The 115,343-nt window shown below is 69.3% G+C and carries 93 protein-coding genes and 5 pseudogenes (1 of these 98 running past the window's edge); 50 read left to right on the plus strand and 48 right to left on the minus strand.

Annotated elements, in window-relative coordinates; translation table 11 throughout:
• Positions 1–596: 596 nt before the first annotated feature.
• Positions 597–1,823, plus strand: coding sequence for an arginine deiminase (locus FGD71_RS03835; RefSeq protein WP_162931016.1), 1,227 nt, complete (start codon positions 597–599; stop codon positions 1,821–1,823).
• A gap of 75 nt (positions 1,824–1,898) precedes the next feature.
• The gene (gene argF / locus FGD71_RS03840; RefSeq protein ID WP_119098950.1) at positions 1,899–2,912 is read left to right on the plus strand and encodes an ornithine carbamoyltransferase; all 1,014 of its coding nucleotides are present in this window, start codon (positions 1,899–1,901) and stop codon (positions 2,910–2,912) included.
• 54 nt (positions 2,913–2,966) lie between these two features.
• On the opposite strand, the gene FGD71_RS03845 is transcribed toward argF, so the two are convergent.
• The gene (locus tag FGD71_RS03845) at positions 2,967–3,425 is read right to left on the minus strand and encodes an ATP-binding protein (RefSeq protein ID WP_119098951.1); all 459 of its coding nucleotides are present in this window, start codon (positions 3,423–3,425) and stop codon (positions 2,967–2,969) included.
• 305 nt (positions 3,426–3,730) lie between these two features.
• Here FGD71_RS03845 and FGD71_RS03850 point away from each other — a divergent pair, with 305 nt between their 5' ends.
• Positions 3,731–4,558 carry an enoyl-CoA hydratase family protein gene (locus tag FGD71_RS03850; RefSeq protein WP_119098952.1) on the plus strand — a complete coding sequence of 276 codons (828 nt, stop codon included), beginning with the start codon at positions 3,731–3,733 and terminating at the stop codon, positions 4,556–4,558.
• The gene (locus FGD71_RS03855) at positions 4,543–6,852 is read left to right on the plus strand and encodes a bifunctional salicylyl-CoA 5-hydroxylase/oxidoreductase (protein ID WP_119098953.1); all 2,310 of its coding nucleotides are present in this window, start codon (positions 4,543–4,545) and stop codon (positions 6,850–6,852) included. The genes FGD71_RS03850 and FGD71_RS03855 overlap by 16 nt, the downstream gene beginning before the upstream one ends.
• A 2-nt stretch (positions 6,853–6,854) precedes the next feature.
• On the opposite strand, the gene FGD71_RS03860 is transcribed toward FGD71_RS03855, so the two are convergent.
• Entirely contained in the window at positions 6,855–7,682 is an 828-nt protein-coding gene (locus tag FGD71_RS03860) for a PaaX family transcriptional regulator (protein WP_119098954.1), read from the minus strand.
• Between the two features lie 15 nt (positions 7,683–7,697).
• Complete coding sequence (locus FGD71_RS03865) at positions 7,698–9,347, minus strand: AMP-binding protein (protein WP_119098955.1); 1,650 nt, start codon at positions 9,345–9,347, stop codon at positions 7,698–7,700.
• 123 nt (positions 9,348–9,470) lie between these two features.
• Here FGD71_RS03865 and FGD71_RS03870 point away from each other — a divergent pair, with 123 nt between their 5' ends.
• The 3 genes from FGD71_RS03870 (at position 9,471) to FGD71_RS03880 (ending at position 11,999) form a co-directional block, all read left to right on the plus strand.
• Positions 9,471–10,646 (plus strand): acyl-CoA dehydrogenase family protein, encoded by a 1,176-nt coding sequence (locus FGD71_RS03870; protein ID WP_119098956.1) that lies wholly within the window; start codon positions 9,471–9,473, stop codon positions 10,644–10,646.
• Positions 10,643–11,041, plus strand: a complete 399-nt coding sequence (locus FGD71_RS03875) for a RidA family protein (RefSeq protein ID WP_119098957.1) — start codon at positions 10,643–10,645, stop codon at positions 11,039–11,041. Before FGD71_RS03870 ends, FGD71_RS03875 begins: the two co-directional genes overlap by 4 nt.
• 244 nt (positions 11,042–11,285) lie before the next feature.
• Positions 11,286–11,999 carry an alpha/beta fold hydrolase gene (locus tag FGD71_RS03880; protein WP_420878230.1) on the plus strand — a complete coding sequence of 238 codons (714 nt, stop codon included), beginning with the start codon at positions 11,286–11,288 and terminating at the stop codon, positions 11,997–11,999.
• 71 nt (positions 12,000–12,070) lie between these two features.
• Here FGD71_RS03880 and FGD71_RS03885 read toward each other — a convergent pair whose 3' ends face one another.
• Positions 12,071–12,283 (minus strand): DUF5999 family protein, encoded by a 213-nt coding sequence (locus FGD71_RS03885; protein ID WP_119098958.1) that lies wholly within the window; start codon positions 12,281–12,283, stop codon positions 12,071–12,073.
• A gap of 232 nt (positions 12,284–12,515) precedes the next feature.
• On the opposite strand from FGD71_RS03885, the gene FGD71_RS03890 reads away from it, so the two are divergent.
• Both FGD71_RS03890 and FGD71_RS03895 read left to right on the plus strand, forming a co-directional pair.
• Positions 12,516–12,947 carry a DUF6299 family protein gene (locus FGD71_RS03890; RefSeq protein ID WP_119098959.1) on the plus strand — a complete coding sequence of 144 codons (432 nt, stop codon included), beginning with the start codon at positions 12,516–12,518 and terminating at the stop codon, positions 12,945–12,947.
• Positions 12,948–13,095: 148 nt separating this feature from the next.
• Positions 13,096–14,688, plus strand: a complete 1,593-nt coding sequence (locus FGD71_RS03895) for an FAD-dependent monooxygenase (RefSeq protein ID WP_119098960.1) — start codon at positions 13,096–13,098, stop codon at positions 14,686–14,688.
• 13 nt (positions 14,689–14,701) lie between these two features.
• Here the strand turns inward: FGD71_RS03895 and FGD71_RS03900 are convergent, their stop codons facing one another.
• The 4 genes from FGD71_RS03900 to FGD71_RS03915 all read right to left on the minus strand — a co-directional run bounded on the left by FGD71_RS03900 (position 14,702) and on the right by FGD71_RS03915 (position 17,707).
• Positions 14,702–15,583, minus strand: coding sequence for an alpha/beta fold hydrolase (locus FGD71_RS03900; protein ID WP_119098961.1), 882 nt, complete (start codon positions 15,581–15,583; stop codon positions 14,702–14,704).
• Between the two features lie 86 nt (positions 15,584–15,669).
• Complete coding sequence (locus FGD71_RS03905) at positions 15,670–16,497, minus strand: SAM-dependent methyltransferase (RefSeq protein WP_119098962.1); 828 nt, start codon at positions 16,495–16,497, stop codon at positions 15,670–15,672.
• Positions 16,498–16,583: 86 nt separating this feature from the next.
• Positions 16,584–16,835 carry a DUF397 domain-containing protein gene (locus FGD71_RS03910; RefSeq protein ID WP_119098963.1) on the minus strand — a complete coding sequence of 84 codons (252 nt, stop codon included), beginning with the start codon at positions 16,833–16,835 and terminating at the stop codon, positions 16,584–16,586.
• Complete coding sequence (locus tag FGD71_RS03915) at positions 16,832–17,707, minus strand: helix-turn-helix domain-containing protein (RefSeq protein ID WP_119098964.1); 876 nt, start codon at positions 17,705–17,707, stop codon at positions 16,832–16,834. Before FGD71_RS03915 ends, FGD71_RS03910 begins: the two co-directional genes overlap by 4 nt.
• Before the next feature lie 319 nt (positions 17,708–18,026).
• On the opposite strand from FGD71_RS03915, the gene FGD71_RS03920 reads away from it, so the two are divergent.
• Positions 18,027–18,503 carry an ATP-binding protein gene (locus FGD71_RS03920; protein ID WP_119098966.1) on the plus strand — a complete coding sequence of 159 codons (477 nt, stop codon included), beginning with the start codon at positions 18,027–18,029 and terminating at the stop codon, positions 18,501–18,503.
• Positions 18,504–18,554: 51 nt separating this feature from the next.
• On the opposite strand, the gene FGD71_RS03925 is transcribed toward FGD71_RS03920, so the two are convergent.
• Positions 18,555–19,529 carry a serine/threonine dehydratase gene (locus FGD71_RS03925; RefSeq protein ID WP_119098967.1) on the minus strand — a complete coding sequence of 325 codons (975 nt, stop codon included), beginning with the start codon at positions 19,527–19,529 and terminating at the stop codon, positions 18,555–18,557.
• A 62-nt stretch (positions 19,530–19,591) separates the two neighbouring features.
• Here FGD71_RS03925 and FGD71_RS03930 point away from each other — a divergent pair, with 62 nt between their 5' ends.
• Both FGD71_RS03930 and FGD71_RS03935 read left to right on the plus strand, forming a co-directional pair.
• Positions 19,592–20,242 carry a TetR/AcrR family transcriptional regulator gene (locus FGD71_RS03930; RefSeq protein WP_119098968.1) on the plus strand — a complete coding sequence of 217 codons (651 nt, stop codon included), beginning with the start codon at positions 19,592–19,594 and terminating at the stop codon, positions 20,240–20,242.
• A gap of 571 nt (positions 20,243–20,813) precedes the next feature.
• Positions 20,814–22,247: a glycoside hydrolase family 43 protein gene (locus FGD71_RS03935; protein WP_119098969.1), complete on the plus strand. Its 1,434-nt coding sequence runs from the start codon at positions 20,814–20,816 to the stop codon at positions 22,245–22,247.
• Positions 22,248–22,539: 292 nt separating this feature from the next.
• Here the strand turns inward: FGD71_RS03935 and FGD71_RS03940 are convergent, their stop codons facing one another.
• Positions 22,540–23,436, minus strand: a complete 897-nt coding sequence (locus FGD71_RS03940) for a LysR substrate-binding domain-containing protein (RefSeq protein WP_119098970.1) — start codon at positions 23,434–23,436, stop codon at positions 22,540–22,542.
• A gap of 74 nt (positions 23,437–23,510) precedes the next feature.
• On the opposite strand from FGD71_RS03940, the gene FGD71_RS03945 reads away from it, so the two are divergent.
• The 5 genes from FGD71_RS03945 to FGD71_RS03965 all read left to right on the plus strand — a co-directional run bounded on the left by FGD71_RS03945 (position 23,511) and on the right by FGD71_RS03965 (position 27,345).
• Positions 23,511–24,173 carry an RraA family protein gene (locus tag FGD71_RS03945; protein ID WP_205571089.1) on the plus strand — a complete coding sequence of 221 codons (663 nt, stop codon included), beginning with the start codon at positions 23,511–23,513 and terminating at the stop codon, positions 24,171–24,173.
• The gene (locus FGD71_RS03950) at positions 24,173–24,838 is read left to right on the plus strand and encodes an RraA family protein (protein ID WP_119098972.1); all 666 of its coding nucleotides are present in this window, start codon (positions 24,173–24,175) and stop codon (positions 24,836–24,838) included. The genes FGD71_RS03945 and FGD71_RS03950 overlap by 1 nt, the downstream gene beginning before the upstream one ends.
• Positions 24,835–25,470 (plus strand): RraA family protein, encoded by a 636-nt coding sequence (locus FGD71_RS03955; RefSeq protein ID WP_119098973.1) that lies wholly within the window; start codon positions 24,835–24,837, stop codon positions 25,468–25,470. Before FGD71_RS03950 ends, FGD71_RS03955 begins: the two co-directional genes overlap by 4 nt.
• 55 nt (positions 25,471–25,525) lie before the next feature.
• Positions 25,526–26,347, plus strand: coding sequence for an alpha/beta fold hydrolase (locus FGD71_RS03960; RefSeq protein ID WP_119098974.1), 822 nt, complete (start codon positions 25,526–25,528; stop codon positions 26,345–26,347).
• Positions 26,348–26,511: 164 nt separating this feature from the next.
• Positions 26,512–27,345 (plus strand): YihY/virulence factor BrkB family protein, encoded by an 834-nt coding sequence (locus tag FGD71_RS03965; RefSeq protein ID WP_119098975.1) that lies wholly within the window; start codon positions 26,512–26,514, stop codon positions 27,343–27,345.
• A gap of 435 nt (positions 27,346–27,780) precedes the next feature.
• Here FGD71_RS03965 and FGD71_RS03970 read toward each other — a convergent pair whose 3' ends face one another.
• Positions 27,781–27,915 (minus strand): hydrophobic protein, encoded by a 135-nt coding sequence (locus tag FGD71_RS03970; protein WP_119098976.1) that lies wholly within the window; start codon positions 27,913–27,915, stop codon positions 27,781–27,783.
• 567 nt (positions 27,916–28,482) lie between these two features.
• Here FGD71_RS03970 and FGD71_RS03975 point away from each other — a divergent pair.
• From FGD71_RS03975 to FGD71_RS03995, 4 genes are all read left to right on the plus strand, one after another.
• On the plus strand, positions 28,483–28,761 hold the full coding sequence (locus FGD71_RS03975) for a hypothetical protein (RefSeq protein ID WP_119098977.1): 279 nt from the start codon (positions 28,483–28,485) through the stop codon (positions 28,759–28,761).
• 284 nt (positions 28,762–29,045) lie between these two features.
• Complete coding sequence (locus FGD71_RS03985; RefSeq protein ID WP_119098978.1) at positions 29,046–29,402, plus strand: PRC-barrel domain-containing protein; 357 nt, start codon at positions 29,046–29,048, stop codon at positions 29,400–29,402.
• A 40-nt stretch (positions 29,403–29,442) separates the two neighbouring features.
• The gene (locus FGD71_RS03990) at positions 29,443–29,802 is read left to right on the plus strand and encodes an ANTAR domain-containing protein (RefSeq protein WP_119098979.1); all 360 of its coding nucleotides are present in this window, start codon (positions 29,443–29,445) and stop codon (positions 29,800–29,802) included.
• Between the two features lie 339 nt (positions 29,803–30,141).
• A complete protein-coding gene (locus FGD71_RS03995) occupies positions 30,142–30,960 on the plus strand; it encodes a SigB/SigF/SigG family RNA polymerase sigma factor (protein ID WP_119098980.1) in 819 nt (272 codons plus the stop codon).
• Between the two features lie 227 nt (positions 30,961–31,187).
• Here the strand turns inward: FGD71_RS03995 and FGD71_RS48410 are convergent.
• From FGD71_RS48410 to FGD71_RS04050, 10 genes and pseudogenes are all read right to left on the minus strand, one after another.
• Positions 31,188–31,383, minus strand: a pseudogene (locus FGD71_RS48410) (transcriptional regulator); the annotation flags it as partial.
• 125 nt (positions 31,384–31,508) lie between these two features.
• On the minus strand, positions 31,509–33,038 hold the full coding sequence (locus tag FGD71_RS04005) for a helix-turn-helix domain-containing protein (RefSeq protein WP_119098981.1): 1,530 nt from the start codon (positions 33,036–33,038) through the stop codon (positions 31,509–31,511).
• 138 nt (positions 33,039–33,176) lie between these two features.
• Positions 33,177–33,371: pseudogene (locus FGD71_RS04010) on the minus strand (DUF4236 domain-containing protein); the annotation flags it as partial.
• A 598-nt stretch (positions 33,372–33,969) separates the two neighbouring features.
• Positions 33,970–35,145 carry an acyl-CoA dehydrogenase family protein gene (locus FGD71_RS04020; protein ID WP_119098982.1) on the minus strand — a complete coding sequence of 392 codons (1,176 nt, stop codon included), beginning with the start codon at positions 35,143–35,145 and terminating at the stop codon, positions 33,970–33,972.
• Positions 35,146–35,347: 202 nt separating this feature from the next.
• The gene (locus FGD71_RS04025) at positions 35,348–36,598 is read right to left on the minus strand and encodes an MFS transporter (RefSeq protein WP_119098983.1); all 1,251 of its coding nucleotides are present in this window, start codon (positions 36,596–36,598) and stop codon (positions 35,348–35,350) included.
• A gap of 444 nt (positions 36,599–37,042) precedes the next feature.
• Positions 37,043–38,233, minus strand: coding sequence for a cytochrome P450 (locus FGD71_RS04030; protein ID WP_240436381.1), 1,191 nt, complete (start codon positions 38,231–38,233; stop codon positions 37,043–37,045).
• A 10-nt stretch (positions 38,234–38,243) separates the two neighbouring features.
• The gene (locus FGD71_RS04035) at positions 38,244–39,374 is read right to left on the minus strand and encodes an NAD(P)/FAD-dependent oxidoreductase (RefSeq protein WP_119098984.1); all 1,131 of its coding nucleotides are present in this window, start codon (positions 39,372–39,374) and stop codon (positions 38,244–38,246) included.
• Entirely contained in the window at positions 39,371–39,565 is a 195-nt protein-coding gene (locus FGD71_RS04040) for a ferredoxin (protein WP_119098985.1), read from the minus strand. Before FGD71_RS04040 ends, FGD71_RS04035 begins: the two co-directional genes overlap by 4 nt.
• A gap of 1 nt (position 39,566) precedes the next feature.
• Complete coding sequence (locus FGD71_RS04045; RefSeq protein ID WP_240436382.1) at positions 39,567–39,812, minus strand: hypothetical protein; 246 nt, start codon at positions 39,810–39,812, stop codon at positions 39,567–39,569.
• 204 nt (positions 39,813–40,016) lie between these two features.
• Positions 40,017–40,664 (minus strand): TetR/AcrR family transcriptional regulator, encoded by a 648-nt coding sequence (locus tag FGD71_RS04050; RefSeq protein ID WP_119098986.1) that lies wholly within the window; start codon positions 40,662–40,664, stop codon positions 40,017–40,019.
• Positions 40,665–40,863: 199 nt separating this feature from the next.
• On the opposite strand from FGD71_RS04050, the gene mhpA reads away from it, so the two are divergent.
• The 6 genes and pseudogenes from mhpA to FGD71_RS04080 all read left to right on the plus strand — a co-directional run bounded on the left by mhpA (position 40,864) and on the right by FGD71_RS04080 (position 46,312).
• Positions 40,864–42,420 carry a bifunctional 3-(3-hydroxy-phenyl)propionate/3-hydroxycinnamic acid hydroxylase MhpA gene (gene mhpA / locus FGD71_RS04055; protein ID WP_119098987.1) on the plus strand — a complete coding sequence of 519 codons (1,557 nt, stop codon included), beginning with the start codon at positions 40,864–40,866 and terminating at the stop codon, positions 42,418–42,420.
• Positions 42,417–43,508, plus strand: a complete 1,092-nt coding sequence (locus FGD71_RS04060) for an alpha/beta hydrolase family protein (RefSeq protein ID WP_119098988.1) — start codon at positions 42,417–42,419, stop codon at positions 43,506–43,508. Before mhpA ends, FGD71_RS04060 begins: the two co-directional genes overlap by 4 nt.
• A gap of 8 nt (positions 43,509–43,516) precedes the next feature.
• Positions 43,517–44,379: pseudogene (locus tag FGD71_RS04065) on the plus strand (dioxygenase family protein).
• Positions 44,376–45,428: a maleylacetate reductase gene (locus FGD71_RS04070; RefSeq protein WP_119098989.1), complete on the plus strand. Its 1,053-nt coding sequence runs from the start codon at positions 44,376–44,378 to the stop codon at positions 45,426–45,428. Before FGD71_RS04065 ends, FGD71_RS04070 begins: the two are co-directional and overlap by 4 nt.
• Before the next feature lie 73 nt (positions 45,429–45,501).
• Positions 45,502–46,095: pseudogene (locus tag FGD71_RS50050) on the plus strand (EthD domain-containing protein); the annotation flags it as partial.
• The gene (locus tag FGD71_RS04080) at positions 45,977–46,312 is read left to right on the plus strand and encodes a hypothetical protein (protein WP_420878235.1); all 336 of its coding nucleotides are present in this window, start codon (positions 45,977–45,979) and stop codon (positions 46,310–46,312) included. The pseudogene FGD71_RS50050 and the gene FGD71_RS04080, both read left to right, overlap by 119 nt.
• A gap of 294 nt (positions 46,313–46,606) precedes the next feature.
• On the opposite strand, the pseudogene FGD71_RS04085 reads toward FGD71_RS04080, so the two are convergent.
• Positions 46,607–46,990 (minus strand): annotated as a pseudogene (locus FGD71_RS04085) (TnsA-like heteromeric transposase endonuclease subunit); the annotation flags it as partial.
• 289 nt (positions 46,991–47,279) lie between these two features.
• Between FGD71_RS04085 and acnA the strand changes: the two are divergent.
• Positions 47,280–49,997: an aconitate hydratase AcnA gene (acnA, locus tag FGD71_RS04090; protein WP_119098990.1), complete on the plus strand. Its 2,718-nt coding sequence runs from the start codon at positions 47,280–47,282 to the stop codon at positions 49,995–49,997.
• 78 nt (positions 49,998–50,075) lie between these two features.
• Here the strand turns inward: acnA and FGD71_RS04095 are convergent, their stop codons facing one another.
• From FGD71_RS04095 to FGD71_RS04155, 11 genes are all read right to left on the minus strand, one after another.
• On the minus strand, positions 50,076–51,077 hold the full coding sequence (locus FGD71_RS04095) for a helix-turn-helix transcriptional regulator (RefSeq protein WP_119098991.1): 1,002 nt from the start codon (positions 51,075–51,077) through the stop codon (positions 50,076–50,078).
• 56 nt (positions 51,078–51,133) lie between these two features.
• Positions 51,134–54,841, minus strand: coding sequence for a S8 family peptidase (locus FGD71_RS04100; protein ID WP_119098992.1), 3,708 nt, complete (start codon positions 54,839–54,841; stop codon positions 51,134–51,136).
• Positions 54,842–55,102: 261 nt separating this feature from the next.
• Complete coding sequence (locus FGD71_RS04105) at positions 55,103–56,065, minus strand: PDR/VanB family oxidoreductase (RefSeq protein WP_119098993.1); 963 nt, start codon at positions 56,063–56,065, stop codon at positions 55,103–55,105.
• Positions 56,066–56,121: 56 nt separating this feature from the next.
• Positions 56,122–57,471 carry an SCP2 sterol-binding domain-containing protein gene (locus FGD71_RS04110; RefSeq protein WP_119098994.1) on the minus strand — a complete coding sequence of 450 codons (1,350 nt, stop codon included), beginning with the start codon at positions 57,469–57,471 and terminating at the stop codon, positions 56,122–56,124.
• A 20-nt stretch (positions 57,472–57,491) separates the two neighbouring features.
• Complete coding sequence (gene lipB, locus FGD71_RS04115; RefSeq protein ID WP_244951194.1) at positions 57,492–58,118, minus strand: lipoyl(octanoyl) transferase LipB; 627 nt, start codon at positions 58,116–58,118, stop codon at positions 57,492–57,494.
• Between the two features lie 273 nt (positions 58,119–58,391).
• Positions 58,392–59,366 (minus strand): NmrA family NAD(P)-binding protein, encoded by a 975-nt coding sequence (locus FGD71_RS04125; RefSeq protein ID WP_181359115.1) that lies wholly within the window; start codon positions 59,364–59,366, stop codon positions 58,392–58,394.
• A gap of 633 nt (positions 59,367–59,999) precedes the next feature.
• Positions 60,000–60,701 (minus strand): SDR family oxidoreductase, encoded by a 702-nt coding sequence (locus FGD71_RS04135; protein ID WP_119098996.1) that lies wholly within the window; start codon positions 60,699–60,701, stop codon positions 60,000–60,002.
• A 707-nt stretch (positions 60,702–61,408) separates the two neighbouring features.
• Complete coding sequence (locus FGD71_RS04140; protein ID WP_119098997.1) at positions 61,409–61,978, minus strand: TetR/AcrR family transcriptional regulator; 570 nt, start codon at positions 61,976–61,978, stop codon at positions 61,409–61,411.
• A gap of 321 nt (positions 61,979–62,299) precedes the next feature.
• Entirely contained in the window at positions 62,300–63,598 is a 1,299-nt protein-coding gene (locus tag FGD71_RS04145) for an SNG1 family protein (protein WP_119098998.1), read from the minus strand.
• Between the two features lie 637 nt (positions 63,599–64,235).
• Complete coding sequence (locus tag FGD71_RS04150; RefSeq protein ID WP_138047956.1) at positions 64,236–64,430, minus strand: cupin domain-containing protein; 195 nt, start codon at positions 64,428–64,430, stop codon at positions 64,236–64,238.
• A gap of 52 nt (positions 64,431–64,482) precedes the next feature.
• Complete coding sequence (locus FGD71_RS04155; RefSeq protein WP_119098999.1) at positions 64,483–65,124, minus strand: TetR/AcrR family transcriptional regulator; 642 nt, start codon at positions 65,122–65,124, stop codon at positions 64,483–64,485.
• A gap of 152 nt (positions 65,125–65,276) precedes the next feature.
• Between FGD71_RS04155 and FGD71_RS04160 the strand changes: the two genes are divergently transcribed.
• From FGD71_RS04160 to FGD71_RS04180, 5 genes are all read left to right on the plus strand, one after another.
• The gene (locus tag FGD71_RS04160; protein WP_205571091.1) at positions 65,277–66,188 is read left to right on the plus strand and encodes an SDR family oxidoreductase; all 912 of its coding nucleotides are present in this window, start codon (positions 65,277–65,279) and stop codon (positions 66,186–66,188) included.
• 4 nt (positions 66,189–66,192) lie between these two features.
• Complete coding sequence (locus FGD71_RS04165) at positions 66,193–67,329, plus strand: MBL fold metallo-hydrolase (RefSeq protein ID WP_119099001.1); 1,137 nt, start codon at positions 66,193–66,195, stop codon at positions 67,327–67,329.
• Positions 67,326–68,249, plus strand: coding sequence for an alpha/beta fold hydrolase (locus FGD71_RS04170; RefSeq protein WP_119099002.1), 924 nt, complete (start codon positions 67,326–67,328; stop codon positions 68,247–68,249). Before FGD71_RS04165 ends, FGD71_RS04170 begins: the two co-directional genes overlap by 4 nt.
• A gap of 82 nt (positions 68,250–68,331) precedes the next feature.
• The gene (locus FGD71_RS04175) at positions 68,332–69,243 is read left to right on the plus strand and encodes a metal-dependent hydrolase (RefSeq protein WP_119099003.1); all 912 of its coding nucleotides are present in this window, start codon (positions 68,332–68,334) and stop codon (positions 69,241–69,243) included.
• 23 nt (positions 69,244–69,266) lie between these two features.
• Entirely contained in the window at positions 69,267–70,367 is a 1,101-nt protein-coding gene (locus tag FGD71_RS04180) for a PDR/VanB family oxidoreductase (RefSeq protein ID WP_119099004.1), read from the plus strand.
• A gap of 158 nt (positions 70,368–70,525) precedes the next feature.
• Here the strand turns inward: FGD71_RS04180 and FGD71_RS04185 are convergent, their stop codons facing one another.
• The 8 genes from FGD71_RS04185 to FGD71_RS04220 all read right to left on the minus strand — a co-directional run bounded on the left by FGD71_RS04185 (position 70,526) and on the right by FGD71_RS04220 (position 80,812).
• Positions 70,526–71,677, minus strand: a complete 1,152-nt coding sequence (locus tag FGD71_RS04185) for an L-dopachrome tautomerase-related protein (RefSeq protein ID WP_119099005.1) — start codon at positions 71,675–71,677, stop codon at positions 70,526–70,528.
• A 52-nt stretch (positions 71,678–71,729) separates the two neighbouring features.
• Positions 71,730–72,278, minus strand: a complete 549-nt coding sequence (locus tag FGD71_RS04190; protein WP_119099006.1) for a nuclear transport factor 2 family protein — start codon at positions 72,276–72,278, stop codon at positions 71,730–71,732.
• A 49-nt stretch (positions 72,279–72,327) separates the two neighbouring features.
• A complete protein-coding gene (locus FGD71_RS04195; RefSeq protein WP_119099007.1) occupies positions 72,328–73,140 on the minus strand; it encodes an oxidoreductase in 813 nt (270 codons plus the stop codon).
• A 421-nt stretch (positions 73,141–73,561) separates the two neighbouring features.
• Positions 73,562–74,908, minus strand: coding sequence for an ABC transporter substrate-binding protein (locus tag FGD71_RS04200; protein ID WP_119099008.1), 1,347 nt, complete (start codon positions 74,906–74,908; stop codon positions 73,562–73,564).
• Positions 74,909–75,008: 100 nt separating this feature from the next.
• Complete coding sequence (locus FGD71_RS04205) at positions 75,009–76,325, minus strand: sugar ABC transporter permease (protein WP_420878232.1); 1,317 nt, start codon at positions 76,323–76,325, stop codon at positions 75,009–75,011.
• The gene (locus tag FGD71_RS04210; RefSeq protein WP_181359116.1) at positions 76,316–77,095 is read right to left on the minus strand and encodes an ATP-binding cassette domain-containing protein; all 780 of its coding nucleotides are present in this window, start codon (positions 77,093–77,095) and stop codon (positions 76,316–76,318) included. The genes FGD71_RS04205 and FGD71_RS04210 overlap by 10 nt, the downstream gene beginning before the upstream one ends.
• 43 nt (positions 77,096–77,138) lie before the next feature.
• Complete coding sequence (locus tag FGD71_RS04215) at positions 77,139–78,179, minus strand: sugar ABC transporter substrate-binding protein (RefSeq protein WP_119099010.1); 1,041 nt, start codon at positions 78,177–78,179, stop codon at positions 77,139–77,141.
• A gap of 98 nt (positions 78,180–78,277) precedes the next feature.
• Positions 78,278–80,812, minus strand: a complete 2,535-nt coding sequence (locus tag FGD71_RS04220; RefSeq protein ID WP_119099011.1) for a SpoIIE family protein phosphatase — start codon at positions 80,810–80,812, stop codon at positions 78,278–78,280.
• A 362-nt stretch (positions 80,813–81,174) separates the two neighbouring features.
• Here FGD71_RS04220 and FGD71_RS04225 point away from each other — a divergent pair, with 362 nt between their 5' ends.
• Positions 81,175–82,248: a lytic polysaccharide monooxygenase auxiliary activity family 9 protein gene (locus FGD71_RS04225; protein WP_119099012.1), complete on the plus strand. Its 1,074-nt coding sequence runs from the start codon at positions 81,175–81,177 to the stop codon at positions 82,246–82,248.
• Between the two features lie 194 nt (positions 82,249–82,442).
• Here the strand turns inward: FGD71_RS04225 and FGD71_RS04230 are convergent, their stop codons facing one another.
• Positions 82,443–86,249, minus strand: coding sequence for a GH92 family glycosyl hydrolase (locus FGD71_RS04230; RefSeq protein WP_181359118.1), 3,807 nt, complete (start codon positions 86,247–86,249; stop codon positions 82,443–82,445).
• A 454-nt stretch (positions 86,250–86,703) separates the two neighbouring features.
• Between FGD71_RS04230 and ngcE the strand changes: the two genes are divergently transcribed.
• From ngcE to FGD71_RS04250, 4 genes are all read left to right on the plus strand, one after another.
• The gene (gene ngcE / locus FGD71_RS04235; RefSeq protein WP_119099013.1) at positions 86,704–88,152 is read left to right on the plus strand and encodes an N-acetylglucosamine/diacetylchitobiose ABC transporter substrate-binding protein; all 1,449 of its coding nucleotides are present in this window, start codon (positions 86,704–86,706) and stop codon (positions 88,150–88,152) included.
• A 97-nt stretch (positions 88,153–88,249) separates the two neighbouring features.
• Complete coding sequence (locus FGD71_RS04240; protein WP_119099066.1) at positions 88,250–89,179, plus strand: carbohydrate ABC transporter permease; 930 nt, start codon at positions 88,250–88,252, stop codon at positions 89,177–89,179.
• A 55-nt stretch (positions 89,180–89,234) separates the two neighbouring features.
• Positions 89,235–90,155 (plus strand): carbohydrate ABC transporter permease, encoded by a 921-nt coding sequence (locus FGD71_RS04245; protein WP_240436384.1) that lies wholly within the window; start codon positions 89,235–89,237, stop codon positions 90,153–90,155.
• 123 nt (positions 90,156–90,278) lie between these two features.
• Entirely contained in the window at positions 90,279–90,668 is a 390-nt protein-coding gene (locus FGD71_RS04250) for a VOC family protein (RefSeq protein ID WP_119099014.1), read from the plus strand.
• Between the two features lie 42 nt (positions 90,669–90,710).
• Here FGD71_RS04250 and FGD71_RS04255 read toward each other — a convergent pair whose 3' ends face one another.
• Positions 90,711–91,610, minus strand: a complete 900-nt coding sequence (locus FGD71_RS04255) for a helix-turn-helix transcriptional regulator (protein ID WP_119099068.1) — start codon at positions 91,608–91,610, stop codon at positions 90,711–90,713.
• A gap of 103 nt (positions 91,611–91,713) precedes the next feature.
• Here FGD71_RS04255 and FGD71_RS04260 point away from each other — a divergent pair, with 103 nt between their 5' ends.
• From FGD71_RS04260 to FGD71_RS04295, 8 genes are all read left to right on the plus strand, one after another.
• Positions 91,714–93,240, plus strand: coding sequence for an MFS transporter (locus tag FGD71_RS04260; RefSeq protein WP_119099069.1), 1,527 nt, complete (start codon positions 91,714–91,716; stop codon positions 93,238–93,240).
• Positions 93,241–93,538: 298 nt separating this feature from the next.
• Entirely contained in the window at positions 93,539–94,738 is a 1,200-nt protein-coding gene (locus tag FGD71_RS04265; RefSeq protein WP_119099015.1) for an ROK family transcriptional regulator, read from the plus strand.
• Positions 94,739–94,871: 133 nt separating this feature from the next.
• On the plus strand, positions 94,872–95,972 hold the full coding sequence (locus tag FGD71_RS04270) for an ABC transporter substrate-binding protein (protein WP_119099016.1): 1,101 nt from the start codon (positions 94,872–94,874) through the stop codon (positions 95,970–95,972).
• Positions 95,973–96,154: 182 nt separating this feature from the next.
• Complete coding sequence (locus FGD71_RS04275; RefSeq protein ID WP_162931017.1) at positions 96,155–96,946, plus strand: ATP-binding cassette domain-containing protein; 792 nt, start codon at positions 96,155–96,157, stop codon at positions 96,944–96,946.
• Positions 96,943–98,244 carry a sugar ABC transporter permease gene (locus tag FGD71_RS04280; protein ID WP_119099018.1) on the plus strand — a complete coding sequence of 434 codons (1,302 nt, stop codon included), beginning with the start codon at positions 96,943–96,945 and terminating at the stop codon, positions 98,242–98,244. Before FGD71_RS04275 ends, FGD71_RS04280 begins: the two co-directional genes overlap by 4 nt.
• Positions 98,245–98,516: 272 nt before the next feature.
• Positions 98,517–100,448: a 1-deoxy-D-xylulose-5-phosphate synthase gene (gene dxs, locus FGD71_RS04285; protein ID WP_119099019.1), complete on the plus strand. Its 1,932-nt coding sequence runs from the start codon at positions 98,517–98,519 to the stop codon at positions 100,446–100,448.
• Positions 100,449–100,589: 141 nt separating this feature from the next.
• Positions 100,590–102,116, plus strand: a complete 1,527-nt coding sequence (locus tag FGD71_RS04290) for an amino acid permease (protein WP_119099020.1) — start codon at positions 100,590–100,592, stop codon at positions 102,114–102,116.
• A 97-nt stretch (positions 102,117–102,213) separates the two neighbouring features.
• Positions 102,214–103,671, plus strand: a complete 1,458-nt coding sequence (locus FGD71_RS04295; protein WP_119099021.1) for an ArnT family glycosyltransferase — start codon at positions 102,214–102,216, stop codon at positions 103,669–103,671.
• A 51-nt stretch (positions 103,672–103,722) separates the two neighbouring features.
• Here FGD71_RS04295 and FGD71_RS04300 read toward each other — a convergent pair whose 3' ends face one another.
• Entirely contained in the window at positions 103,723–104,097 is a 375-nt protein-coding gene (locus FGD71_RS04300; protein WP_119099022.1) for a PIN domain-containing protein, read from the minus strand.
• 69 nt (positions 104,098–104,166) lie between these two features.
• On the opposite strand from FGD71_RS04300, the gene FGD71_RS04305 reads away from it, so the two are divergent.
• Positions 104,167–105,195: a PLL family lectin gene (locus FGD71_RS04305; protein ID WP_119099023.1), complete on the plus strand. Its 1,029-nt coding sequence runs from the start codon at positions 104,167–104,169 to the stop codon at positions 105,193–105,195.
• A 118-nt stretch (positions 105,196–105,313) separates the two neighbouring features.
• Here FGD71_RS04305 and FGD71_RS04310 read toward each other — a convergent pair whose 3' ends face one another.
• The 4 genes from FGD71_RS04310 to FGD71_RS04325 form a co-directional block, all read right to left on the minus strand.
• A complete protein-coding gene (locus FGD71_RS04310) occupies positions 105,314–107,443 on the minus strand; it encodes a 3-hydroxyacyl-CoA dehydrogenase NAD-binding domain-containing protein (protein WP_119099024.1) in 2,130 nt (709 codons plus the stop codon).
• Complete coding sequence (locus FGD71_RS04315) at positions 107,440–108,657, minus strand: thiolase family protein (RefSeq protein ID WP_119099025.1); 1,218 nt, start codon at positions 108,655–108,657, stop codon at positions 107,440–107,442. Before FGD71_RS04315 ends, FGD71_RS04310 begins: the two co-directional genes overlap by 4 nt.
• Before the next feature lie 123 nt (positions 108,658–108,780).
• Positions 108,781–109,818 (minus strand): LacI family DNA-binding transcriptional regulator, encoded by a 1,038-nt coding sequence (locus FGD71_RS04320; RefSeq protein WP_119099026.1) that lies wholly within the window; start codon positions 109,816–109,818, stop codon positions 108,781–108,783.
• Positions 109,815–112,229: a glycoside hydrolase family 2 protein gene (locus FGD71_RS04325; RefSeq protein ID WP_119099027.1), complete on the minus strand. Its 2,415-nt coding sequence runs from the start codon at positions 112,227–112,229 to the stop codon at positions 109,815–109,817. The genes FGD71_RS04320 and FGD71_RS04325 overlap by 4 nt, the downstream gene beginning before the upstream one ends.
• A gap of 160 nt (positions 112,230–112,389) precedes the next feature.
• On the opposite strand from FGD71_RS04325, the gene FGD71_RS04330 reads away from it, so the two are divergent.
• The 3 genes in view from FGD71_RS04330 to FGD71_RS04340 are tightly spaced (each overlapping or abutting the next) and all read left to right on the plus strand, a layout consistent with a single transcriptional unit that may run on beyond the window.
• Positions 112,390–113,739, plus strand: coding sequence for an ABC transporter substrate-binding protein (locus FGD71_RS04330; RefSeq protein ID WP_119099028.1), 1,350 nt, complete (start codon positions 112,390–112,392; stop codon positions 113,737–113,739).
• Entirely contained in the window at positions 113,739–114,686 is a 948-nt protein-coding gene (locus FGD71_RS04335; protein ID WP_119099029.1) for a carbohydrate ABC transporter permease, read from the plus strand. Before FGD71_RS04330 ends, FGD71_RS04335 begins: the two co-directional genes overlap by 1 nt.
• On the plus strand, positions 114,683–115,343 hold the 5' portion of the coding sequence (locus FGD71_RS04340; RefSeq protein WP_119099030.1) for a carbohydrate ABC transporter permease. Its footprint extends 170 nt past the window's final position; only the first 661 of its 831 coding nucleotides appear in the window; it begins with the start codon at positions 114,683–114,685; its stop codon lies beyond the right edge, outside the window. Before FGD71_RS04335 ends, FGD71_RS04340 begins: the two co-directional genes overlap by 4 nt.

A 115,343-nucleotide genomic window follows, 5' to 3' on the forward strand; every position in this document is an offset into this window, starting at 1 on the left:
TGGCGGGCCAGGACGTGTTGTGGCCTGCCGGATGCGGTACCGGGTCCGGAGCCCGGGTCCGGCCGCGTGGAGCCGTGGGACGCGGTGTGGGTGTCCGGCCGTGGCCCGGGTGCGGTCTCCTGTTCGCCGCGCGGGGACGCCCGGCTTGCGACCGGCGACCGGTGGCCGGCACTGGGCCGGGCCGCCGTGCCGCCGGCTCGGCCGCGGCGATCGTGCCCCGGAGGCGGGCGCCCGCCTCCGGCGAGGAGTGATCGCGGGGCGGGGGCGAGAACGGACGACGGCGTGCCAGGACGTGTTGTGGTCTGGCGGCCGTGGAAACGCCGTCGGAGCCCGGGCCCGGCCGCATGGAGCCGTGCGACGTGCGCGGGTGTCTGGCCCTGGCCCCGCGTGCGGCACCTTGTCCGCCGCGCGGGGACGCCCGGCTCGCGACCGGCGACCAGCACCGGGCCGCGTCGTCGGCTCGGCCGCGGTGATCGTGTGCCGGAGGTGGGCGGTCGCGTCGTGTTCGCCGAGGCGGGTCTCGTCAGTGCCGTTCTCCTCCCCGGCTTCGTGTCGATCGGCGGGTGAACACGCGTCCGGGTGGTCAGGATGGAGACATGGGATTCCATGTCGACTCCGAGGCCGGGCGGCTGCGCCGCGTCATCCTGCACCGGCCGGATCTTGAGCTCAAAAGGCTCACCCCCAGCAACAAGGACGCCCTCCTCTTCGACGACGTCCTGTGGGTGCGCCGGGCGCGCGCGGAACACGACGGATTCGCGGACGTGCTGCGCGACCGCGGGGTCACCGTCCACCTCTTCGGCGACCTGCTGGCCGAGGCCCTGGAGATCCCGGCCGCGAGGGACCTCGTACTGGACCGGGTCTTCGACGAGAAGGAGTACGGGCCGCTCGCCACGGACCACCTCCGGGACGCCTTCGAGGCCATGACGGCGGGGGAGCTGGCCGAGGTCTTGGTCGGCGGGATGACCAAGCGGGAGTTCCTGGACGAACACCCGGAGCCGATGTCCGTGCGCTTCCACGTCATGGACCTCGATGACTTCCTGCTCCGGCCGCTGCCCAATCACCTCTTCACCCGGGACACCTCCGCCTGGATCTACGACGGGGTCTCCATCAACGCCATGCGCTGGCCGGCGCGGCAGCGCGAGACCGTGCACTTCGAGGCGATCTACCGGCACCACCCGCTGTTCCGGGACGAGGACTTCCACGTCTGGTCCGAGGGGCAGGCGGACTACCCCTCCACCATCGAGGGCGGCGACGTCCTCGTCATCGGCAACGGCGCGGTACTGATCGGCATGAGCGAGCGCACCACCCCGCAGGCCGTGGAGATGCTCGCCCACAAGCTGTTCGCCGCCGGGTCGGCCACGACGATCGTGGCGCTCGACATGCCCAAGCGGCGGGCCCTGATGCACCTCGACACGGTGATGACGATGGTCGACGGCGACATCTTCACGCAGTACGCGGGACTCGGCATGCTCCGCTCGTACACCATCGAACCGGGCGTGGGCGACAAGGAACTGAAGGTCACCGACCATCCGCCGGAGCACATGCACAGAGCGATCGCCGCGGCGCTCGGGCTGAGCGAGATCCGCGTGCTGACCGCCACGCAGGACGTGCACGCGGCCGAGCGCGAGCAGTGGGACGACGGCTGCAACGTCCTCGCGGTCGAGCCGGGCGTGGTCGTCGCGTACGAGCGGAACGCGACCACGAACACGCATCTGCGTAAGCAGGGCATCGAAGTGATCGAGATCCCGGGGAGCGAACTGGGGCGGGGCCGGGGCGGACCGCGCTGTATGAGCTGTCCGGTCCAGCGGGATGCGGTCCGCTGAACTGAGGCTGTATAGAAATGTGGAGCATCGTATAGAGTTCCAAGCGTCCCCTGTTTACAACCCTGGAGCGCCCCCATGGCGACAGTCGCGTACGCCCTCGCCGGCCGTCACTTCCTGAAGGAGCTGGACTTCACGGAAGGCGAGTTCCGCAGCCTGATCGAGCTCGCCGCCGAGCTGAAGGCGGCGAAGAAGGCCGGGACGGAGACCCCCCGTCTGCGGGGGCGGAACATCGCGCTGATCTTCGAGAAGACCTCGACGCGCACGCGCTGCGCGTTCGAGGTGGCGGCCGCGGACCAGGGCGCGTCGACCACGTATCTCGACCCGAGCGGCTCACAGATAGGCCACAAGGAGTCCGTGAAGGACACCGCACGTGTGCTCGGCCGGATGTACGACGCGATCCAGTACCGGGGGGACAGCCAGGCGGGCGTCGAGGAGCTGGCCGCCCACGCGGGCGTGCCCGTCTACAACGGTCTGACCGACGACTGGCACCCCACGCAGATGCTCGCCGACGTGCTCACGATGACCGAGTGCACCGCCAAGCCGCTGGGCGAGATCACCTTCTCCTACCTGGGCGACGCCCGCTTCAACATGGGCAACTCCTACCTGGTCACCGGCGCGCTGCTCGGCATGGACGTACGCATCGTCGCGCCGAAGGCGTACTGGCCCGCCGAGGAGGTCGTGACGCGGGCGCGCGAGCTCGCCGTGCGCAGCGGGGCGCGCGTCACGCTCACCGAAGACGTCGCCGAGGGGGTCGCGGGTGCCGACTTCGTCGCCACCGATGTCTGGGTCTCCATGGGTGAGCCGAAGGAGGTGTGGGACGAGCGCATCGCCGCCCTCGGCCCGTACGCGGTGACGATGGACGTCCTGCGCGCCACCGGCAACGCGGACGTCAAGTTCCTGCACTGCCTGCCCGCCTTCCATGACCTGGGCACCAAGGTGGGCCGCGAGATCCATGAGCGGCACGGCCTGGACTCGCTGGAGGTCACCGACGAGGTCTTCGAGTCGGCGCACTCGGTCGTCTTCGACGAGGCGGAGAACCGGCTGCACACGATCAAGGCGGTCCTGGTGGCGACGCTCGCCCGCCCCTGACCCTCGCCCGGCCTCTACGCCTCTCGCCCGACCTCGATACCCCTCGCCCGGCCCCTACGTCGGTTCCACCGGTCTGCGCTGCTGCGGCACCACGGGCAGTCTGAACCAGACCGCCTTGCCCGACTCCGTGCGGTGATGGCCGCAGGACGAGCTGAGGGCGCGGATCAGCAGCAGGCCGCGCCCGTGCTCCTGCCAGGGGTCCGGGTCGTCCGGGGCGGGGCGGGTGAGATTGCCGGGTGGCGTCGGGTCCGGGTCGTGGACCTCGACCTTGCAGCCGGTCGGCAGCAGTTCCACGACGAGCTCTATGGGCGCGTCGCTCTTGGTGTGCTCCACGGCGTTGGCCACCAGTTCGGCGGTGAGCAGCTCCGCCGTGTCGCTGTCGGCGGCGTGGTCGATCTCGGCCAGTGCGGTACGGACCAGTGCACGGGCGACGGGCACGGCCGCGGCGGAGTGCGGCAGGGCGATGCGCCAGGAGGCTGGGGCAGGGGGCTCGTGCAAGGCGGGTCCGTTCATGGAGCAGGTTGTCCTGCTTTCAACAATAGGGATGGTACGGCGCTACCGGGCAGGGTCGTGCACCGGGTGTTTTTTCGGGACTTCGAACTACCGGACTGCGTATGTACCCAGGTGAACGACCCGATCCGGCCCCTGCCTCCCACTGTTACGGCTCTATCGCGGACCCGTGACTCCGTGACCGCGGGGTCCGCTCGCGGTCACGGAGCCATGCCTCTGTATCGCGCACTCCTGACGACAGTCACAGAAGAGTGATAACTTCATGGAGCAGCGCAGCCCGCCGCCCCCGCCCGAGGAGGCCGCACTTCATGAGTCCCTTCACCGGCTCCGCGACCCGCACGCCCGACTGGCAGCATCTGCGCTGCGAAGTCGCCGACGGAGTCGCCACGGTCACCCTGGCCCGCCCCGAGAAGTTGAACGCGCTCACCTTCGGCGCCTACGCCGACCTGCGCGACCTGCTCGCCGAGCTGTCCCGAGAGAAGTCCGTACGCGCCCTGGTGCTGGCCGGCGAGGGACGCGGCTTCTGCTCCGGAGGTGACGTCGACGAGATCATCGGGGCCACGCTGTCGATGGACACGTCCCAGCTGCTCGACTTCAACCGGATGACCGGACAGGTCGTACGGGCCGTACGCGAGTGCCCCTTCCCGGTGGTCGCGGCGGTGCACGGGGTGGCGGCCGGCGCGGGGGCGGTGCTCGCTCTCGCGGCCGACTTCCGGGTGGCCGACCCGAGTGCCCGCTTCTCCTTCCTCTTCACCCGCGTCGGACTCTCCGGCGGCGACATGGGCGCCGCCTATCTGCTGCCCCGCGTCGTCGGGCTCGGTCACGCGACCCGGCTACTGATGCTCGGCGAGCCGGTGCGGGCGCCCGAGGCCGAGCGGATCGGGCTGATCAGCGAGCTCACCGACGAGGGCCGCGTGGACGAGGCCGCCCAGGCGCTCGCCCGCCGCCTGGCCGAGGGACCGGCACTCGCGTACGCGCAGACAAAGGCCCTGCTCACCGCCGAGCTCGACATGCCGCTCGCCGCCTCGGTGGAGCTGGACGCCTCGACCCAGGCCCTGCTCATGAACGGTGAGGACTACGCGGAGTTCCACGCGGCGTTCACGGAGAAGCGGCCGCCGAAATGGCGGGGGCGGTGACCGTGCGAGCGATGCGGGTGGCGGTGATCGGCGGCGGCCCCGGCGGCCTGTACGCCGCCGCCCTCCTCAAGCGCCTCGACCCCGCCCGCGAGATAACGGTCTGGGAGCGCAACGCACCCGACGACACCTTCGGCTTCGGCGTCGTCCTCTCCGACGAGACACTCGGCGGCATCGAGCACGCCGACCCGGTCGTGTACACGGCGCTGCGTGAGGAGTTCGTGCGCTGGGACGACATCGACATCGTGCACCGGGGCGTCCGCCACACCTCCGGCGGCCATGGCTTCGCCGCCCTCGGCCGGCGCAGGCTCCTGGAGATCCTGCACGAGCGGTGCCGCTCGCTCGGCGTCGAGCTGCGCTTCCGTACGCGCGCGCCGGACGTGGACCGCCTTTCACGGGCGTACGACCTCGTCATCGCGGCGGACGGCGTGCACAGCACCACCCGTGAGGCGTACGCCCATGTGTTCCAGCCCCAGGTGGCCGGGCACCGATGCCGCTACATCTGGCTCGCCGCCGACTTCGCCTTCGACGCCTTCCGCTTCGAGATCGCGCGAACCGAGCACGGGGTGATGCAGCTGCACGGATACCCGTACGCGGCCGACTCCTCCACCGTCATCGTCGAGATGCGCGAGGACGTGTGGGAGGCGGTGGGCTTCGCGGAGCTCGATGAGCAGGAGTCCGTCGAGCGGTGCGCCAAGCTCTTCGCCGACGCGCTCGGCGGACGGGCGCTCAGGTCCAACCGGTCCGCGTCCAACAAGTCCGCGTGGACCACCTTCCGCACCGTCGTCAACGAACGCTGGTCGCACGGCAACGTGGTGCTGCTCGGCGACGCCGCGCACACCGCGCACTTCTCCATCGGCTCCGGGACGAAGCTCGCCGTCGAGGACGCCCTGGCGCTCGCCGCCTGCCTGGAGGAGCAGCCGGGTCTCGGCGAAGCCCTCGCCGCGTACGAGGAGGAGCGGCGCCCCGTCGTCGCGTCCACGCAGCGGGCGGCACGCGCCAGCCTGGAGTGGTTCGAGAACCTGGGGCTCTATCTCGACCAGCCCGCCCGCCAGTTCGCCTTCAACCTGCTCACCCGCAGCCGCCGGGTCACCCACGACAACCTCCGGCTGCGCGACCCGCACTTCACCGAGAGCGTGGAGCGCGAGTTCGGCTGCCCGCCCGGGACGCCTCCGATGTTCACGCCGTTCCGGCTGCGCGACCTGACCCTGCGCAACCGGGTCGTGGTGTCGCCGATGGACATGTACTCGGCCGTGGACGGCGTACCCGGCGACTTCCATCTCGTCCACCTGGGCGCGCGGGCGCTCGGCGGCGCCGGTCTGGTGATGACCGAGATGGTGTGCGTGAGCGCGGCGGGCCGGATCACACCGGGCTGCGCCGGGCTCTACACCACCGAACAGGCCGATGCCTGGCGGCGCATCACCGACTTCGTGCACACGCGTTCACCCGGAACCGCCCTGGGCGTGCAGCTCGGCCACTCCGGCCGAAAGGGCTCCACCAAGCTGATGTGGGAGGGCATCGACGAGCCGCTGGAGGAGGGCAACTGGCCGCTCGTGGCCGCGTCCCCCGTCCCGTACAGGCCGGCGAACCAGACGCCGCACGAACTCACCCGAAGCCAACTGGCCGAGATCCGGGACCAGTTCACGGCAGCCGCCCGGCGGGCCGCCCACTGCGGCTTCGATCTGCTCGAACTGCACTGCGCGCACGGTTATCTGCTCTCCGGCTTCCTCTCACCCCTGACCAACCGCCGTACGGACGCCTACGGCGGGCCCCTGGAGAACCGGCTCCGCTTCCCGCTCGAAGTCTTCGACGCCGTACGCGCCGTATGGCCCGAGAACCGGCCGATGACCGTACGGATCTCCGCCACCGACTGGGCCGAGGGCGGCACCACGGCCGACGACGCCGTCTTCGCCGCCCGGGCCTTCGCCGCGCACGGCGCCGACGCGATCGACGTGTCGACGGGGCAGGTGGTTGCGGACGAGCAGCCGGAGTACGGGCGCTCGTACCAGACGCCGTACGCCGACCGGATCCGCAACGAGACCGGCATCCCGGTGATCGCGGTCGGCGCGATCTCCTCCTGGGACGACGTCAACTCACTCATCCTGGCGGGCCGTACCGACCTGTGCGCCCTCGCCCGCCCCCATCTGTACGACCCCCACTGGACGCTGCACGCGGCGGCCGAGCAGGGGTACACCGGTCCGGGCGTCGACTGGCCCGCGCCCTATCGGGCGGGCAGCCGGCCCCCGCGGACGGGACGCACGGACGCTCCGAAGCCCCGGCTCACGCTGGGGAGTTGAGGTCAGCGCCGTACGTGATCCACACCGGAGAACACCGCTCCGGCGTCCCGCAGGCGCTCGTGCAGCGCCCGGAAGACGGCCGCCGAACGGGCCCCCGGCCAGTCCGGCGGCAGCAGTGCGGGAGGCAGCCCGGGATCGGCGTACGGCAGGTGGCGCCAGGAGTCCAGGGCGAGCAGGTAGTCGCGGTACGCCTCCTTGGGAGGAGTGTCCGTCCGTGCCTCCCAGTCGTGCAGCACGCGCGCGTGGCGGTCCAGGAACGCCTCGTGCTGTTTGGCGATCGCGGCCAGGTCCCACCAGCGAGCGACCGCCTCGGCCGTCGCCGTGAAGCCCAGGTGCTCGCCGCGGAACAGCTCCACATACGCGTCGAGACGCAGCCGTTCCAGCGTATGACGGGTCTCTTCGTAGAGACGGGCCGGGGCGAGCCACACTCCGGGGGCGGCGCTTCCGAAGCCGAGGCCCGCCAGACGGGAGCGCAGCACATGCCGCTTCTGCCGTTCGGACTCCGGCACGGAGAACACGGCGAGCACCCAGCTGTCGTCCTCCGGGGGAGCCGTCGAGTAGACCCGGCGGTCGCCGTCGTCGAGCAGCTGTCGCGCGTCCGGCGACAGTACGTACCCGGCCGCGCCCGTCGCCGTACGCGCCGGCAGGAGCAGCCCGCGGCGTTTGAGCCGGGACACCGACGAGCGCACGGAGGGCGCGTCCACGCCCACCGCGGCCAGCAGCCGGATCAGCTCGGCGACCGGCACGGGGCCGGCCGCGAAGCGGCCGTACGCGCCGTAGAAGGTGACGATGAGGGACCGGGGAGTGTGCTGCTCGGACACGTTGATCATTCTAGTTGGCCGGCATCACGCCGGATCACCTCGGCCGACGCCCGTACGCAGCTTGAAGCGCTGCAGCTTCCCCGTCGCCGTACGCGGCAGCGCGTCCAGGAAGACGACTTCGCGCGGGCACTTGTACGGCGCCAGCTCGGACTTGACGAAGGCCCGCAGCGCCTCGGGGTCCCGGCGCGCTCCGGGCCGCAGCACGGCGTACGCCACCACGACCTGGCCACGCGCCTCGTCCGGCAGGCCGACGACCGCCGTCTCGACCACGTCCGGGTGACGCAGGAGCGCGTCCTCGACCTCCGGGCCCGCGACGTTGTACCCGGCCGAAATGATCATGTCGTCCGCGCGTGCGACATAGCGGAAGTAGCCGTCGGCGTCGCGCACATACGTGTCGCCGGTGATGTTCCAGCCGCCGCGTACGTACTCCGACTGGCGCGGGTCGGCGAGGTAGCGGCAGCCGACCGGGCCGCGCACGGCGAGCAGTCCGGGTTCGCCGTCGGGTACCGGGAGGCCGTTTTCGTCCTGCACGCGCGCGTGCCACCCCGGTACGGGAACGCCCGTCGTCCCCGGGCGGATGAGCTCGTCGGCCGCGGAGATGAAGATGTGCAGCAGTTCGGTGGCGCCGATGCCGTTGATGATGCGCAGGCCGGTGCGCTCGTGCCAGGCCTGCCAGGTGACGGCGGGCAGGTTCTCGCCCGCGGACACGCAACGCCGCAGCGAGGAGGTGTCGTACGCGTCCAGCTCGTCCAGCATCGCGCGGTACGCGGTCGGCGCGGTGAACAGCACCGACACACGGTGATCGGCGATCGCGGGCAGCAGTTGCCTGGGACCGGCCTGTTCGAGCAGCAGCGCGCTGGCGCCCGCGCGCATCGGGAAGACCACCAGACCGCCGAGTCCGAAGGTGAAGCCGAGCGGGGGACTGCCCGCGAAGACGTCGTCGGCGTGGGGCCGCAGGACATGGGCCGAGAAGGTGTCCGCGATCGCCAGCACATCGCGGTGGAAGTGCAGACACCCCTTGGGGCGGCCGGTCGTGCCCGACGTGAACGCGATCAGCGCCACGTCGTCGGCCGCGGTGTCCACGGCGGTGTACGGCTCGTCGGGGACGTCGCGGCGCATCCGGTTCAGCAGGTCGTCGGGGGCGTCCCCGCCGTACGTCGTGATCCGCAGCCCGGGGATCTCCGCCTTCGCGAGATCGTCCACGGACCGGATGTCGCACAGCGCGTGCCCGGCCCGCGCGATCTCGCACACCGTGGCCAGCTCGTGGGGGCGCTGCTGGGCGAGGACGGTGACGGCGACCGCGCCCGCCTTCAGGACGGCCAGCCAGCACGCGGCGAGCCACGGCGTCGTGGGCCCGCGCAGCAGGACGCGGTTGCCGGGTACCACGCCGAGGCCGGAGGTCAGGACGTGCGCGATCCCGTCGACGCGGGCGCGGAGTTCGCCGTACGTCCAGACGTCACCGGAGGCCGTACGGAAGACCGGGCGTTCCGGGGCGGCGTGGTCGAGGAGCTCGACGGCGCAGTTCAGCCGTTCGGGGTAGCGCAGCTCGGGGAGCTCGAAGCGGAGCTCGGGCCACTGGTCGGGAGGTGGGAGGTGGTCGCGCGCGAAGGTGTCCACGTGGGCGCCGGGGGTGCGGGCGGCCTCTGTCGTGTCCCTGGGGTCCGTGTGGTCCATGGCGGGTCGCCCCCTCGTCGTGGTGGGCTCGCGCATCGAGCGTATCGTGTTGGTGACGACAGTCAATGGTCCGCGATAGCCTCGCAGTGTGGCCCGGCCCGACAGGGGAGAGGGGACCGAAAAATGCCCGCATTCTCACTCGATCCGGCACACGACGCCTGGTGCGCGGAGCTCCGGGCGCTTGCCGCCGACCGTCTGCGTCCCCTGGCCGAGAAGGGCGAGCCGGGCCACGTCAATCGCCCGCTCGTCGCCGAACTGGGCCAACTGGGGCTTCTGAAGCGCCTGTTCACGTCCGGAGCGCTCGAACTGTGCCTGATGCGAGAGTCCCTCGCCTACGCCTGCACGGAGGCGGAAACCGCCCTCGCCCTCCAGGGCCTGGGCGCCCACCCGATCCACGCCAACGGCACCGCCGCCCAACGCGACCGCTGGCTGCCGCGCGTGACCGAGGGCACGGCAGTGGCGGCCTTCGCCCTGAGCGAGCCGGGCGCGGGCTCGGACGCGGCGGCGCTTGCCCTCCGGGCGGATGCCGAAGCCCCCGTGGGCGCCGAGCCCGACGGCGCCCACCGCTGGCGGCTCACCGGCGAGAAGTGCTGGATCTCCAACGCCCCCGAAGCCGACTTCTACACCGTCTTCGCCCGCACCACACCCGACACGGGCGCCCGCGGAGTGACCGCCTTCCTGGTGCCGGCCGACCGCCCGGGGGTCACCGGAACCCCCCTCGACATGCTCTCCCCGCATCCCATCGGCGCCCTGGTCTTCGACGCGGTGCCGGTGAGCGCGGACGACGTGCTGGGTGAACCCGACCGGGGCTTCCGTGTCGCGATGAACACGCTCAACCTCTTCCGGCCGAGCGTGGGCGCCTTCGCCGTCGGGATGGCACAGGCCGCGCTGGACGCCACTCTCCGGCATACGGCCGGGCGGGAGGCGTTCGGCGGCAAGTTGAGCGACCTGCAGACCGTGGCACACCAGGTCGCCGAGATGGCTCTGCGGGCGGAGGCGGCTCGCCTGATGGTCTACGCGGCAGCGGCGGCGTACGACGAGGGCGCCCCGGACGTGCCGAAACGGGCCGCGATGGCGAAGCTGCTCGCCACCGAGACCGCCCAGTACGTCGTCGACACGGCCGTCCAGCTGCACGGCGCCCGCGCACTGCGCCGCGGTCACCTGCTCGAACACCTCTACCGCGAGGTGCGCGCCCCCCGGATCTATGAGGGCGCGAGTGAGGTCCAACGAGCCGTCATCGCCAAGGAGTTGTACCGCGAGGAGCGGCGCGCCGCAGGCGTGGAGGGGGAGCACGCATGACCGCCGAGCGCGTCAACCCGCCCGACCTCTCCCCGCCCACCGGCTTCTCGCACGCCGTCATCACCACCGGTTCCCGCGTCGTCTACCTCGCGGGCCAGACCGCACTCGACACCGAGGGAAAGATCGTCGGCACCACGCTCCCCGAGCAGTTCGAGCGGGCGCTGACCAACCTCCTCACCGCCCTGCGCGCGGCCGGAGGCAACCCCGGCGACCTCGCCCGCGTCACCGTCTACACCACCGACGTCGACGACTACCGCGCCCACGCCCCCGAACTCGGCCGTATCTGGCGGACGTCGGCGGGACGCGAGTACCCGGCGATGGCGGTGATCGGAGTCGTGCGACTGTGGGACACACAGGCCCTGGTAGAGCTTGACGGGGTCGCCGTCCTCCCCTGACGTTCCGCGTGTCTTGGGCCGACGAGGGGCCGAGGGGGTTGGGGGTGCGGCTGGGTGCGGCTTGCGCACCATAGACCTGAGGCAGCTTCGAGCATGCCGGACATCGCACTCGCCGCGGAGACCATCGAGTACGAGGACACGGGCGGCCCCGGCCCCGTCGTGGTCCTCCTGCACGGCCTGGTCCTCCCCCACTCTCGACTTCGCTCGAGCGGGAGGTGCCCCCACCGCCACCGTCTGGCGCAAGGTGATCGCGGACCTGAGCGCGGACCGCCGGGGCATCGCCCCGACGCTGCCGTACGGCGCTCACCGCCGGCCCATGGACCGTCCGATCTCGCCGGACGTCGTCAACGACATGGTCGTGGAGTTCCTGGACCATGTGGATCTGCGGGACGTCACGCTCGTGGAGAGCGACTGCGGCCGCGCCCAGACCGTGGCCGCGCGCCACCCGGAGCGCCTGGCGCGGCTCGTACTCATCTCCTGCGAGGCCTTCGACAACTATCCGCCGGGTCTGCCCGGAAAGATGATCGCGCTCGCCTGCATGGTGCCGGGCGGCATCCCGCTCATGATTCGCACCCTGGGACTGAAGCCGTTGCGCCGGCTGCCCGTCGGGATCGGCGCGCTCACCAAGCGGCCCGTGCCGGACGAGATCGTCGACGGCTGGCTGCGACCGCTGCGGACGGACAAGGCGATCCGCCGGGACTTCCGCCGCTACGGCACGACCATCCGTAAGAACGAACTCCTCGAAGCCGCCGAAGGATTGCGGAAGTTCGACAAGCCCGCGCTCGTCGTCTGGGCGACCGAGGATCTGATGATGCCGCGCGAGCACGGTCGGCGCCTGGCCGAACTCCTGCCGCGGGGGCGTCTGCTGGAGATCGAGGACTCACGGACACTGATCGCCGAGGATCAGCCGGAGCAACTCGCCTCCGCCCTGAGGGAGTTCATCGGCGAGAATCGCTGACCGCAGCCAGGTGGCAGACCGCAGTCAGGGTGGTCTGCCCCAGTCAGGTGGTCGACCGGCGACGTCAATCCTCAGGCAGCCATGCCCAGTTGCTCGACGGGCACGCGATGCGGGGCGACGACACGGCCGTCGGGCAGCAGCGCGCCCGTGTCGTCGAAGACGATCGCGCCGTCGCACAGCAGGTACCAGCCCTGCTCGGGGTGGGCGGCGACGATGTGCGCGGTGTCGCGGCCTGAGAGGTCGAGGCGGTCGGGCGACGGGCAAGAAGGCCGGCGAGAACACATGGCGCACCTCCACGTGCGACGGGTTCGGCGGCGTGGTCGCCGCCTCGCATAGGTAGACGATGCTCCGGCCGAGGACTCATCGGAACCGCTGTCCGTGAAGCGTGACAACACGCGGACAACTCCCGGACGTCGCCGAGACGGACGACGCGGACACGCCACCAATCAGGTGACGGTCACGGCCGTGACGACCCCTGCCCGGTTGAGTGGAGCCCCCGCTCAAGGAGGTACTCCGATGTCCCTGCGTCACATCGCCGGCGTGGCCGCCGGGTCCGCGCTGCTGATGCTCCCCGCCCCGTCCGCCGAGGCTCTCGCCGCCCCCGACGAATCGGTGACCGTCGACCGCGTCGGCACCCTCACGCGCCACGGCACCGTCACGCTCACCGGCACCTACCGCTGCACGGACAGCCAGGGCCCCGTCTTCGTGACCACCGCCCTGCGCCAGGGCGAGCATGGTGTACGGCGAGGAATCGGCGGCACCCGCGCGGTCTGCGACGGTGAGGAACACCGCTGGACGAACACCGCCCGCACGGGGCGTGGCCGCTTCCAGCCGGGCTCGGCCCGCGTCGATGCCGCCGTGCTGGAACTGGGCGTCGGAGGCTGGCCCCTCCCGGTGCCGTACGTCCACGCGACCCGAACGCAGATCATCGTGCTCAGCCAGGGCTGAGGGCCGGGGCTGAGGGCCGGGTCGAGGGCCGTCAGAGCCGAGGCCACGTCCGGCCCAGGCCGCCTACGGGAGCCGCCGCCCCACTCATGAGGGACGGCGGCTCCCAGGCGCTTCGGCACGCGCACGGCTCCGGCACTACCGTTGACCCATGAGGCCGTCGCCCGATGTGCTGGTGGTGGGTGCGGGGCCCACGGGCCTCGCTCTCGCCGCGCAACTGCGTGCCCACGGGACCGGGTTCCGGATCGTCGACCGCTCGCTCGACCGCGTGCACGAGTCGCGGGCGCTGGCCATCCAGCCCCGCACGCTGGAGGCGCTGGCAGGGTTCGGGGTGACGGAGGAACTGGTCGCCCGAGGGAATCCGGCGATGCGGGTGCGGATGCATCTGCCGGGGCGCGAGGTGCGGCTGCCCCTGTTCGACATCGGCTGCAAGGACACCCCGTACCCGTTCCTGCTGTTCCTCTCGCAGGCCGAGACCGAGCGCGTCCTCGCGGAGCACCTGGCCGCTCACGACGTGCCGGTCGAACGCGGTACGGAGCTGGTGCGCCTGGAACGCGAGAACGGGGGCGTCCGCTGCCGGCTCCGGGGCCGGGACGGTGCGGAGGAGACCGTGCGCGCCCGCTACGTCGTCGGCTGCGACGGGGCCCACAGCACCGTGCGAGATCAGTCGGGCATCGGCTTCGAGGGATACGCCTATCCGCAGACGTTCCTGCTCGCCGATCTGGAGGTCGACGGACTGGAGCCAGGGTCCGTGCATACGTACATGAGGGCGGCCGGGATGCTGCTCTTCTTCCCGCTCGGTGCGCCGGCAGGCTGGCGCATGCTCGCGATGCGGCCTCCCGGCACGCCGGATGCCGAGGTGACGCTGGAGCTCCTGCAGGACATCGTCGACCGGTACACAGCCGGAGACGCAGACAAGGCGGCCCGGACCGCCCGGACCGCCCGGACCGCTGGGACTGCCGGGGCTGCCGGAACTGACCGGCTGGTGCTGCGCGATCCCGTCTGGATGACCGACTTCCGGCTGCACAACCGCGGGGCCGCCCACTACCGGGCGGGGCCGTGCTTCCTGGCCGGGGACGCGGCCCACATCCACAGCCCGGCCGGCGCCCAGGGCATGAACACCGGTATCCAGGACGCGCTCAACCTGGGCTGGAAGCTCGCCCTCGTCTGCCGGGGTGTCGCGCCGGAGGAACTGCTGGAGACGTATGAGGCCGAGCGGGCCCCGGTCGGCCGCACCGTCCGGCGCTTCACCGACCGGGCCTTCACCGTCGGCACCAGCGGCAACCCCGTCATCCGCCTCGCCCGCACCCGACTCGCCCCGCGCCTGGCTCCGTTGGCGCTGCGCGTGACCGCTCTTCGCGGGCGCGTGTTCCGTACGGTCTCCGAGCTCGGCATCCACTACCGGCGCAGCCCGGCTTCCCGCGCGGGTTCGCGTTCGCCCACCAGGGGTCCGAGAGCGGGGGACCGGCTGCCCGACCTGCCGCGCGGGCTCCAGGCCAAGGTCGCCGGGCCGGGCTGGCACCTGCTGCTGGCCGGGCCTGCCGGTTTCTGGCCCGAGCAGCGGCTGGCCCCGCTCCTGCGCGGCCGCGACAGCCTGGTCACCGTGCACAGTCTCGGCACACAGAGCCCCTGGCCAGGCGTCGCCCACGGCCTCGTACGCCCCGACGGCTACCTCGGCCTGGTGGCACGCGGAGCCCAGCTGGAGGATCTGCGCGCCTATCTCGACCGCTGGCTCCCGGTCTGAGGCACCGCCGGATTCATCCGTGCTCGGCGGGCGACCGGGCGGGCGCCCGCCCCAGGAACTCCGCGGTGGTCGCCACGAAGCGGTCGGCGTCGTCGAGCCAGGGGAAGTGTCCGGCTCCGGACTGCACGACGAGCTCGGCGTTCGGGAACAGCTCGGCGAACTCGGCCACCGCGCGAGGCGGGGCTCCCGGATCGACCTCCCCGGCGAGCAGCAGCACCGGCGGTGTGAACCGGGCGAGCGCCGTGCGCGTGTCGTCCGGATCGAAAGCGCCTTCGGCGCCGAAGGCGGCCACGACCTCCCTGTTCATCTGCTCGTCCTCGGCGGCGTGATGGGCCTGCGCCGCCGCGTCCCAGCGGCCGTAGGAGAACGCCGCGACGGCCTGCCAGGCGTCGTCAGTGGCCCGGCCCGCCACGATCGCCTCCAGGGCCGCGAACGCCGCCGGGAACCACGGCTCGCCCCGGCGAAGCCGCGCGGCCTCCAGCCGGAGGTCTCCGGTGATCGCGATTCCGACGGCCCTGACGCTCGGCGCGATCAGCGCGAGCTTCCCGACGCGTCCGGGATGGCGGCCGACGTGGAGCGCGGCCAGATTCGCGCCGCCGGAATGCGCGAGCAGGTCCATCCGGTCCAGGCCCAGGTGCTCGCGCAGCGCCTCCACGTCCTCGACGAGCCGGTCGCAGCGGCAGGAGGCGAGGTCCTCCGGCAGCGCGGATCGGCCCGTGCCCCGCAGATCCAGCATGACCAACTGCCGGTGCGCGGACAGGCCGCCGAGGTCACCGAGGTAAACGGAGTCCTGCGGTCCTCCGGGCAGACAGACCACCGGAGGGACCCCCGGGGGGCCTTCTCCGAACACGTGGTAGGCGATCTTGATTCCGTCATGCGCGGAGAAGGTGGGCATGGCCGAAGAGCCTGTCAGCGGTGTCCGGAGGGAGCAACTGGTTACCCCCGCGCGAAGGTAGTGCCGGAGAAGGTGGCGCTACGGCGCTACGGCTTGATCCCCACCCCGGTCCACAGGCTGACCTGGGCGTCCGTCGGCTGCTCCGTTGCCGCGGCGGTGCCGTCCGGGGCGTCGGGACGCCACCGGTGGCCGACGGTGATGCCGGGCTCCAGCAGTCGCAGCCCGGCGAAGAAGCGGCCGACATCCTGCTGGGAGCGGAACTGCACGGGCGTTCCGGCGTTCGTGTATATCTCGGTGACCTTTTCCCAGGTGGACGGGTCGAAGTCGGGCGTGCAGTGGCTCAGGGCGAGGGCGCTTCCCGAGGGGAGGGCGCTCAGCAGCCGGTCGACGATTCCGTACGGGTCCTGGGCGTCGGTGACGAAGTGCATGAGGGCGTTCAGGGACAGCGCCACCGGCTGGCTCAGGTCCAGGACCTCGGCCAGTTCGGGGGCGTCCAGGAGCCCCTCGGGCTGGTTGACGTCCGCCTCGATGTAGGTGGTGCGCCCCTGGGGTGTGCTGCGCATCAGGCGCTCGGCGTACTTGAGGACGAGCGGATCGTTGTCGGCGTAGACCACCTTGGCCTCGGGGACCACGGCCTGGGCCACCTGGTGCAGATTCGGCTCGGTGGGGATGCCGGTGCCGATGTCCAGCCACTGCCGGATGCCGTGTTCCTGCGCGAGGACCCGGGTGGCCCGGTGCATGAACGCCCGGTTCTCCCGTGCGCACACGAAGATGCCGGGATACGCCGCCGCGACGGTCTCGGCCGCCTCCTTGTCGACCTCGAAGTGGTCCTTGCCTCCGAGGTAGTAGTCGTACATGCGCGCGGAGTGCGGCCTGCTGGTGTCGAGGTCACGAGCGGTGTGGGGGGTGCTCATGGTGTCCCTTTCCTGGTGTGCGTGGGCGTGCCGGGCAGGTCGTGGCCGGGGCCGGCCCGCTCCCACCCGTTGGTGGCGGGCCTGGTTCAGCCGGCCGTCAGATGATCGGCGAGGCCCTTCTTGATCCCGGCGACGAACGCGGTGATCTCCTCCGGCGTGTAGATCAGCGCGGGGCCGGCGGGATCCTTCGACTGCCGCAGGGCCACGCGGCCGTCGGCGAGCTGCTTCGTCTCCACGCACTGGCCTCCGTTGGGACCGCTCCACGGGCACTCCCAGCCCTGCTCGCCGAGGTCCGACGCGGGCATCCCGTTGTAGACACGGCGGTCGGTGATCGTCATGAGTACTCCTTGCGCATGCGGTTCAACAGGGCCTTGCTGTCCGCGGACGAGGTCTGCAAGGACAACCGGCTGTGCGCCTCGAGATGGGCTGCGACGTCGGAGCGCTGGTCGAGGTACATGGAGGCGGAGAGGATCTCGCTGTAGACGATGTCGGGCAGCTCCGGTTCCTCGAACCGGAAGTAGGTGAAGGGGGCGCACGCACCGACGTGGGCACCCGCGGAGAACGGCACGATGTCGACGCTGACGTGGTCCAGCTCCGAGACCTCCAGGAGCCGGTCGATCTGCCCCCGCATCACCTCCGCGCCGCCCACCTCCCGGTGCAGGACGGCCTCCTCCATCACCACCCACAGCGTCGGCGCGTCGGATCTCTCCAGCAGGCTCTGGCGCCGCAGTCGCAGATCGACTCGCCGCTCCAGGTCCGCCGTACTGTCGCGGGGGAAGCCCGCACGCAGGAGGGCGTGCGCGTATCCGTGCGTCTGCAGCAGCCCCGTGACGTAGTGGGGTTCATAGGTGCGCAGGGTCTTGGCGCCGGTCTCCAGGCTCACGTAGGCGGTGAACCAGCTGGGCAGCACATCGCGGTACGTGTGCCACCAGCCCGGCTTGTTGGCCCGCTCGGCCAGGGCGACGAACTCGTCGATCTCCTGCTGACCGGCCCCGTAGGTCTGCAGCAACTTCTCGACGTAGAGGGGCTTCAGGGCGACCTCCGCCTTCTCCAGGCGGCGGATGGTCAGAGGCTTCACCCGAAGGGCCTTCGCGGCGGCGTCCAGAGACACGCCCGCTTCCTGCCGCATCTCCTGCAGCCGCTTGCCCAGGATCATGCGGAGAACGGTGGGTGCACTGGTGCCTGTGCTGCCCGAACGCGCCTCGCTCACGGTGTACCTCCTGACGGGCTGTCATCCATGCTGACTCTGACAGGGACTTGCTGATGGCACCAGACGGATATCGACTTCCTGAAATTATCAGGAGAGAGGTTGCATGTTGAACGGAACAGCAAGCATAGTGACAGCGTGATCGATCTCACCGACCGCGACGGCAGTCGCCGCCAACTCCCGGAAGCACTCCGGGATTTGGCACGTGTCACCGTGGTCGGCAACGGCACCAGCTGCCCCGCCGACCGGCCCCCACGCCGGCCCGGCGAGGCTCCCCCCACAGCTCCTCGCACTGCCCGTCCCTCGACGGAAGGCGACCACCGTGCCCTCCCTCACGTCCCCTGCCTCCCCTCCCTCCCCCCAACTCCCGGGAGGGGCTGCCACCGACAGAGTCCACTGGTTCGAACTCCCGGCCCGCCAGGCCGGTGTGCGTGAAGCCCGTTGCGTGATGGGCGAGAAACTGCGCAGATGGCGGCTCCCCGAGGAGGTGTGCCAGGACGCGGTCCTGATCCTGTCGGAACTGGTCACCAACGCGATACGCCACACGTCCAGTTCCCGGATCCACTGCTGCGTCGGACTCACCGCGGACGGATCGGTCCACCTCGAGGTGCACGATCAGGCCATCACGCCGCGGAGCCTGCCCCCACGCAACCCCGGCCCCGACGACGAATGCGGGCGCGGCCTGTTACTCGTTCAGCACATCGCCGAGAGATGGGGCGCCGAACGCTCCTCTTTCACCGGGGGGAACGCCGTGTGGGCGGCACTCGCGCGTCCTTCCGCGAGTGCCGCCGGCGCATGAGCCCTTGAGGCGGGCGGGCCTGGATCCCTGCGTCGCCCAGTCGGTGCCGGGTCAGTGGACCAGGTCGCCGGGGTCGGTGTTGGCGCCGCAGAGGACTATGGCGACCTTCTCGCCGGGGCCGGGGACGTACGCGGCGTCGGGGCCGGTGAGCGCGGCTAGGGCGGTGGCCGCGGCGTGCTCGACCGCCACTCTGCGGTGGTCCCACAGGGCCTGGCGGGTGCGGATGATCTCGCTGTCGGTGACGAGGACGGAGTGCACACCGTCCTGCTGGGCGGCGTGCAGCGCCATCGCGGACGCGCGGCGCGCGCCGAGGGAGTCGGAGGCGACGGAGTCCACGGTGACGTCGACCGGGCGCCCGGCCTCGATCGCGGCGTTGAGTGCGCGGCAGTTCTCCGGCTCGACGGCGATGGCGCGGATGCCGTGATGCCGGGCGGCGGTGGCCACGCCGGTGAACAGTCCGCCGCCGCCGACAGCGACCACGACCGTGTCCAGGCCGGGGATCCGGTCGCGGATCTCTTCCAGCAGCGTGCCCGCCCCGGCGGCGATCAGCGGGTGGTCGTAGGCGTGCGAGGAGAGCGCGCCGGTGGTGGCGGCGAAGTCCTGGCAGGCGGCGGCGGCATCGGCGTACTCCGTGCCGACCAGGCGGACGTCGGCGCCGTAGGAGCGCAGCTTGGCCACCTTCACCGCGGGAGCGGTGGTGGGGAGGAAGACGGTCGCGGTGATGCCCTGCTGCTGGGCGGCCCAGGCGCAGCCCAGCCCGGCGTTGCCGCCGGAGGCGATGGTCACCCCGGCGTCGGGGAGGGCGCCGGCGTCGCGGTGGGCCTGGATGAAGTTCTGTGCGCCGCGGGCCTTGAAGGAGCCGGTGTGCTGCATGTACTCCAACGCCAGCCAGACCTCGCACGGTTCCGGCCCGCCGTCGGCGGTGCGGATCGCACCGGGATCGACGGGGGCGAGTGCGACGGGGCGGACGCGCCCGGAGATCCGTTCGGTGGCGGCCTTGATGTCGCCGTAGGTGAGCTGGTCCATCGCGGAGCTCCTGCCGACCGTGTGCCTACCGTTTCGATACACCGTACCGTACAGTGACCCACATGCCACGGCACTCCCTTTCCCTGGACCGCGCGACCCCCGGCCGCATCGCCGAGGCCGCCCTGGCGCTGGTCGACGAGGGTGGCCCCGAGGCGCTGACCTTCCGCGCCTTGGCCGCGCGGCTGGACATCTCCCTCGCCTCGCTCCAGCGCCGCTGCACCGACCTGGCCGGGTTGCTGGACCTGTGCACCGACCACCTGGCCGCTCGCCTGCCCGACATCGAACCGGGCGCCGACTGGGCCACCGCGACCGAAACGCGGTTCACCGCGCTGTACCGGCTGCTGGCCGCCCATCCGGGCTTGGTCGCGCTGCGCGGTACCCGCCCCTGGCTCGGCCCGAACCTGCTGGCTCGCCTGGCCGAGCCGCAGCTCGCCGACAACCTCGCGGCCGGGATGACCCCCGAGGAGGCGATCACCGCCTATCGGCGGATGTACCTGCTCACCCTCGGCAGCGCGAGCTTCGTGGACCACCGGGAGCCCAAGGCCGCCCAGGCGGCCACCCGCACCGCGCTGGCCGCGCTCGATCCCGAGGAGTTCCCGGCACTGACCGGCCACCTGGCCGCGATCGTGCCCGCCGTGGTCGACCACGAGGTCTACTACGGGGCACTGCGCCAGCTCATCCACGCCGCCGCCCCGGCACGGACGGCGACCTGACCGGCAGCGAAGTCAAGCTGACGGCGCGTCAGCAGGGTCCCAGCCGTCGGCAGGGCGTGGCGTGAGGCCACCCGCGTGGCGAGAACAACGAGTTCGGCAGCTGATGAGTGTGTGGAATGTGCCGCTGGTCGGCTTGTGGAGTCGCCGCCGCGTCAACACCCGGTGATGGGCGGCGTACGAAACACTTTCGGAAACGCGCTGGTGGCATGGCGGCGCCGCGTCCTAACCGCGCGTCGCGGGCAACTGCCTCGCCGCAAAGGCCAACGGATCGCCGGTGCAACTGTGGACAGCTCTGGGCAACGCCACCCAGAGGTGGAGCCGAGTGTAGGTGTCGCCAGCGAGGGGACGCCGCGAGCGCGCAAATTATTTGGCGCCAAACTGGCCGGTTCCATTGACGGGCTCTTGATCGAAACCTATCTTCTGGTCGAAGTTGCGCACAGTGTTCGAGATTTCGAACTGATCGCTTCGCTGATCAGCCCAGCCGTCCTGCCCCAACGGCACGGAGACCGAGCCTCACCCCTCGACCTCACTCTCACCCGATCATGGCACTTGTAGAAAGACGGGAATGCACATGTCCGCGGTTCTCGCTCGGCTGGCAGCGATGTTGGTCGCCGCCTGTCTGCTCTTCACAGCCCAAGTCGTGACCACACCTCAACGGGCCGCAGCCGCGGACCCGGGCTACCTGATGACGCACTTCATCGGGGAGGGTGCGACCGGTCAGCAGATCTACTTCTCCCACAGCGCGGACGGCCTGAACTGGACCGACCTCAACGGCGGCGGGATGACTCTGCGCTCCACGGTGGGCACGCGCGGGGTGCGCGACCCCGCACTGGTCCGCTCTCCGGGCGGTGACCGGTACTGGATCATCGCGACCGACCTGTGCATCGGCTGCGGGCAGTCGTGGGGGGACTCCATGTCCAACGGCAGCCGCAACCTCGTGGTGTGGGAGTCGACAGACCTCGTCAACTGGTCGGCGCCGCGGCTGCTCAACGTCGCCGGCGCCATCCCCGACGGGCGCAACGCGTGGGCGCCGGAGGCGATCTGGAACCCCGCGACCAACGACTACGTCCTGTACTGGGCGACGAACGCGACGCTCAACGGCGTGCTGAAGCACCGCATCTACTACGCACGCACGACGGACTTCCGCACCATCACCACCCCGCAGCTCTACATCGACCGCCCCGGCACTCAGAACATCATCGACACCCAGATCGTCGAGATGCCGGCAGGTGTCGGCAACTACCGCTACGTGCGGTCCTCCGGCGACGGCCAGATCACGATCGAAGGCAGCAACTCGATCCTGGGAACGTGGACCAACCTCGGCAACCTCTCCGGCATCGGCCTGACCGGTTCCCAGGTCGAAGGCCCGATGTGGATGAAGTTCAGGGACCGCAACGAGTGGGCCCTGTACCTCGACCAGTACGCATCGGGCCGCGGTTACATGCCGGTCCTGACGACCAACCCGTCCAGCTCCGGCACCTACCGGCTCCCGGCGTCGGGAAGCTACAACATGGGCGGCACCAAGAAGCGCCACGGCTCGATCCTGAACCTCACGGCCGCCGAGGAGAGCCGCGTACAGGCCCGCTGGCCCAACACGGCGGTCAACCGGCTGCAGTCGTTCAACTTCCAGGACCGGTACGTGCGGCACGCCAACCTCGACGTGCGCATCGACCCCAACGTCAGCCCCGCCCAGGACGCCCAGTTCCGGGTGAGGAACGGCCTGGCGGGCTCCGGCACCGTCTCCTTCGAGTCGGTGAACTTCCCCGGGTACTTCCTGCGGCACGCCGGATTCGACTTCCAACTGGCCTACAACGACGGCACCTCCGCGTTCGCCGGGGACGCCACCTTCCGCAAGGTCGCCGGGCTCGCCGACTCGGCCTGGTCGTCGTTCCAGTCGTACAACTACCCCGACCGGTACATCCGCCACTACGCGTACCAGCTGCGTCTCGACCCGATCACCACCGCGACAGAGCGCAGCGACGCCACCTTCCGGGTGACGAGCTGACCTGACAGGGATGCCGGCGCCTCACGGCGGACTCCCACCTCCGCCCGCCCTCCAGGGGCAGGCGCCGGCATCCCGCCAATCGGCGTTCCTGGTAGCGCTGGTTGTGGGTGCGGGGTCGCACCCGCGCAGAGGGCCGAAGCGGCGGAAGCACCCATGGACGATCACCGGAGAGCAGGTGCTGCTGTCCACCCCGGAGTTCGCCTGGGAGAAGCAAGGGTTGACGTCAACGAGGGCCCGGCGGTCCTGCAGAAGAACGGCAAGGTCTACTTCCCCGACCGCTACATCCGGCCCGTCACGTGGGCCCTTGTGCCGCGGTCAGGCGCGTCGCGAGCGCGGTAAGGCGCTCGACCAGTGCGTCGGGTTCGGATCTGGTCATGGCGGTGAGCTCGATGGTCGCCGTTCCGTGACTCAGTGGTCTGAACCCGACGGCCGGCCGCGTCCCGGACGCCGCGGCGGGCACGACGGTGACGCCGAGGCCGCACTCGACCATGGCGATCTGGGAGGTCACCGACCGCGCCCAGTGAGCCGGGACGGGGCTGAAGCCGGCGGTCCGGCACATGGCCGCCATCGCGTCGTGGTAGTCGGGCGAGATGTGCCGGTGGAGCCACACCCACGTGTCGCCCGCGAGCTCCGCCAGATCCAGTGGGCCCGCAGATCCGGCTGCGGGGTGGTCGGCGGGGAGCGCCGCGACGAACCGGTCGACGAAGAGCGAAGTCGCCGTGGTGCCCCGTACCGGGGCGGTCTGGCGCACGATCGCCCAGTCGAGCGTCCGGTCCAGCAGTCCGGCCCCGGCCTCGTGCGTGTCGATCTCCTGCGTACGGATCTCGATGTCCGGCTGCGCCTCGTGGAACCGCTCGAGTACGAGCGGCAGGGGCCAGGAGAACGCCGAGGCCACGGCGCCCAGGCTCAGCCGCCCGCCACGCCCGGTGGCCGCGTGCCGAGCGGCGATCTCGGCGTCCTCGGCCTGGCGGATCAGCGCTCGGCACCGCTCCAGGAACACGGCGCCGGCCGTACTGAGGGCGACCGACCGCTGGGTGCGGTGCAACAGCTCGAAACCCAGCTGCCGTTCGAGCTGCTTGATCGCCTGGGACAGCGGCGGCTGGGACATCCGCAGCCGCTGCGCCGCCCGGCCGAAGTGCAGTTCCTCGGCCACCGTGACGAAGTAACGCGCCTGCCGGATCTCGACCATGATTCGCCAAGCCTCTTACTGATAGAGGAAATCAGACCTTCCGAATATAGCCGGAGGCTGTTGCAGTGGGAGACATGAGCAACTCATCTCTCCTGGATCGCTTCGCGGAGCTGGACTCCGCGGCGGTCAGCGACGCGCTCGACCAGCTCGGGCTGCCCGCCGGCGTCGGCGGCATCCGCCCGGTGTGGGGACCCGCGGCCGTCGTCGGGTTCGCGGTCACCGTCGAACTCGAACCGCGTGCCGACGGCCCGGCCGACGCTCACATCGCCACCACCGCCATCGAGACGGCCGACGACCAGAGCGTGATCGTCGTCGACAACCAGGGCCGCACCGATGTGTCCTGCTGGGGCGGCATCCTGAGCCTGGGCGCGGCGCAGCGCGGCGTTCGCGGTGTCGTCGCCGACGGCGTGTGCCGCGATGTGGCGGAGGCCCGCGAGCTGGGCTTCCCAGTGTTCTCACGCGGTGCGATCCCGGCCACGGCTCGGGGCAGGCTGCGGCAGCGTTCCACCGGTGAGTCCGTCGAGGTCGCGGGGCTCACGGTCGAGCCGGGCGATGTCGTGGTCGCCGACGAGACGGGTCTCGTCGTCGTTCCGCGGGAGCGGGCCGCGGAGGTTGCCGGAATCGCCACCGGGATCGTGGCGCGGGAGCGCGCGATCGCGGACGAGGTTCGCGCGGGGGCCCGCCTCTCCCACGCCATGCACGACGCCCGCCTCGCCGGAGAGAAGGAGACGGCGTGATGACCAGCGCTCCCTCCCTGTCGGACCGTGGCGCCGACCTGTCCACCGCGTCGGTCTCCGACGCCCTCGACTCGCTCGGGCTGCCCGGCTCCCTCCACGGCATCGGCGCGCTGCACCAGGGCCGGCGGACCGTCGGGCCGGTCTTCACCGTGACCTACGAACCGGTCGACGAGACGGGTGGCACCGTCGGTGACTTCCTCGACGACGTCCCCGCCGGCGCGGTGATCCTGATCGACAACGCGGGCCGCACCGACTGCACGGTGTGGGGCGGCATCATGAGCGAGACGGCCCACGAGCGCGGCATCGCGGGCACGGTCATCCACGGCACCTGCCGTGACGTCGCCGTCGCGAACACCACCGGTTACCCGGTCTGGTCGGTCTCCCGGTTCATGCGGACCGGCAAGGACCGGGTCCGGGTGGCCGCGGTCCAGACAGCCGTCACCATCGACGGCGTCGTCATCCACCCCGGCGACATCCTCGTGGCCGACGACGACGGTGCTGTGGTCGTCCCGGCCGCCCGCTGGGACGAAGTCGCCGACCTCGCACGGCACATCGACCGCGTCGAAGAAGCCATCGTCCAGGTCGTCCGCGACGGTGCGACGCTCGCCGAGGCGCGCGCCCGGCATGGCTATCACGCGCTCCAGACCCGGAAGGACCCCTCGTGAACGACGGCGTCACGAACTGCGAGGTCACGCACGACCTCGCCCGCGGGCACTCCAGCGCGACGCTGCTGGAGGCGTCCAAGCTCGGCATCGCCCTCTCCCCGGAGCTGCGGTCGCTGTGGGCCGGCGCCCGGCTGTGCGGCCCGGCGTTCACCGTGCAGGGCGCCGGAGGCGACAACCTCGCCCTGCACCACGCCGTACTCCAGGCCCCGCCCGGATCCGTGCTGGTGGCCGACCTCGGCGGCGCCCGCTTCGGCCACTGGGGCGAAGTCCTCACCGTGGCCGCACAGCACCGCCGCCTGGCCGGACTGCTCATCGACGGCGGCGCACGCGATGCCGCGGAGATCGAGGCGCTCGGCTTCCCGGTGTTCTCGCGCAACGACTCCATCCTCGGCACCCGCAAGGACTTCCGCGGCGTGTTCGGGCGTCCCGTCACGGTCGGCGGCATCACGGTCCGCACCGGCGACCTCGTCGTCGGTGACGGCGACGGCGTCGTGGCTCTTCCCTCGGCCGAGGCCGACCGGATCCTCGACCGTGCCGATGCCCGGGTGGCGCACGAGCGGGAGCTGATGGCGCGGGTGCGGGAAGGCCGTAGCACGCTCGAGCTGTACGACCTCGAAGGCGCCGGGCGGTGACGTCGATGGCGGACAACCCGGTCTTCGCCGTGGCAAATCCCGAGGAGGAGGCACGTTGAGCCCCGTCAACAAGCTCGAACCCTTCACGCTCCCCCTCACCGTCGGAGGAACCCGCATCGACGTGGCCGGTCTCCACCGCGACGGCACCGGCACACCCCTGGTGTTCCTCCATGGCTTCGGCTCGACCAAGGAGGACTACGCGGACGTCATCCAGCAGGAACGACTCGCCGACCACCCCGTCCTCGCCTACGACGCAGCGGGCTGCGGCGCCACCACCTGCGCGGACCTCGACGCCGCGTCCGTCCCATTCCTGGTCTCCGTCGCCGAGCAGGTCCTCCGGGCGCGGGGGATCGACCGGTTCCACCTCGTCGGCCACTCGATGGGCGGCCTGACCGCACTCCTGCTCGCGGACAGCGACCCCGAGAGGATCGCGAGCTTCACCAACATCGAGGGCAACCTCGCCCCCGAGGACTGCTTCCTCAGCCGACAGATCGTCACCCACGCCCACGACGACCCCGACGCCTTCCTCACCCGGTTCGCCGAACGCGTCGGCGGGTCACGCTTCCACGCCGGCAGCCTGTACGCCGCTAGCCTTCCCCACAAGGTCCGAGCAGGAGCGGTCAGGGCGATCTTCGAGTCCATGGTCGCCCTCTCCGACCACGGCAAGCTGCTCGACCGGTTCCTCGGACTCCCCCTGCCCCGGATGTTCATGTACGGAGAACAGAACAACTCGCTGTCCTACCTCCCGACCCTGGCCGAAGACGGCGTCGAACTCGCCGAGATCAGCCACTGCGCCCACTTTCCGATGTACTCCAACCCACCGCAGATGTGGGCCCGAATCGTCGGCCTCATCTCGCGCGCCGAGACCAATTCCTGACCATGGCCTGCCTCCTGAGCCGCTGATCCCGGCCCGGTGCGAGCTGCCCCCTGCGGGCAGTCGCAGCCCTTGAGCCCGGTACCCCTTTGCTCTTCCTGGTCACGTGGGAATCCCCGCGTCGCGCCCTCGCGCGAAAAGGGTCTCGACCGTGGTAGTCGACAGGCATGCCTATGAAGCCTTCCGGTGCCGCGGACCGTTCGTCTTGGTTCGGGCGGCTGCGCCGTGTGATCAGCCGTTCGCCGGTCGGGCGCGGGTGGCGGCGGGGCAGGAGCATCGAGCTGTGGTCGCCTTCGCTGGGCTTTGCCGCGCTGGGGTTGCTCACGCTGGTGCCGCTGCTGATCATCGTCTCCTCTGCCGATCCCGAGCATGGGCGGGGGTTCGCGCAGTGGCTGGGGGAAGGGCTCGGCGTATCCGCGGCCTCCATGCAACGGGTCGAGCAGTTGTTCACCAGGCCCGGCCAGGCCCTGCGGACCACGACCGCGTTCGGTATCGCAGCCCTTGCCGTGTTCGGCCTGACCTTCGGGGCGGCGGTGCAGACCGGCTACGAGAAGGTCTGGGACGTGCCGCCGGCCCGCTGGTGGGCCAGGTGGCGGCATGTGGTGTGGCTCGGCGTCCTCACCGGATACCTCTTCGTCTCCGCCACCACCACGCTGCGCCGCCTACCCCTGGCAGGTGGGGCCGTGGCCTCACTGAGCGCCGTGCTGCTCCTCTGGTGGTCCCAGCACCTGCTGCTCGGCGGGAGGATCCTCTGGCGTGCGCTATTGCCCGGCGCCGTGGCCACCGTGGTCGGGCTGCTCGGCCTGAGGGTCTTCTCCAGGATCGTCTTCTCGCCGTTGATCGCATCCAACGCCGTCACCTACGGCCCCGTGGGAACCGTCCTGGTCATCCAGTCCTGGCTGGTCGGCGTGGGTGTCGTCGTCTTCGGCGGGGCGCTGGTCGGCCGACTGCTGTACGAAGAACTCCCGCGGGTGGCACACACACTGAGACGGCGCAGGTGAGACGCGGCCCCGAACCGTCGTGCCGCCGCAGCCGGCACACGTCGAGCCAGTGAGGCGCCGTGTGGCAGGGCGGTGATCTGGTCCTCGAACTGTTCGCCGATGGGGAAGACGCGGTCCCTTACCAGGCACGCCGGCAGTGCGTCCCTGTTCGCGGGCCTCGGGGACAGCGGCCGCTCCGTGAGGGAACGTGCCGCTCGACGCGCTCGCCGAGTTCCCGCTCGGCTGCCCGGACACCGCCGTCGTGGCGGGCGACGGCACGGGCGTACTCCGGGCCCGAAGCGCCCCTTCAACCCGCGCCCCCCCGCACCCGTCCGCGTCCGAAGTGCCGCCCATTCCTGTCGGCTCATTGAGTGTTGAGGCCGGCCGGCTGACGTCCACGCGACGTGGGCACCACACGGGACGTCGTTCCCGCGGGGGGATGGGGCGTGGAGTGGGTCATCTGCGGCCGCGGCTGTGCCGGCGCCTGCCGTCGCTGCGTCCGCGCACGGCGAAGCCGACGAGCCCGAGGGCCAGCAGGACGGCCGCGACCCACCACAGGGGCTGCATGGTGAAGCCGAACCCGAAGACCACCAGGATCAGCAGAAGGAGGGAGTTCTGAGGGCTGGGCAGGGGCCGCCGGGATGAACGGAGCCTCGGTGGGGGCTTCGGCCGGCTCGGCCGGCGGCGTCGGCAGGATGTGGTCCTCCCACCAGGACAGGGCCATCACGATGGCAAGCAACACGAAGGGGGTCGAAGCGGGGAGGATCAGCGCGTACATGTGTACCGCCTGTGGGATACGTGCGACGCGGCGGGCAGCAGATCGGTGCCCGCTTGGAGCACAACGGGGACACGCCAGGATCACGTGACGATGGACGCGTGCGGGAACGGCCTCGCTCGTGACGCGGCGGGTTCCGGCACCGATGCGCAGGGTGCGCCCCCTGGGGAGCGCGCTGGCGGTGCGGCGCTGCCGGGGGCAGGGGCGGCATCTCGCACGCTAGCCCTTGCGGCAGTTTCCCGACAGGTGTCAAGCAGCCATCCACGCAAGGCAGGACGCGGTGACGTCGCACGGTATCCGCAACCTTTGAGCAGGGCTACGCTGTGGGGTGAGGCCCCAGTCCCCGGTATCGACGCTGTGTCACGCTCCCGGGGAGGCCCACCGTGTTCGTCCTGCTCCTCATCCTCATCGCGGTCCTGTTCGGCTTCGGCTTCCTCGATCCCATCTGGTGGGTGGCCGCGGCGGTGCTGGTCTACGGCGTCACCCGCCAAGGCCGCGACCGTGGCGGAGGCCGGAGTCGTAGCGGCAGTTCCGGTCTCGGGGACTACCGGGACTACCAGGAGCGCCGGAATCGTCAGGAACGCTGGGAGCGCCGCTACAGCCGTCAGCACCGGGCGCGCTGGAGGCGCGAGGACCGTCGGGACCGCGAACGCCGCGGGTGAGCCGTGAAGTGGTCCAAGGAGCGGCGGGATCTGCGGGCCGAGGCCGCGTGGGGGAACGCGCCTGCGGCACAGGATGCCGTCGCACTGCGAGCCGGGAACCAGCAGCTGCGGCGGGCGCCGGCCGGCCGTGCGGTCATCGACCAGGCCCGCGGCGCCGCCTGGGAGGGCAAGCCGTTCCCGGTGCGGATGCAGCGGCGCCGCGTCGTGCGCTGCGGCCATTTCACGCGCAAGACCAGGGGTGCGACTCACGATCCCCAGGCAGGTTGTCCAACTAGGGAGAGACCATGATTCACGCAGCCGACGTCCGAGAATGGCGCAACCGCGATGTCGTTGACGCCGAGTCACGCAAGATCGGTGTCCTTGAGGCGGTCTATGTGGACACCACCACCGACGAGCCGGCGATGGCCACGGTACGGACCGGACTGCCCACCCGGCACCGTCTGGTCTTCGTCCCCATCGAGAACGCGATCGCCGGGCCGGGCTATCTCAGGGTCGGCTATGTCAGAACGCTGGTGAAGCAGGCCCCTTCGATCGGCACCGACGACGTGCTGCTCGCCGGGCAGGAGGAAGCGATCTTCAAGCACTACGGACTGGCCTACAAGCCCGGTGCGGCCGGAGAACGGCAACTGGCGCGTCGCTGACCACCTATGAACGGGATGACTGCTCTGTGAGGTACGGACCATGCACCAGGTGACCCCGCCCCGTGTGGAACAGCGGTTGTTGAGGACTGTGCCTTCAGCGGGGGATGCGGCTCTGCTGGCCGAGGTCGTCGAACTGCGCGCCAAGAACGAGCAGCTGGGGCGAGCGATGGCGAGCCATGCGGTGATCGACCAGGCGCGCGGCATGGTGATGGCCCTGGCGCCGTGTTCCAGCGAGAGAGCCTGGGACCTGCTGGTGGGCGTGTCGCAGCATTGCAACATCAAGCTCCGGGACGTGGCCGCGGCTCTGGTCGCCACGACGAAGGACCGGTCGCTCCCGGAACCAATACAGCGCGAGCTGCGCCGAGCACTGCGGCGCCTCCACGCGGCGGACCGGAGATGACGGACTACGTGCCCAGCGGACGGCACCGGGAGCTGTAGGCCCAACTCTCCGGTGCCTTCGTCCAGGACGGCCGTCGGACGTGCCTGTTGTGTTGCCCGCGTCGTGGATCCCAAACACCGGTCAAGTGGTTCCTCGTCCGTACTGCCTGATCACTGCTTCGCTGTCGACACTTCGCCGGAAGTCGGTTGCCCTGTTTGAAGGCGGGCTGCCCGGGAACCCGTCCGAGGTGCTTCGGACCGGAGGCACGCCCGTGGGAGCAGCTGTCGCTGCTCCCCAACGCGATGCGGTCTGCCGGCTCCCACTGTGAGCGACGCCACCGATCAGGGGAGACACGGGCCCATGCCGCACACACGCACGCGGAGCCCACGAAGCGCACGCCCCTACGACGACGCACCGGACACCGATGCCGCCTTTCGCCGTATCGCCGCCCTGCCGGACGGCCCGGAGAGGTCCGCGCTGCGGCAGGAGGTGGTGTGTGCCTGGATGCCGATGGCCGTACGGCTCGCCCGGCGCTTCCGCCATCGCGGCGAGACCTTCGAGGATCTCAAACAGGTCGCCCAACTCGGCCTGGTCAAGGCGGTAGCCCGCTTCGACCCCAGTCGCGGCACCGCCTTCCCGGGCTTTGCCATACCGACGATCCTCGGCGAGGTGAAGCGGCACTTCCGTGACGAACTCTGGGTCGTGCATGTGCCGCGGCGCGTACAGGAACTACGCGGCCGGGTCCGCTCCGCCGGCCATGAGTGCTCGTCGCGGGACGGCCACGAACCCTCCGTCCACGAGATCGCGGCGCACACCGGCCTGACCGAGGCGGAGGTACGAGTGGGCCAGGGGGCGCTGGGGAGCTTCGCCGCCCTGTCCCTGGACGCTGCGCCCGGCCGCTCCGCGGACGGCACTCCACTGACCGACACCCTCGGTGGCCTGGACCCCGGCTTCGACCTGATCGTCAACCGCGAGGCGCTCCGGCCGTTGCTGCGGGCCCTGCCCGAACGCGAACGGCAGATTCTCTACATGCGGTTCTTCTGCGAGATGACGCAGGACCGCATCGCGCTGCAGCTCGGTCTCTCGCAGATGCACGTCTCCCGGCTGATCACCCGCATCTGTGCACGCCTGCGCGAGCAGGCCATGGCCGACAGCCACGATCGGGGGACGGCACCGTGACGACATCCCGGGTGCACGGGCGGCGCCGGACCACCACCGGACCACCAGGGGACGGTGCATCCGGCCGTCCGGATGTACCCGCGGGGGCCGTTCCCTGCCGGCCGGCAGGGCCCTGAGGACCGGGGCGATCCCGTTCCGTCCCCATGCACGCAATCGCCTTCGCGCTGCGGATGCTGTTCATCGCGGCCGGCACCGAGTGTGGGTCAGGTCCTCAGACCGGCGGGGGGTTCGGAGCTGGCCTGTTCGATCAGCACCCGGCTGTTCAGCGCCGTCTGCAGCTGCTCGTTGAGCACCGTGCTGCGCTGAGCGGTGCGCTGTTGCAGCAGGCTGATGGTGGCGACGTCTGCCAGCGCCTGGGCGATGAGTGGGGACGAAGCGTGGCCAGCGGTCGATCTCCCGGGTCAGGTCGTGGATGATCACCGGTGTGAGTGGAACGAACAGTCGGTGCCCAAAGTCCCAGCGAAGCCCCAGAAGTGCCGCCGCACCCTGCCCGGACCCTCATTCATACAGGTCAAGCGGGGTGCGGTGGCTTTCCTTCGAAGGGGTCTTCAGATGTCCCGGAAGATCTCGATCTGCGCCCCGACCGTGTTGAGCCGTTCGGCCAGGTCCTCGTAGCCGCGGTTGATGACGTACACGTTCCGCAGCACCGATGTCCCCTCGGCCGCCATCATCGCCAGCAGGATGACCACGGCCGGCCGCAGGGCGGGCGGGCACATCATCTCGGCGGCGCGCCAGCGGGTCGGGCCCTCGACCAACACCCGGTGCGGGTCGAGGAGTTGGAGTCGCCCGCCGAGTCGGTTGAGATCGGTCAGGTAGATCGCACGGTTGTCGTAGACCCAGTCGTGGATCAGCGTCTTGCCCTGGGCCGAGGCCGCGATGGCCGCGAAGAACGGGACGTTGTCGATGTTCAGTCCCGGGAACGGCATCGGGTGGATCTTGTCGATCGGCGCCTCCAGTTTGGAGGGCCGGACCGTCAGGTCGACCAGTCGCGTCCGGCCGTTGTCCGCGAAGTACTCCGGCGTACGGTCATGGTCGAGGCCCATCTCCTCCAGCACCGCGAGCTCGATCTCCAGGAACTCGATGGGTACACGACGGACCGTCAGCTCGGACTCGGTGACGACGGCGGCGGCCAGCAGGCTCATCGCCTCGACCGGGTCCTCCGAGGGCGAGTAGTCCACGTCCACATCGATGGTGGGCATGCCGTGCACGGTGAGTGTCGTGGTGCCGATGCCCTCGACGCGTACGCCCAGCGCCTCCAGGAAGAAGCACAGGTCCTGGACCATGTAGTTGGAGGACGCGTTGCGGATGACGGTCACGCCGTCGTGGCGGGCGGCGGCGAGCAGCGCGTTCTCGGTCACCGTGTCGCCGCGCTCGGTGAGCACGATCGGCCGGGCGGGGGAGACCGACCGGTTCACCTGGGCGTGGTAGAGCCCCTCGGTGGCGGCGATCTCCAGACCGAACCGGCGCAGCGCGATCATGTGCGGCTCGATGGTCCGCGTACCGAGGTCGCAACCGCCCGCGTACGGCAGCTTGAAGTGGTCCAGGCGGTGCAGCAACGGGCCGAGGAACATGATGATCGAGCGCGTACGGCGGGCCGCCTCCGCGTCGATGGCGTCCAGGTCGAGGTCCGCCGGGGGCACGATCTCCAGATCCACCCCGCCGTTGACCCACCGGGTGCGCACGCCGATGGAGCCGAGCACCTCCAGAAGGCGGTACACCTCCTCGATGCGGGCCACGCGGCGCAGCACGGTGCGCCCCTTGTTGAGGAGGGTGGCGCACAGCAGTGCCACGCATGCGTTCTTGCTGGTCTTCACGTCGATGGAGCCGGAGAGCCGACGGCCGCCGACCACCCTCAGATGCATCGGACCCGCGTATCCCAGCGAGACGATCTCGCTGTCCAGGGCTTCACCGATTCGGGCGATCATCTCAAGGCTGATGTTTTGGTTTCCGCGCTCGATGCGGTTCACGGCGCTCTGACTGGTGCCGAGCGCCTCGGCCAGCTGCGTCTGTGTCCAGCCACGGTGCTGACGGGCGTCACGGATGAGCTTGCCGATGCGTACGAGGTAGTCGTCTGCCATAGAGGCAGGCTATCTCAGATATGAGATTCCGCCTCTCGAGGGGTCCATTGGGGTGACGGTCCTTCAGGAGTGACCCCTGTGGCGCCTGGTGAGGAGGGTGCCGCCCCGACGGCGCCCGGCGAGGATGCCGCCGCGGCGGCGCCTGGTGGCGGTGTGCGTCTTGCGCCACCCGAAGGGCCCGGGCAGATCCATCGACGTGGTCCGGCGCCCGGTGCTGCTGTGGGTGCGCCGCGGCCCGTGCCGGCCGCCCGTGGTGATCGACCAGGAGCGCCGGTTGATGTTCAGGCGCACTCCCGGCAGGATCCGGAAGCTCTTGCGGAAGGTGAGGGGCATGAATGGCTCCTTTCGTCCGCGAGCGGGTACCCCGGAAGTGGCGCACCACGCCGTACGGGTGACGGGGGCCACCGACTGTCCTTTGCCATCGAACTTAGTCGGCGAGGAGCTTCTGGCCAGCGGCGACTAAGTTCGATGGCAAAGGTGATCAAGCGAACTAGATGATCTGCTGGGGCAGTAGGGGAAGAGGTGGCGCAGGTGGGCACGGGCATGGCGGAGCCATTTGGCCTCGGGAGGTGTAGCCGAGTATGGCCTGCATCGTGGCGAGGGTGACCAGTCGCGTCAGAGGCGGTCTCGAGGGCGAAATACAGACGTCGCAGAGAGCCTCGTGCGTCATACGTGCGTCATCGCCACAGCTATGCGTAAGAAGCGCGCGGAGCGCGATCGATGCCCTGACCACAGGTACGCGGTGGCAGGCCGTGCCGCTGGGAGGTGCGAGTTGCCGACTTCCTCTCTCGAAGCGCCGCGGAATCGAGGGGCAACGCCAGAAGCCCCCTGACCAGCAAGCGCCAGATCAGGGAGCGTGGGGAGTCCCGAGCATCGGGCAATGTCGGAGACGGTGTGAGCGGGCTCCTGGCCCATGTGTGTCCTCATCCGGTCATCGGTGGTGTCTGACTCCACCATCACGCGAAGAGACATCGCTCACCAGATGCCGCCCGACGATCTCCTTCATGATTTCGGTGGTGCCCCCGTAAATGGTGGTGACACGGGCGTCGGCGTAGGCCCGGGCGATCGGGTACTCGCGCATGTACCCGTAGCCGCCGTGCAGTTGGAGACAGCGGTTGATGACGCGGTTCTGCAGTTCGGTGGCCCACCACTTCGCCTTGGCGGCGTCGACGGCGGTCAGCGTGCCCGTGTTGAGGGCGAGTACACACTGGTCCAGGTAGGCACGGGTGACGTCGATCTCTGTCGACAGCTCGGCGAGCGTGAACCTCGTGTTCTGGAAGTCCGCGACAGGCCGGCCGAAGGCTCGCCGTTCCCCGGTATACGCGAGCGTCCAGGACAGGGCGGCCTCGGCCGCGGCCAGGCCGTAGTACGCGATGGACATGCGCTCCTTGGGCAGCCGCTGCATTAGGTGCCGGAGTCCGGCGCCTTCGGTGCCCAGCAGGTTCTCCGCCGGTACGCGTACGTCGTCGAAGAACAGCTCGGACACGTCCTCACCGCGCTGCCCGAGCTTGTCCAGGCAGCGGCCCCGCGTGAACCCGGGCATCCCGTCCTGGACGAGGAACAGGCTGAACTCACGTTCCCGGGTGCGTGCGACGGTCACCACGACGTTGGCGTGCGCGCCGCCGGTGATGAACGTCTTGCTGCCGGTCAGGACCCAGTGGCCGCCCTGGCTCACCGCCGTGGTCCTGATACCGCGCAGGTCGCTGCCGGCCTCGGGCTCGGTCATGGCGATGGCGCTGCGGAGTTCACCCGAGCAGAGACCGGGCAGCCATCGACGTTTCTGTTCGTCTGTACCGAGGTCTGCCAGATATGGTGCGACGAGATCGTCGAAGCCGCCGAACGCGGCGTTCACCGCCGCCGCGCCCACCCTGGCGAGCTCGTCGATGAGCACACAGCGGAACCTGTAGTCGCCCGTGCCTCCGCCGCCGTACTCCTCGGGCACCGCGAGGCCGAGCAGTCCCAGGCCGCCTGCCTTGGTCATCAGCTTCGGGTCGATGCGGCCCGCCTGCTCCCATTCCTCCACGTGCGGGGCGATCTCGCGGTCGACGAAGTCGCGGACCATGGACCGGAAGTCCTCGTGGTCGTCGGTGAACAGTGAGGATCGCATACGGCATCGCCTCGTATCGGGGGCAAGGGGGAAGGGACGGCTGCGGGATGCCGCTACGCGTAGTGGCGGTGGATCGCGGAGGCAACGCGGGCGGGCTTCTACGTGCCCTCCACTTCGATGGTGTAGGGCAGGCGAATCTCTACGCTGTTGCCCTTCTGACAGGGACGTTGGCTGGACAGACCCGTTCCTGGCAGGCGGGCGGTCAGCCGGTCTGTTGCTGTGGCAGGCGGTGGCCGCCGCTCGGGGTCCGGTGTCGGGCGGTCAGTGCCAGTCCCGCGGCCATGACGATCGCGGCGGCGCCGAGCAGCCCGACTGCGGTGGCCAGGCCGCCGACTGCGCTGGAGAGGGCGAGCAGCACCAGCGGGCAGAGGAACGCGCCGATGAAGAACGCGGCGGTCCACAGTCCGGTGCCGCGACCTCGGTCGGCGAACTCGAGCTTCGACATGGCGATGGTGAGCATGGACGGCAGCAGCAGGCCGGTGCCGAAGCAGTTGGCGACAGCGCCGATGATCAGCACCACAGGGTTGCCCGCGAAAGCGATCACGGCGAATCCGGCGGCGCAGATGGCGAAGATTACGGGCAGCATGAGCTCAGCGGATCGGCGCAGACGTGTGAAAGTGATCGCGCCGGCCACGGTGGCGGCGCTCGCGACGGCGGTGGCCAGCCCGATCATGCCCGGGTTCTTCACGCCCAGGCCGTCCATCAGGAACGCCATCTCCACCGGGACGGCGTAGAACACCACACCGCCGAAGACGGAGATGGCGCAGATTCCCAGCAGCGGTCGCCACGGGTAGGGACGGTTTCCCGCATCGGCGGTGGCCTCGGTCTCGGCCGAGCCGGTGGGCTTGGGCAGGAAGGCGGCCATGGCTGGGGCGAGTAGCAGGCTGACGGCGTAGATCCAGAACGGCGCCCGCCAGCCGGCGGAGCCGACCGCGCCTCCGATGACGAAGAACGCGGTCGCCGAGGCGGAGGCGCACATCGTCTGCAGCGCCAGATACCGGTCCCGGACGCGGCCGGAGTAGTAGTCGCCGATCAGCGTGGTGCAGCAGGTCAGGATGGCGGCCTCGGTGACTCCGACCAGGGCGCGGCTGGCGATGATGCCGGGCAGCGAGTCGAGCCACAGCGGGGTGGTGCCGAACACCGCGTACAGCACGGTCGCGACCACGAGCAGGCGCTTGCGTCCGAGCCGGTCCACGATGACGCCCGCGAAGGGTGCCAGCAGCGCCAGCGAGAGGGCCGGTGCGGTGAGGGCCAGCGCGACCAGCGCCTCGACGCCGGGCACGGCGGCGAAGTGGGCCTGCATCCTCGGCAGCACCGGGGCGATGAGGATGGCACCCATGACCGGCAGGCAGCTGCCGGCCATCAGGAGGAAGACGCGCACCAGGTGGGCAGGGCCGGACGGTCTCTGCTCTGCAGGGGCGGTGCCGACTGCTGCGGCTACGGATTCGGACATGCTGAAACTCCATTCCGCTGGGGCGATGGGGGGTGGCAAGACTTTGCCGTCGCGCCGGGGGGCGACTCGGCCGTCAAGGCGGCTGTCGGTCTTCAGAGCCGGACATCCGGCGTGGAGGTGTGGGAATCAGAGATGACTGGGAGCCAACCCACGTGGACGTTCGGATTCCATGCGGCCGATAATCCGGAAGGGGTCATCTGTCCCATAGATGCCCTCACCAGAGGGCCGGGGCTTCACGCGAGGGATGGTAGTGATTGCAGTGTTCCGACCGGTTGTCCGAGCGACCCGGTTGCGGAGCATGGGGTCTGGGCGATTCCTTGGGTTTCGAAGGCGGGCACGCCCTTCAGCAGCTGGCTCGGCCTCGACGGTGCGAGGGCGGACCGTAGCGGCGATGCCTGCCTTCGTGGTGGTCGGCGTCCGGGAGGGACACTCGGCTGCCGAACGTCAGAGCACGACGTCGAGTCGGGCCGGGCGGCGGATCATGACCAGGCCCTCAGGCGGCTCGCGGTGGTAGCCGGGAGCGAGCCGCAGTTCGGGGAAGCGGTCCAGCAACTGCTCCAGGACGACGCGGGCCTGAAGTCGGGCCAGCGGCGCGCCGAGGCAGGTGTGGATGCCGTATCCGAAGGTCATGGTGGTGGCCTGTCCCATGGGCCGGTCCAGCGAGTAGTCCGCGGCGTCGGCGCCCCAGGCCCGTTCGTCCCAGTTGGCGGACTGGAGGCTGACGGCGAGGCGGTCGCCGGGCTTCACGGGACAGCCGGAGATCTCCTGTTCCTGCGTGACCGTACGCAGCACGTACTGCAGGGGCGCGTCGTGGCGCAGTGACTCCTCGATCGCGGCGGGGACGAGCGACCGGTCGGCGATGAGGCGTTCCCAGCGGGTGCGGTCGACGAGCAGCTCGTGGAGCAGATTGGTGATCAGACTGGCGGTGGTGTCCGTGCCGGCCAGGATCAGCTGGAAGGAGTGGATGACGGCCTCTACCGGGGTGAGCGGTGTCTCGCCGTCGGCGGGGTGCGCGAGACCGTCCAGGACGTCCGCCCCGGTGGGCGGGGCGGCGGCGCGGGCGGCGAGCTGCTCTCCGAGATAGCCGGTGAGGGCCAGGAACTCCGGCATGTCGGTGCGGAGTTCGGGGAGGATGTCGTCGATCGCATCGGCCCACTGGTGCAGACGCTCCCAGTCCTGCTCCGGCAGACCGAGGAAGGCGTACACGACCCGGGTCGGGATCTGACGGGCCAGGTCGGTGTAGATCTCGGCCTTCTGACCGGGCTGCCAGGCATCCAGGACATCGGCCACGATCTCACGCACGCGCGGTTCCTGCGCGCGGAGCCGGGCCGGAGCGAACCAGCGCCTGAGACGCCCGCGCAGCGCCGTGTGGTAGGGCGGGTCCGCCATGGTGATCGGAACCGCGGGGAGGTCGGCCGTCCTGGTGCCGCCTTCCAGGGCGAAGTTGTCGACGGACGGGTATGTCTCGTGGTCGGTGAGCACGTCCCGTGCGTCCTCGTGGCGGGCGAGGAAGTGCACACCGGGGCGAGGCTGGGACACCGGGCAGCGGTCACGGGCTTCGGCGAGCCGGGCCGCGGGATCGGCGTGGTGGGCAGGATCGATCGGATCGTAGGGGGCGTGGTGCGGGTGAGCCATGGTGACGTCCTTACGCACGGGCTGGGGCAGGGGCGGGAACCCCGGCGCCGAGTCGCTTGAGTTTGATGACGGGGAGGCGGTGGTTGACGGCGACGGCTGTGGCCGTGCCCCCGTCGTGGTGCCATTGGAGGAGCACGCTGCGGTCGCTCACCGAGCCGGCGAGGATGTCGGGGGCCCCGGTGAGCGGCAGTTCGCCGCTGATCTTGATGTCGAGTCCGGACTGCTCGGTCCAGAAGTACGGGTCCGGTCGGTACGGCCGCGCCGACGCGCCCCGCAGCAGGCCGACCGCGGCTGCCCGGCCCTGCTCGACAGCGTTGGTCCAGTGGGGAGTTCGGCGTCCCTGCCGTGACACGACGTCACCGGCGGCGACCACGCCGGGAGCGACGCGGCAGCACGCGTCGGCGATCAGGCCACCGCCGGCGTCCAGCGGAAGGCCGGAGTCCCTCAGCCATTCGGTGTTCGGCACGTCGCCCACCGCGCACACGATCACGTCGGCCTCCAGGACCGACTCGCCGCAGCGCACGCGGTGTTCGCCCACCATGGTGACGCCGTCCGGCGCAACACGGACACGTATGCCGTGGTCCCGCGCGGCCTCGACGGCGAGATCGGCCAGCCACGGCCCGAGCAGCCTGAGCAGCGGCGGGACGAGGTCGACCACGGTGACCTCCAAGCCGAGTGCGCGGCAGGTCGTGGCGACCTCCATGCCGAGGAAGCCGCCGCCCAGCACGATGGCGCTGCGGGCCGTGGCCAGCCGGGAGGCGAGGGCCTCGGCGTCGTCCAGGGTGCGCACCACCAGGTCGGCGCCGCCAGTCAGGCGGCGTGCCCTTGCCCCGGTGGCGACGACCAGCCCGTCGTACGGCACCTCGGCACCGTCGGCCAGCGCCACCGTGCGGCCGCGGGCGTCCAGCCGTACGGCCCGCGCCCCAGTACGGAACTCGATGTCCTCGCCCGGCGCGGGGAGCAGGGCCGATTCCGCGGGTTCCCGGCCGGCGAGGACGCCCTTGGACAGCGGGACGCGGGAGTAGGGCTGGTGAGGTTCTTCGGACAGGACGGTCACCTGTCCGTCGAAGCCCTCGGCCCGGAGGCTCTCCGCCGCCGTCAGCGCGGCGATGGACCCGCCGACGACAACTATCCGCCTCACGGCTGTACCTTCAGCGCCGCGACGGGGCACACCCGTACGGCGGCGGCGACGGCCCTCTCGTCCTCCGGGGCCACATCCTCGTGGGTCAGGTGCAGCTCGCCCTCGTCGTCCAGCCGGAAGACCTCGGGCGCGGTCTGCTCACACAGCCCGTGCCCCTCACAACGGTCGAAGTCCACCACGATCCTGGACATCTCACTGGCCTTCCGTGCGTACTCTGACGGGCAGCGAAGCCATGCCCCGGATGACGTTGTCGAGCTGGTCGGCCGGAGCCGCGCGGACGTGGTCGTAGCGGGGAAGGCCCCAGGCGTCGTATGTGGTCAGCCGTACCGAGGGGCCGACTTCCCGGAGCTCGCCCAGCGGCGCGGGGTACGGGTCGTGCAGGACGTCGTCGGCGAACAGGCCGACGTCGGAGGTGGGTAGAGGCGATGTCGCATGCATCGACAACTCTCCTTCGAGTTGCTCGGGCCACGACGGAGCTCCGGACGTGGGAGAGGGCCTGAGCCGTCGGCACGAGGGTGTGGGAAGCGAAGAGAGCGAACCTGTGTGAGTCAACACTCACACTTGTGGTGAGCATGAGCTCACAACCACTCGTGCCGCGTCAAGCCCTGTGCGAGCACTGGTGCGCAACGGCGAGCCAGGAGGTCAGTGGCCGTCCGGGGTGCCGAGGAGGTAGGAGATGACGGCGGTCTGGAGGTGACTGCGCAGCTCGTTCCAGGGCAGTGGGCGGTCGGATTCGAGGAACTCGCCCTGGGTGACGCGGTGCGCGATCGTGGCGTAGACCAGACGGAAGGCGAAGTCCAGCGCGGCCGCGGGATCCGGGTGCGCGACGGGGATGTGACGCAGAGCCTCGGCGAAATTGCGGTTGCCCTCGACGCTGACGCGCGAGCCCTCGACCCGTACCGCTTCGTGCCGGGTGCCGAGCAGCAGGAAGACACGGAGCAGGCCCTCGTGTGCGTGGAAGGCGTCGGTGATGGCGCCGACCGCCTCTGCGATCGCCACGGCCGGATCGCGCAGGAGGCGCAACCGCTCCATGGACACGCGCTGCGTGATCTCGGCCTGGAGGTTTTCGGTGAAGGCGTGCTGGATGGCCAGCAGGAGTCCTTCCTTGTCGCCGAACCGGCGGTAGATGCTGCCGACCGCCATGCCGGCCCGCTCGGCGACCGCGGCCACGGTCAGCGCGTCCGCTCCGCCCTCTTCGAGCAGCGCGTACCCGGCCTGAGTGAGGTCCTGTTGCGAACGGCGACTGCCTTCCCGGAGGGCGGCAGGCCTGCGGGTGTGGGACTCGGTCATCTGCGCAGCTTATCGACCGGGCCCTTGACGTCCATGTTGCCGTCGTGTGAATCTCACTTCACTCAAAGTGTGAATCCGAATTCACATGGAGCTGCGAATTCACACGAAGCTGCGGCGTGCACCGCACGGTCGAGCCGCACCCCTCTCGTTCCCACCACGACCCCTCGCAACGGCGCGGGGCTGTTCCTGGAGGTGTTTCATGGCTCCGCTCTATGACATCGCCGTCGTCGGCTACGGTCCGACCGGACTCACCGCGGCGTCCCTGCTCGGCCGGCTCGGCCACCGGGTGGTGGTCTGCGAACGCTGGCCGGCTCTGTACGGGCTGCCCCGGCTCACCCACATCGACGACGAGACCGCCCGGACCGTCCAGGCGGCCGGCGATGTCGACGAGGCGCTGCGGGACTCGTCCCCGTGCGAGTACCTGTGGGTCAACGGCAAGGGCGAGACGCTGGTGCGCATCCCTGCGACCCCCGACGGCCCGATGGGATACCCGGACCACATCTCCATGTACCAGCCGGACGTGGAGCAGGCGATCGACAAGCGGTTGCGCGGTTACGGCACGGTCGACGTCCGCCAGGGCTGGGCGGTCACCGGACTCGACCAGGACGACGACGGCGTCACCCTGCGCCTGTGCGGCTGGAACGCCGAGACAAGCTGTGCGGATGGTCCGCGTGACGAGGTCCGGGCCCGCTATGTGATCGCCGCCGACGGCAGCCGCAGTGGGGTGCGGGACCTGCTCGGCGTGGAGCGCGAGGATCTCGGGTTCAACGAGAGTTGGGTCAACATCGACACCGAGTGGCTGCGCCCACAGCCACCGGAGTTCGCCTACGGCACCCAGTACTGCGATCCCGCGCGCGGGCACATGACCATCAACATCGGCACAACCCGCCAGCGCTTCGAGTTCGCCGTGCTGCCGGGCGAGTCCCGGGAGGAGATGACCGCCCCGGAAACCGCCTGGCGGCTGCTGCGGGAGTACCACGACCTGGGCCCGGACGACGTGCGGATCACCCGGCAGCTGGTCTACGGCTTCGAGGCCCGCATCGCCACCCGCTGGCGCACCGGCAGGGTCTTCCTGACCGGCGACGCCGCCCACACCATGCCCCCGTACCTCGGCCAGGGCGCGTGCAGCGGCATCCGTGACGCCACCAACCCCGCCTGGAAACTCCACCTCGTCCTCGGCGGCCTGGCGCCCGACGCGCTCCTGGACACCTACGAGAGCGAGCGCCGCCCGCACGTCACCGCCCTCACCCACGCGGCGATCGGCCTCGGCAAGGTCGCCAACACGCACGACACCGAGGCCGCGGCTGCCCGGGACGCGGCCTTCTTCGCCGGCAAAGTACCCCCGCCGCCCCCGTTCCCGCCGCTGAGCGGCGGAGTGCTGCGCAAGGGAGCCGGCACGCCGGCCGGCACCCTCACCCCACAGGGCCGCATCCGTCTGCCCGACGGAAGCCCCGGACGCCTCGACGACCTGACCGGATACGGCTTCACCCTCGTCACCGCCGAGGATGCCACCACCGCCCTCGGGCCGGAGCGGCTCGCCCGGCTGGAGCGCCTGGGCTGCGCCGTGGTCGCCCTCGACACGGTCGACGACCTCGACGGACGGCACCGGGAGTACCTCCAACTGCTCGGCGCGGTCGCCTACCTGGCACGCCCCGACTTCGTGCTGTTCGGTACGGCAGCCGACACCACGGACCTCGGCGCGCTCGTGGACGACCTGGACGACGCACTGTCCGGCACGGCCAAGGCGGTCGCATGACGGCCCCGGTCCCCGGGACGGCTTCTCTGCCGCCGCTGGTCGCCGCCCAGCACCGGGCCATGCCCTTCACCCGGCTCACCGACTGCGGCATGGACCCCGCCGACGCCCGACGGCTGCTCGCCGACACCACGGCCGGGACACCGTGGCAGGACGCCGCCGCGGCCATCGCACAGACGCAGCTGGAACGGGCACGGGTGGCGGAAGAGTCGGGGCACCGTACGACCGCCCGGCAGGCGTACCGATACGCCTCCGCGGCCTGGATGTTCGCGCAGATGGCGCACCAGAGCGACACCGCGGAGAAACGGGAGTTGTACGCCCGGCACACCGCCGCGACCGCCGCTCTCGCACCCGCCGTGGAGCGCGTGGAGATCCCGCACCGCGACGGACGGCTCGGCGGCTGGCTCTGCCTGCCGCCGACCGGCAAGGCCCAAGCCACCGTCATCGTCTGGGGCGGGCTCAGCGGCTGGGGCGCCGCGTACCTGCCCGTCGCCGACGCCTATACGGCACGCGGCCTGGCCTGCCTGCTCGCGGAAGGCCCCGGCCAGGGCGAGTCACGGCTGCGCCACGGACTGTACGTCGACGAGCACGTCACCGACGGCTTCGCCCGCTTTCTCGACCTGGTCGGGGCCGACAGCCGCCTCGGCGGTGCGATCGGAGTGCAGGGCGTCAGCTTCGGCGGCCTGTTCGCCGCCCACCTGGCCGCCTCCGACCCGCGCGTCGGCGCGGTGGTGGTCAACGGAGCCCCGGCCGCGCCCACGGTTCCCGAATACCGCACCGCCCGCGAACAGATGGCAGCCGTGGTCGGCAACGACGACCCGGACCGGGTGACCGAGGTCATGGACGCCCTGCGCTTCGACCCGGACAAGCACCGCATCACCTGCCCCCTGCTCCTGCTGCACGGCGGCCAGGACCCCTTGGCCCGCTACGAGGACCAGGAGCCCTTCCTGCGCGCCGCCGACCCCGCCGCCGCGGCCGTCCGCATCTGGCCCGACGGCGAGCACACCCTCTACAACCACGCGGCCGAACGCGACGCGTTCACCGGGGACTGGTTCAGCGACCACCTTGTCGGCGCCGGCCGCAGCAGCTAGGAGCATCCATGGACTTCACCGTCGAGTCCGCCACCGACGCGGTGGTGGAGAGCTTCCGGGCAACCAAGGACCAGCGGCTGCGGCAGGTCATGGAGAGCCTGACCCGCCACCTCCACGACTTCGTACGGGACATCGAACCCACGATCCAGGAGTGGGAGGCCGCGATCGGTTTCCTCACCGCCGTCGGCCAGAAGTGCGACGACACCCGCCAGGAGTTCGTCCTGCTCTCCGACATCCTGGGTGTCTCCATGCTCGTCGAGACGATCAACGGGGCCGAGGAGGGAACCGAGAGCACCGTCCTCGGCCCCTTCCACATGACCGAATCCCCCCGCCGCGAACTCGGCGACTCCATCGACCTCCTCGGCACCGGCCGTCCCTGCGTGGTCTCCGGCCGAGTGCTCGCCGCCGACGGATCCCCGCTGCAGGGCGCCGAACTCGACGTGTGGCAGTGCTCTGAGGATGGTTTCTACGACGTGCAGCAGCCCGACGTGCAGCCTCCGGGCAACGGGCGCGGCCTCTTCCGCACGGACGAGCACGGCCGCTACTGGTTCCGCACCGTCGTCCCTTCCCACTACCCGATCCCCACCGACGGTCCCGTAGGCCGCCTCCTCGAAGCCACCGGCAGGCACCCCTACCGGCCCGCCCACATCCACTTCATCGCCGGCGCCGAGCGTCACCGGCCGGTCACCACGCACGCGTTCGTGGCCCCTACGTCGACTCGGACGCCGTCTTCGCGGTCAAGCGGGGCCTGATCACCGACTTCACCGAGTCCCACGACGAGCAGGACGCCGAGCGCTTCGGCGTGACCGCGCCCTTCAGCCAGGCCAGGTTCGACATCGTGCTCGCCCTGGAGGAGAAGGCGACGCGATGACCTTCACCTACGAGGCTCTGCCCATGCGGGTGGTCTTCGGCCCCGGCAGTCTGCGCCAACTGGCCGAGGAAGCCGAGCGGTTGGGCCTGCGGCGGCTGCTGGTGCTGTCCACCCCCGGCCAGCGCGCCCTCGCCGAGCGCGCGGCCACCCTGCTGGGCGACGCATGCGTCGGGCTGTTCACCGAAGCCAGGATGCACGTGCCGGTCGAAGTCGCCGAAGCGGCCCGCGCGGCCGCCCGCGAGGCCCGCGCGGACGGCTGCCTGGCCATCGGCGGCGGCTCCACCGTCGGCCTGGGCAAGGCGATCGCCCTGACGTCCGGCCTGCCCGTGATCAGCGTGCCCACCACCTACGCCGGCTCGGAGATGACCACCGTGTGGGGACTCACCGACGACGGGCGCAAGCGCACCGGCCGCGACGGGGCCGTCCTGCCTCGCAGCGTGGTCTACGACCCCGAACTCACCGTCGGCCTCCCCGTGGACGTGTCGGTGACCAGCGGCTTCAACGCCATCGCTCACGCCGTCGAGGCCCTGTACGCGCCCGACGCCTCGCCGATCGTGTCCCTGATGGCCGAGGAAGGGGTGCGCTCACTGGCCGTGTCCCTGCCGGTCATCGCCGCCGACCCCGGCGACATGCGGGCCCGCACCAACGCGCTGCGCGGGGCGTGGCTGTGCGGAGCCTGCCTGGGAGCCACGACCATGTCCCTGCACCACAAGCTGTGCCACATCCTCGGCGGCACCTTCGACCTGCCCCACGCCGCTACCCATACCGTTTTGCTCCCGTACGTCGCCGCCTTCAACCTCCCCGCCGCACCAGCCGCCGAGCAGGCCCTGAACCGCGCCTTGGCCACGGACGACGTGCCGAAGCACCTCGCGCGGGCATCCGCCGAACTCGGCGCTCCACGCTCACTGGCCGAACTCGGCCTCACGGAGCGCGACTTCGACGAGATCACCGCCCAGGCACAGGCCCAGCCCTATGCCAACCCACGACCGGTCACCGAAAAAGCCCTCCGCTCGCTCCTCACCCAGGCCCTGAAAGGAACCCTCGCCTGATCAAGTCGGTGGCCGCCGTACGGCGGCGCCCCGCTATGACGCACAACGAGGACGCCGACTACATCGAGAACGTGCACGGCGGGATAGCAGTCGCCAACAAGCTGACGTGCGCAAGTACGTCCAGAACCACGTCCTCAACGGCGCCTACGGAGCGCTCGGGGACGTCGGTTACCAGGTGACGCTGCGCCGCGATTCCGTGACCGAACTGTACTTCGACGACCTCGAGTCCATGGGGCAGACCTTCGCGGACCCGTACGCACACGAGCTCGTCGGCCCCGCCGCCTCGCCGAGTTGTACGCACCCGATCAACGACCCGAGACCAGTACCCCGAGGCCCAGCAGTACATGCTGCCCATGGTCGACTGCGAGAAGTGTTCACTGGCAAGAGGGCTGGGAAGACCCTGGAAGCCATTACCCACAGTGACAGACCACGAGTATCCGATCCTCTTTCGCCCTCCAACCGCCCCCTTGGACCACACCACCAGGAGGAACCAGTGTCATACCCGCCAACTGCTCACCCCCGAGGAGAAGCTCGCCGACGCGAAGAAGCTGTTGAGCCTCCCGCGTATCGTCGTGATCTGCGGTTCCACCCGCTTCATGACCGAGATGAACGAGGCCGATCTGCGGGAGACCAAAGCCGGAAAGATTGTCGTCAAACCGGGCTGTGAGATGAAGTCGCCGCACCCACTTTGGTCCGAGCCTGTCGAGGCCGAGGCGCTGAAGGTTCGACTCGACGATCTGCACCGGGCGAAGATCCGGCTCGCGGATGAGGTGCTCGTAGTCGGCGACTACATCGGAGACAGCACACGAGCCGAAATCGCCTACGCCCGGTCGCTGGGCAAGCCCGTGCGGTTCACGCACCCCGAAGTCGACCCTGACGCCTGACCGCCCGCTGCCACCTCGACAACCAGGGCCGACAGCCCGCCGCCTGACCGTCTCGCGGTGGCTTCGGCCGCCGCCCACCCCACGCCCTCCGCAGGCATCCCTTGGAATTGATCATCTAGCGAGACCGAGCTGTGGTGATTCTGGCATTTCGGGCTTCGCGTCGGCGATCTTCTTTGCGCTTCTTGCACATGTAGCCGTTCAAGGTGCCGTAGGAGATGGACATGTTGTGCGTGTCCATGAGCTCGCACCAAATCTCTCGTGTGTTGAGTCCGGATGCGATCAGCGGGTCGATCAGATGCTGGAAACGCGTGCCGAGCCGTCCGCACGGCGCACGAAGTAGTCCGGCGCGTGGCGACGCTCGCGCTCGCCGTCGTGCCAGTGCAGCCAGAACGGCTGCGAGGCGATCCCCACCACCCTGGGATCGAAGTCCATCAGCACCAGGCGGTCCCGCTCCAGCCACGACTCGAAACCGACATGCCGCCCGGTCGTCGCCGCCCAGTACCAGCCCGGGAAGTGACGCTCACCACGCGACCAGCGAAAGGGCCGCACCGCAGGCACGTCCTCGAACCGCGCCGCCGTGCAGTCCCGCAGCGGACGCCGCCGAGACTCGCGTACAGCATCCACGTACGACAGTTCGACGTACGGTCCCGCAAGATCCGCCCCGACCGGTACGGCCACCCAGTACCCCCAGCAGGTCACCTCGTACGACTAGGTTCGCTGGCAAGGAAGCCGGAACGACTGGGTTCGCTGCCAAACGCCTCGACTGGATGACATCGGACACCGACCTCCGGGCATGACCGGGCGGCGGTCATGTACTAGAGTTATCTCGACATCGAGATATCTGCCGAGACGTACCTCAGCCGCCAGACCGGTAAGGGTTACCTAACTTAGCCTTACCTTAGCTGATCGGCCAACCGACGTGGCGGCAGGATGCGGTGGTACGCGCACATGAATGAAGGAGACTGTCGTGTCGGCGAACAGCTTCGACGCCCGCGCCACGCTGAGCGTGGGCGACGAGTCGTACGAGATCTTCCGGCTGGACAAGGTGGAAGGCTCGGCTCGCCTTCCGTACAGCTTGAAGGTGCTGCTGGAGAACCTGCTCCGTACCGAGGACGGCGCGAACATCACCGCCGACCACATCCGGGCGCTGGGCGGCTGGGACTCGCAGGCCCAGCCGAGCCAGGAAATCCAGTTCACGCCCGCCCGCGTGATCATGCAGGACTTCACCGGCGTGCCCTGTGTCGTGGACCTCGCGACCATGCGTGAGGCCGTCAAGGAGCTCGGCGGCGACCCGGCGAAGATCAACCCCCTCGCCCCGGCCGAGCTGGTCATCGACCACTCCGTCATCGCCGACAAGTTCGGCACCCACGAAGCCTTCTCGCAGAACGTGGAGCTGGAGTACGGCCGCAACAGGGAGCGTTACCAGTTCCTGCGCTGGGGCCAGACCGCGTTCGACGAGTTCAAGGTCGTCCCGCCCGGCACCGGCATCGTCCACCAGGTGAACATCGAGCACCTGGCCCGTACGGTCATGGTCCGTAACGGCCAGGCCTACCCCGACACCCTGGTCGGCACCGACTCGCACACCACCATGGTCAACGGCCTCGGCGTCCTCGGCTGGGGCGTCGGCGGTATCGAGGCCGAGGCCGCGATGCTCGGTCAGCCCGTCTCGATGCTCATCCCGCGCGTCGTCGGCTTCAAGCTGACCGGTGAGCTCAAGCCCGGCACCACCGCCACCGACCTCGTGCTGACCATCACTGAGATGCTCCGCAAGCACGGTGTCGTCGGCAAGTTCGTCGAGTTCTACGGCGAGGGCGTCGCCGCCACCTCCCTCGCGAACCGCGCCACCATCGGCAACATGTCGCCGGAGTTCGGCTCGACCGCCGCGATCTTCCCGATCGACGCCGAGACCATCAAGTACCTGAAGCTGACCGGCCGTTCGGAGCAGCAGCTGGCGCTCGTCGAGGCGTACGCCAAGGAGCAGGGCCTCTGGCTCGACCCGGCCGCCGAGCCCGACTTCTCCGAGAAGCTGGAGCTGGACCTGTCGACGGTCGTCCCGTCGATCGCCGGCCCGAAGCGTCCGCAGGACCGCATCGTCCTCGCGAACGCCGCGGAGCAGTTCAAGACGGACGTCCGCAACTACGTCGACACCGTGGACGAGGCGGGCCAGGAGTCCTTCCCGGCCTCCGACGCCCCGGCCGTCGCGCCCAACGGCGCCCCGAGCCGCCCCACCACCGTCACCGCCCCCGACGGCTCGACCTACGAGATCGACCACGGCGCCGTGACCGTCGCGGCCATCACCTCCTGCACCAACACCTCGAACCCCTATGTGATGGTCGCCGCCGCGCTTGTGGCCAAGAAGGCGGTCGAGAAGGGCCTGACCCGCAAGCCCTGGGTCAAGACGACGCTGGCGCCCGGCTCCAAGGTCGTCACCGACTACTTCGACAAGGCGGGGCTGACCCCCTACCTCGACAAGGTCGGCTTCAACCTGGTCGGTTACGGCTGCACCACCTGCATCGGCAACTCGGGCCCGCTGCCCGAGGAGGTCTCGAAGGCGGTCAACGAGCACGACCTGGCGGTCACGTCGGTACTCTCCGGCAACCGCAACTTCGAGGGGCGCATCAACCCCGACGTCAAGATGAACTACCTGGCCTCCCCGCCGCTGGTCGTCGCGTACGCCATCGCGGGCTCCATGAAGGTGGACATCACCAAGGCGGCCCTGGGCACCGACCAGGACGGCAACCCGGTCTACCTGAAGGACATCTGGCCGACCGAGGCCGAGGTCAACGACGTCGTCGCGAACGCCATCGGCGAGGACATGTTCAACAAGTCCTACTCCGACGTCTTCGCGGGTGACGCCCAGTGGCAGGCGCTGCCGATCCCGACCGGCAACACCTTCGAGTGGGACCCGCAGTCCACGTACGTCCGCAAGCCCCCGTACTTCGAGGGCATGGCGCACGAGCCGGCTCCGGTCACCGACTTCTCCGGTGCCCGCGTCCTGGCCAAGCTGGGCGACTCGGTCACCACCGACCACATCTCCCCGGCCGGCGCGATCAAGGCCGACACCCCGGCGGGCAAGTACCTCACCGAGCACGGTGTCGAGCGCCGCGACTTCAACAGCTACGGCTCGCGCCGCGGCAACCACGAGGTCATGATCCGCGGTACGTTCGCCAACATCCGCCTGCGCAACCAGATCGCGCCGGGCACCGAGGGCGGCTACACGCGTGACTTCACGCAGGACGGCGCCCCGGTCTCCTTCATCTACGACGCCTCGCGCAACTACATCGAGCAGGGCATCCCGCTGGTCGTCCTGGCCGGCAAGGAGTACGGCTCCGGCTCGTCCCGCGACTGGGCCGCCAAGGGCACCGCGCTCCTGGGCGTCAAGGCCGTCATCGCCGAGTCGTACGAGCGCATCCACCGCTCGAACCTCATCGGCATGGGCGTCCTGCCGCTCCAGTTCCCGGAGGGCGCCTCCGCCGAGTCCCTCGGCCTGACCGGCGAGGAGACCTTCTCCTTCACCGGCGTGACCGAGCTGAACGAGGGCCGCACCCCGCGCACGGTCAAGGTCACCACGGACACGGGTGTCGAATTCGACGCGGTCGTCCGCATCGACACCCCGGGTGAGGCGGACTACTACCGCAACGGCGGCATCATGCAGTACGTGCTGCGCAACCTGATCCAGAAGTAAGCGGTCGGGTAAGGCGGTCGGGGCCGCGCTCCTCCATAGCGAGGGGTGCGGCCCTTCGCCGTGCTCACCGGTGTCCGCTCACACCCAGCCGCGCTGTGCCGCCCGTACCCCCAGCTGGAACCGGCTCGCCGCGCCCAGCCGTTCCTGGAGTTCGCTCACCCGGCGCCGCAGAGTTCTGAGGCTCACTCCCAGATGGCGGGCGACCGCCTCGTCCTTCATGCCGGCCGCCAGCAGCCGGGTCAACGTCCGCTCGCCCTCGGAGAGTTCACCGTCGCCGGGCGCCTGGCCGAGTGGAGTCGCCTGCTGCCAGGCCAGCTCGAAGAGCTTCTGCAGGGCCTCGGTCACCGCGGAGTGCCGTACGACCGCGGAGCAGTAGCCGCCCGCCGCGGAGGCGGTCAGCGGGAGCATCGCCCGACGTCCGTCGACCACCAGCAACTTGACCGGTACCGAGGGCAACACCCGTGCCTGCTCGCCGAGTTCGACCATCCTCCAGGCATGGAGGAGGACGTCCGGATCCTCCAGTGCGGTAGCCGCGTAGATCGCGCGATAGACGATCCCGCGGCTGAGCAGATCCGCCTGGAGGTCCAACTGGGGGGTGCGCGGGGCGAGATAGGGAGGAGAGTCGAAGAGGCACACCTCGTGCTCGGCGTGCGCGTACAGCTCCTCCAGGCGCGCCGCGTTGGCACCCTCGCCGGAGACGACCTCGACGAGCCGGGACGGTTCCTCGCGCAGCAGCCCGGCCTCGTACGCGGTGGCCATCTCCTCGGCGGTGGCGGCGAGCAGTTCGGACTCCGTCTCGCGCCGCCGGATCAGTGCGCGGATCCCCACCCGTGGGTCCACCGCCCGTAACCCGCCCATGGAGTCGGGCGGTTGCAGCAGACCGAGTGCGAGCAGCCGGTTGCAGGAATCGCGGACCCGGGCCGGGGCGGCGCCGGTCAGTAGCGCCCAGCCGGCCGCGCCCGCGTCGGGCTGATGAAGGATCGTCCGGTACACCAGCTCGTCGAAGGCGGAGACCCCCACCGCGGCCCAGGGGCTCGCGGCAGGGGTCTGTCTTGCCGTGTCGTATGCCGTGTTCACCATGGCCCGGCACGTTAGAGGATCTTTGTTAAGGACGTGGCAACGGTCTGGGGCGGGGGTTACTTCAGGCCGAAGGCCCGCAGTACGGTCTGGTCGATGCTGTTGCCGTCCTGGTCGGTGGCCCGCACGCGCAGCGACACGGACTCCGCGCCCTTCGCGGGCCTGAACTTCGCCTCGCCGTGCTTGGCCTTCACCTCCTTCCAGGACGTGCCGTCGTCGTAGGAGACCCAGGCCTTGAGGCTGCTCGCCCGGATGCTCCCGAGCTGATTCCCGACGGTGAGGTCGACCACCGAATCCTGTCGGCGGTCAGCACGGTTGAGGAGGTCGAGGCCCTTCGGGGCGATGCCGACGGTGAGCAGTGGCAGCGCCGTCTCGGCCTCGGTGTGCGCCGAGGCGAAGGACCATTCGGTGTGGGTGCTCGTGGAGTACGCCGCCCAGGGTGCCCGGCGCTGTACGTCCAGCTCGAAGCGGTACGAGGCCTTGTCCGGCGCCACGTCGAACGTGCCGTAGCCGCCGAGGACGGAGTTGCCGACCAGCCGGCCATCCGCGTACAGCTTGCCCTTCGCGGTGTCCTGGGTGCCGTCGATGTATCCGTAGTGGCCCGGCGTGGCGTCGCTCACCTCCGCTACCTGGAGGGTGAGTTTGTCTCCGGTGCGCTCGGAGAGGCCGTACTCCTCGCTGGTCGCCGGGCGGACGACCTGGCGCAGCCAGTTCTCCGCGGGCTCCGTGGTCGCCTTGCTGTAGGTCCGCAGGGGACTCCACTGGCCCCTCGACGCCTGCCAGTTCGGATAGACCGTGTGGCGGGTACGGGTGTCGGGGTCGACGTAGTAGTACTCGGTGCGTTCCGTGCCGAGCTCCATGTAGTTGCTGTTCTCGATGCCGAAGAGCTGCCAGGGGCGGAACGTGTACAGGGCGTCCGCGCCGATCTCACCGGCCTTGGCCCCGTAGTAACGGGCCTTCCTCTTCGCCGTGTTGGAGCTGTCCATGCGGTACGTCTGGTTCTGGGTGATGGAGCCGCTCTGGGCGACGAGCAGGTTGTAGACGTACGGACTGACCGGTGTGCCGCCCAGCTTCAGCCTGACCTTCTTGCCGCTCTTCAGCAGGTCGGTGAGCCTGGCGCCCTCCTCACCGGTGGCGATCATCAGCGGTGTGGTCGTCGCACGGTCCACCGCGGCGATCCAGAAGCCGGGCTTCTTGCGGTACGCGATGACGTAACCCGCACCTGCCTTCGTCGCGTTGGCCAGCGCCTCGTCCGCCACCTCCGTGGCGCCGAGCCCGACCACAGCCACCTTGCCCTTGACGTCCAGCCCCTCGAAGTCGGCCGCGGTACCGCCGTTCGCGTCCACCGCCTGCACGGTGCGGTCACCGGTGATCTTCAGCGGGAAGCCGTTGTACGTCTGCGCGTAGTAGAGCGACGACAGCTCGGACTTCTCCGGGCTGGTGACGCTCGCCGTCAACTCCTTCGCGTACAGACGGAATTTGGCGGAAAACTCCAGGGTTCCCTCGGTGACCTTCTGGGTGGGTGCCACATAGATGTGGTCCGTCCAGAAGCCCTGGCTGTAGGTCAGCCCCCAGGCGCTGCCCGGCCCCTCGCGGTGCCAGTTGGTGCTGAAGCCCTGGAACTCGGAGTCCTGCCTCGTCTTCGGCTTGATCTCCACCGCCTTGCGGGCGTCGAGGACGATCTCGGTGTCCTTGTCGACCTTGATCTCCGGATTGCCGACCACGGAGGTGCCGACGGCCACGCCGCCCGCGTCCCGGTCCGGGATCCAGGTCGCCATGGAGTACGTACCGGCCGGAACCTGCCAGGTCCAGGTATCACCTATGAACCCGTACTCGTCGGGGTACGCGCCGTTCAGCTCCTGCAGCGTGTAGATCGCCGCCGCGGTGGAAGCCTTGCCGTCCCGGCCCACGAGCGAGACCTTGAGGTCGTACGTCTTCGGTGCCTTCTCGAAGCCGACGCCCGTGGTGACCAGGACGCCGTCCGCGCTCGCCGTGATGTGCCCCGCGTACCGGCCCTGGGCAGGCTTCGACGGGTCCACACTGACCGGGACCGTGGCGGTGCCCTTCGCGGGCACGGTCACCGTCCCGGCGCCGGGCGCGACGTCTGCGAGGCTCGACGAGACCTTCAACTCCACCGACTTGTCAGTGGTGTTGGTGTACGTGATGTCCTTGGTGGCGACCTCGGTGTCGTCGTCCTCGTACGTCCCGAAGCTCAGGGTCGGGGTCGCGAACACGCCCTGCCGGACCGCTCGTACGGCGTCGACCCGGCCGTCGCCCTGCTCGAACACGGAGTTGACGGTGTTCGTCTTCGCGGTGGTCGCCAGGGCCTGCTTGATCTGCTGTCCCGTCCAGTCCGGATGGGCCTGCGCGACCAGCGCCGCCGCACCTGCGACATGCGGGGTCGCCATCGAAGTACCGTTCGCCGACGTGTAGTTGGCGTCGACCGGCGTGCCCATGCTGGTCCCGGAGGCACGGGCCGAGGTGATGCCCACGCCCGGCGCTGTGATCTCCGGCTTGACCGCGGAGTCACCGAGGCGCGGGCCGCGGCTGGAGAACGAGGCCAGTTGGTCGGACTTGTCGACCGCGCCCACCGTCAGCGCGGAGTCCGCGATGCCCGGAGTGCCGATGCTCTGCTCCGACGGGCCGGTGTTGCCGGCTGCGATCACGAAGAGGGCGTCCGTGGACGCGGACAGCTCGTCCACGGTCTCGCTCAGCACATCGGATGGACCCGACGCGGCACCGCCCAGCGACATCGACACGATCTTCGCGCCGGAGTTCGCCGCCCACTGCATGCCTTCGAGGATCCAGGAGGTCTGACCGCGGCCGTCGTCGGCCAGCACCTTGCCGACCAGCAGCTCCGCACCCGGCGCCACACCCTTGCGCTTGCCCTCCGAGGCCGCGCCCGAGCCGACGACGGTGGACGCCACATGAGTGCCGTGACCGTGACCGTCCCGCACCGCCTGCTCGGGCACGAAGCTCTTCGTCCCGGCGATCCTCCCGGCGAGATCCGGGTGCCCGGTGTCCACGCCGGTGTCCAGGACGGCGACCTTGACGCCCTTGCCGTCGTAGCCCGACTCCCACACCTCGGGCGCGCCGATCTGCGGCACGCTCGCCTCCAGGGACACCTTCACCTTGGCGTCCAGCCAGACCTTCTCGATGCCCTCGCCGAGTTGCCGCGCGGCCTTCGTGGTGGGCTCGGTGCCGAGCGCGGGGGCGATGTCCGCCCAGAAGGCGGTCGACTTCCTGGCGCTCAGCGCGGCGCCGTCGATCCCCGGCAGTGCGAGGGTCCGGCGTGTGCCGTCGGGGGTCGCGCTGCCCTTCGTGTACGTCGCGATGAGCGGGGTGGAGCCGGTCTTGGCGTCGGTGTAGCCCTGCTTCACCAGCTGGGTGATGTTGAACAGGGCCGGGTCGAGGCGGCCCGCCCGCAGCAGCGGGACCGCGTCCGCCGGTAAGACGCTGATCTCGCCGTCGCGTTCGCTCGACAGGAAGGTGGCGGCCTCACGGCCCTTTCCGCGGCGGACGTCGACGGCGGACTTGCCGTCCGGGCCCGCGGTGAGCGACACGGTGTCGCCGGTGATGAGGGTGACGGTCTGCGTGCCGGCGCCGCCGGTCTTGACGGCGCTCCGCGGGTTCTTGTCGCCGGTCTGCACGAGCGTGGCGTCCGGACCGGTGGCCGGGGATCCGGGACCGGCCGCCGCGGGCGTGATAGCCCCCGCGAGTAGTCCGGCCGCTCCTGCCACAGCCCAGAGGGCGTGGAGTCTTCGCATGAGTGGGCGTCCTCCCCTGAACGCTGACAAGGCTCCCGGCCTGGTGACCGGAGGCCAGTGATCAGGGTGAGCGCCGTGCGGAAAGCGACTCAAGGGATTCCCGTGGCCGGTGAGTGCCAATGCCCCCTTCGGCCACGGCGGTTGGCGAACTCCCTGCCCTCCGGTGGCGACAGCCACCCAAGGGCCTGACGCCCTGGCCTAGCGGCCTGCAACGATCGGACGGGGTAGCTGACGCAGCATCCGGAGTGGTTCTACAGGGGGTCAGAGGTCGAGGACCAGGCGGTCGCCTTTGGCTCGGGAGACGCAGATCATCATGGTGTCGCCTGCGGCGCGCTCCTGGTCGTCCAGCACCGAGTCGCGGTGGTCGATCTCCCCGGACAACACCTTCGTCTCGCAGGTTCCGCAGATTCCCTCCTCGCACGACGTCATCACCGGCACACCGGCATCTGCGACGGCCTCAAGAATGGACATGTCCTCAGAGACCAGCAGCGTCCTGCCGGACTGGGTCAGCTCGACCTCGAAGCTGTTCTGTGGCCGGGCGGTGGCGTCCTTCTTCGGGGCGAAGCGCTCCAGGTGCAGAGATCCGCTCGGCCACTTCTTGCAGCCGGCCTCGACCGCCGCAAGCAGCGGTTCCGGACCGCAGCTGTAGACAGCTGTCTTCCGTTGCGGCTTGCCGAGCAGCGAAGGCAGGTCCAGCAGCCCGTATTCATCCTGCGGCCGCAGGCTCACCCGCTCTCCGTAGGCCCGCTGCAAAGTCTCACCGAATGCCATCGAAGCTCGGGTGCGGCCCCCGTAGACGAGGCGCCAGTCGGCGCGGGTCGCGTTGACGGCTGCCACCATGGGCAGGATGGGGGTGATCCCGATTCCGCCTGCGATGAACAGGTAGTTTTTGGCCTTCACGAGCGGAAAGTGGTTGCGTGGCCCGCGGATGCATATCGACTCACCTTCCGTGAGCACGTCGTGCACGTAGCTCGACCCGCCTCGGCTTTCCGGTTCACGCAGCACCGCGACCTGAAAACGGGACCGATCCCCCGGGTCCCCGCACAGTGAATACTGCCGGACCAAGTCGGCTCGCAGTACCAGATCGATGTGGGCTCCCGGCTGCCATTTTGGCAGTGGACGGCCTCCCGGGTCGCGCAACGTCAGCAGCACGACACCTTCGGCCATTGTTTCCTTGCGTTCCAACACGAGGTCGAGTTCGACTTCGGTGCTGAGAGTGCTCATGATCTGCCTTCCATTTCCTACAGTGATGATTCGGTGCTGCGTTCTTTTCTGGCCGATCAGGACGGGAAGCAGCGGCCGAATTCGCGCAGCAGTCGGGGGGAGCCCTGCAGCTTGATTTGGCGACGCACCAGTGCCCACGCCAACATTGACGGCTTGCTGAGGAAACGAAGCCAGGTGCGCGTGTCGGCGGTGATCCTGAGATCCGGCTCACCGTGATGTCCGTCGGCGACATCGAGTTCGCGGTCGCGGATGGTCACGGTGATCTGCCGAGACTCGTCGCCGGTGAAGGTGAAATGGTAGGTGGCGGACATGTCCTTGGCCTGTTCGCGCTGAAAGATCAGCGGCAGGCCTTCCACCAGGCCGTCGATGCTGTTCGCGCGCAAGCTCATCGCTACATGCTTCGTGCGCTTGTTCGGGAATCGGTCGGCCACGTGCTGCTCGGCGTCGGAACCCGGGACGACGTAGACGGACTCTTCCTTGTCCAGCAGTGGGCGCACGACCTGGGTCAGATGTGCCTTGCGATCGTCCAGCCAGGGGCCGATGACGTCCTCGCCGGCCGGGCAGACCGACATGCAGTAGGCGGCCTTGTAGTTGGCGCCGAAGGAGAGGCTTTGCCACATCGACGCGCTCTCGGCGTCGCTCACCCGTGAGCGGTAGTCGTCGGCGTCGCTGCTTTCAGCGACCTGTTCGGCCCAGTCGCCGAAGCCACCCATGAACTCGCGGTAGTTGTGCGTGTAGCAGGCGGAGAAGTTGAAGTGACCGTCGGAGGCGATCGCCCCGGTCGGGCAGGCGGTCACGCACAACTTGCATTCCAGGCAGGGATTGAACTCGATGGGCTGAGAGGGGTCGCTGATCTCGGCGTCGATCAGAATGGTGCCCAGCAGGATGAAGTTGCCGAATTTCGGGTGGATGACGTTGCGGTGAATGCCCATCTTGCCGAGGCCGGCCGCCACGGCGACCGGCTTGTGCGAGACGACCCATGTTTTCCTGGGGAACTTGTCCATCTCCATCGGAAAACCCATTGCGGGGTTGAGGGCGCGCACACCCATCGCCTCCAGCTCAGCCACCACTTGCCGGCCCACCTCGTCGGTGTGGTCACCGGTGTGATGGAATTCCAGGTTGGCCACCGAGCGTGCCGGAGTGCGGATGCTCTCCCGGTTCATTCGGACCACGAAGCTGATCAACATTCGGACACCCGGCAGCGCGGCGTTCAGGTCCGCTCGCTGGTCGGCGATTTCCGGCCGGTCGATCTCGACGAAGCCAACGTCGTCCGCACCCGCGTCGAGACATAGCTTGCGCAGCCATGCCGCATCCAGCGGCTCGGCGGGCCGGGTGGAGCCGCGGTCGCGCCGTTGGCGGACTTTGACGACGGTGGGATGGTCGTCGAGCTTGTTCCTTCTGGCCATCGGGCATCCTTTCCTGTTTTCTAACGTGATGTCAGGTGTGCAGTGACTGCTCGTGCGACCGTGTCGCGCACCTCGGTATGGGTAGGGGTCGGCAGGCCGCGTTCGGCGGCGAGTTCGGCCAGGGAGGTCATCCGGACGCCGGGCAGGGCACAGGCGGTGAAGGTGGTGTAGACGCTCAGGTCGGGGTCGATGTTGAGGGCGAAGCCGTGGCTGGAAACGCTCCCGCTGATACGCATGCCGATCGAGGCGAGTTTGCGGTGGTCGGGGGTCCACACGCCCACCAGGCTCTCCGACCCCGGCGGCGTCTCACGGCGGACCGCTGGAAAACCGAGGCTGTCCAGTGCGTCGATCAGCGCCTGCTCGACACGGCGGATCAGTCCACGGGCACCGAGCTCGCGCACGTTGAGCACGAGGTAGCCGATGAGCTGGCCGGGACCGTGGTAGGTGGCATGTCCGCCGCGGTCTGTCCGCACCAGGGCGATGGGCGAGGCCGCGTCGGGCAGTTGATCGTTCGGAGTCCGGGCGGTGTAGGAGATCACCGCAGGGTGCGTGAGCAGGAAGAGCCGGTTGGCGGCGAGGCCCTGTTTGCGCTCCTCAACCCAGCGGGCCATGTCCGCCTGCGCCGCAGCGTAGGGTACTTCTCCCAAGTCGACGCGTTCCAACCGCCAGTGTGAAGGTTGTTCGTCCACAGATCCCGGCACCATCACCGCTCGTCTCCTCGCTCATGACCGCAGTTGATTACAGTCGTGCAGCAGCGTGTGCCAGCCGTGGCACCAGCATGTGATCAGTCGGCCACAGCCACTCCGCACGAGCACCTTGCTCACGGCGTTGCTTTGCACCGCGCACTGGGCACTCGCCGTCTCCTCCAGCGGGTAGCGGTGGAGTGGAAGACCGGCTTCCTCCCTGGACCGCTCGGCGACTCAGCCAGTCGCCAGCTTCTGGATGCGCGGATGGTTCTCCAGAGCCCACCGCGCGGTCTTCGGCGGGCGCCCGAGCAGCGTCTCCAACTGGTCGGTGACGCCGCGGTACCCGCCGCCGCCGATCAGCCGGGTCAGGGTCTTCAGGTGCTCCGCGGTGTGCGGAAACTCGGCCAGGGCAGCGTCCACGTAGGTCTCGTTCCAGGTTTCGACCTCTTCGGGAACGTAGGTGACCTGGTGTCCCAGCACGGCCCCGAAGTCCTCCGCGAACCCGTGCATGTCCTTCAGCTCTGGACCGTTGAGTTCGTAGGACTTCGAGATGTGCGGCGCCGGGTCGGCCAGGATCTTCGCGCACGCCTCGGCCACGTCATAACCCGCGATGGGTGCGAGCTGGTGGGTGCCGAAGGGCAGGCGCAGTTCACCGTTGCTCAGCGGGCCCAGTGCCAGCCAGGTCATCAGGGGGTTCTCGACGAACATGGCAGCCCGTACGTTGACGGTCGGGAGGCCGGACCACTCCAGCACCCGCTCGGCGACCCAGTGGGCGCGCTGCTGCGGCGACCAGTCCGTGACGAGTCCGCCGAGCCACGAACGCCGTTCCTCCTCTGGTGCGGTCATCTTCTCGAACGTCATGAACGACTGCTCGAACTCGGACATGTTGACGAAGACCTCGATGTCACCCTGGGCCCGCGCCGCCGCGGCCATCAGGCTGACGGCGTCGGTGTAGTACGGCGACAGGCTCATGCTGAAGTAGACGCGTCGGCATCCCTTCAGCGCGGCTGTCACGTCAGCGATGGTGAGCAGGTCACCGACGAAGACCTCGGCCCCGGCCCGGCGGAGCGCCTGCGCGCGGTCGTCGTCCTGCCTCACGAACGCGCGCACCGGGTGCCCTTGTTCCAGAAGCATGTCGACGATCGTTCGGCTCACACCGCCGATATGGCCTGCGGCTCCGGTGATCAGGATGGGATTGCGCTCTGACATCGATGAATCCTCTGGCTGGTCGGGGTGAGTCAGCTGTACGGAAAGCCACAGGATGTGGCCGGCGATCGTTTTGGCCGTCTCGGTCGCCTGGGCTGTCTATGCCGTCGCTCGGCGTGGTGGCAGGCCAGGGTCTCGGTCGCATTCGCGGAGGTGACCATGCCCGCCGGAAGCGGTCGATGACGGCGAAGCCGTTGAGCTCGATGGCCGCCTTTACGCGGGCCTTGGGCCCTCCTCCCGCCGAACCGTGCCGGCCAGGCGGATTCTGCGCAGTGTCATCGGGGCGAAGGGCCGTCGAAGTGGGCGAGGAAGTCCAGGAGTGCGGCGTTGGTCTCCGCGGGACGCTCCTGCTGCGTCCAATGCCACAGCCCGGAAGCACCACCACGTCATGCAGTTGCGGGACAGCGCTCAGTGGGTTGCCCGCCCCGCCCGCGCCTCGGAGAATCTCGCTCAGCGATCTGCCCTCGTCCGGGCCGCGCAACGAGGTGACCATGTCACGGTCTCCCACCACGTACAGCGCGGGGACGTCGATCCCGCGCCCCCGGAACGCAGCGAGCAGTTCGTTGTTGCGCTCGATGTTCCGGTACCAGTTGAAGGCTCCGGTGAACGCATGCTCGCCGGCGTAGGTGCGTGCTACTACTTCGCCAGCTGGGCGTACATGGCTTCCAGGTCGGCTGACAGCTGGGACTTGACCCAGCGGGTGGTGTCGTCGGCCAGCACCTCGTGCGCACCTGCCTCGATGCCGTCGAGTGCGGCCACGGCGATGTCGCGGGGGTCGGCCTTGGGTGCGTCGACGCCCGAGGTCATGTCGGTGTCCACGTAGGCCATGTGGAGCCCGGTCACCGCGATGCCGCGCGGCTGCAGCTCCAGGCGCAGAGAGTTGGTCTGCGACCACAGGGCGGCCTTGGAGGCGCCGTAGGGCGTGCCGTCGGCCAGCCAGGACAGGGCGGAATGGGCGTTGAGGATGTGGCCCCCGCCGTTGCGCTCGATGATCGGCACGAGGGCCCGGGTGACCAGCAGCGGCCCGTAGAAGTTGGTCTCCAGATCCCGGCGCACGTCCTCCATCGGGGAGTCGAGGTACGAAGCGCGGACGGAGGCCCCGGCGTTGTTGATCAGGATGGTGACGTCCTGGGCCTGCTCGGCGGCGGCTGCCACGGATGCCGGGTCAGTGGCCTCGAGCGCCAGCGGAACGGCACCGGGGTGGGTCACCGTGCGCGGGTCACGGGCCGTGGCGTAGACCTTGCCGGCACCGCGTGCGTAGAGCTCCTCGACCAGCACCTTGCCGATACCACGGCTGCCTCCGGTGACGAAGACATTGGCGCCCTTGATCGCTGTCATGACTACCTCCACGAAGATGAAACCGATCGGTTTTCATCACCGTAAACCGATCGGTTTCATCTTGCAAGTCGGGTTGAGTACCGGATGACTGCGGCGCGCGGTGTCGAGGTGGAATCGGCCGGAGCTCAGGCTTTGGGGGCCGGCCTCGTATCCATCGGCGGAGTCCGTACTCGCCCGGCGCAGGCCGGTGAAGCCGCGAGGCCGCCGACAGTGATCGACGTGGCCTGGCTGGACGTCAGCCGGAGTTCAGCGGAGTGACTTGAGGGGCGGTGCGCCGTACCACCACCCCGCGGTCGCGGTCGCCCACGGCGACGATCGTGTGCGTGCTCGATGCGGGGAGGGGCGCTGGCGGTGTGGGCGCCGCCGCAGATCGTGGCCCGCCTGGCTTTCGAGCGCGCGGCCGACGGCGCAGAGGGCGGCGAGCAGGCCCTTCGGGTCATGCTGGACGCGTACGCGCGGCTGACCTCGGCGCGCCCCGGAACGCTCCTGACGGGGAAGCCGTGCATCTGTCGCTGGGTGCCGACGTCCACGAGACCACAAGCTTCTTTGCCTGCGGCATGCTCGGCAACACCCTTACGGCCATCGGGCTTTCCTTCGACGGTCGGGAAGCAGGGGCGTGAAGCCGTGGGCGCTGCTCCGGCTGCCGGAGACGGGCATCAACCCGGAAGAGCGCTCCGGTCGCCGGGCCTGCTCGAAGACGTGGCGCGTCAGCGCATGTCTGCCGCGTCGAGCAGGGCGGCCACAGTGGGTGCGATGAGCCCGGTCAAGTCGTCGGCCTGGATTCCCGCGCGGGCGCTGGCGCCGTCGAAGACCAGGATGAGCTGCCGGGCCAGCAGGTCGGGATCGCTCGCGCCACCCTGTTCGGCCTCGGAACGGAAAAAGGCCGTCAGGTTCGCTTTGATCTGGTGGGCCACCCGGCTCGCAGGGTGGGTCTGATCCTTCAGCTCGATCTGCACAGCCAGGTACCGGCAGCCTCGGAACTCGGGCGCACCCGCCTGCGACTGCACCTGCTCGAAGACGTGCAGGATCCGCTCGCGGGCTGAGCGGCCATCGTCCGCCGGGGGCAGGAGGCTCGCCACGAAGGCAGCGGAACGCTCCTTCAGGCTCGCCGCCAGCAGTTCGTCCTTGCTCTCGAACAGCTGGTACATGGAGCGCTTCGACACCCCCGCCGCCTTGCACAGCGCCTCGACGCCGATGCCGACACCGTCTCGGTAGGTGAGCGTGGCCGCCGCCTCCAGCAGCCGCTCTCTGGGGCTTGGCTTCACTTCGGTGGTCATACGGCGAGGTTAACTCGAATCGGACGAAATAGAAACCGATCGGTTTCCAGGGGGTGTCGGGGGAGATGTCCGGCGCCGTGCGGACGCCTGAAGGCCACTCAGAGGCTCGGCGACGGCCTTGGGGGAGAGGCCGTCGCCGAGCCGTCACGCTGTACGCAACTCCCCTCCCCGTGGGGCGACACGCGTGGGCCCCACTTCGGGTAATGGCCCCGTCCTGAGTGAGCCGCGTTCCGCTACGCCGGGGCAGCGGTCTTCTTGGGCTTCGTCTCGGCGNGGGCCCCACTTCGGGTAATGGCCCCGTCCTGAGTGAGCCGCGTTCCGCTACGCCGGGGCAGCGGTCTTCTTGGGCTTCGTCTCGGCGGGAATGCGGTGCAGCCCCTTGCGGTCGTACCAGCCCGTCACGCCGAAGCCGAAGAGTGCGGCCAGTGCGAGGCCGGCGGCCATCATGGCCCAGCCCCGGGTCAGGCCCGCGTCGGCCTGGGCGTCGTAGTAGAGGATCGAGCGGAGACCGCCGGTGAGCTGCCGCAGCGGCTCGAACTCCGCCAGGAAGCGGTAGAAGCCGGGCAGCGCCTCGATGGGAGTGGTGGCGCCGGCCGTCGGCACCGCCATGCCGATGAAGACCAGCGTGACCACCAGCATGCCGGGCGTGCCGAAGACAGCGAGGAGGCTGAGCGCACCGATCCCGCAGACCGCGATGGCACACACCGAGAACAGCCACAGCAGTGGCAGATGGGCGGCGGCCATGCCCATGATGCCGACCGCACCCACCATGACCAGGGTTCCCATCAGCAGGGACAAGCCGATCATGAGAGTGCTGCTGATGGCGAGCGTCTGCACCCGGGTCGCCCGGACCAGCGGGCGATGGCGGCGCAGCGGACCCATGTCGCTGTGGGTGTAACCGAGGGCGTGATCCACCTGCCCGCTGATGACATTGGCGGAAAGCATGCCGCAGACCACGAGGACGAGCGCGTAGTAGAACGCCGTCAGTCCCAGACCGCTGTGCGAGGCGAGCCGATGGCCGTCCTTGACTGTGACGGTGGCCGGATCGGCCAGCAGCACGCGCGCCGCGACGGGCGGCTTCGCCTGCCCTGTCCCGCTCTGAGCCGTGAGCTCCTTGCCCACCTGAAGCGAGGCGCTTTCGGCCGCCTGTGTCGTCGCCGTCCGGGCCAGGCTGGAGCCCACGCTGCCGGCGGACTGATTGGTCAGTACCGTCAGCGTCGGGCGTGCCGGGGTCTCGGTGGTCGCGGTGCCGGTCAGGGCGACGGCGGCGGAGGTGAAGTCGGAGGGGACAACGAGCGCGCCGTACAGCTTGCCCTCGCCGAGCTCCTCCTTCACCCCCTTCTCGTCCATCACCTTCCAGTCGATCTTGTCCCCGCTCGCGGTGGACTTCCTGATCGACTCGGCGATCTGTGTCCCCAGGTTGACCTGCTCGCCGCCGACAACGGCTCCCTCGTCGGCGTTGACCAGGCCGACGGGCAGTTTCTCCATGTGATCGACCGGATCGATGTTGGCACCGACGTAGAACACGGTGAACAGCAGCGCGAGCACGCCCGTGATGACGCCGTTGCCGACCCACAGAGGTTTGGCACGCAGGACACGGAACGGGTGATTGCCACTCATGACTTACTCCGGTCTCGGACAACACAGTCATATCGAGAGGAGACCGGACAGCTTCATTGCAGGCCGGCGGCCCTCGAAACGTTCAACCTCGGCACGCACGGCCGCCCGACGCGGAATCAGAGGTGGGTGCAACGACCTGCCGGGGCTCCGGCCAATGAAACCGGTCGGTTCCAAGCATCGTAAACCGTTCGGTTTCCAGATTCCAAGTTCGAAGCGCTGCTCCATGCCCCCGGCAGCGTCAGGAAGCCTCCTGCCGGCGCCATCCCTGCCGTCGGGCCCCTTCTTGCATTCGGCGAGAATCGATGCCGGCACTTCACCGGTGGCGTCCTTCGGGACTCGATGTCTCAGACGATCGAGGCCAGCCCGAACGACCGATGGGTCACGTGTCATCCAGCGGCGCGACAGTGGTGGAGGGGCTCCTCGGCCTCTCTGCGACTCGGGCGCCCGTGGGGTCAGCCTCGGCTCCGGGAGTCAGTCCCGGAGCCGAGGCTGACCGCGGCGCGGAGGTCGTCATCTTCCGTTTCCGTGCGTGCCGGCGGGAGAGGGGACGCACTGGCGGGGTTGAGCGAGTCGAAGAGCAGGGCCATGAAGCGTGCGCGCATGGACAGTGTGGATGCCCGCACCGCCGGTCTCTTGGTTACGCGTCGCTGAACTTCGCCGTCCCACCGGTCAGGTACTTGATGGCGCCGAGACCCTGCGCCCGTGCACAGTCCTCGGTCAGCTTCTGGACGGTGACGGCGTCGAGAACCGAGTGGAACTGGCCCTCGTCGGTGAAGCTGACGTTGGCTCCGTACACGATGTACAGCACGACCGTGGGCTCTGTGGTCGTCACCGGTACTGCGAAGGTGTGGACCGAGGAGGCCGAGGAATCCGGGCCTGCGCAATCAGGGCTGATCGCTGATGGCTCGGTAGGCCGCGATGAACAGGGTGTAGCACAGGTCGATCAGTTCTTCGACGGTGGCGTTCTGGTGGCCGAGCGTCCAGTCCACGAGGAGTTCGTTGACTCCGCCGACCAGGCTCATCGCGGTCATGGTGAGCCGGCTGGAGGAGGCTTCCGGGCCAGGGAGCGGTCCGACGACGGCGGCGACCATCGCGGCGAATTCGTGCAGGACCTCACGGCGGCGCACTTCGAGGCGGGGGCTGGCGCCCACGACCTCGATGAGCACCAGGCGGGCCATGCGGGCGTCGCCGGCCAGTGTGCGGATGAAGACTTCGAGGCCGGCGCGCAGCTGGGCGTCGACATCGGGTGCGGCAGCGGCTGCGGCCTGCGCGGTTTCGGCGCTGATCGTAGTGATCAGCTCGTTGTAGACCCCGGCGAGAAGGTCTTCGCGGTCGCGGAATGACTCGTAGAAGTAGCGCTCGGTCAGTCCGGCATGCGAGCACACCTGCTTGACGGAGGTTGAGGCGTATCCGACCGTGCCGAACAGGTCGAGGCCCGCCTGGATAAGGCGGGTGCGGCGCTCCTGCTGTCGTTGCGCCGCATCGCGTCCGCCGTAGCGCCGCCCGGCGGTCTGTGTGCCGGTCATTTCTCCCCTTCGCAGAGGTGTTGACACCGGTGTGCTCCGAACTGACACTCTAGCTTGTCAGTTCATCTGACATGGCATCGTGTCAGAAATGCGTGGGGGCCGCTTGCCGTTCAGCGTTCCGCTCATGCTCAGGGCAGGGAAGGAGCTCGACCGTGGCAGCACCGCCCAGGTACCCGTACACGCTCAGCCGAAGAGACCGAGACAGGCTCCCCCGCACACAACGGCTGACCGGCCGGGTGATCGCGGTCACCGGGGCCGGCCGCGGAATCGGGCGTGCCGTCGCAGCCCGGCTCGCCGCAGCCGGAGCCGCCGTGGCGATCGGCGATCTCGACGCGGAGCTTGCCATGGAGACGGCTGGTGCCATCGGCGCGCATCCCGGTGGCCGACTGGTCGGGCTGTCTCTCGACGTCACCGACACACATTCCTTCGAAGACTTTCTGCGCACCGTCGAGACCCAACTGGGGCCGATCGACGTACTGATCAACAACGCCGGAATCATGTGGGTGGGCCCCTTCGAGGGGGAATCGGAGGAAGCCGCCCTGCGCCAGTTCGACGTCAACGTCCACGGCGTACTGCGCGGGATGAAACTCGTGATCCCGCGGATGCGGAAACGCGGTCGCGGCCACGTGGTGAACATCGCCTCCGCCGCGAGCAAGGTCGCCCCGGCCGGCGAGGCGACCTATGCGGCGACGAAGCACGCCGTCCACGGCTACAGCACTGCCGTCCGCGCCGAACTGCGGGGCACCGGCGTGCACGTGTCCTTGGTGATGCCCGGCGTCGTGGACACCGAGCTGGCCGTGGGCACCGCGACCGGCCCCACCCGAAGCCTGACGACAGATCAGGTGGCCGACGCGGTGCTCGACGTCATGCTGCGCCCGCGGTTCGAGGTCTTCATTCCACGCCAGGTAGGCGCCCTGACCCGGTTGGCCGCGCTGCTGCCAGGCCGTGCCCGCGACGCCCTGCATCACCTCCTTGTCCCCGACCAGCTCGCCGCCCTGTCCGACCGGTCGGTGCGCGCGGCCTACGAGCAGCGCACCCGGACCGCCCGCCATCCCGAAGGATGAGCCCGTGACCACCACGCCCAAGCCGGCGCCCAGCGCGACGGAGGCCCAGGACGCCGCCGCTCCGCGTCCCATCCCCGAATTCGAAGGTGTCCACGACGTATGGCCCCGCGGTGACCGGCTGCGCGCGGTGCGCCGCGCCGCGGCCACCTACCGTGAGCGGTTCGTCCAGCAGGGCCGCATCCACGCCGTCCGCAGTTTCGACATCGCCGCCGCCCCGTACCCGACCCGGTTCGGCTTCCACGGCGCCGCGCTCGCCGTCAACCCGTTCGTGAGCATCGTCAACCGGATGCTCGTCGTGCAGTTCGACGGCTTCGATGGTGAGCCGAAAATACTGGTGTGGGAGCCGACCGTCGCCGCCGGAACGGCTCAAGCGCCGTTCTACGCCCAGCTCAAGCGTCTGGCGGGGGACTTTCTCACCGAGCACGTCTTCGCCCGCTACTACCAGGACCCGGACACCGTCCTGCCTTCCTGCGGTCTGCGACCCGAGGACGTGGACTTCGTCAGCTTCGACCACCTGCACGTCCAGGACGTGCGCATGATCATGGGAAGTACCAGCATCATTCCCGGCGAACGGGCGCCCCGCGAAGGGCTGTTCCCGCGCGCCCGGTTGCTGGTGCACCGCAGGGAGCTGGGCACCTTCGAATCGACGCATCCGATGCAGTGGGCCTGGTACGTGGACGGCGGCATGGACGGGGTACCGGGCGAGCGCATCACCGCCTTCGACGGCGATGTCGAACTCGGTGTCGGCGTCAGCCTGTTGTGGACCCCCGGCCATACGGACGGCAACCACTCCCTGGTGCTGAACACCCCCGACGGGGTGTGGGTCTCCTCCGAGAACGGCATCTCGGCCGACAACTGGCAGCCCGAGCTCTCCCGCATTCCCGGCGTGCGCCGCCACGCCGCGTTCTACGGCCATGAGGTGGTGCCCAACGCCAACACCCTGGAGGACTCCCTCGACCAGTACGACTCCATGGTCAAGGAGAAGACCCTCGCCGACCCCAGCCGACGTGATCCACGCTGGCTGCAGATCCTGCCCTCCTCGGAGCTGGCCCCCTTCAAGCGGCAGTGGCCGGTGCTGCCCAGCTTCGTCCACGGCGGTCTGAACTACGGCGAACTGCCCTCTTCCGGTGGTGGCCGATGACCGGCCCGGCCGCCCGCCGGATCTCCGCGGACGGCGTGGAGTTGGCCGCCTACCAATGGGGAGCGTCCACGAATCCTCCGGTGGTGCTGGTCCACGGCTATCCGGACACCAGCGCCGTGTGGCGCCCGGTCGCCGAGCGCCTGGCCGACCGCTTCCACGTCACCGCCTTCGACGTGCGGGGAGCCGGTGCCTCCCACCGGCCCAGGGGTCTGCGCGCCTACCGGATGTCCCGCCTGGAAGCCGACCTGGAGGCGGTTCTCGACGCCGTGAGCCCCGACCGCCCGGTGCACCTGGTCGGACACGACTGGGGATCGATCCACTCCTGGGAATCGGTCACCGGCACCCGCCTGGCCGGGCGGATCGCCTCGTTCACCTCCATCTCCGGACCCTGCCTGGACCACGTCGGCCACCTGATCCGTGCCCGCCTACGGCCGCGGCATCCAGATCTGCCGAAGATGCTGCGGCAGGCCGCACGGTCCTGGTACATCGCCTACTTCCACCTTCCGCTCCTGCCCGCCCTGACCTGGAGAGCACTGGGACACCGCTGGCGCGCCTTCCTCACCGGATCCCAAGGTGTACCCGGGCACACCCCCTACCCCGCGCCGACGCTGGCCCGCGACGCCGTGTCCGGCACCGCGCTGTACCGCGCCAACATGCTGCCCCGCCTGCTGCGTCCCCGGGACCGGCCGACCACCGTCCCGATTCAGCTCGTCATCCCCACCCGCGACTTCTGCGTCACCCCGGTGCTGTCCTACGGAGTGGAGCACTGGACGCGCCAGATACAACGGCGCCCGATCGACGCCGGGCACTGGGTACAGCTCAGCCACCCCGAGGAGATCGCGTCCCGGATCACGGAATTCGCCAACCGCGTCGAAGACGGCTCCCGCCGCAGTCCGGACCACACCGCGCACCCGATCTGACAGCCCAACAGACCAGCAGTACTGGACGGCTGCCTGACCGCCCCTTCGCACACACCGATCGCTGACGGAGGAGGAACCTGTCATGTTCCGAGCCGCACATGCCCACCTGCAACGTCCGTCCGAGCCCATCGACCACCACGACCTGGTGCTGCAACCCCGGGACGTCACCTTCGACTGGGGCACCACCCCGCTGCACTGGCTGCCCGGTGAGCCCTTCGCGACGCACACCTTCGACGTGCTCCACCTCATGCTCCCCGAGCTCGAACGCTGGTTCGTGCGCACCTTCGAGCAGGCACTGCCCCTGATCACCGATGACCGGCTGCGCGAGGACGTACGCGGCTTCATCGGCCAGGAAGCGATGCACGCCGAGGCGCACCAGGAGGTCCTGGAGCACCTGCTCACCAGGGGGCTGGACCCGGCTCCGTACACACTGCAGTCCGAATGGATCTTCCGAAGGGTGCTCGGAGACCGGCCGGATCTGACGCCGGCCGCCACACACGCGCACCTCCTCCAACGGCTCGCCCTCATCGCGGCCTTCGAGCACTTCACCGCGTATATGGGTCACTGGATTCTCAGCAACGGGCACCTGGACCGGGCCGGTGCGGACCCCGCGATGCTCGATCTGTTCCGCTGGCACGGCGCGGAGGAGGTCGAACACCGTTCGGTCGCGTTCGACCTGCTGGTGCACCTCGATCCCCGGTACCGGCGCCGAGTGGTCGGCATGCTCGTCACTGCTCCGGTGCTCACCCGGCTGTGGATCCGCGGAGTCCGCTTCCTGATGAGCGCCGACCCCGAACTCGACGACCGGGTCAAGGTCCGCTTCCGCGACTACCTGGCCGCCGCCCGCAAGGACCTGTTGCCGCCACCGGGCGCGTTCGCCCGCTCGGTGCTGCGCTACTTCCGCCCCGGCTACCACCCGACCCAGGAGGGCTCGACCCAGCAGGCAGTCGCCTACCTGGCGGCGTCCCCCGCTGCCCGAGCGGCTGCCCGATGACCCAGCAACCAGCGAGGCATCCCATGGACATCAGCACACCCCTCACTCGGCCGCCGGACCTGTACGGCAGACCGCGCAGCGACTCCTTCATGCAGAAGCTGGCGGCTTTCAGCGACAACTCGGTCACACGGCTCGCGCGGCGCGGCACTCCTCCCAGGCGACCGCCGGCCACCGAGATGCCCGCGATCCGGGAACTGGTGGTCGCCGCCAAGCACCAAGAGGCCGAGGATGTCGTCTGCCTGCGGCTGGCGGCACCCGACGGGGGAACGCTCCCGCCCTGGCAGCCCGGCGCCCACATCGAACTGCACTTGCCCTCCGGCCGCAAGCGGCAGTACTCGCTGTGCGGCGACCCTGCCGACCGGTACCGGTACCGCATCGCGGTGCGCCGCAGCGCCAACGGCGGAGGCGGTTCGGCCGAAGTGCACGACACTCTCGGAGACGGTATGCGGGTCGCCGTCACCGGGCCCCGGAATGCCTTCCCCTTCGCCGCCGAAGCATCCATCCTGCTCATCGCGGGCGGCATCGGAATCACCCCGATCCTGCCGATGGCCCGGGAAGCCGCCGGACGCGGGCTGGACTGGAGGCTCGTGCACACCGGCCGCACCCGCGGCTCGATGCCCTTCGCGGCAGAGCTGGCCGAACTCGCAGCCGCAGCCCCTGGCCGGGTCTCCATCCGTCCTGACGACGAGTCCGGCGTGCCCGAAGCAGCCGATCTATTGAGCTTGAGCCCGGCGGCGGGTGCGGTGTACTGCTGCGGGCCCGCGCCCATGATCGACGGCGTTCGGCGCGCGTTCGGTGGCAGCCGCGCGTCAGCCCTGCACTTCGAGCGTTTCGCCCCGGCCCCGATCACGGACGGCCGTCCCTTCGAACTTCAGTTGGGCGACACCGGACGGGTTCTGCCAGTGCCGTACGACCGCTCCGCCCTGGATGTTCTCCACGAGGCCCTGCCGGACCTGCCGTTCTCCTGCCGCCAGGGGTTTTGCGGCACCTGCCGGGTACGGGTGGCCCATGGCCATGTAGATCATCGTGACCGTCGGCTCACGGCCACCGAACGCGCGGAGGGCGCCATGCTGCCCTGCGTCTCGCGTGCACCGGAAGGAGAGCGGTTGGTGCTGGAGGTGTGAGCGATGGTCGAGGGCCCGTAGAGCGCGGCCGTCGCCGCGAGGAACCTCAGCGGCAGGGTTGATCCCCGACCCATGGCGCGACGCACTGCCTGGACGGTGAGACGGTCCATCGGGGACACCGGCCAGATCCCACGCTCTCAGCGTGCTGGGCGGTGAGGTCATACGAGCCTGACCGGCCCGGCGTCGATGGGCAGGCGGACCAGGAGATAGGGCTTGCGGCGCAGGTCCTTGCCCTCGTGGAAGGGCGACAGCCGGTTGAGCTGGTTGGCGATGGCGTACAGGTGCCGGTCCGAGGCGACGGACAAGGTGTCGACCCAGAGCAGGTCGCTCCCCTGGGCGAGGGTCCGGTAGGTGCCGTTCGGGCTCCTGCGCCAGAGGGAGTTGTGTTCCAGGTCGCCGCCGTAGAGCCGCCCCTTGTCGTCGCTCTCCAGGCCGTCGGCCATCGGCTTGAACCCGAGGTCCTCGACCGTCGCCGCCACCTCGGCGTCCGTGGCGTCCGGGTCGGCGAGGGCGTCGGTGGACACGCTGTGCAGTCGGCGGCTGGACAGCGGGCAGAAGTAGAGGCGCGTGCCGTCGGCGCTGAGAGCGATGCCATCGGAGCCGGTCTCGTAGTACGTGGGCTCACCGCCCGCGGGGCGGACCATGAAGGGCTCGCCCTCAATGACCGGAAGGAACTGCTCGTCCGGGAGCGCCGAGGGATGCCCGGCCAGTCGCCGCCAGGAGCGGCCCGTGGCGAGGTCGACCACGATCACCCCGTTCGAGCCGCCCGAGTCGGTGATGAACGCCATGCCCTCGGCGCCGCGCCGCAGGTCGAAGCGCACGTCGTTGGGGTAGCTGTTCGCCGGCACCACCTCGGGCGGGAAGAGGATCTTCCGTACGATCCGGTCGGTGCGCAGGTCGACCGCCACGAGCTTCGGACCGCCGTAGGAGGACCCGGCGAACAGCGGGCTTCCGGTGTCGAGGACCCACAGCCGGTCGGCCGGGTCGACGACGACGCTCTGCACCGACTGGAAGTGCCCGGCCAGGTCGGAGGCGTCCTCGCGGTTCACCTCGGCATCGGGGTAGGCCACCGGCTTGCCGCCCCGCAGTTCGGCGACGGTGAACGGGACGTCGTCGCCCCAGCGGGGAAAGTTGACGAAGACCCGGCCGCGGCGCGAGACAGTGACACCCGTCGGCATCGCGCCCCAGAAGCGGGCAACGACCTCGTATTTTTTGGCTGTTGAACCGGATGCGGAGGCGGAGGTGGGCCCGGCGAGTTGAGTGGCGGCCAGCGACGCGGTGGTCGCTGTAAGGAACGTACGTCGTTTCATCCGAGCGTCTCCTGCTTGGTCAAGTTTCCGGAAGGCGCGGCGAGTTGCCGCATCATCTCGGCGCGTGGGGGGATCGGCCGGAACAGGTCCGCCGGGCTGCCGGCCGGGTCAGCGGGACCACGCGGCGGTCCCCGAAGGTGACCATCGCGTGCACGGGCGCGGCGCTGGCGCGCATGAGCGCCGCGACGCCCCGGCGGCCCTGCCTGCGGGCGAGCTCCGACCCCGCGCTGATCATCAGAGCGGTGAGGGCCGGCATCGGACGCCCGAAGAGCGTGATCTCCTTGATGCGTGCCTCGTCGTCGAGCCGCAGCAGTTGCGCCTCCTCGAACGGCTGGGCTCCCACCCGCGCCCGGTAGAACAGCGAGTACGCGTCGCCCTCGCCGGTCTGAGTGTGGAAGCGGATGTCCTGAACGGCCGTGAACGCCGAGGTCAGGAAATCGCCCAGCTGGGCAGGTCCCTCGAAGCGGAACTGCTCGGTGAGCGGCGAGCTGAGCACGACGTCCCGGCTCAGGCACGCGACCGCGGCGTCGACGTCACCGCGTTCTGAGGCGGCGCGCCAGCTCGCGACGGTAGCGGCGCCGGAGTGCAGGGTCTCGGACATGGGTCTCTCCCGGTATCAACGGCGCGATGGGGTTTGCGGGTGACGGGGGTCAGCCGGCCAGCTTGTTCATCGTGCGGATCTGCTTGTCCAAGACCCAGGCAGGAACAAAGCGGAGCAGGCGCGCGCGTCCGGCCATGGGGCCGGCGGCATAGCGCAGCTTCGGCTTCGCGTCGGTCGCTGCCGCGACGATCGCCTTGGCGACCACGGCGGGGTCGTCACCGCCCTTGATCGCCTCCGCCATCAGGCGGTCGAAGACGTGCCGCTGGTCCGCGTAGACCTGCAGGGACATGTCGGGCTTCGCGCTGTTGGCCTCGAACCCGGTGTTGGTGTAGGCGGGTTCGACGAGAAGCGACCGGACGCCGTACTGCCGCACCTCGTGGTCCAGGGACTGGGAGTAGCCCTCGATCGCGTGCTTGGACGCGCCGTAGACGGCCATGTAGGGAGCGGGGATGAACCCCTGTACGGACGAGAGGTTGATGATGCGCCCGCGTCCCCGGGCGCGCATGTGCGGCAGGACTTCCTTCACCATGCGCATGACCCCGAAGACGTTGATGTCGAAGACGCCCTGGGCCTGCGCGACGGAGGTTTCCTCGGCCGCACCTATCGAGCCGATGCCGGCGTTGTTGACCAGGACGTCGATCCGCCCGAACCGCTCGATCACCTGCTGGACCGCGGCGGTGACCGACTTGTCACTGACCACGTCGAGGTCGAAGAACGTCACACCCTGGAGCGAGGCGACGCGTGAGGTGTCCCGGCCTGTACCGGCCACCTCGAAACCCGCCGCGACCAGCGCGAGCGCGGCTTCCTTGCCGATCCCGGAGGACGCACCCGTCACCAGTGCCACCGGCCGATTTGTCGTCATCACGCACTCCCGAACTCATCTGGGAAACCGATCGGTTTCGCCTCACCTCACTGTAAACTGATCGGTTTCCTGACGCAAGCTCAAGCAGGGAACTGATCGGCCGCGTCACCGGCCGGCTTCAGGTTGAGCTGACCGGCGCCCGTCAACATGGCGGCACGGGCTGGATGAGCAGGCAGGGGAGACGCGGGAGCGTCCTCCCCGCGCTGCGATCGCCGAGTTCGCGCTCACCGGCCCCCGTCCAAAACGGACGCCACTCATCCACAACTCAGCCCACTCCGCCTGCAGCACGACCTCTTGCAACACGGGGAACGTAAGTCGAGGGCTGCGCCTCAGGCAGAACACAGGGTTCCCGCAGCGGATCGGTGCAGGTCCACCGATGGCCGATGTGGAGGACCTGATCAGCGGGCTGGCCAGACGCGACTCACTCGCCGCGGTACTTCGCCGCAGCCGCCTGGGCGAGTTCCTGCGACTTCTGCAGGGCCGTGTCCACCGACTGTCGGCCGGCGATGGCCGCGCTGATCTCCTGGGAGACCTTGTCGCCGAGGCCTGCGTACTCGGGGATGCCCACGAATCCGATACCGGTGTAGGGGCGGGGACCGACACCCGGGTTCTCCGGGTCGGCGGACTGTGTCTCCGCTGCGTACTCCTGCCGGTACCAGGCCGCGGCTGCCATCTGGTAGTCGGGGTTGGCGTAGAGCGACTTCCGGCTTCCGGCGGGCGCCGCGATCCAGCCGAGTTCCGTCCCGACCTGCTGCTGGTACTCCTTGGAGGAGGCCCAGGAGATGAACTTCCAGGCGGCGTCCTTGTTCGTGCCGGCGTCCTGGATGCCCCATGCCCAGGTCCACAGCCAGCCGGCCGTCTCGGTCTTGTCGTGCGGCGCCGGCACATAGCCGACCGTGCCCTTGACGACCGAGCCGTCGGCCTCGATCGACGAAGCCAGGGAGGTGGCGTCGTACATCATGGCGCACCTGCCCGTCAGGAAGGTTTCGAGGATCTCCAAAACGCCCATCCGGTGGGCGTCGGGCTGGCCGTACGAGCGGACCAGGTCGACGTAGAACGCCACTGCCTCCTTGAACGCCGGCGAGGTGAGCTGGGCGTTCCACTTCATGTCGTACCAGGCGCCGCCGAAGGTGTTGACGACGGTGTTGAGGGGGGTCAGGTTCTGGCCCCATCCGGGCATACCGCGCAGACAGATGCCGCTCACACCGTCGGTGCCGTCGATCTTGGCCGCCAGCGCAGCGACCTGGTCCCAGGTGGGCTTCTGCGGCATGGTCAGCCCGGCCCTCCTGAAAAGGTCCTTGCGGTACATCAGGAAGGAACCCTCACCGTAGAAGGGCTCGGCGTAGAGCTTGCCGTCGGCCGTCAGCGACGTGACCAGATGGGGGAAGATGTCGTCCTGGTCGAAGGACTCGTCCTCCACAAAGGCGCTCGTCGGCGTGAGCCAGCCGTTCTTCGCGAAGATCGGCACTTCGTACGGGCTGACGCTCGCCACGTCGTAGTGTCCGGCCTGGCTCGCGAATTCGCGGTTGACGGCGGCCCGCGCCTCGTTCTCCGGCAGGAGCGTGTAACGGACCGTGATGCCGGTCTCCGCCGTGAAGTGCTCCTTCGTGAGCCGTCTCAGGTTCTGCATCTGGGACGCGTCCGTGGTGAGCACATTGATGCTCTGCGCCCCGCCGGATGAAGAATCGGTGCCGACGCAGCCGGAGAGCGCCAGCCCTGTGGCGGCTGCGAGGCTCACGGTCACATGGAAGAGGCGCCTGTGGTACATGGGACTCCGCTGGCTACGGCGTTCGGGCCCGTGGTTATATCTCCGTCTTTATTTCGTAACGGGTAGTTAATGTGGAGTGTACCGAAATAAGGGTGATCGCTCAGGCTCGGCCGCGCGTCGCCGAGGAGCGCCGGGAGAGCGCGTCGGCGGCGACGGCGGCCAGCAACACGGCACCGGTGATGATGAACTGGACGGCGTCCCGGACCCCCAGAAGCGCCATGCCCGAGGCGATTGACTGGATGACCAGCACGCCGAGCAGCGCGGACCAGGTCGAGCCGCGCCCGCCGAACAGGCTGGTGCCCCCGATGACAGCCGCGGCGATGGCGTTGATCAGCAGCATGCCGGAGCCGGCGGCGCGGGCCGTCGTCGGGCTCGCCGAGGTGAGTTCCGAAGCTACGAACAGACCGCCGATCGCGGCCAGTGTCCCCGACACCATGAACATCGCGATCCGAACCCGGACCACACCGACACCGGCGCGCAGCGCCGCCTCGACGCCGCCGCCGAGCGCGTACACCCGCCGCCCGTAGCGGGTCCGGCGCAGGATGTAGTCCGAGACGACGATGACCACCAGGAAGATCAGAAGGGCCAGCGGCAGGCCCTGGAACTGGTTGAGCGTGTAGGCGGCGGCGAAGGTGACCACCGCCAGTAGGCCTGTGCGCAACCAGAGCTCGCCCAGCGGCCGGTACGGCATGCCGGTGGCCTTGCGGCGGCTCCTGCTCCGGGCGGCGACCAGGAGGTAGCCGGCCGTGCCGAGCGCCGCCAGACCGTACGCGGCTGCGGGGTCTTCGAAGTAGTTACTGGTCAGGGACGCGACCATGCCCTCCTCGTCGATGTTGATGGTGCCGCTCGCGCCCAGCAGGTAGAGCGTCAGACCGTTCCAGGCCAGTAGCCCCGCGAGGGTGACCACGAACGAGGGCACGCCGATCCAGGCGAAGAAGGCCCCGTGGACGGCTCCCACCGCCATTCCCGAGACCACCGCCACAATGACGGCGAGCCACTCCGGCGCACCGAGGTTCACGTTGAGCACGGCGAACGCGGCCCCTGCCAGGCCGCTGACGGAACCGACCGACAGGTCGATCTCGCCGATCAGCAGCACGAAGACGATGCCCACGGCGACCACGCCGGTACCGACGATGTCCACGCTGAGGTTGGACAGGTTGCGCGGCGAGAGGAAATTGTCGTCGAGTGCCTGGAAGACGGCCCCGATGACGACAAGGCCGAGGGCGACCAGGATCGGGCCGCCTTCGGCGCCGCGCAGTCTGTCGCGGACCGTTTCGGCGTATCTCCCGACGTTCATGCTCCGCCCGCGGGTGCGCGGAGGTCGACCCGGTGAGGCGGACCCGGTCCGGGCGGCGTCGCCCGTCCCGGTGGAGCGGGAATCCCGGGACGCACCCCTTTCGCTCCCGCTCACGGCCATGCCCCCTCGGTGCCCGGCGTGCGGTGGGCCACTGCGTTGTCCGCCGCGCCGGTGATGGAGGAGATGATCTGTTCCTGGGATGTGGTGTTCACGTCGAAGAGGCCGTTGTTGCGGCCGAGGCGCAGGACGGCGACGCGGTCCGCGATGGCCTTGATGTCCCCCATGTTGTGACTGATGAGGAGTACGGCGAGGCCGCGGTCGCGCAGCTCCTCGACGAGGTCGAGGAGGTGGCTGGTCTGCTCGACGCCCAGGGAGGCGGTGGGTTCGTCGAGGAGGAGGACCTTGGGTGCGCCCATGAGCGAGTGGGAGAGCGCGACGGCCTGCCGCTGTCCTCCGGACAGTGTGGCGACAGGCGTCCGCACATCGGGGATGGGGATGGCCAGCGTGCGCATCAGCTCCCGGGCGCGGCGCTCCATCTCCACCTCGTCGAGGATGCCGAGCCGGTCGATCTCACGGCCCAGGAACAGATTGCCGACGACGTCGAGGTTGTCGCACATCGCGAGGTCCTGGTAGACGGTCGCGATGCCCAGCGCCTGGGCGTCGTGGGGGCGCTTGATGTGGACGGCCCGGCCCTCCCACTCGATGACACCCCTGTCGGCCGGCCCGACGCCCGAGATCACCTTGATGAGGGTGGACTTGCCGGCGCCGTTGTCGCCCACCAGCGCGACCACCTCGCCGGCCCGGACGTGCAGATCGACATCCATGAGCGCCTGCACACCGCCGAACCGCTTGGAGATGCCTCGCAACGCCAGCACGGGCGGATACGCCACGGGGACCACCTCCCTTACTGGACTCCCCTCACTGGGGCTCGCCTTACGGGGTGAGCCCGGCCTCGTCACAGGCGGGCCGGAGCTTCGGGGTGCAGATCTCGTCGATCGTGTACACGCCGTCCCTGACCAGGGTCTCCTCGATGTTGTCGACCGTCACAGCGATCGGGGTGAGCAGGACGGCCGGGATGTCGTCGTCGGTGGCGTTGTCCACCGTCGTCGTGGTGATGGAGCCGACGTCGTTGCCGCGCCCCAGGGCGATGGCCATGGCGGCGGCCGAGTCGGCCTCCGTCGTGAAGGGTTTGTACACGGTCATGTACTGCTCCCCCTTGACGATGCGGCGCACGGCATTGAGGTCGGCGTCCTGCCCGGTCACGGGAGGCAGCGGGGTGACCCGGGCGCTCTTGAGCGCGGAGATCACGCCGGTGGCGATGGTGTCGTTGGCCGCCAGGACGCCGTCGATCCGCTGCGGGCCCAGGGCGGAGATGGCGGCGGACATGTTGTCGTGGGCGTTCTCCGCTCGCCACCCCAGGGTGGTGTACGACTTGCCGATCTTCACCTTGTTCTCGAGGACGGACATCGCCCCGTCGCGGTACCAAGCCGCGTTGGGACTGGCCGGATCGCCGTTCAGCATGACGATCTGGCCGTCGTCCGCCTTGTCGCCCATGGCCGTGAGGAGAGCCTCGCCCTGGAGCCGGCCGACCTGCGCACCGTCGAAGCTGACAAAGCTCGAGATCGGGCCCTCGGCGAGCCGGTCGTAGGAGACGACCGGGACACCCTCATCGCGTGCGTCTTGGATCGAGGAGCGCAGCGCCTTGGTGTCGGCGGCGTCGACGATCAGGACCTCGACTCCTTTGGTGATCATGGAGTTCATCTGTTGCCGCTGGTTTCCCGCGTCGTTCTCGGCGTTGGCGTACTCCAGGCGGCAGTCGGGGCACAGCTCCTTCACTCTCTTCTCGATCAGGGGCTTGTCCGAGTGCTCCCACCGGGGGACCGCACGGCTCGGAAGCAGCAGGCCGACGGTGAAGCCGCCATCGCTCTCCCCGCTCCCGCCGTTGTCTCCGCAGCCGGCCAAGGAGAGGGCCATGAGCCCCGCGACGGCGGCGGCGACGGCGTTCCACCTACGGGTACTACGGGTCCTACGGGTACTACGGGTTCTACGGGGCTTACTGGTGCTATGGATCGTCATGTCCGTCCCCCTTGTTCTGTCCGCGCACCGGCCTCCGCGAGACCGCGGTCGATCGCCGGCACGAGGATCTCGCTCCACACCTGCTTGCCCGCGCCGACCGGTACGGAGCCCCAGGACGCCGACATCGCCTCGACCAGGAGGAGGCCCCGGCCGCCGGTCGACTCCCAGTCCACGATCACCGGCTTGGCGGGCGCACGTGGCGAGGAATCGGTCACGGCGACCCGCACTCGGTCCGCGGCGAGGATGAGGTCGACGCGGACCGCGCCCTGGGTGTGCACCAGGGCGTTGGTGACCAGTTCGGAGACGACCAGCAGTATGGTGTCGGCCGCGTCCGCGACCTGCCAGGAGCGCAGGGTGCGCGCGGTGAACCGGCGCGCGTGCATGACGGCGTCGGGCAGCCGCCACACCACCCAGCCGGCCCGTGTCGGCCGGACCTGCATCCCGTCGTACCGCAGCAGCAGCAGTGCCACGTCGTCCTCACGACGACCGTCGTCGCCGAGGATCGCGTCGGCCATCCGGCCGGGGTCCGTGGGATCGGCCGCGCCGAGCGCTTCGCGTGTGCGGCGCATGCCCTCGTCCAGATGCAGGGCGGCGGACTCGACCAGGCCATCGGTCACCATGGCGAGGACGGTGCCCGGAGCCAGCGCGACCGCGGTCATGGGGTACTCCGCGTCCGCGAGTATGCCCAGCGGGAGACCGCCCTCGACCGGGACCTCCTCCGTGCTTCCGTCCGGATGCCTGGCCAGCGGCGAGAGGTGCCCGGCCCGGACGAACCAGGCATTGCCCTCCTCCATGTCCAGCTCGACATAGCAGCACGTGGCGAACAGGTCGGTCTCCATACCGACCAGCAGACGGTTGGCACGCGAGACGACCACGTCGGGCGGATGCCCCTCCACGGCGTAGGCCCTGACCGCGGTGCGCATCTGGCCCATGATGGTCGCGGCACCGGCGCTGTGCCCCTGCACATCGCCGATGACCAGTGCCACCCGCCCCTCGGAGAGCGCGATGACGTCGTACCAGTCACCGCCCACCTGCAACCCGCGTTTGGCGGGCAGATAGCGGGCGGCGGCGATCCCGCCGGGCAACTCGGGGAGACGGCGCGGCAGCAGACTGCGCTGCAGCATCGTGGCAAGCTCCTGCTCGGCGTCGTGCACGTGCGCGCGCATCAGGGCCTGCCCGACCAGTCCCGCGGTCGCCGTGAGCAGGGAGCGCTCTTCGGGGACGAACTCGTGCGGCTCGTCCCAGCCCACCAGGCACACCCCGGCGACTCGGCTCTTGGCCAGGAGCGGCAGGACGGCCAGCCCTCCCGGTCCGACGCCCGCGAGCGCGGGTTCGAGCGTGGCTTCGGCGGGCCACAGGCCCATGCGTCCCTCCCGCAGAGCCGACTGCAGCGTGGGCAGGGACTCGACCGGTGCGTCGGGCCACTCCGAACGCCACTCGGCACGCCATGCGTCCGGCCAGGCGCGGGGCTGCGGCGGATCCAGCACGGTGACCGTCAGCCGGTCTTCCTGCAACTCCGCGAGCGCGACCCGGTCGGCACCCAAGGGCTCGCGCAGGGCGGCGACGACCACCTGGCTGACGTCACGGACCGTCGTGGCGTCGTCGAGCGCGGCGGTCAGCCACTGGATCTTGGAGACGTCATCGGCACTCTGCCGCAGCGCGGAGGCCGCGGTCATCACGCCCAGCACCTGCTCCGCCCCGTCGCCGGTGCCCTTCAGCACCCGGCAGCTCAGGCGCAGCCAGCGCTGCTCACCGGTGGGGCGGCGGATGCGGAACTCCAGTTCCCGGCGTTCGGATGCCTGTGTGGACGGCTCCACGACCGACATCAGCGCGGGCAGGTCCTCCGGGACGGTGTGCGCGAGCAGGGTGTCGACCTTGCCGTCGAAGTCGTCCGGGGCGATGCCGACCAGTTCGAGCACGACCGCGTCCGCCTCGATCAGACCGGTGTCCGGGACCAGGAGGAACGAGCCGACGCGCATTCTGAGCAGGGCAGGGCCCAGCAGCGGCGAGGGCGCGGACCGGTCGGCCCCGGCCTTGAACACGTCGGCGACCGCTTCGGCGTACCGCTCCAGGAAGCCCTGCTGCTCGGTTCCGAAGTCGTCCGCGGTGTCCCCCACGACGACGAGGCAGCCCAGCCGCCTGCCATCCACTCTGAGGGGCATCACACCGAGCGACACCCCGCGCCGCAGTGCCGCCGCGCCGCCCTCGTGGTACGAGGCGAGCGCCGTGGGACCCAGCCACAGGGGCCGGCCGGCCCGGAAGGCGTCGGCCATGGGGGAGCGACCGGACACGGGGCTGCGCTCCGGCAGCCCGTACCGGGCGGGGGCGTCTCCGGCCGTTTCGACCAGCCGCAGGTCTTCGCTCTCTTCGTCCGGCGTGTAGACCGCCGCCAGCGCCGCCCCGGCGAACGCCAGGACCCGCTCGCTCGCGGTGTCCTCAGGCGTCGGAAGAGGCGAACCGGTGCCCTCCGCCCCTGCTCCGTACGTCCTCAGCCCCGAGAGTCCGGCCTGGGCACCGCCGTAGTGGGGCATGTCCGCATCTACCTCCCGTCCGTGCACCGGTGCCACCGGTGGAGGCCCCCGGAACACAGGCGGCGCCGGCCCCGGCGCCGGTTCACGCCGCTCAGGAGGCGGGGCACCCCACACCAGAATCGCATACATGGACAAAGCCGACAGATGCATCAGGGGTGGTTACGTACTCGCACCCGCGCCAGGCGTTTACAGCGGTTGCCGTGCGCGCTAGCTTCACAAGAGGGAGGTGGGAGCGCTCCCACATGAGGGTGGACCGGAACCCGCCCCCGGGTTCGCTCCCGCCTCACACCTACGCGTACGCATCCATGCGTGCACATCACCTGCGCACGTTCCTTCAGGTCGTACACCAAGGAGCTATTGTCATGCGCGTGACAAAAACGCGATTAAGGCTGCTGCCCGCACGTCACAGAGCCCTCCTCCTCGTCCTGCTCGCCCTCGTCACGACGATCCCGGCGCTCGGTCTGGTCGTCACGGCCGGCGGCGAGGCCGAGGCGCACGGCACGCCCATGAAGCCGGGCAGCCGCACCTTCCTGTGCTGGCAGGACGGACTGACCGACACCGGTGAGATCAAGCCCGTCAACCCGGCCTGCAAGGCGGCGCAGCAGGTCAGCGGCACAACGCCGTTCTACAACTGGTTCTCCGTGCTCCGCTCGGACGGTGCCGGACGCACCCGCGGCTTCGTGCCCGACGGCGAGCTGTGCAGCGGCGGCAACACCAACTTCACCGGGTTCAACACGCCCAGCAAGGATTGGCCGCTCACCCACCTCACCTCGGGAGCGACCGTCGACTTCTCGTACAACGCGTGGGCGGCGCACCCGGGTTGGTTCTATGTGTACATCACCAAGGACGGCTTCGACCCGACCAAGACGCTCACCTGGAACGACATGGAGGAGCGGCCGTTCCTGAGCGTCGACCACCCGCCGCTGAACGGCAGCCCGGGCACGGTCGAGGCCAACTACTCCTGGCGGGGCAAGCTGCCCGACAACAAGTCGGGCCGCCACATCGTCTACATGGTCTGGCAGCGCTCCGACAGCCAGGAGACCTTCTACTCCTGCTCGGACGTCGTCTTCGACGGCGGCAACGGCGAGGTGACCGGCGTCAAGGAGCCGGGCAACCCCACCGATCCCGTACCGGGCCAGTGCTCCGCGACCCGGCGCACGACGGGCAGCTGGTCCGGCGGCTACCAGTCCGAGGTGACCGTCACCAACACCGGAAACGTGCCGATGCTCGGCTGGATGGTCGACTGGAACCTGCCGAGCGGGCAGCGGCTCGACAGCCTCTGGAGCGGCACCGCGACCACCCAGGGGCAGAACGTGATGGTGCACAACGCGAACTGGAACGGCTCGCTGGAGCCAGGCCGGAGCACGACCTTCGGATACGTCGTCTCCGGCTCGGGCGGTGATCCGTCGACCAGCCTTGCGTGCAGGGTCGGCTGATCTTCGGGTGCGGGTGCGGGTGCGGGTGCGGGTGGGCGGGGGAGGGTTTTCCTTCCCCAAGCCCACCCCTTCCCGAAACTGGGGGCTTCGCCCCCAGGCCCCCAGGCCCCCGCGGTTGTGTTTCGGCTGCGGGTTCGTTGTGGCTGGTCGCGCAGTTCCCCGCGCCCCTCACGGGCGCGGGGAACCTGCGTGCCTCAGGCCAGCAGCTCCACCTCCGCGAGTGTCGCCTCGCCGTCGAGGACCAGGCGGTAGTGCCGGTACGTCCCCGGTGACCCGACCGAGAACGCCCGTGTCTGCTTGTCCCACGTGAAGGATTCACCGGAACGCCGGTCCAGGTCCTTCCACTCACCGCCGTCGGACGAGCCCTGCAGGATCCAGCCCTTGGGGGCCTTCGCGCGGTCGGCGGAGGTCAGCGTGTACTGAACTGCCTTGGACTCCTGGGGGGTCGGCAGTTCGACAGACGCCGTGACTGCCGCGTCCGTCGCAGAGGTGTTGTCGAACAACGCTCCGTCGCCCTCGAGGGCATCGCCCCGCGGCGACGGCACCTTGTCGTCCTGCGTGATCGACACGGGCGCCGCGTCCTTCCCCGTGCCCCACGACGACGGCCTCGGCCCCATGTCGAACTCCAGGACCCCACCGCGGGCGATCAGCGCGTGCGGAAGCGAAGTGGATTTCCACGTACGGCCGTTGACCTTCACCCCCTGCACGTACACGTTCTTCGCGCTGTTCTTCGGGGCCCTGACGACCAGCTCCTCGCCGTTCTCCAGATGGACGGTCGCCTTGGTGAACAGCGGTGAGCCGATGGCGTACTCACCGCTGCCCATCACCAGTGGATAGAAGCCGAGCGCCGAGAAGAGGTACCAGGCCGACTGCTCGCCGTTGTCCTCGTCGCCGTGATAGCCCTGGCCGATCTCGCTGCCGGTGTACAGGCGGGAGAGCACCTCTCGCACGTTCTTCTGGGTCTTCCAGGGCTGCCCGGCCGCGTCGTACATGTAGGTGGCGTGGTGGGCCACCTGGTTGGAGTGGCCGTACATGCCCATCCGTACGTCTCGGGCCTCGGTCATCTCATGGATGACGCCGCTGTACGAGCCCTTGAACTCGGGCGAGGCGGTCTCCGGGGTCGCGAAGTACTCGTCGAGCTTCTCCGCGAGGCCCGGCCGTCCGCCGTACAGGTTGGCGAGGCCGCGCGAGTCCTGGGGCGCGGTGAAGGCGTACCCCCACCCGTTCGTTTCGGTGTAGTCGTAACCCCACACCCGCGGGTCGTACTCGGACGACTCCACCCGCCAGGCGCCCTTTTCGTCGCGGCCCTGGAAGAAGCCGGCCTTGGGGTCGAAGAGCCGGACGTAGTCCCGCGCGCGGTTGAGGAAGTACGCGGACTCCTCCTGGTAGCGCTTCTCGCCCGTCTTCTTGTAGAGGGCCTGGCCCATCTTCGCGATGCCGTAGTCGTTGAGGTAGCCCTCCAGCGCCCACGACAGGCCCTCGTCGGTCTCGGTGCTGGTGTAGCCGAGGAAGGGCGAGGTCGTCATGCCCTTGCGGCCGACGCCCGAGGACGGCGGGACGACGGTCGCGTTCTTCAGGGCCGCCTCGTACGCCGACTTCGCGTCGAAGCCGACGCCCTTGACGTAGGCATCGGCGAACGCCACGTCCGACGAGGTGCCGGTCATCAGGTCCGCGTACCCGGGCGAGGACCAGCGCGAGGTCCAGCCGCCGTCCTTGTACTGCTGCACGAAACCGTCGACCATTTCCCCCGCCTGGCGAGGGGTGAGCAGCGAGTACGCCGGCCAGGTCGTCCGGTACGTGTCCCAGAAGCCGTTGTTGACGTACACCTTGCCGTCGACGATCTTCGCCCCGGTGTGCGTCGGCGTGTCCGGGCCGGGCATCGGGGAGAACGGCGAGGCGTACTGGTACTTCGAACCCACCTTCTCGAAGCCGGAGTTGGGATAGAGGTACAGCCGGTAGAGGCTGGAGTACAGCGTCGTCAGCTGGTCCGGCGTCGCGCCCTCGACCTCGACCTTGCCGAGGATCCGGTCCCACTGCCGCTGGGCGCGTGACATGACCGTGTCGAAGGACGTGCCGTCCGGGATTTCCTGGCGGAGATTGTCCTTGGCCTGGTCGACGCTGATGAGGGAGGTCGCCAGACGCAGCGTGACCCGGCGGTCGGCGCCCGCGTCGAAGCGCAGATGGCCCTTGACTCCCGAGGAGCTCCCGTCGGTCACCGGCGCGTCGAAGACCCCGTACACGAACAGCCGCGTCGCGCCCGTCGACAGTCCGGACTTCACGTCCGAGTAACCGGTGACGACCCCGTTCTCCTTGTCCAGGGTCAGCCCGGCCTGGTCCGTGACGTTGTCGAAGAGCACGCTCGCGTCGTCACCGGGATAGGTGAAGCGGAGCGCCGCCGCGTGGTCGGTCGGCGCCATCTCCGCCTTGAGGCCGTTCTCGAACCGGACCCCGTAGTAGTACGGGCGCGCCGTCTCGTTCTCGTGCCGGAAGGCGAGCGCGCGGGCGGCGCGGCCGGTGTCCGGTGTTCCGGCCGCGGCCGACGGCATCACCTGGAAGGTCTGCCGGTCGCCCATCCAGGGGCTGGGCTCGTGACTCGCGCTGAACGCCTGGATGGTGGGCAGGTTGTCCGCGTTGTTCGCCCGCGCGTAGTCGTACAGCCAGCTGAGCGATCCCGCGTTGGTGACCGGCGTCCAGAAGTTGAAGCCGTGCGGTACGGCCGTCGCGGGGAAGTTGTTGCCGCGTGAGAAGCCGCTGCTGGAGTTGGTGCCGCGCGTGGTCGAGGCGTAGTCCGACAGGTGGGCCTTGGGTTTCTCGGGCTTCTTGACGCGCAGCGCGAGATCGTCCAGCCAGCCGCGGAACTTCGCGGGGCCCTTCGGGGAGTCGTATGCGACGAGGATTCGGTCGACGGTCCGGCCGGCCGCGACGGAGCCGATCCGCGAGACGACGTTGTTCCACTGATTGACGTACAGGACCTTGGCCGCGCCCTGGCCCTGCGGCGTCAGCGCGAACCCGTGCTGGTCGGTGGCGCGCAGGTCACTCAGATGGGTGCCGTCCGTGAAGGCCAGGTCCACGGACACGTTCGTGGCGTCGTAGTCGCGGTCGGCGTCCGCCATCGCCGGGAAGATCCGGTACGCCAGCTCGGTGTTCCGCCCGACCTCGACGTTCACGTCGAAGACCTTGTTGTACGAGTAGGCGCGGCCGTCCGTCCGGTGTGTCCCCGCGTACCGCAGGGCCTGCTTGCCGGTGAAGCCCGCCCGCGCCTTGGCGGTCGGGGAGCCGTTCGGCCCGCGGTCCACGAGCGAGAGCATGTCCCGGGGCGCGGGCTCCTCGCCGCCGCCGGTCGATAACTGCACGTCGGCCAGTTGCGTGGCGTCGGGGGCGCCGTTGTTGCGCGTGATGTCGAGCCGGAAGTGCTGGTACTCGGCCGGGGCGGCGAGGTCGTACGACTTTGTCTGGAATCGTTTGTCGAAGACCTCGCCCGAGCGGCTGTCGAGGGTCTTCCAGTCCTTGCCGTCCGTGGAGCCCCGCAGGTTCCAGTCCCTGGGGTCGCGCTCGTCGTGGTCGTTGGCCGACGTCAGCGCGTAGGTGACGACCTTGACCGGAGCGTCCAGGTCGAACTCCACCCAGCCGGTGGGCGCGAAGGTCAGCCACTTGGTGCTCGGTTCACCGTCGACGAGGTTCTCCTTCACCTCGCCCGCGCCCGTGTGCTCACCGCTCGCCCGGACGTCCGTGACGTGGTCGGTCACGTTGCCGGGGATGCCGCTGCTGTAGCCGCCGTCCACGCCTGATGAGCGTTTTGTGCCGTCAGGCGATGTATCGACTGTATTGAGCCAGTCCGGTGCGGGATCGTCCGTCTCGAACGAGGAGGCGAACTCCCGGTCGGCGGCCGCCGCTTCACCTGGCCGGGCGACGGCGGCGCCCTGCGAGGTCATCACCAGTGCGAAGGCGGTCACTCCGAGGACCGCCGTGGAAGCCCATCTGTGCCGAGCTCTGTGCTGCATGCGCGAGCAGCCTCCTTGCGCGTGGACAACGTTGTCAACTTCGCTGCGCAAGGTTCAATAGGGGGTCAAGTTGCCGGTGATGTCAAGGTTGCCGAATGGGCCGTCCCGTGCGTTCTCGGCCAATTTTCTGTCAGCGGAATGCGACGGGTGCGTGATATTTCCGGGAGGTCTCAACTCGGGAAAGATGATGGGGTGCCCCGCTCCCGATCTTGCTCCCTGGACGGGAAGTGGACTATACCTGTCGGCGTCTGCTCGGCCGTTCGAACAGGTCGTCAACAGGCAGGGGCAGGGGGACACCGGAGGCGCGGCGCACGCCGACTGCCGCCATTCCCGCTGATCCTGGTGCTGAAATGTGCAAGACCTCCAGTCAAGTGCAAGACCAGCTTCACCACACCGCGGTGCCGGGGAGGGTCCGGTTCACCGCCTGAGTCCTGGAGAAGGCGAGGACTTGAGCATGGGATCCACTTCCGCCCACAGTGACCATGAGGGTGTCGGCCGCCGCGATCTGATCAAGCGGTCCGCCGCACTCGGCCTGATCGCCGTGCCCACCATGAGTTTCCTGTCCGCGTGCGCCAGCGGTGACAGCGGCAGCGACGAAAAGGTCGACAAGGGCAAGAAGAGCAAGGAGAACCCGCTCGCCGTCAACGAGAGCGCGCCGCTGGAGATCGTCATCTTCGACGGCGGTTTCGGCACGAAGTACGCCGAGGACGCCAAGGCGGTCTACGAGCAGAAGTTCCCCAAGTCGAAGGTCAAGTTCTCGTCGACGCAGAAGATCCAGTCGGTCCTGCAGCCTCGATTCAACCAGGGCACCCCGCCGGACCTGATCGACAACTCCGGTGCCGAGCAGATGGACATGGGCGTCCTCGTCGGCAAGAAGCAGCTCGCCGACCTGACGCCGCTGCTGGACGCGCCGTCCGTCGACGACCCGAGCAAAAAGGTCCGGGACACTCTTCGCCCCGGCGTCGTCGAGATGGGCCAGTTCGACGGCGACCCGATCTGGATCATGTACTACGCGTACACCGTCTACGGCGTGTGGTACTCCCAGAAGGCGTTGGAGTCGCTTGACGCGACCTACCCGGAGACCTGGGACGACATGCTCGCGGTCTGCGCGAAGGCGAAGAAGAAGGGCATGGCGGGCTGGACGTACGCCGGCAAGCACCCGTACTACCTCCCCTTCTCGCTCTACCCGATGATCGCCAAGGTCGGCGGCCGAGAGGTCCTCGACGCGATCGACAACCTGGAGCCGAACGCCTGGAAGCACCCCGCGGTCAAGACCTGCTTCGAGGCGTACTACGAGCTCTTCAAGAAGGGCTACATCCTCAAGGGCACCCCGGGCCTGGACCACATCCAGTCCCAGACCGCCTGGACAGAGGGCAAGGCGCTCTTCATCCCCAACGGTTCGTGGGTGGAGAACGAAGCGGCGAAGACCATGCCGAAGGACTTCGCGTGCACGGTGTCGGCGCCGACAGGTATCGACAGCTCGGACAAGATGCCCTTTGGCACCATCTGGGCGTCCGGCGGCGAGCCCTTCATCGTTCCCGCCAAGGCCAAGAACCCTGACGGCGGCATGGAGCAGCTGCGCATCATGCTCAGCGAGGCCTCGTCGAAGAACTTCACCAAGTCCGTCAAGTCGCTGACCGCGCTCGACGGCGGCACCGACGGCATCGAGCTGACTCCGGGCCTGACGTCCGCGATCGCCGCCCTCGAGAAGGCCGGCGACAACGTGGTCAACCCGCGCATCCAGGACTGGTACGTGGCGCTGCAGAAGGAGAAGATCGGCGTCGGCGGACTCGGCGAGATGATGGCGGGGCGGCTCACCCCGGCCGAGGCCATCAAGAAGATCCAGGGCTACGCCGACGAAGCCGCCAAGGACGACACCATCAAGCACTACAAGCACCAGTGAGCGCGGCCTGGGGCCCCGGGCCGGGACCCGGTGCCCCAGGCTCTCGATGTGCGGCGCCGGTGTCGGCAGCGCCCGCCAGAAGATGGGGTCCGAAGGAATGCAACACGGCAAATACCGTTTCATCGTGGGGTTCTTGGCGGCGCCCCTGGCCATTTACGTCCTCTTCGTGATCTGGCCTTTCATCCAGTCCATCTACTATTCGTTCACGGACTGGAGCGGTCTGAGCCCCGAGTTCAAAATGGTGGGCTTCAAGAACTTCACGAGGCTGCTCGACGACGAGGTCTTCTGGAAGTCCTTCCAGCACAGCGTGATGTTCGTCGTGTTGCTGCCGCTGGTGACGCTGACGCTGGCGCTGTTCTTCGCCTTCATGCTGAATGTCGGGGGACGGCGCCGGAAGAACGCCGCGATCGCGGGCGTCCGCGGCTCCTCCTTCTACAAGGTCGTCTATTTCTTCCCGCAGGTACTGTCGATCGCGATCGTCGCCCTGCTGTTCCAGTTCGCCTACAACCCCAATAGCGGAGCGCTCAACTCCGCGCTGAAGGCGGTGGGCCTGGATAATGTCCAGCCCGACTGGCTGGGCGATCCCGACCTCGCCCTGTGGTGTGTCTTCGCGGTTCTCGTCTGGTGCACCGTCGGCTTCTTCGTAGTGCTGTTCTCCGCCGGAATGGCCTCGATTCCCAAGGACTACTACGAGGCCGCGCTGCTCGACGGCGCGAACCGCATCACCACGTTCTTCAGGATCACCCTGCCGCTGCTCTGGGACACGGTGCAGTCCGGCTGGGCCTATATGGGCATCCTGGCGCTGGGCGCGGAGTCGTTCGCGGTCGTGCAGATCATGACGGTGGGGCCGAACGGCGGCGGCCCCGACTATTCGACGACGGTCCTGCCGCTGTACGTCTACCAGAAGGCGTTCCGTGACGGTCAGGCCGCCTACGCGACGACGATCGGTGTCGCCCTGCTCGTCCTGACGCTGCTGTTCGTGGCGGTCGTGATGAGGCTGGGCCGGCGCGAGCGGCTGGAGTACTGATGCGGACGGAGCTGACCGGGCTGACCAAGCTGACCGAGTCGCGAGGAGGACACGAGTGAAGACGACCGACACGCCTCCCGCCGACGCCACCGAGGAGCCGGCGCCCGTCACCAAGACGACCGGCGTGCCCGCGCCGCGGGAGAAGTCCGCCGAGGGCAGGACCCTCAATGTCTTCTCGCACGGCATGCTCATTCTCTGGGCGTTCATGGTCGTGATGCCGCTGCTGTGGGCGGTGATGACCTCGTTCAAGGCGGACCGGGACATCTTCAGCTCGCCGTGGGCGCTGCCCGACACGCTGCACTTCGACAACTGGTCGCGCGCCTGGACCGAGGCGCACATGAGCGACTACTTCCTCAACACGGTGATCGTGGTGGGCTTCTCGCTCGTCGGCACCATGCTGCTGGGCTCCATGGCGGCGTACGTCCTCGCGCGCTTCGAGTTCCCCGGGAACCGCTTCATCTACTTCCTCTTCATCGGAGGAATGAGCTTCCCGATCATCCTGGCGCTGGTCCCGCTGTTCTACGTCATGCAGAACCTTTCGCTGCTGAACACGCTGCCCGGGCTGATCCTGGTCTACATCGCGTACTCGCTGCCGTTCACGGTGTTCTTCATGACGGCCTTCTTCCGTACGCTGCCGACCTCGGTGGCCGAGGCGGCCTTCGTGGACGGCGCCTCGCACACCAGGACGTTCTTCCAGGTGATGCTGCCGATGGCCAAGCCCGGTCTGATCAGCATCAGCATCTTCAACTTCCTGGGCCAGTGGAACCAGTACATGCTGCCGACGGTCCTCAACACCGAACCCGACGGCAAGGTGCTCACCCAGGGCCTCGTCCAACTGGCCGTCAGCCAGGGCTACAAGGGCGACTGGTCCGGCCTCTTCGCCGGCCTCGTGATGGCGATGCTGCCGGTACTCGCCGCCTACATCGTCTTCCAGCGCCAGGTCGTACAGGGCCTGACGGCGGGCGCCCTGAAGTAGCCACGCCCCGGAAAGCCGCGACCGGCAACGGTGTCGCCGTACTAGGATCTACGGCGACATCGCGTGCCGGTCACCGACTGGGTGAGGCATGGAGGTGTCGGGAGATGCCCTCGGAGGCATTCCTTGTCAGTCGAGTTGAACCACACGATCGTCCACGCCCGGGACAACCGGGAATCCGCGGAGTTCTTCGCGGACCTGCTGGGTCTTGAGATCACCGCCGAGTGGGGCCCGTTCATCGCTGTCGGCCTGAGTAACGGCGTCACGCTGGACTTCGCCGCGATCCCTGCGGACAGGATCACCCCCCAGCACTACGCCTTCCTGGTCTCCGACGAGGAGTTCGACGCGGCGTACGCGCAGATCGAGCGGCGTGGCATCGAGCACTACGCCGACCCGCACCGCAAACAGCCCGGAATGATCAACCAGAACGACGGCGGCCGCGGCGTGTACTTCATGGATCCGGCGGGTCACGCCATGGAACTCATCACCGTGCCGTACGGCGGCTGGACCTCGTAAGCACCTGCGCTGAGGGCCGCACCCCGCCACGGAGCGCGGCCCTCAGGCGTCGGGATGCCGGGCCGTCTCGGAGAGGGCGACCGCAGGATCCTGCTGATCGGCGACCTGGCTGGACAACAGGCGCAGCGCGTCGGCCGAGGTGCTGTCGTTGGGTGTGTAGACCTCAAGCCGGTGGTCGGGGCTGTCGGGCTGTAGCCACACCTGGTAGTCGACGTCGGCCCCTCCGACGGTCGGGTGTTGCAGGCGCATGGTGCCCACGGTGCAGTCCGCGACGTCGCCTTTGGCCCATAGCGTGGCGAAGTCGCGGCTGCGCATGGCGAGTTCGCCGATCAGTTCGGCCAGTCGGGCGTCGGTGGGATACCTGCCCGCGGTGAGCCGCAGGTAGGCGACATGGGTTCGGGCCAGTTCATCCCAGTTTCGGTGCAGGTCGCGCGTGAGGGAGTCGAGGAAGAACATCCGAGGGATGGACGGCCGTCGCGCGAGATCGTGCGGCGCGTCGAAGTCGACGTGTTCTGCGACGAGAGCATGTCCCGTGCGATTCCAGGCCAGTACGTCGCCGCGGCGGCCGAGCACGACGGCCGGAGTGGTCTCACCCAGGGACGCCAGGAGCGCCAGTACTCGTGGGTGAGGCCTTTCGGGGCGGGGACGGACCAGCCGTGAGGTGGTGGGCTGACGGGCGAGGTTGTGCAGGTGGGCTGTCTCGGCCGGATCGAGCTGGAGCACGCCTGCGAGCGCGTCGAGGACCTGTTGGGAGGCCGTACCGGCCTGGCCCTGTTCCAGACGTGTGTAGTAGCCGGCACTCACTCCGGCGAGCTGGGCGAGCTCCTCGCGACGCAGGCCCGGTACGCGGCGGGTGGTGCCGTAGGTGCGCAGTCCGACGTCGGCGGGCGTGACCCGGTCGCGGCGGGTCTTGAGATAGGCCCCGAGGCTCTCCAGTTCCATGACTGCGAGCGTAGGCGCGACGGTCCGTGGCTGGGTGTCCCTGAGAGGTGTACCCATGACGCGGGTCTGGCTGCCGAGGGGACGGCGCCGCACCGTCAAAAGCATGAACGAACAGCGTGTTTCTCACTCTTCCGGGCTGCGGGCGTGGCTCGGTCTGCTGGTGGTGCTCGGGCCGGTGCTGCTGGTCGCGATGGATGGTTCGGTCCTGTTCCTGGCGATGCCCAAGGTCTCCGAGGCGCTGTCGCCGACCGCCGATCAGGCGTTGTGGATCCTGGACGTCTACGGATTCGCCGTCGGGTCCCTGCTCATCGCGTTCGGCAACATCGGCGACCGTCACGGCCGGCTGAAGCTGCTGATGACCGGCGCGGCGGTGTTCGGTGTCGGCTCGGCGGGAGCGGCCTTCGCACCCGGGCCGGAGCTGCTGATCGCCTTCCGGGCGCTGATGGGCGTGGCCGGTGCCACGCTGCTGCCGTCGGCGCTGGCGGTACTCGGCGAACTGTTCACCGACCCACGCCGGCGGGCGAGCGCGATCGGGATCTTCGCAGCCACCTTCGCCGCCGGGTTCGCGATCGGCCCGGTCGTCGGCGGACAGCTGCTGAGCCGCTTCTGGTGGGGATCGGTCTTCCTGATCAATCTCCCCGTCGTCGTACTGTTCCTGCTTCTGGCCCCGGTCCTGCTCCGCGAGGTGCGCGCCACCCGGACCGGCCGCGTCGACGTCTTGAGCGTTCTGCTCTCCGCTGCGGGCATCCTGCTGACCGTCTACGCGATCAAGCACGCTGCCGCGGAGGGGCCGGCAGCGGCCCCGGTGGCCACGGGGATCGTCGGCGTCGTCACCCTGGGCTGGTTCGTCCGGCGGCAACCGCGCCTCGAACACCCCCTGATCGACTTCCGCCTCTTCCGCGACCGGGTGTTCACGATCGCGGCCATCACCGGGCTTCTGCCTCTGGCCGCATGGTCGGCGGTGGCCTACCTCGGGGGCATCTACCTCCAGTCCGTCCTCGGACTGACCGTCCTGGACGCGGCTCTTGTCGCGCTCCCCGGCGCCGCTGTGCTCACCGTCACCTGCATCGTCACTCCGGCACTGGTCGCGCGTACCGGCACACGAGCAGCGCTCATCACCTGCCACTCCTTCATCGCCGCAGGTCTGCTCCTGCTGATGCCCACCAGCGTCTTCGGCGGGATCGGTTGGTACATCGCATCCACCGTCGTCGCCGGCATCGGCTACGGCATCTCCTTCAGCGTCGTCGCCGACACCGCCGTCGCCGCCGTTCCCGCAGAACGCGCCGGCTCCGCGGCGGCGATCGCCGAGACCAGCAACGAGATCGGCAACGCCCTCGGCATCGCGCTCCTCGGCTCGCTGGCCGCCCTGATCTTCCGGCTCCAGGGACCCGATCTTGCCGGCACCCTCAACGAGACACTCCAGATCCCCGGCCTCGCACCCGCGGTGATCGGCGACGCGAAGAGCGCCTTCATCTCCGGTCTGCACGCCGCTGCCGCCATCGCGGGCATCCTCCACGGCGCACTCGCAGTCATCGCCCTGCGCTGGATACCCAGAACGTTCCTCAGCACGGGCGACGCCGGCACGGAGCCCCTGGCCCAGGACGCCGACGAAGGAAGCCGCGTGCGATGACCCATGCCGACTCCCGGCTCAGCGTCGAGGGCCGACTGCTCCTCGTTGAGCGCTGCCGAACCGCCGAGCCGGCCGCGTCGAGAACGTCGGCGGTTCGCGGTTCGCTCGGGCGTACTTTCGTTCACGGCCGAGAAGCGCGCTGCGGGGCTTTCGGGGGCGGATCCTCGTTCGGGTGGCCCGTTGCTCCAGATCAGCTCAACCTCTTGACGGGAGGCGACCGCAACGGCTCAGCTTAGAGTTCACTAGTTGGACATAGGCGGGGCCTTCGCCGCGGCCGCCCCGTACGCAGGAGGTCGTCGTGGAGACTCCGGGGTCTCAGTCATCGCTGCACCGAGCAAATCTCGAACGGGTTGTCCGTGCGGTGCGCCTCGCCGGATCGCTCACGCAGGCGGAGATCGCCAGGACGACGGGCCTGTCCGCCGCGACGGTCTCCAATATCGTCCGGGAACTCAAGGACGGCGGAACGGTCGAGGTCACGCCCACGTCGGCCGGCGGCCGACGGGCCCGCAGCGTCAGCCTGAGCGGCGACGCCGGCATCGTGATAGGGGTCGACTTCGGGCACACCCATTTGCGCGTCGCAATCGGAAACCTCGCGCACCAGGTGCTCGCCGAGGAGTCCGAGCCGCTGGACGTGGACGCCTCCGCCGCGCAGGGCCTCGACCGGGCCGAACAGCTGGTCAGCCGGTTGATCCTGGCCACCGGTGTCGACCGCGCCAAGATCGCGGGCGTGGGCCTCGGCGTACCGGGCCCGATCGACGTGGAGTCCGGAACGCTCGGCTCGACCGCCATCCTGCCGGGCTGGACCGGTACCAAGCCCGCCGAGGAGCTGCGGGCGCGGCTCGGCGTGCCGGTGCACGTGGACAACGACGCCAACCTCGGTGCCCTCGGCGAGCTGGTGTGGGGCAGCGGCCGGGGGGTCAAGGACCTCGCGTACATCAAGGTGGCCAGCGGTGTCGGCGCCGGCCTGGTGATCAGCGGCCGGATCTACCGTGGCCCGGGTGGCACTGCGGGAGAAATCGGGCATATTACTCTTGATGAGTCCGGCCCCGTCTGTCGCTGCGGAAACCGGGGCTGTCTGGAGACCTTCGCGGCCGCGCGCTATGTGCTGCCGCTCCTCCAGTCCAGCCACGGCACGGATCTGACGATGGAAGCTGTCGTACGGCTGGCGCGGGACGGGGACCCTGGCTGCCGTCGTGTGATCGCCGACGTCGGCCGACATATCGGCAGTGGAGTCGCCAACCTTTGTAACTTGCTCAACCCGAGCCGGGTTGTCCTCGGCGGTGATCTCGCGGAGGCCGGTGAGCTGGTGCTCGGGCCCATAAGGGAGTCGGTCGGCCGCTATGCCATCCCCAGTGCGGCACGTCAGCTTTCCGTTCTTCCAGGGGCACTTGGCGGTCGTGCGGAGGTCCTCGGGGCGCTCGCTCTCGCACTCAGCGAGATGGGAGATTCGACCCTTTTGGACGGAACCCTTTCGGCGGCCACGCCTGCCTTCACTTAGAGAACGGATGGCACCGTTGCCATCTCGTTAAGGATTTACTTCTTGACGTCGCACTTTGGGCCGAGTTGACTTCCAGCCACCTCGGTCGCACTGTCGCGGCCTTGTCAGGGAGGTTTCTGAAGTGAATACGCGTATGCGTCGTGTCGCCATTTCCGTCGCGGCAGGGGCGATGGCTGCCTCGCTCGCGGCCTGCGGCAGCGCCGCGGAGTCCGGCGGTGACAGCGATGAGACCGCGAGCAAGGGCGACGCGATCAAGGTCGGTCTGCTCCTTCCGGAGAACCAGACCGCGCGTTACGAGAAGTTCGACAAGCCTCTGATCGAGAAGAAGGTCAAGGAGCTCACGAACAACAAGGGTGAGGTCGTCTACGCCAACGCCAAGCAGGACGCCACCACCCAGAACCAGCAGGTCGACACGATGATCACCAACAAGGTGGACGTGCTGATCGTGGACGCGGTGGACTCCAAGGCCATCGAGAACTCCGTCAAGAAGGCCAAGGACGCGGACATCCCCGTCGTCGCGTACGACCGCCTCGCCCAGGGCCCGATCGACAGCTACGTCTCGTTCGACAACGAAGAGGTCGGCCGCGTTCAGGGCAAGGCGCTCCTGGACGCCCTCGGCGACAAGGCCACGCCCTCCGCCAAGATCGTCATGATGAACGGCGCGATCACCGACCCGAACGCCGCCCAGTTCAAGAAGGGCGCGCTGTCCCAGCTCCAGGGCAAGGTCGACGTCGCGAAGTCGTACGACACCAAGGAGTGGAAGCCGGAGAACGCCAACGCCAACATGGAAGGCGCGATCTCCGCGATCGGCAAGAACAACATCGTCGGTGTCTACTCCGCCAACGACGGCATGGCGGGCGGCATCATCACCGCCCTGAAGGCCGCCGGCGTCTCCCCGCTCCCGCCGGTCACCGGCCAGGACGCCGAACTCGCGGGCGTGCAGCGCATCGTCTCGGGCGAGCAGTACATGAGCGTGTACAAGCCCTACCCGCAGGAGGCGGACGTCGCCGCGGAGATGGCCGTCGCTCTCGCCAAGGGCGAGAAGCTCGACTCCATCGCCAAGGAAGACGTCGACAGCCCGACCGAAAAGGGCATCCCCTCGGTCCTCGTGCCCGTTGTCTCGCTGACCAAGGACAACATCAACGACACGGTCATCAAGGACGGCATCTACACGGTCGACGAGATCTGCACGCCCAAGTTCAAGGCCGACTGCGACAAGATCGGCCTCAAGTAAGTACCGCAAGTCCCTTTCTACGTACAGGAATTCGTCTTTGAATTTCAGTACGGGACGCGCGTACTCGAAGCCCCTCCGGCGCCCCGCACACACCAGCCCCGCAAGCTCGGGCGGGGCGCCGGAAGGAACACCCCTCCACAACTTTTCTGCACAACCTCCCGCCGGGTCAGGCGGCGAAGGAGATGGTTCACGTGTCCGCTACGCCTGTGCTGGCGTTGCGCGGGGTCTCCAAGCGGTTCGGCGCCGTCCAGGCGCTCACCGACGTAGAGCTCGAGGTCCACTCCGGTGAGGTGGTCGCCCTGGTCGGCGACAACGGCGCCGGCAAGTCCACGCTGGTGAAAACCATCGCCGGCGTCCACCCCATCGATGAGGGCGTCATCGAATGGGACGGGAAGTCCGTCCAGATCAACAAGCCGCACGACGCCCAGAACCTGGGCATCGCGACGGTCTACCAGGACCTCGCGCTGTGCGACAACATCGACGTCGTCGGCAACCTCTACCTGGGCCGGGAGCTCAAGAGACGCGGCGTCCTCGACGAGGTCGAGATGGAGCGCCGCGCCCGCGAGTTGCTCACCACGCTGTCGATCCGCATCCCCAGCGTGCGCATCCCGATCGCCTCGCTCTCCGGTGGCCAGCGCCAGACCGTGGCCATCGCCCGCTCCATGCTCGGCGAGCCCAAGCTGGTCATACTCGACGAGCCCACCGCGGCCCTCGGCGTCGAGCAGACGGCCCAGGTCCTCGACCTGGTGGAGCGGCTGCGCGAGCGCGGCCACGCCGTGATCCTCATCAGCCACAACATGGCCGACGTGAAAGCCGTCGCCGACAAGGTGGCGGTGCTGCGGCTCGGCCGCAACAACGGCGTCTTCGAGGTGAAGTCCACCTCACAGGAAGAGATCATCTCCGCCATCACCGGCGCCACGGACAACGCCGTCACCCGTCGTGCGGCCCGCAGTTACGGGGAGGCTCAGAAGTGAGCATCGACAAGACGAAGAACGCCACCCTGGAGCCTTCGGGCGGTGTCGTCGAGAACCCTGAGGCGGCCGTCGGCGCGGACGTCGCGGTGGACCCGCGACTGCTGGTGCGTGAGCGCGGCTTCGCCGGCTACATCATCGAATTCAAGCGCAAGCTGCGCGCCGGAGACCTCGGCTCGATCCCGGTCGTCGTCGGCCTGATCATCATCGGCGCCATCTTCCAGAGCCTGAACTCGGCCTTCCTGTCCGCCGAGAACCTCAACAACATCGCCGTCGCGATGGTTGCGACCGGCATGATGTCCGTCGGCATCATCTTCGTGCTGCTGCTCGGCGAGATCGACCTGTCGGTCGGCTCCGTCAGCGGTGTCGCGGGCGCCATCGCGGCCGTACTCAGCGTCACACACGGCATGACCGAGTGGCAGGCCGTGGTCATCGCCCTCGTCGGCGGCGCGCTCATCGGCGCCATCCATGGCTTCTTCTTCGCAAGGATCGGCGCGCCCGCGTTCGCGGTCACCCTGGCCGGCCTGCTGTTCTGGCTCGGCTTCATGCTCCAGATCCTGGGTGAGAACGGCACCATCAACCTCGACAGCGACGGTCTGATCGGCAAGCTGACGACGTACTACTTCTCGGACGTCGCCGCCGCCTACGGGCTCGCCACCATCGCGGTGGTCGTCTTCTTCGTCACCTCCTTCCTGGACAGCAGACGCCGCGAGGCCGCGGGCGTCCCGTCCCGGCCGCTCAGCGAGATCGTGCTGCGCACGGTTCTGCTGGCGATCGTCGGGTACGCCGCCGCGATCATGTTCAACCAGTACAAGGGCCTGCCCCTCGCGCTGCTGCTGTTCATGCTGGTCCTGGTGACGACCGACTTCGTCCTGCGCCGCACGGGCTACGGCCGCAAGATCTTCGCGCTCGGCGGCAGCGTCGAGGCCTCTCGGCGTGCCGGTATCAACGTCACGGCGGTACGGATCTCGGTCTTCGCCCTGGCCGGCTTCTTCGCCGCGGTCGGCGGTCTGTTCTGGGCCTCCAAGATCGCCGCGGCCAACCAGAGCGCCGGCGCGGGTGATCTTCTGATGAACGTGATCGCGGCAGCCGTGATCGGCGGCACCAGCCTCTTCGGTGGACGCGGCCGTACGTGGAACGCGCTGCTGGGTGTCATGGTGATCACCTCGATCCAGTACGGCCTCGCTCTTGAAGGCATCGCCACGCCGATCCAGTACATGATCACCGGCAGTGTGCTTCTCGCCACGGTGGTGATCGACTCCGTCACGCGTAAGACCCAGAAGACGGCGGGTCGCGCGTAGCGCTCCGCGAGGGCCCGGCTGCGCCCAAGAGCTCGATTGAATGGGCTGTTCGGCGGCTGCGGGTCGGTCGTGGCCGGCCGCGCCCATGCGGCGGAGCCGCACGATGTCACTTCCCCGCGCCCCTTCAGGGCGCGGGGAACTGCTTTTCGCGCCTGTCCGGGGCTGATCGCGTGACAAAGAAGGCACTGAGCCCGGCCTTCCCCGTTACAGGCGGAACATTAGACTCGACGAGCCCGGCAAAGCTCGAACAGCTCTACTGCAAGGAGGCACGGGTGCCGCTGCTGACCCGTATCAGGGGACCGCGCGATCTGGACCGGCTCAGCCCGGAGCAGCTGGAACAGCTGGCCGAGGAGATTCGGACCTTCCTCGTCGAGGCGGTCTCCAAGACCGGCGGCCACCTCGGCCCCAACCTCGGTGTTGTCGAGCTCACCATCGCGCTGCACCGCGTCTTCGAATCCCCGAAGGACAAGGTGCTGTGGGACACGGGACACCAGTCCTACGTCCACAAGCTGCTCACTGGTCGTCAGGACTTCACCCGGCTGAAGATGAAGGACGGCCTGTCCGGCTATCCCTCGCAGGCCGAGTCCGAGCACGACGTCATCGAGAACTCGCACGCCTCCACGGTCCTCGGCTGGGCCGACGGCCTCGCGAAGGCCAACGAGGTCCTCGACCGGGACGACCACGTGGTCGCGGTCATCGGGGACGGTGCCCTCACCGGCGGCATGGCCTGGGAGGCGCTCAACAACATCGCGGACGCCAAGGACCGCCCGCTCGTCATCGTCGTCAACGACAACGAGCGTTCGTACGCGCCCACGATCGGCGGCCTCGCCAACCACCTGGCGACGCTGCGCACGACCGACGGCTACGAGCGCTTCCTGGCCCGCGGCAAGGACATCCTGGAGCGCACCCCGGTCCTCGGACGGCCGCTGTACGAGACCCTGCACGGCGCGAAGAAGGGGCTGAAGGACTTCATCGCGCCGCAGGGCATGTTCGAGGACCTCGGCCTGAAGTACGTCGGACCCATCGACGGCCATGACATCGAGGCCCTGGAGTCCGCGCTCGCCCGCGCCAAGCGCTTCGGCGGTCCCGTCATCGTGCACTGTCTCACCGAGAAGGGCCGCGGCTACCAGCCCGCCCTCCAGGACGAGGCGGACCGCTTCCACGCCGTCGGCAAGATCCACCCGGACACGGGCCTGCCCATCGCGTCCTCCGGCGCCGACTGGACCTCCGTGTTCGGCGAGGAGATGGTCAAGCTCGGCAAGGAGCGTGAGGACATCGTCGCCATCACGGCGGCCATGCTCCAGCCCGTCGGCCTCGAGAAGTTCGCCAAGTCCTTCCCGGACCGGGTGTACGACGTCGGCATCGCCGAGCAGCACGGCGCGGTCTCGGCGGCGGGCCTGGCGACCGGCGGACTGCACCCCGTCTTCGCCGTCTACGCGACCTTCCTCAACCGCGCCTTCGACCAGGTCCTGATGGACGTCGCCCTGCACAGGTGCGGGGTCACGTTCGTCCTCGACCGGGCCGGCATCACCGGCACCGACGGCGCCTCCCACAACGGCATGTGGGACATGTCGATCCTCCAGGTCGTACCCGGCCTCAGGCTTGCCGCGCCGCGCGACGCCGACCAGGTCCGCGCCCAGCTGCGGGAGGCCGTCGAGGTCGATGACGCGCCGACCGTGGTGCGCTTCTCCAAGGGCGCGGTCGGACCGGCCGTCCCCGCGGTGGGCCGCGTCGGCGGCATGGACGTCCTGCGTGAACCGGGCACCGACACCCCGGACGTGCTGCTCGTCTCGGTCGGCGCGCTGGCGCCGATGTGCCTGGAGATCGCCGATCTCCTCGACAAGCAGGGCATCTCCACCACGGTGGTCGACCCGCGCTGGGTCAAGCCCGTCGACGAGGCCATGGCCCCGCTCGCGGAGCGGCACCGCGTGGTCGTCACCGTCGAGGACAACTCCCGCGTCGGCGGCGTCGGTTCGACGATCGCGCAGGCTCTGCGCGACGCGGGCGTCGACGTACCGCTGCGCGACTTCGGTATCCCGCCGCGCTTCCTCGACCACGCCTCCCGCAAGGAGGTCATGGCGGAGATCGGCCTGACCGCGCCGGACATCGCCCGCCAGGTCACCGGCCTCGTCTCCAGGATCGACGGCCGCTTCTCGGGTGCCGACGCGGGCGCCGTCGACTCCGTGGAGCCCGCGCGCGACTGACGTCCCCACAGGTTCGTACGGGCCGGTTCCGGCACTCGGCAGGGTGTCGGAACCGGCTCTTTTTTGGCGTGAACTCGTGGTGCCGGGGCATACGACCACCGCTCATCCATGTCGACGACGACAAGCGCGGGAGGTATGCCTGTGAGCAACGCCCTCTTCCGGACGAAGAGTGTCGAACAATCTGTAAGAGACACTCAGGAACCCGAACACGCGCTCAAGAAGTCGCTCTCCGCCCTGGACCTCACCGTCTTCGGCGTCGGAGTGATCATCGGCACTGGCATCTTCGTCCTCACGGGCCAGGTGGCCAAGGACGTGGCCGGTCCCGCCACCGCGATCGCCTTCGCCGTCGCGGGCGTCGTCTGCGGACTCGCGGCCCTGTGCTACGCCGAGTTCGCCTCCACCGTCCCGGTGGCCGGATCGGCGTACACCTTCTCGTACGCCTCCCTCGGTGAGCTGCCCGCCTGGATCATCGGCTGGGACCTGGTGCTGGAGTTCGCGCTCGGCACGGCGGTGGTCGCCGTCGGCTGGTCCGGCTATGTCCGCTCGCTGCTGGACAACGCGGGCTGGCATCTGCCGGACGCGCTGGCCGGGCCGGACGTGGCCGACGGGTTCGGCTTCGACATCCTCGCCTTCGCCCTGGTGCTGCTCCTGACGGCCGTCCTCGTCCTCGGGATGAAGCTCTCCGCGCGCGTCACCTCGATCATCGTGGCGATCAAGGTGACCGTGGTCCTGGTCGTGATCATCGCGGGCGCCTTCTTCATCAAGGCCGACAACTACAAGCCCTTCATCCCGGAAGAGCAGTCGCAGCAAGCGGGGAACGACCTCCAAGCGCCGCTCATCCAGCTGGTGTTCGGCTACGCGCCCACCAACTTCGGTGTGATGGGCATCTTCACCGCCGCCTCCGTCGTCTTCTTCGCCTTCATCGGCTTCGACATCGTCGCCACCGCCGCAGAGGAGACGCGCAATCCGCAGCGCGACATGCCCCGAGGCATCCTCGGCTCCCTCTTCATCTGCACCGCGCTCTACGTCGCCGTGTCGATCGTCGTCACGGGCATGCAGCACTACAGCAAGCTGTCCGTGGACGCCCCGCTCGCCGACGCCTTCAAGGCCACCGGGCACTCCTGGTACGCCGGGTTCATCAGCTTCGGCGCCGCCGTCGGCCTGACCACCGTCTGCATGATCCTGCTGCTCGGCCAGACCCGAGTCTTCTTCGCGATGAGCCGCGACGGACTGCTGCCCCGCTTCTTCTCCCGCGTCCACCCCCGCTACAAGACGCCGCACCGGCCGACCATCCTGCTCGGCGTGGTGATCGCGACACTGGCGGGCTTCACCAGCCTCAGCGAGCTCGCCGAACTGGTGAACATCGGCACGCTCTTCGCCTTCGTCGTCGTGGCGATCAGCGTCGTCATCCTGCGCCGCACCCGCCCCGAACTCCACCGCGCCTTCCGCACCCCGCTGGTGCCCTGGGTGCCCATCCTGTCCGTGCTCGCCTCGCTGTGGCTGATGCTCAACCTGCCGGCCGAGACCTGGGTGCGGTTCGCGGGCTGGATGGCGGTCGGCTTCGTCGTCTACTTCCTCTACGGCCGCTCCCACAGCCGTATGGAGGGGACCGCGGACCTCGCCGCCGATCGACAACACGAGGTAACCGGAACCAACGACACGCAGTAACCGCCCCGGTCTTCGCACGGGGCGCATTCGAATTGGGCGGTTCATCCCTGTATGTTCCGCTTCGGTGGAGGTCGAGGGGCCGGATAGCGTGCACAGCATGCTCGCCGAGCCCCTCGTCTCGTCACGCTCCGGATACGAGCCCGCGGGCGTCCGCCCCTCCGGTTACTGGACACGGCTGCTGCCGTCCCTGGCCGTCCTGGCCTGCGTCACCAGGATCCCCTCCTTCCGGCTCCCGCTGTGGAACCCGGACGAGGGCTATCTCGCCGTCCAGGCCCGGCTGCTGGCCGCCGGCGGATCGCTGTACGAGACGGTGGTGGACCGCAAGCCGCCGCTCGTGCCGTGGCTCTACCAGGGAGCGTTCACGCTCTTCGGCGACGGCTCGCTGACGTCCGTGCGGGTGTGCGCGGTCCTCGCGCAGCTGCTGACCGCCGTGCTGCTCGTCTCCCTCGCCCGGCGCCGCTGGGGCGACGGCCCGGGGCGCGTCGCCGGGGTGCTGTACCTGCTCTCCTCCATCGGGCTGCATCCCGAGGACGCGCAGGCCGCCGCCTTCGAGATCTTCATGCTCCCCTGCACGGCCGCCGCGATGTGGTGCGCCGACCGAAGCCGCTGGGGCGCCGCGGGCGCGGCCGTCGCCTGCGCCGCCCTGGCCAAGCAGACCGGCGGGGCGGTCCTGGTGCCCGTGCTGTGGCTGCTGTGGCGCGGCGGGGGATCCCGAAAGGGTCTGGTACGCCTGGGCGTCGGGGCCGTACTCCCGCTGCTCGGCGCGGTACTGGTCACCGATCCCGCCGGGTTCCTGTTCTGGACGGTGACCGGCTCGGGCGCGTACGCGTCCTTCGCGGGCTCCGAACTCCACATCGCGGGCCGGGCGTTGACCAACACCACGATCCTGGGCGTGGGCTGCGCGGGTCTGATCCCGCCGGTCGTACGCGTGCTGCGCGTCGCCCGCACGGGAGCGGCGGACCTGTGGCTGTGGCTGGCCTCGTCGGCCGTCGCGGTCCTCCTCGGCTTCCACTTCTTCGGCCACTACTTCCTGCAACTGACGCCGCCCCTCTCCCTGTTGGCGACGGCCGCCCTCCAGATCCTGCCCCCCGCCCGTCTGGCGACGGCCCTGCTCACCTCGGCCTGCTGCTGCGCCCTGTTCCTTTCCTGGGGGCTGCTGGCGCCCCGCCCCGACCTCGCGCACGCGGCACGTGTCGCGGCCGCCGTGGCCCAGCGCACCGCTCCCGGCGAGCGGGTCCTCGTCTGGGGGATACACCCCGAGACGTACTGGCTGGCCGACCGTACCCCCGCCACCCGCTACCTCACCGCCGGTCTGCTCACCAACTACAGCGGCGGCCGCGACGGCCCCCGGGTCGGCGAGAAGTACGCCGTCGAGGGCGCGTGGCCGGTGTTCCGCGAGGAGCTCACGGCCCATGCGCCGGCCCTCGTCGTCGACGACTCGGGCGGCAAGCCGTACGCCCCGCACCGGCTGCCCTGGCTGGGGCGGCTGCTGGCGGCCGAGTACGAGCGGGCGGGACTGGTGGACGGAGCGGTGCTCTACGCACGCGTTCCGTAGTGGTGGCGGTGGCGGTGGTCGTAGCGGTTGCCGAGCCCCGAGGACGGGGGGTTACGGGCGTACGGTCCGGGGGCCGGTCACCTCGGCGCCCAACGCGCCCACTCTGCTTCGCAGTTCGCGGTCGGCCGTGACGACCAGGCAGCGGCGTTCCCCGGCTTCGGCGGCCAGCTCCACGATGCGGTCGTCCCCGCTGCCGGGCGCCGACTCGACCCGTACGCCCGCGACGGAGGGCACTCCGCGGGCGGCTCCCTCGACTACGAGGACGACTTCCAGGGGACCCGGGAAGTCCGGCAGGCCTTCGTCGGCGTACGGCACCAACAGGTCCCGCAGGCGTTCCGCCGCCCCTCGGCGGTCCCGCCACCAGCCGTCGGGGACCGAGCCGACCACGTTCGCGGCGTCGACGATCACGAGGAGAGGGGCGTTCATGAGGCCAGGGTCGCACGGGGCGGATCCCGCGGCCCCGACTACAGTGGGGGAGTGTCGATGGTCCCTACAGTGAACGGCGCCTGGCTCCTGCGCGGCCGGGACGGCCGACTCAGCGCTTACGCTTCCCGGGACGAGGCCGTGTGGTGCTGGGCGGAGCGAAACCCGGGAGGCCCGTGGAGCGCGCCGCGTACGGTGGGCGGCGACCAGCGGGTGCATCCCGTGCTGGCCGTGGGCCAGGGCACCGACGGTTACGCCCACCTGGTCTCCTGGCGTCCCACCGGAGCTGGGGAGGCGGGACTCGTCCACTCCACGCACTTCCGCCCGCATCTCGCCGCACTCGACTGGAACCGGCTCGGGCACCCCAACCAGAAGGGGCAGCAGACCGGCGTTCCGGCCGTCGCTGTCGACGCGGAGGGCCGCGCCCACGTCTTCGTACGCAACAGGGGCGGCGGCGTCAGCATGCGCGGCCAGAAGGAACGCGGCGGCTGGGGCCCGTGGCGTGATCTGAAGGGCCGTGAGGTGGAAGGCGAACTGACGGCCGTGACCCGGGCGTCCGGGCGCGTCGAGCTGTACGCGACGTCACCGGCGGGGATCCTGCGCTGGACGCAGGCGGGGCCGGGGCACATACCCGCGCTCGACGACGAACCGCTGAAGGCGGCGGCCCGGCCGGGCACCCTGCGGGCCCTTTCCACCTCCGACGAGCACGTGACCGTGTTCTTCACCGACGAGTCGGACATGCTGTGCGCCTGGCGGCCCGGCACGGAGCCCGCCGAACTGCTGCCGAGCGCCGGACCCGGCCCGGTGTCCGCCCTCCGCTTCACGCTCGACGGCATCGACTGCACGCTGCTCGCCCAGCGCTCCGCGAGCGGCCGGGTCGCCTTCGCCGCCTACCCGACCGAGCAGGAGTCCGCCGGAGCCTGGTGGACCGAGTCGGGACCCCAACTGCCCGCGGACGCACAGCTGTCGCTGGGCGAGGACCACGAGGGCAAGGTCGTGGCGGCGCAACTCCAGCCGGGCAGCGGGGAGTTGCTGACGACCCGCCGGAAGGCGGAGCCGGGACTCGCCCTTCAGGCGTGGCGCAGCTTCGTCCTCACGTAACACCGGTGCCCGGCACACCAGTTGGTGTGCCGGGCAGCAGCGCCCTTTTCAGGGGCGCGGGGAACTGCGCGACCAGCCACAGACGGGACCGCAGTTTCCCGACCGCTCAAGCCGAGTGCTACGCGGGAACGCTGGCCACGCCCGGCTCCAGGAATCGCTTCCCGTTCACCCGCTCGGAGACGTCCTCACGGTCCAGGTACGGCGTGATGCCGCCCAGGTGGAAGGGCCAGCCGGCGCCGGTGATCAGGCACAGGTCGATGTCCTGGGCCTCGGCGACGACGTCCTCGTCGAGCATGATCCCGATCTCCTGGGCGACGGCGTCGAGCACCCGGGCACGCACCTGCTCCTCGGTCAGGACGGTGTCGCCCTGCTTGAGCAGCGCGGCAACCTCCGGGTCCAGCTCCGGCTTCCCGCTGTCGTACACGTAGAAGCCGCGCTTGCCCGCCTTGACGACGGCGGCGAGGTTCGGGGAGACCTTGAAGCGGTCCGGGAACGCGCCGTGCAGCGTCTCGGAGACATGCAGGCCGATCGCCGGGCCGACCAGCTCCAGCAGCACCAGCGGAGACATCGGCAGTCCGAGGGGCTCGACGGCCTTCTCGGCGACCTCGACCGGGGTGCCCTCGTCGATGACGTTCTGGATCTCGCCCATGAAGCGGGTGAGGATGCGGTTCACGACGAACGCCGGGGCGTCCTTGACCAGGACCGCGGTCTTCTTCAGCTTCTTGGCGACGGCGAACGCCGTGGCCAGGGAAGCGTCATCAGTCTGCTCGCCGCGGACGATCTCAAGGAGCGGCAGAACCGCGACCGGGTTGAAGAAGTGGAAGCCCACGACCCGCTCGGGGTTCTTGAGCTTCGACGCCATCTCGGACACCGACAGCGAAGACGTGTTCGTGGCGAAGATGGCGTGCGCCGGGGCGACCGCCTCGACCTCCGCGAACACCTGCTGCTTGACGCCGATCTCCTCGAAGACGGCCTCGATGACGAAGTCGGCGTCCGAGAAGCCCTCCGCCTTGTCGAGGACACCGGTGACCAGGGCCTTCAGGCGGTTCGCCTTGTCCTGGTTGATCCGGCCCTTGCCGAGCAGCTTGTCGATCTCGGCGTGCACGTAACCGACACCCTTGTCGACCCGCTCCTGGTCGATGTCGGTCAGTACGACCGGCACCTCCAGGCGGCGCAGGAAGAGCAGTGCGAGCTGGCTGGCCATCAGACCGGCGCCGACCACGCCCACCTTGGTGACCGGACGGGCCAGGGACTTGTCCGGGGCGCCCGCCGGGCGCTTGCCGCGCTTCTGGACCAGGTTGAACGCGTAGATGCCGGCGCGCAGTTCGCCGCCCATGATCAGGTCGGCGAGGGCCACGTCCTCGGCGTCGTACCCCTGCTGCAGGTCGCCGTTCTTGGCCGCGGCGATGATGTCCAGCGCGCGGTACGCGGCCGGGGCCGCGCCGTGCACCTTGCTGTCCGCGATGAAGCGGCCCCGCTCGACAGCCTGGTCCCAGGCCTCGGTGCGGTCGATGACCGGGCGCGTGACCTCGGTGTCGCCGTTGAGGACGGACGCCGTCCACACCAGCGACTGCTCAAGGAAGTCCGCGCCCTCGAAGAGGGCGTCGGCGATGCCGAGGTCGTAGACCTGCTGGCCCTTGAGCTGCTTGTTCTGGTTGAGCGAGTTCTCGATGATGACGGTGACGGCGTTGTCCGCGCCGATCAGGTTCGGCAGCAGGGTGCAACCGCCCCAGCCCGGGACCAGGCCCAGGAAGACCTCGGGAAGCGAGAACGCGGGCAGCGCCTTCGACACCGTGCGGTACTTGCAGTGCAGACCGACCTCGACGCCGCCGCCCATCGCCGCGCCGTTGTAGTACGCGAAGGTCGGCACGGCCAGCGCGGAGAGGCGCTTGAAGACCTCGTGGCCGCCCTTGCCGATGGCGAGCGCGTCGTCGTGGTTCTTCAGCAGCTCGACGCCCTTGAGGTCCGCGCCGACGGCGAAGATGAACGGCTTGCCGGTGACGCCGACACCGACGATCTCGCCGGCCGCGGCCTCCTTCTCGACCTGGTCGATGGCGGTGTTGAGGTTCGCCAGCGAAGCCGGGCCGAAGGTGGTCGGCTTGGTGTGGTCGAGACCGTTGTCCAGCGTGATGAGCGCGAAACGGCCCGCGTTGGCCGGCAGGTCGAGATGGCGCACGTGCGCCTGTGTCACGACCTCGTCGGGGAACAGCTCGGCCGCACCCTTCAACAGCTCAGTGATGGTGCTCACTTGTCCCCCTCGAAGTTCGGGTTCTCCCAGATGACCGTCGCGCCCATGCCGAAGCCGACGCACATGGTGGTCAGGCCGTAGCGGACGTGCGGCTGCTCCTCGAACTGGCGGGCCAGCTGCGTCATCAGGCGGACGCCGGAGGAGGCCAGCGGGTGGCCGAACGCGATGGCGCCGCCGTACTGGTTGACGCGCGCGTCGTCGTCCGCGATGCCGTAGTGGTCAAGGAAGGCCAGGACCTGGACGGCGAACGCCTCGTTGATCTCGAAGAGGTTGATGTCCTCGATCGACAGGCCCGCCTTGGCGAGGGCCTTCTCGGTCGCCGGGATCGGGCCGTAGCCCATCACCTCGGGCTCGACGCCCGCGAAGGCGTACGAGACCAGGCGCATCTTGACCGGCAGGTCGTTCTCGCGAGCGAAGTCCTCGGAGGCGATGATCGAGGCGGTGGCGCCGTCGTTCAGACCGGCCGCGTTACCGGCCGTGACCCGGCCGTGGACGCGGAACGGGGTCTTGAGACCGGCGAGGTTCTCCAGGGTCGTACCCGGGCGCATCGGCTCGTCGGCGGTGACCAGGCCCCAGCCCGTCTCACCCGCCTCCTCGTTGGTGCGGCGTACGGAGATGGGCACCAGGTCGGCCTGGATCTTGCCGTTGGCGTACGCCTTGGCGGCCTTCTCCTGCGAGCGCACGGCGAACTCGTCGGCGCGCTGCTTGGTGATGTGCGGGTAGCGGTCGTGCAGGTTCTCCGCGGTCATGCCCATGAACAGGGCCGACTCGTCGACCAGCTTCTCGCTCACGAACCGCGGGTTCGGGTCCACACCCTCGCCCATCGGGTGGCGGCCCATGTGCTCGACGCCACCGGCGATGACGGCGTCGTACGCGCCGAAGGCGATCGAACCGGCCGTGGTCGTCACGGCGGTCAGCGCGCCCGCGCACATGCGGTCGATCGAGTAGCCGGGGACGGACTGCGGCAGCCCGGCCAGGATGCCCGCGGTGCGGCCGATGGTCAGGCCCTGGTCGCCGATCTGCGTGGTCGCGGCGATGGCGACCTCGTCGACCTTCTTCGGGTCGAGACCCGGGTTGCGGCGCAGCAGCTCCCGGATCGCCTTCACGACGAGGTCATCGGCGCGGGTCTCGTGGTAGATGCCCTTCGGGCCCGCCTTGCCGAACGGTGTGCGGACGCCGTCGACGAAGACGACGTCCCTGACGGTACGAGGCACGATGGCTCTCCTCCAGATGCGGGATGGCACTGCTGCGCGGCACACACGCCTGAGCGCGCGCTCACCCTCATGCTACTTGCGGGTAACCATGCTGCACAGTCCCCCCGCCGGGAGCGGTGAAGGTCACACCTTCGGAGGCGCTGTGGATCCCCTCGGGGTCAGCACCGGTGTCGGTACGGGATGCGAGCCGGGCCCCTCTCCCGTGATCACCCCGAACAACGTGCGCGCCACGTCCGCCCCGAATCCGTGGACGTCATGGCTCATCGCCGACAGCGTCGGATGGGTGAGGCGGCACAACTGGGAGTCGTCCCAGGCGAGCAGCGAGACGTCGCCGGGGACGTTGAGGCCCATCTCGGAGGCGACCGAGAGCCCGGCCACGGCCATGATGTCGTTGTCGTACACGATCGCCGTCGGCCGGTCCGGCGGCGCGGCGCTCAGCAGCGACCGGGTGGCCCGCGCGCCCTCCTCCCCGGAGAAGTCGGTGGCGACCTGCCGCGCCCCGGCGATCCCGAGGGCCCGGGTGGCCTCGTCGAAGGCGGCCGTACGGATCGAGGTGTGCCCGAGCGCCGCCGCGCCGCCCACCCGGGCGATCCGCCGGTGGCCGAGCGCGGCGAGATAGCCCACGGCCTCCGTCACGGCGGTCGCGTCGTCGGTCCACACGGAGGTGAGGCTGCCGGTCAGGGAGGGATGCCCCACCGCGACGACCGGCAGCCCGAGGCGCTCCGCCGCGGGCACGCGCGGATCATCCGCGCGGAAGTCGACGAGGATCGACCCGCTCACCTGCTTCCCCCGCCACCACGCGTCCTGCAGCCCCACCTCCTCCTCCACGTTCCGGACCAGCCGCAGAAGCAGCGAACAGGAGCGTTCGGTCAGGACGCTCTCCACGCCGGAGACGAACTCCATATAGAACGGCTCGAGCCCGAGCAGCTGCGCCGGCCGGCAGATCGCGAGCCCGACCACGTCGACGCGTGAGCTGGACAGCGACCGGGCCGCGAGGTTCGGCGCCCAGCCCAACTCCCGGGCGGCCTCGAAGATCCGGTCCCTCGTCGCCTCGGACAGCCCCGGCTTGTGGTTGAAGGCGAGCGACACCGCCCCTTTGGACACCCCGGCACGCGCGGCGACGTCCTTGATGGTCACGCGGGGTGTCGGCGAGGTCGTCATCGGGTGGGCTCCACGCAGTACAGGGCGGCTCGTGCGGCAGCCGCGGCCGCATCGCCCCGAGTCTCCCAGCCGCGTACCGCCATGGTCACCTGCTCGCCGGGCAGCAGCGTGACCAGCCCCCGGTCGGTCGAGGCGGCGGGCGCCAGCCGGTCGGCCTGAAGAAGCAGATCCCGCACGAGGGTGTGGGCCGTCACGGTGACCTCGCCGGGCGCGACGGTCACGTCGAACCTCGGCCGCGGGTAAGGGACTTCACGGTCCGGCACGGGGAAGTACAGCGCCCGCAGCCCGTCGGCGTCCGCCACGAGGAACTCCTTCGGACCGGCGGGCTCCAGTTCCTTGGGCACGGGCGTGCGGGCGACCGCTCGCGCGCCGGCCGCGAGCTCCGAGGTCGTCTCGGCCACGACGCCGCCCTCGACGGACATCCGCCGCAGCGTGAGCGACGACGACCACGGGTCCGCGGACTGGTTGACGGCGGCCACCGTCAACCGCTGGTCACGGACTTGGAGGGTGAGCAGCCGGTCCGCGTACAGCCGCTTCAGCTCGTGGTACAGCGGTTTCTCCCGCCCGTCCCCGTCGATCGCCGCCCAGGACGTCACCGGCCAGCAGTCGTTGAGCTGCCACACGATCGTGCCCGCGCACACCGGCCAGTGCGAGCGCCAGTACTCGATCCCCGTGGCGACCGCCCGCGCCTGGTTGACCTGCGTGAGGTAGTGCCAGCGGTCGAAGTCCCCCTCGCTGAAGCCCCCTTCGGGCAGCGCGAAGTGATGTGCCAGACCGCGCTCCAGCTTGCCGTTCCCGTCGTCCGCCTTCTGGTGGTGCAGCATTCCGGGGGAGTCGGGGGCGAGCCGCTCACCCGGCAGCGCGCGCCGCAGTGTGGCGTACGCGGGCGGTGCCTGCCAGCCGAACTCGGCCACGAAACGCGGGACTTCGGACCGGTACGCGGCGTAGTCGAGGCGGTTCCACACATCCCAGGAGTGGTGCGTGCCGTGCGCGGGGTCGTTCGGGTGGTGGTCCCAGGAACCCGACCAGGGGCTGCCCGCCGTGTAGGGCCGTGTCGGGTCCGACTCGGCCACCACACGGGGCAGGACACCCAGGTAGTACCCCTCGCCCCACGAGTCCCCGGCCAGCCGCCCCTCCCAGCCCCAGTCCCTGAAGCCCCACAGGTTCTCGTTGTTGCCGTTCCACAGCACGAGCGAGGGATGCGGCATCAGCCGTACGACGTTCTCGCGCGCCTCCGCCTCCACCTCGCCGCGCAGGGGCTGCTCCTCGGGGTAGGCGGCGCAGGCGAAGGGGAAGTCCTGCCAGACGAGCAGGCCCAGCTCGTCGCAGGCGTCGTAGAAGTCCTCGCTCTCGTAGATCCCGCCGCCCCAGACGCGTACGAGGTCCACGCCGGCCTCGGCCGCCTGCGTGAGCCGGGTGCGGTAGCGCTCGCGGGTGATCCGGGACGGGAAGACGTCGTCGGGGATCCAGTTGACGCCCCGAGCGAAGAGTCGTTCGCCGTTGACGACAAGGGTGAAACCGGAGCCGTGCGCGTCGGCGCTCCGGTCCAGCTCGACGCTCCGGAAGCCGATGCGCCGGCGCCATGTGTCGAGCGGGCCGACCTCGCCGTGCAGCTCCAACTCCACCTCGTACAACGGCTGTTCGCCATAGCCCCGGGGCCACCACAGTGCGACGTCCGGCACTTGGAGGCGTACCAGACCGCTGGTGCCGTCGATCGTCGCCGATGCCCGCACCCCGCCGACCCGGGCCGTCACGGAGAGCTCCGCCTCGACCCTGGTCCGCTCGACGTCGACGTACAACTCGACGTGCCCCCGGGCCCTGCCGTCGGCCCGTCCGTCCTCGACCGTCACCAGCGGCCGCACGCGGGCGATCCGCGCGGTCGACCACCGCTCCAGCCGCACCGGCTTCCAGATGCCGGCCGTCACCAGTGTCGGGCCCCAGTCCCAGCCGAAGGAGCAGGCCATCTTGCGGAGGTACTGGAAGGGCTCGGGATACGCGTTCGGCCGCTCGCCGAGCCGCTCCCGCACCGCCTCGGCCTCGGTGTAGGCGGAGAGGAAGCGTACGGCGAGCGGGCCTTCGAGGCCCGTGACGTCGAAGCGGTGGGAGCGGTGCATGTTCCGTGCCCGGCCGAGGAGCTGGCCGTCGACACGGATCTCGGCGACCGTGTCCAGTCCGTCGAAGACGAGGTCGGTCTGCTCGTGCTCGCGCGCAGCGGCGTTCAGTGTCGTCTCGTACGTCCAGTCCCGCCGCCCCACCCACGCCACCTCGGCCTCGGCCAGGCCGAGGAAGGGGTCCGGGATGACCCCGGCGGCCAGCAGATCCGTGTGCACACAGCCCGGTACCGCCGCGGGGAGAGCGGCCCCGTCATGGCGAAGGGTCCAGCCCTCGGTGAGCGGTGTGACGTCCAGCATGCGCACTCCCTAAACCGGTATAGGCCTGTAGTAAGCCAGGCTGAGACATACTTTGGGCATCGTTGGCGAAATAGGGACTTTACCGGTTCAGTAACGGATGCCAGAGTGCCGAACCAGCCATCCCACTCGTGCTCATCCGTCCCTGAACGGAGCTGGTGCAATGAACCGCCGCACGGCACACCGCACACACCGCACGAAACGCCGCACGACACTCGCCGGAACACTTCTCGCCACCGCGCTGCTGGCCACGGCCTGCACCGGGAGCGGCGGCACGTCGAAGGGCGAGGACGCCCAGGCCCCCGACGACCCGAAGAGCGTGTCCGGGACGATCAAGGTGCTGACCCACCGGACCGACCTCGCGCAGGACGGCACGCTGAAGAAATACGCCGCCGAGTTCAACAAGACCCACCCGAAGGTCAAGGTCGAGTTCGAGGCCCTCACGGACTACGAGGGCGAGGTCAAGATCCGTATGAACACGGAGAACTACGGCGACGTCCTGATGATCCCCGCCGTGATCAAGAAGAACGACTACCCCAAGTTCTTCGCCTCCCTGGGAACGGTGGCCGAGCGCAGCAAGAAGTACCTCTTCACCGACTTCACCTCGGTCGAGGACAAGGTCTACGGACAGAGCCCGATGGGCGCGGTCCCCGGGTTCCTCTACAACAAGAAGGTCTGGAAGGCGGCCGGGATCACCGACTGGCCCACCACGCCCGCCGAGTTCATCGACGCGCTCAAGGCCGTCAAGTCCAAGACCGACGCGGTCCCGTACTACACGAACTTCAAGGACATGTGGCCGCTGAGCCAGTGGACGAGCGTCAACGGCTCGGTCGGCTGCGACACGCAGGCCACCACGCGGCTCGCGGAGGGCAACCCCTGGGCCAAGGGCGCCGACCTGCGGGTCGGTGACACGCTGCTGTACGACATCGTGCGCGAGGGACTGATCGAGAAGGACCCGACGACCACCAACTGGGAAGCGTCCAAGCCCAAGCTGGCGAAGGGCGACATCGCCACGATGTGGCTCGGCTCCTGGGCGGTCGTCCAGTTCCAGGCGGCGGCGAAGAAGGCCGGCACCAACCCCGACGACATCGGCTTCATGCCCTTCCCGGCCCAGGTGGACGGCACGTTCTGCGCGACCATGTCGCCCGACTACAACCAGGCCGTCAACGTCAACTCCGATCACAAGGAGGCGGCCCGCGCCTGGATCGACTGGTTCACCGACAAGTCCGGCTACGCGGAAGCGAACATGGCCCTCTCACCGGTCAAGGGCGCCCCGCTTCCCGAGGTGCTGAAGCCGTACGAGAAAGCGGGCGTGAAGCTCATCGAGCTCGACGACGCGCAGGGCGCGGCGGTCAAGGAGATCGACAACCAGTCGGAGGTCGGCATCAACAAGCCCGACTACCGCCAGGACCTCGTCGACCTCGCGCGCGGCGCCAAGAAGGGGAGCCTCGACGACTTCCTGGGCGACCTCGGCAAGCGCTGGACCGAGGCGGCCAAGACCGCGGGTTCGTGATGACGGACACGACGACCGAGAAGGTGGCGCGGCCGCACAGTGCCGCGCCACCCGTCCGCAAGACCCAGGCACCGCGCCAGGTGCGCCTGCGGCGTGGCCTCACGCCCTGGCTGTTCCTCGCCGCCCCGCTGATCCTGCTGATCACCTTCACGTACGCGCCCGTCGCCAACATGGTCGCGTACAGCTTCACCGACTGGGACGGCGTCAGCCCCGAACTCAGCTACACGGGCGCCGAGAACTACGCAGAAATCTTCACCAGGGCGGAGCTCTTCCAGGTCTTCTTCGTCAGCGGCTACTACCTCGCCGCCTCGGTGGTCCAGATCGCCGCCGCGCTCTACTTCGCGACCATCCTGAGCTTCAACGTCCGCTTCCGGAACTTCTTCAAGGGCGTGCTCTTCTTCCCGTACCTGATCAACGGGGTCGCGATCGGTTTCGTCTTCCTCTACTTCTTCCAGGACGGCGGAACCCTGGACTCGGTGCTGCGGCTGCTCGGCGTCGAGTCCGACCGGGCGTGGCTGGGCACGTCGACGTCGGCCAACGTCTCCCTGGCAGGCGTCTCCGTGTGGCGCTACATGGGCCTGAACTTCGTCCTCTTCCTGGGCGCGATCCAGTCCATACCGGGGGAGTTGTACGAGGCCGCCGAGCTGGACGGCGCCAGTCGCTGGCACCAGTTCCGGTACATCATCGCGCCCGGGATCCGGCCCGTACTGAGCCTGAGCGTGATCCTGTCGATCTCCGGGTCGCTCTCCGTCTTCGAGATCCCGTACATCATGACCGGCGGCGCGACCGGCACCGAGACCTTCGTGATCCAGACGGTGAAGCTGGCCTTCCAGTTCAACAAGACGGGGCTCGCCTCGGCGGCCGCGGTCGTACTGCTGCTGATCATCCTGGCGGTGACGTGGGTGCAGCGGCGGCTCGTTCCGGACGACAAGGTGGATCTCGTATGAGCCGTCGAGGTATCGCCCGCGCCCTCACCTATCTGTCACTGGTCGTCGCCAGTGTGGTCGTCCTGCTCCCGCTCGTCGTGGTCCTGCTGACCTCCCTCAAGTCCTCGGAGGAGATGGCGAACGACAGCAGCGCGCTCCAACTGCCCGAGAGCCTGCTCCATTTCGAGAACTATGTGACGGCGTTCCAGGACGGCGAGATGCTGGCGGCGTTCGGGAACACCGCGTTCATCCTGCTCTTCTCCGTCACCGGCACGGTGATCATCGGGTCGATGGCGGCGTACGCCATCGACCGCTTCACCTTCCGGTTCAAGAAGCTCGTCGTCGCGCTGTTCCTCGTCGCGACGCTGGTCCCGGGTGTCACGACCCAGGTGGCGACCTTTCAGATCGTCGACAGCTTTGGTTTGTTCGACACCCGGTGGGCGCCGATCGCGCTCTACATGGGCACGGACATCGTCTCGATCTACATCTTCCTGCAGTTCGTGCGGTCCATCCCGGTGTCCCTGGACGAGTCGGCACGGCTGGACGGCGCAGGCGCCTTCACGATCTACCGAAAGATCATCTTCCCGCTGCTGAAGCCCGCGATCGCGACGGTGGTCATCGTCAAGGGCATCACGGTCTACAACGACTTCTACATACCGTTCCTCTATATGCCGTCCG

It is taken from the genome of Streptomyces sporangiiformans (assembly GCF_005768555.2).
In the GTDB taxonomy this organism is placed as follows: Bacteria; Actinomycetota; Actinomycetes; order Streptomycetales; family Streptomycetaceae; genus Streptomyces; species Streptomyces sporangiiformans.

Coding starts and splice junctions, on each gene's coding strand:
- FGD71_RS03895 (WP_119098960.1), top strand. CDS start 13,096: ATGAGGCCGTCGCCCGATGTGCTGGTGGTGGGTGCGGGGCCCACGGGC.
- mhpA (WP_119098987.1), top strand. CDS start 40,864: ATGGCTCCGCTCTATGACATCGCCGTCGTCGGCTACGGTCCGACCGGA.
- FGD71_RS04255 (WP_119099068.1), bottom strand. CDS start 91,610: ATGGAACTGGAGAGCCTCGGGGCCTATCTCAAGACCCGCCGCGACCGG.
- FGD71_RS04045 (WP_240436382.1), bottom strand. CDS start 39,812: ATGCATGCGACATCGCCTCTACCCACCTCCGACGTCGGCCTGTTCGCC.
- FGD71_RS04175 (WP_119099003.1), top strand. CDS start 68,332: ATGTTCCGAGCCGCACATGCCCACCTGCAACGTCCGTCCGAGCCCATC.
- FGD71_RS04110 (WP_119098994.1), bottom strand. CDS start 57,471: ATGGCCAGAAGGAACAAGCTCGACGACCATCCCACCGTCGTCAAAGTC.
- FGD71_RS04170 (WP_119099002.1), top strand. CDS start 67,326: ATGACCGGCCCGGCCGCCCGCCGGATCTCCGCGGACGGCGTGGAGTTG.
- FGD71_RS04325 (WP_119099027.1), bottom strand. CDS start 112,229: ATGCTGGACGTCACACCGCTCACCGAGGGCTGGACCCTTCGCCATGAC.
- FGD71_RS04030 (WP_240436381.1), bottom strand. CDS start 38,233: ATGGCTCACCCGCACCACGCCCCCTACGATCCGATCGATCCTGCCCAC.
- argF (WP_119098950.1), top strand. CDS start 1,899: ATGGCGACAGTCGCGTACGCCCTCGCCGGCCGTCACTTCCTGAAGGAG.
- FGD71_RS03965 (WP_119098975.1), top strand. CDS start 26,512: ATGCCTATGAAGCCTTCCGGTGCCGCGGACCGTTCGTCTTGGTTCGGG.
- FGD71_RS03900 (WP_119098961.1), bottom strand. CDS start 15,583: ATGCCCACCTTCTCCGCGCATGACGGAATCAAGATCGCCTACCACGTG.
- FGD71_RS04060 (WP_119098988.1), top strand. CDS start 42,417: ATGACGGCCCCGGTCCCCGGGACGGCTTCTCTGCCGCCGCTGGTCGCC.
- FGD71_RS04270 (WP_119099016.1), top strand. CDS start 94,872: ATGCGTCGTGTCGCCATTTCCGTCGCGGCAGGGGCGATGGCTGCCTCG.
- FGD71_RS03855 (WP_119098953.1), top strand. CDS start 4,543: ATGGCGGGGGCGGTGACCGTGCGAGCGATGCGGGTGGCGGTGATCGGC.
- FGD71_RS03945 (WP_205571089.1), top strand. CDS start 23,511: ATGAGCAACTCATCTCTCCTGGATCGCTTCGCGGAGCTGGACTCCGCG.
- FGD71_RS03995 (WP_119098980.1), top strand. CDS start 30,142: ATGCCGCACACACGCACGCGGAGCCCACGAAGCGCACGCCCCTACGAC.
- FGD71_RS03990 (WP_119098979.1), top strand. CDS start 29,443: ATGCACCAGGTGACCCCGCCCCGTGTGGAACAGCGGTTGTTGAGGACT.
- FGD71_RS03875 (WP_119098957.1), top strand. CDS start 10,643: ATGACCGCCGAGCGCGTCAACCCGCCCGACCTCTCCCCGCCCACCGGC.
- FGD71_RS04105 (WP_119098993.1), bottom strand. CDS start 56,065: ATGAGCACTCTCAGCACCGAAGTCGAACTCGACCTCGTGTTGGAACGC.
- FGD71_RS03950 (WP_119098972.1), top strand. CDS start 24,173: ATGACCAGCGCTCCCTCCCTGTCGGACCGTGGCGCCGACCTGTCCACC.
- FGD71_RS04040 (WP_119098985.1), bottom strand. CDS start 39,565: ATGTCCAGGATCGTGGTGGACTTCGACCGTTGTGAGGGGCACGGGCTG.
- FGD71_RS04140 (WP_119098997.1), bottom strand. CDS start 61,978: ATGACCACCGAAGTGAAGCCAAGCCCCAGAGAGCGGCTGCTGGAGGCG.
- FGD71_RS03865 (WP_119098955.1), bottom strand. CDS start 9,347: ATGGACCACACGGACCCCAGGGACACGACAGAGGCCGCCCGCACCCCC.
- FGD71_RS04195 (WP_119099007.1), bottom strand. CDS start 73,140: ATGACGACAAATCGGCCGGTGGCACTGGTGACGGGTGCGTCCTCCGGG.
- FGD71_RS04145 (WP_119098998.1), bottom strand. CDS start 63,598: ATGAGTGGCAATCACCCGTTCCGTGTCCTGCGTGCCAAACCTCTGTGG.
- FGD71_RS03985 (WP_119098978.1), top strand. CDS start 29,046: ATGATTCACGCAGCCGACGTCCGAGAATGGCGCAACCGCGATGTCGTT.
- FGD71_RS03860 (WP_119098954.1), bottom strand. CDS start 7,682: ATGATCAACGTGTCCGAGCAGCACACTCCCCGGTCCCTCATCGTCACC.
- FGD71_RS04215 (WP_119099010.1), bottom strand. CDS start 78,179: ATGGCCCTCTCCTTGGCCGGCTGCGGAGACAACGGCGGGAGCGGGGAG.
- FGD71_RS03935 (WP_119098969.1), top strand. CDS start 20,814: ATGTCCGCGGTTCTCGCTCGGCTGGCAGCGATGTTGGTCGCCGCCTGT.
- FGD71_RS04330 (WP_119099028.1), top strand. CDS start 112,390: ATGAACCGCCGCACGGCACACCGCACACACCGCACGAAACGCCGCACG.
- FGD71_RS03910 (WP_119098963.1), bottom strand. CDS start 16,835: ATGACGATCACCGACCGCCGTGTCTACAACGGGATGCCCGCGTCGGAC.
- FGD71_RS03845 (WP_119098951.1), bottom strand. CDS start 3,425: ATGAACGGACCCGCCTTGCACGAGCCCCCTGCCCCAGCCTCCTGGCGC.
- FGD71_RS03850 (WP_119098952.1), top strand. CDS start 3,731: ATGAGTCCCTTCACCGGCTCCGCGACCCGCACGCCCGACTGGCAGCAT.
- FGD71_RS04005 (WP_119098981.1), bottom strand. CDS start 33,038: ATGGCAGACGACTACCTCGTACGCATCGGCAAGCTCATCCGTGACGCC.
- FGD71_RS04020 (WP_119098982.1), bottom strand. CDS start 35,145: ATGCGATCCTCACTGTTCACCGACGACCACGAGGACTTCCGGTCCATG.
- FGD71_RS04095 (WP_119098991.1), bottom strand. CDS start 51,077: ATGGTGAACACGGCATACGACACGGCAAGACAGACCCCTGCCGCGAGC.
- FGD71_RS04320 (WP_119099026.1), bottom strand. CDS start 109,818: ATGACGACCTCGCCGACACCCCGCGTGACCATCAAGGACGTCGCCGCG.
- FGD71_RS04240 (WP_119099066.1), top strand. CDS start 88,250: ATGCAACACGGCAAATACCGTTTCATCGTGGGGTTCTTGGCGGCGCCC.
- FGD71_RS04050 (WP_119098986.1), bottom strand. CDS start 40,664: ATGACCGAGTCCCACACCCGCAGGCCTGCCGCCCTCCGGGAAGGCAGT.
- FGD71_RS04225 (WP_119099012.1), top strand. CDS start 81,175: ATGCGCGTGACAAAAACGCGATTAAGGCTGCTGCCCGCACGTCACAGA.
- FGD71_RS04200 (WP_119099008.1), bottom strand. CDS start 74,908: ATGTACCACAGGCGCCTCTTCCATGTGACCGTGAGCCTCGCAGCCGCC.
- FGD71_RS03925 (WP_119098967.1), bottom strand. CDS start 19,529: ATGGACCAGCTCACCTACGGCGACATCAAGGCCGCCACCGAACGGATC.
- FGD71_RS04155 (WP_119098999.1), bottom strand. CDS start 65,124: ATGACCGGCACACAGACCGCCGGGCGGCGCTACGGCGGACGCGATGCG.
- FGD71_RS04125 (WP_181359115.1), bottom strand. CDS start 59,366: ATGTCAGAGCGCAATCCCATCCTGATCACCGGAGCCGCAGGCCATATC.
- FGD71_RS03905 (WP_119098962.1), bottom strand. CDS start 16,497: ATGAGCACCCCCCACACCGCTCGTGACCTCGACACCAGCAGGCCGCAC.
- FGD71_RS03870 (WP_119098956.1), top strand. CDS start 9,471: ATGCCCGCATTCTCACTCGATCCGGCACACGACGCCTGGTGCGCGGAG.
- FGD71_RS04135 (WP_119098996.1), bottom strand. CDS start 60,701: ATGACAGCGATCAAGGGCGCCAATGTCTTCGTCACCGGAGGCAGCCGT.
- FGD71_RS04230 (WP_181359118.1), bottom strand. CDS start 86,249: ATGCAGCACAGAGCTCGGCACAGATGGGCTTCCACGGCGGTCCTCGGA.
- FGD71_RS04220 (WP_119099011.1), bottom strand. CDS start 80,812: ATGCCCCACTACGGCGGTGCCCAGGCCGGACTCTCGGGGCTGAGGACG.
- FGD71_RS03930 (WP_119098968.1), top strand. CDS start 19,592: ATGCCACGGCACTCCCTTTCCCTGGACCGCGCGACCCCCGGCCGCATC.
- FGD71_RS04295 (WP_119099021.1), top strand. CDS start 102,214: ATGCTCGCCGAGCCCCTCGTCTCGTCACGCTCCGGATACGAGCCCGCG.
- FGD71_RS04025 (WP_119098983.1), bottom strand. CDS start 36,598: ATGTCCGAATCCGTAGCCGCAGCAGTCGGCACCGCCCCTGCAGAGCAG.
- ngcE (WP_119099013.1), top strand. CDS start 86,704: ATGGGATCCACTTCCGCCCACAGTGACCATGAGGGTGTCGGCCGCCGC.
- FGD71_RS04180 (WP_119099004.1), top strand. CDS start 69,267: ATGGACATCAGCACACCCCTCACTCGGCCGCCGGACCTGTACGGCAGA.
- FGD71_RS04100 (WP_119098992.1), bottom strand. CDS start 54,841: ATGCGAAGACTCCACGCCCTCTGGGCTGTGGCAGGAGCGGCCGGACTA.
- FGD71_RS04275 (WP_162931017.1), top strand. CDS start 96,155: ATGGTTCACGTGTCCGCTACGCCTGTGCTGGCGTTGCGCGGGGTCTCC.
- FGD71_RS04260 (WP_119099069.1), top strand. CDS start 91,714: ATGAACGAACAGCGTGTTTCTCACTCTTCCGGGCTGCGGGCGTGGCTC.
- FGD71_RS04185 (WP_119099005.1), bottom strand. CDS start 71,677: ATGAAACGACGTACGTTCCTTACAGCGACCACCGCGTCGCTGGCCGCC.
- FGD71_RS04190 (WP_119099006.1), bottom strand. CDS start 72,278: ATGTCCGAGACCCTGCACTCCGGCGCCGCTACCGTCGCGAGCTGGCGC.
- FGD71_RS03890 (WP_119098959.1), top strand. CDS start 12,516: ATGTCCCTGCGTCACATCGCCGGCGTGGCCGCCGGGTCCGCGCTGCTG.
- FGD71_RS04070 (WP_119098989.1), top strand. CDS start 44,376: ATGACCTTCACCTACGAGGCTCTGCCCATGCGGGTGGTCTTCGGCCCC.
- FGD71_RS03885 (WP_119098958.1), bottom strand. CDS start 12,283: ATGTGTTCTCGCCGGCCTTCTTGCCCGTCGCCCGACCGCCTCGACCTC.
- FGD71_RS03835 (WP_162931016.1), top strand. CDS start 597: ATGGGATTCCATGTCGACTCCGAGGCCGGGCGGCTGCGCCGCGTCATC.
- FGD71_RS04300 (WP_119099022.1), bottom strand. CDS start 104,097: ATGAACGCCCCTCTCCTCGTGATCGTCGACGCCGCGAACGTGGTCGGC.
- FGD71_RS04335 (WP_119099029.1), top strand. CDS start 113,739: ATGACGGACACGACGACCGAGAAGGTGGCGCGGCCGCACAGTGCCGCG.
- FGD71_RS04205 (WP_420878232.1), bottom strand. CDS start 76,325: ATGGCCGTGAGCGGGAGCGAAAGGGGTGCGTCCCGGGATTCCCGCTCC.
- FGD71_RS03940 (WP_119098970.1), bottom strand. CDS start 23,436: ATGGTCGAGATCCGGCAGGCGCGTTACTTCGTCACGGTGGCCGAGGAA.